Below are 99081 nucleotides of genomic sequence, written 5' to 3' on the forward strand. Positions count from 1 at the left end.
GGCGCCCCCCCCCGGCCCTTTTTCGTTTCGGTCGCGATCAGCCGCGCTTGAGCAATGCCCACACGGCCGGCACGAGGCTGGCGGCCAGAGCCACCTTGATCAGATCGCCGACGATGAAGGGCAGGACGCCGAACTGCCAAGACTTCTCCGGTCCGATGAGCATCGCCAGCCAGGCAAAGCCCATGGCCATCATGACGACCTCGGCGGTCAGCATGGCGCCGAACAGCTTGAACGGATTGCGGTCCCAGCCGCGATCGGCGGCCCAGCCGGCGATCGCCGCCATGACCACGAAGCCGGCAAGATAGCCGCCCGTCGAGCCCAGCATATAGGCGATGCCGATGCCCTTTTCCGGCGTGCCCTGGAAGACCGGCCAACCAAAAGCGCCCTCGGCGAGGTAGAGAAGGAGCGTCGCGACGGCCAGCCGCAGGCCGAACGCCGAGGCGATCAACAGCACGGCAAGCGTCTGCAGCGAAATGTCGACCGGGCCGAGCACCACCTTGGTCTTGGCCGAAAGCGTGAGCAGCAGCGTCCCGGCAAGCGCCAGGAAGAGCTGGGTCGCAAGCCGGGCGGCGCCTCGATCCGGCAGGGTGAGAGAAACAAGCGGGCGCATCGTGGTTGCAATTGCCATGGTCTTCCCCATTCTGGCTGATTTGCTGGCTTTGATTTTCCTATATTGGCTTCCGTATCGGGCGGCAATCACTTTGCCGCATTGCAACGGAGCCCGCCGGCATGGCCCTTGAATTCGAAACCAGTTTCGATCCCGCCTATGGCCGGGCGGTTGCGGTTGCGCCGGATGTGCTGCGCATCACCGCCAGAAACCCGAGCCCGTTCACCTTCCACGGCACCAACAGCTATCTCGTCGGCCGCGACACGCTGGCGGTGATCGATCCGGGGCCGGAAGACGACGCCCATCTCGAAACGCTGCTTGCGGCGATCGCCGGCCGGCCGGTCAGCCACATCTTCGTCAGCCACACCCATCGCGACCATTCGCCGCTCGCGGCGCGGTTGAAGGAACTGACCGGCGCGCCGACGCTTGCCGAAGGCCCGCACCGGCCGGCGCGGCCTTTGCGTATCGGCGAGGTCAACCCGCTCGACGCCAGCGCCGACCTTGGCTTCGTTCCCGATGTCGTGCTGGCCGACGATGCGCTGACCCAGGGCGACGGCTGGGCAATCCGCGCCGTGCTGACGCCCGGCCACACCGCCAACCACGCCGTGTTTGCCCTCGAGGGCACCGAAATCCTGTTTTCGGCCGACCATGTCATGGCGTGGTCGACCTCGATCGTCGCGCCGCCCGACGGCGCCATGGCGGACTATATGAGCTCCCTCGACAAGCTGCTTGCGCGCGACGATCGCGTGCTTTTGCCGGGCCATGGCGGAACTGTGATCGCGCCGCAAAGGTTCATGCGCGGCCTGAAGACGCATCGCAAGATGCGCGAAAGGGCGATCCTGGAGCGGATCCGCTCCGGAGACCGGACGATCAAGGAGATGGTCGCGGCGATCTATCGCGACACCGACCCGCGATTGCACGGCGCCGCCGGACTTTCGGTGCTTGCCCATCTCGAGGATCTGGTCGCGCGCGGCCTAGTCGCAACCGAAGGCGAGCCGGCCATCGACGGCATTTTCAGTCCCGCCGGCTGATCACTCGGCCGGCGCCGCGCCGACCTGCCCGGCGACTTCCTGGTCGAGCTCGGCAAGGAAATCCGTGATGCGGGCGGCATTGTCGCCGAGGTCGTAGCGGCCGTAGCGCGAGGCCGAGCGCATGTCGACGATGACCTGCTCGCCATCGTCGGTGACGCGGATGGCGACGTCGGCCGGCAATCCGAGCACGAAGCCCTTGGCCAGCGCGTTGATCGTTGCCTCGCTCTGGCCGTTGATGTCGGGATAAGGCGCCGTCAACTGCCAGTCGCGGCGGTCGAGCACGGTCTCGACAGCGTCGACGACGGTTTCGAAGGGCAGATTGTAGCTGCGCCCGCTGACCAGCGGATAGGAGTCCGCCTGCAGGCTCTGTTCGCCAGGCGTGGGCGGCGACAGCTCGTTCATGTCACCGGTACGATCGCTGGTGTCCAGCGCCGGCGGATCGTCGAGATCGGTCGAGATATCACGCAGCGGCGGATAGATCGTCGCCCAATAGGCGGCGACGCCGTAGGGCGCCAGCACCAGAAGCGCCAGCAACGCGCCGACGCTGAGATCGCGGCCGCCGCGATCGCCAAAACTCCAGACCCGCGACAGGCCGAGGCCTGCCAGCAACAAGGCGAGCGCCGCCAGCAGCGCCACGACCGCCAGCACCCACAGGAAAGGCGGCGTCTCGACGAGATCGAGCCGATAGCTGGCAACGACGGTGAGCAAAAGGACAAGAGAAAATGCCCCGATCCGCCGCGACCAGCCGGCCGCCCTAGACGTCTGCCGTTCAGGAATAGATGCCATTCTTTGCCGTGTCGTCCCAACCCGGGCCGAGAGTTAGCGGTTTTTGGCGCGGGCTTGAAGCCGAAAGATCGAAGATTTTTCGTCAATCCGTCGGCAGGCGGTAATCCTTGAACTGGTGGCGCAAACTGGTCTTCTGGATCTTGCCGGTGGCGGTGTGCGGAATTTCGCCGACGAAGGCGACGTCATCGGGCATCCACCACTTCGCCACCTTGCCGCTCATGAAGGTGAGAATGTCGCCCTTGCTCGGCTCCCTGCCGGGCTTGCTCACGACGACGAGCAAAGGCCGCTCGCCCCATTTGGAATGCGGGATGCCGATGGCCGCCGCCTCCGCCACGTCCGGATGGCCGACGGCGAGGTTCTCGAGATCGATGGTCGATATCCATTCGCCACCGGACTTGATGACGTCCTTGGCACGGTCGGTGATCTGCATGTAGCCGTTGGCGTCGATATGGGCGACATCGCCGGTGTCGAACCAGCCATCGGCGTCGAATTGCTCGGCGCCGGCGCCGCCATAATAGGCGCGTGCCACCGCGGGGCCACGCACCTTGAGATGGCCGAAGGTCTTGCCGTCCCAGGGCAGCGCGTTGTCTTCGTCGTCGGTCACTTTCATTTCGACGCCGAAGGGCGAAAAACCCTGTTTGCCCTGGACATCGAGCCGGGCCTCGCCGGTCAGCGCCTCATATTGCGGCTTCAGCGTGCAGAGGGTGCCCAGCGGCGACATCTCGGTCATGCCCCAGGCATGCACCACCTGCACATCGTAATTGTCCTGGAACTTGGCGGTGATCGCGCGCGGACAGGACGCCCCGCCGATCACGACCTTCTGCAGATAGGGCAGCGTCTTGCCGGTCTCCTCCAGATATTGCAGCAGCATCATCCAGACGGTGGGCACGGCGGCGCTGAACGTCACCTTTTCGGTGTCGAGCAGTTCATAGATCGAGGCGCCATCCATCCTGCAGCCCGGCATCACCAGCTTGGCGCCGATCATCGGCCCGCTTTGGCCGAGCCCCCAGGCGTTGGCGTGAAACATCGGCACGACAGGCAGAATCACATCCCGCGTGGATATGCCCATGGCATCGGGCATGGCCGCCATCATGGCGTGAAGGACATTGGAGCGGTGGCTGTAGAGAACGCCTTTCGGATCGCCCGTCGTGCCCGAGGTGTAGCACATGCCGGCCGCGGTGTTCTCGTCGAAGCTCTTCCAGGCGAAGGCGCCGTCGGCCTCGGCCAGCCATTCCTCATAAGCGACGGCATTCGCCAGCGACGTTTGCGGCATATGAGCCCTGTCGGTCAGCACGATCACCTTTTTCAGCGATCGGACCGCGCCGGCGATCTTTTCCAGGAGCGGCACGAAGGTAAGGTCGACGAAGATCGCCTTGTCCTCGGCATTGTTCATGATCCAGGCGATCTGCTCGGGAAAAAGCCTCGGGTTGAGCGTGTGATAGATCCCGCCGATGCCCATGATGCCGTACCAGGCCTCGATATGCCGGGCCGTGTTCCAGGCAAGGGTCGCGATGCGGTCGCCGAGCCTGAAGCCGTCGCGCTCCAGCCGCTGCGCCACCTTGAGTGCCCGGTGATGGATTTCGGCAAAGGTCGTGCGCACGATCGGGCCCTCAATCGAGCGTGACACGATCTCCCGGCTGCCGTGCTGGCGTTCGGCATGGTCGAGCAGCTTGTGGCAAAGCAGCGGCCATTCCTGCATCAATCCAAGCATCTATTCCTCCCCTTTGCGCATTCGCGTCGTTTGTTTCACGCATTGTGGAACGAACCGGCGGTTTGTCCAGCCGTCATAAGTCGAAGCCCGTGGATGGATCGAAGAACCTGAAAAAACCGCCATAATCCGGCCATCGTCGCCGTTAAGTTTCATTAACGGGCTGGGTGAGATTGGCGAATGGAGTGGTTCGCATGGACGCGCAGCTCGACGATAAAGCCCTCGAAAGCACGCTTGCCGAAAGTCTGGACGATCTGACGCCGGACACCAAAATCGTTTCCGAAGACGAATTTGCCGAAGTCGTCGGCGGCGCGCTGGAGGCCGTCGGCGGAACGTTGCTGTTCAAGATGCGCGTCGAAAACGGCGCCGAGGGCGAGCATGTCGCCGCGGCTTGCATCGGCAACGCCGACAATCGTCAGTTTCTGCTGCTGACGTTGCCGACCAGCGGCGGCGCGCTGAAGGTCGAAACCGCGGCAAGGAGCACCAATCCGGTCGCGGGCATTGCCGCCGCCTATGCCGGCCTCATGGATGCTTTCAAGACGGCCGCCTGACGGTTGGAGCAGTTCCAGGAAAAGCGCGCAGCGGTCGGGCTCGGCGCCTTCGCCGTAGCCCTCCGTCCGGAATTGCCTGGAACAAGAATGGAGCGGGTCGGCGATCCCGTCGAACGCCGAACCGCTCGGGACCCAGACTTCAATGAATGGTGATGACACCTCGCGCCGCGCGCGCTTGCACGATGCGCCTGCCCTACACATGTAAGTCTCCCCCGAGAGCGTTCACCGTTTCACGGAAACAGCGAAGCGCTCTCTCTTTGTTTTGACGCAATTCCGGACGGAAAACCGCTTCGCACTTTTTGCTGGAATTGCTCCAGGAGACCATTCATGGACAAGTTCGCCAATCCAGCCCCCGGCTTTCAGCGCAATCCCGACAAGGTAATCACCGTCGAACCCTATCGCGGCAGCGTCACCGTGCTCGCGGGCGACACCGTCATCGCCCGGTCCACCCGGGCCAAGGTGTTGTCGGAGCCGCCCTACCCGGCGGCCTTCTACATCCCGTTCGACGACATCGATTTCAGCAAGCTCTCCGGCACCGAGCACTCGACGCATTGTCCATACAAGGGCGATGCCAGCTACTGGAGCGTCCAGCCGGCCGGCGAAGCCGGCGAGAATGCAATGTGGGCTTATGAGGCGCCATTCGACGAGATGGCCGAAATCCGCAACCACGGCGCGTTCTACACGAGCAAGGTAACGGTCGAAGCCAAGCCGGACTGAGGCTCAACACAGCCTGGCGGCGCGTGAAATCCGGTCAGTCCGTCGTGCCGTCGTTGCCCTCGGCATCGTCGAGGCGCACGAAGGTCATGCCCTTCTGCTTCAAGGCGAGCAGGCCCTGAACCACGCCCTCGCCGGCCGCGTGGGTCGGCTGGTTGATGTGGGCGATGATGACGTCGCCGTCCTTGGCCGCGCCGATGCGGCGTGCCGTTTCCTTCGCGCCGAGCAGCGAGCCGCCGTCGCCATTGACCGAGAAACCGGCGATCTTGAAGCCCAGCTTGCGGATCATGGCGATCGCCGAGGGGCTGTATTCGGCGGTGGCGCCGCGGAACCATTTTGGCGCCGGCCCGCCCGCCCCGGCCAGGGCTGCGGCGCCGGATTCGACCTCGGCCTGCACAGCGCCCGGGCTGCCGGCGCTGCGGATGCCGTAGATCTTCCGTGGCGTATCGACCGCCGGAATGTGGCGGCCGCCATGGTTTTCCAATTCGAACAGATCAGGGTGCGCCCGCATGATCTCGATGGCTTCGGCATTGCGCTTCAGCCAGATGCCGGTAACGAAGATGGTCGCCGGTATCCTGTTGTCGACAAGCGCCGAGAGTATCCTTGTGTCGGTCTTTCCGCCGCACGCATCGAGCGTCAAGGCGACGCGCCCGCCGCGGCCTTCAAGACCCTGCGGCTTCACATGCAGCGTCGGCTCGAGCAGCGTGGCTGCATTGGCAAGCGACGGCGCGAACAGCGACAACGCCATCGCGCAAAGAGAGTTTCGAAGCAGACCCATCATCCATTCCAAGCCGGCGCGCTCGGTCAGTCGCCGCATCACGCCGAGAAAACTTGCCCCTACTTATCTCAACAGACTGGCATCTAGGCGAAAATGGGGACGTCCAACAGAGCAAAAGGAGCAATCGCGAAAAATTGCTTTCGCCTTACATCTCGGCTTCCAGGGCAGTGTGCGTCCGCGCCAGGAGTTCGAGCACAGCCTCGACGACCGGGGCAACCTCCAGCCGCCAGACGCAGCAGGCCTTGTTGGGATCGGGCCGTTCGCACAGGTCGCCGCCGACGCAGTCGCAAGGCATGGACGGACGCATCGGGATGTTCGGCGCACCGACCGGCCCCCAGCGGACCGGGCTCTGCAGGCCGAACAAGCCGACGACAGGAATACCGGCCGCAGCCGCCATATGCATGGGGCCGCTGTCATTGCCGAGAAACAGCCGCGCCTGCTTGAACAATGCCGGCAAGGTCTCGAGCGGAAGCGCCCCGACCAAGTTGACGATCCGGGTCTTCGCGTTCGCCAGAACCTTTTCGACCACCTCGTTCTCGTCCGGACTGCCGACCAGGGCGACGTCCAGACCGGTTTCGGCCGATATCCGGTCGATTGCGGCAGCAAAGCGCTCGGGCTGCCAGCGGCGCCCGGGGAAGCTTGCCCCGGCATGCACCGCGACGAAGGCGCCCGGCCGAAGGTGGAACTTGTCCAGCAGCGCCAAGGCTTTCGTCGTCTCGATCGGCATCGGCCGGATATCAGGGCTCGGCGCACGCAGCTCTATGCCAAGCGCCTCCAGCGGCGAAAGATAGCGATGGAGAAAGTGCCGTCCGCCATAGCCGAACGGCTTTGCCTTGACATTGGCGGGTTGGCGCTCGAGCCAACGTGGGGCCCTTTCGGACGGGTGATATCCGACGCGAACCCGTGCACCAAGCAGTCCGGAGATGAACCGCGACGTCTTCGTATCGGTGATGTCGACGACCATATCGAAATGGTAGCGGCGCAATTTAAAGAGCGTGAGAACGAGTTCCTGCGTGCGCCGCAGCGGCGTGCCGCGCATATAGGAACGGCGGAATGTCACGACTTCCGAGGCGATGTCGTTGGCCGTGAGGAAGCTGGCGAAGCGGCCGTCGCAGAGGAAGACGATACGGACGCCGGGATATTCGAGCTGCAGATTCCTCGCCAACGCGGAGGAAAGAACGAGATCGCCAATGTGCTTCGTTTGCAGGATCAGGATCGACCTGGGGGGGTCGGAGCGAAGCTGCGATATCCGTGTCCGGGCGCCGGACGGATCGGAGTCCACGAAGCTGGGTTGAGACGTAGACATGTGGATCCGTCATGCGCGTGTTTCACGTGGCTCTCATATACAAGACGGCAGGATTTTGGACCAGAGTGACTCGCGCACCGATTGGGCTTCCCGTTTCACGGAAAAGCAAAGGCGCCGAGCCTGACATTTCAAATCTTTCCCGGAATTGCTCCAAGAGGCGCGACGCGACCGACGGGCGGCTTTTCCGCAGATGTCAGACCGCGGCTTCCAGGACAATCTCGGTGCGCGCCAGGAGTTCCAGCGCGGCCTCGACGACCGGATCGACCTCCAGGCGCCAGACGCAGCATGCCTTGCTCGGATCGGTCCGGCGGCACAGGTCGCCGCCGACGCAATCGCAAGGCATCGATGGCCGCAACGAGATGCTGGGCACGCCGACCGGCGCCCAGCGAACCGGATTGGTCAGGCCGAACAGGCCGACCACCGGCGTGCCGGCCGCGGCCGCCATATGCATGGGTCCGCTTTCGTTGCCGAGGAACAGCCGCGCTTCCTTGAGCAGCGCCAGCAGCGTTTCCAGCCGCAACGTGCCAGCCAGGTTGACAACCGGCGTCTTCGCCGCGGCCATGATCCTGTCGGTTGCCTCGCTCTCGTCCGATCCGCCGACCAGAACCACGCGCAGGCCGGTTTCGCGGACGATCCTGTCGATCGCTTCGGCAAAGCGCTCCGGCTGCCACCGGCGCCCCGCGAAGCTTGCCCCGGCATGGACCGCGACAAAAGCGTTTGGCTGGATGTGGTGCCTGGCGAGCAGCGCCAGGGCGCGCGTCGTCTCAAAGGGCAGCGGTCGAATGGCAGGCACCCTGACGCGCAGGTCGACGCCGAGCGCCTCCAGTGGAGACAAGTAGCGATAGAGGTAGTGCTTTTTGCCAAATCCGAAGGGTTTCATCTTGACATTGGCGGGCTGCCGCTCGTGCCAGCGCAAAGGCCGCTCCGTCGGAAAGTAGCCGACCCTGACCGGGGCATTGACCAGTTCGGAAATGATCCGCGAGGTCTTGGAGTCGGTGATGTCGATGGTCATGTCGAAGCGGTGCTGCCGCAACGCGCGCACCGTGCGGAAGAGCTCGCGTCCGCGTTCGAGCGGCGAGCCCCGCATCTTGGCGCGGCTGAAGGGGACGACCTCGGTGGCAATGCCGTGCGCCGTCAGGAAGCCGGCGAAATGCGTCTCGCAGAGGAACACGATCCTGACACCCGGATATTGAAGCTGCAGGTTCTTCGCCAGCGCCGAGGCAAGCACGATGTCGCCGATGAACTTGGTCTGCAGGATCAGGATCGAGCGGTAAGTGGATGGGGAAATCTGCAACATGGGTTTCCGACACCAATAAATTCGGTGTTGGAAACTCCCTTGAAACGATGTCGAGATTCAGGGCCGTCACACGCACGTTCGCGTGACATTGCATACAAAATCGTAAGGTATCCGAACGTCCCTTAAAGCGCGTCGCGCCGAAACGAATTCAGGCAACGCGCTTTAAGTCTGTGTTTTGGTGTATGTCGTTGTCCCGGAATCGCCGCGCACTTCTGGGCGACACGCGTCAGGCGCGCTTTGCCGCGCTCTTCGCCGCAGCCACCGCAGCCTGCGCGGCCGCAAGCCTGGCGATCGGCACCCGGTAGGGCGAGCACGACACGTAGTCGAGGCCGACCTCCTCGCAGAAGCGGATCGAGGCCGGATCGCCGCCATGCTCGCCGCAGATGCCGAGCTTGATGCCGGGCCGCGTCGCCTTGCCTTTTTCGGCCGCGATCCGCACCAGTTCACCAACGCCGTCGACATCGAGCGACACGAACGGATCCTGCTCGATGATGCCCTTCTGCCGGTATGTTTCGAGGAAGGACGCGGCATCGTCGCGAGAGATACCAAAAGTCGTCTGCGTAAGATCATTGGTGCCGAAGGAGAAGAATTCGGCCGCTTCGGCAATGACATGGGCGCGGATCGCCGCGCGCGGCAATTCGATCATCGTGCCGGTCAGATAATCGATCTTGGTGCCGGTTTCCTGCATGACGCCTTGCGCCACCGCGTCGATGCGCGCCTTGACGTATTCCAGCTCCTTCGCCAGGCCGACCAGCGGCACCATGATTTCCGGCACCACCAGCGCGCCGGCCTTGCGGCCGGCCTCGACCGCCGCCTCGAAGATGGCGCGCGCCTGCATCTCGGCGATCTCCGGGTAGGAGACGGCGAGCCGGCAGCCGCGATGGCCGAGCATCGGGTTGAATTCATGCAGCGCCTCGGTGCGCTGGCGAAGCTTGTCGGCCGAGACGTTCATGGCTGTCGCCACCTCGGCAAGCTCGGCCTCGGTCTTGGGCAGGAATTCATGCAGCGGCGGATCGAGCAGGCGGATCGTCACCGGCAGGCCGGCCATGATCTCAAACAATTCGAGGAAATCCGAGCGCTGCATGGGCAGCAGCTTGTCGAGCGCCGCGCGCCTGTCCTTCTCGGTGTCGGCCAGGATCATCTCGCGCATGGCGACGATGCGGTCGCCATCGAAGAACATGTGCTCGGTGCGGCAAAGGCCGATGCCCTCGGCGCCGAAGGAGCGCGCCATGCGCGCGTCGAGCGGCGTTTCGGCGTTGGTGCGCACCTTCATGCGGCGCGCGGCGTCCGCCCATTCCATGATGGCGGCGAAATCGCCTGACAGCTCCGGCTGCAGCATGGCGACCGCTCCCTTGAGCACCTGGCCGTTGCCGCCATCGATGGTGATGATATCGCCCTTGCGGAAGGTCTGGCCCATCGAGAGCAGCGTGCCGGCCTTGTAGTCGACACGCAGCGAGCCTGCGCCGGACACGCAGGGCTTGCCCATGCCGCGCGCCACCACCGCGGCATGGCTGGTCATGCCGCCGCGCGTGGTGAGGATGCCTTCGGAGGCGTGCATGCCGTGGATGTCTTCAGGGCTGGTCTCGATACGCACCAGGATCGCCTTGCGGCCTTGCGCCTTGGCGTCCTCGGCATCGGCGGACGAAAAGACGATCTCGCCGGTGGCGGCGCCCGGCGAGGCAGGCAGGCCCATGCCTATGACGTCGCGCGCGGCCTTCGGGTCGATGGTCGGGTGCAGGAGCTGGTCGAGCGAGGCCGGATCGATGCGGGCGACCGCCTCCTCCTTGGTGATCAGCCCGTCCCTGGCCATCTCGACGGCGATCTTCAGCGCCGCCTTGGCGGTGCGCTTGCCGGAGCGGGTCTGCAGCATCCACAATTTGCCGCGCTCGATGGTGAATTCGAGGTCCTGCATGTCGCGGTAGTGCTTTTCCAGCCGGTCGGAGATGTCGACGAAGGCCTGGAAGGCGTCGGGCATAAGTTTCTGCAGCGACGGCTTGTCGGAGCCGGCGGCGATGCGCGCCGCCTCGGTGATGTTTTGCGGCGTGCGGATGCCGGCCACCACGTCCTCGCCCTGGGCGTTGACCAGGAATTCGCCGTAGAGCTGCCTGTCGCCGGTCGAGGGATTGCGGGTGAAAGCGACGCCGGTGGCGGAGGTATCACCCATATTGCCGAACACCATGGCCTGGACATTGACGGCCGTGCCCCAGCTTTCCGGGATGTCGTGCAGGCGCCGATAGGTGATGGCGCGGTTGTTCATCCAGCTCGAGAACACGGCGCCGATCGCGCCCCAGAGCTGCTCCTGGGGATCCTGCGGGAACGGCTTGCCGAGCTCTTCCTCGACCTTGGCCTTGTAGAGGCCGATCACGCCTTGCCATTCCTGCGCCGTCAGCCCGGTGTCGAGCTCGTGACCGAGGCTTGCCTTCTGGTCCTCGAGGATTTCCTCGAACACTTCGTGGTCGAGGCCCATGACGACGTCGGAATACATCTGGATGAAGCGGCGGTAGCTGTCATAGGCAAAACGCGCATCGCCGGAATCGGCGGCCAAAGCCTCGACCGTCTCGTCGTTGAGACCGAGATTGAGCACCGTGTCCATCATGCCGGGCATCGAGGCGCGGGCGCCGGAGCGCACGGAGACCAAGAGCAGCTTCGACGGATCGCCGAAGCGGCGGCCCGTGATCCGGCCGATATGGTCGAGCGCGGAGACCACATCCGTCTCAAGCGCGCCAGGATAGCTGCGGCCATTTGCGTAGTAGGCGTTGCAGACCTCGGTGGTGATGGTGAAACCGGGTGGCACCGGCAGCCCGAGGCTGCACATCTCGGCCAGATTGGCACCCTTGCCGCCGAGAAGGTTGCGGTCGCCGGCACGGCCTTCGGCGGCACCGTCGCCGAAGGTGTAAACCCACTTGGTCATGCTTGCCCTCCAGTTCGTGGAAGATAGAACATCCGGACGATTGTCCGGTTCCCCGCCTTTTCCGAACCCGAGCGATAGGATGCTGCAGTGCGAAAGGCAAGGCACCGGCAAAGCAGGCACCGCCGCTAAAATCGATTAAGCAAAAGCTGCGTCAAAAAGACTTGCCGACCAGGATGGCGCCATATAGAACATAACAGGAACATAGTGGAGTAGCGTGATGAAACTCAACGGAAAACTCGACTATCTGGAGCTGCCGGCGACGGGCGGCACGCTGGACAGCGTCAAGTCCTTCTACAGCGCCGCCTTTTCATGGTCGTTCACCGACTACGGCCCGACCTACGCCGCCTTTGCCGAAGGCCTCGACGGCGGCTTCCAGGCGGATGCCGGCGAAGCACCGGCCAAGCCGCTTCCGGTCATCTATTCCAAAAATCTCGAGGAAACGCTGGACGCGGTCGAGAGTGCCGGGGGCACCATCGTCAAGCCGATCTTTTCCTTCCCCGGCGGCAGGCGGTTTCATTTCACCGATCCGGCCGGCAACGAACTGGCCGTTTGGGGACATTAGGAAAGACGCGGATTTCGAGGCGTTTTTGCTGTTGACAGCCGAGGGGTTGCCGGGCTCATTCCAATGAGCGGCGGCAATCTTCCAACAGCAAAGCAGACTGATGAAATTCGGCTCAAGCGGCGTTCGGGGTTTGGCTTCCGAATTGGTTGGGAGGCCAAGCGGGCTTTACACTGAGGGTTTCGCCCGGCGCCTGCGGTCGACCGGATTTCAGCAAGGCAAGGTCTTCGTAGGGCGTGACCTGCGCGACAGCAGCCAAACGATTGCCGAAGACTGCATGGCGGCGCTGGCCGCGAGCGGCTTCCAGCCGCTCGATTGCGGCCCCATCCCCACACCCGCGCTTGCCTTCTATGCCCGCCTGCACGGCGCCCCGGCTCTGATGGTGACCGGCTCGCATATTCCCGCCGACCGCAACGGCATCAAGTTCTACGGGCCGAAGGGCGAGATCGACAAGGCGGACGAGGCCGCGATCACCTCTTATGTCGCGGAGCTGTCGGATAAATATCCCTGGCCGCCCGCCCATGCGGACTGGCAGGCCGGCCATGAACAGGCGCTCGCGGCCTTTCGGGATCGTGTCGACGGCATCCTGCCCTCGGGCACCCTTTCCGGAATGAAGCTCGGCGTCTACCAGCACAGCACCGTCGCGGGCGAATTGCTGGTCGAGGTCCTGCGATCCTTTGGCGCGGATGTGGTCCCCGTCGGCAAAACGGAGGTTTTCGTGCCCGTCGACACGGAGGCCGTCGGCAGGGAAACGATGGCGAAGGTGGAGGACTGGGTGCGCGAATTCAAATTCGACGCCATGCTCTCCGCCGACGCCGATGCCGATCGTCCTCTCGTGGTCGACGGCAAGGGCGAATTGTTTCGCGGCGACCTGATTGGACTGGCCACCGCGCTTTTCCTCAAGGCCGACATCGTGGTGACGCCCGTAACGTCCAATTCGGGCATTTCAGACGCTTTCGGCTTCAAGGTGGTGAGAACGAAGGTGGGATCCCCCTTCGTCATAGAGGGAATGGACGCCGCGCGGCAGGCAGGCGGCATCGTCGTCGGGTTCGAGGCCAATGGCGGGGTTCTTCTGGGCTCGGACTGCCTGGTAAACGGCAAGGTTTTGTCCGCGCTGCCGACGCGGGATTCATTTTTGCCTATCCTGGCCGTGCTGGGCACGGCGGCATCGACGGGCAAATCGCTGTCGGGCCTGCGCGAAAGCTGGAACCTTCCGGTCTGCGCCAGCGAGCGGCTCGAGAATTTCCCCGTAGAGGCATCGCGCGGCTTGATGCACAGGCTCGCCGACCGCGATGCGTTGCGGCAATTCCTCGCCCCCTTCGGCGCCGTCGCTGATGTCGACGAGACCGACGGCCTGAGAGCACGGATGACCAGCGGCGAGATCATCCATCTGCGGCCTTCCGGCAATGCTCCCGAATTTCGTTGCTATGCCGAGGCCGCCAGCCACGACAGGGCGAGCGAAATTGTCGCAATGGCGCTGGAACGGGCGCGGGACACCACACTGGCAGATGAGTGAGAGGCCGTGTAACGAAAGTGGCGCAGGCGGGCGCCGCAGGCCTGGAGCGCGGTCGGTTCGACAGCAACGGGGGCGCACGCCCCGCATCTCGCTCTATTCCAGAAAGCACCGATGACAAGGACAGCATTGATAACCGGCATTACGGGGCAGGATGGCGCCTATCTGGCGCAGTTCCTGCTTTCCAAGGGTTATAGCGTGCACGGACTGGCGCGACGGTCGAGCACAGCCGAGGTCAACACCACGCGCCTGAAATGGCTTGGGATCGAGAGCGACGTGCGGATCGTGGATGGCGACCTGACGGACCTGTCGGGCCTGGCCCGAACCATGCGCGACGTAAGGCCGGACGAGGTCTACAACCTTGCCGCACAGTCTTTCGTCAGATCCTCGTGGCAGCAGCCGATCCTGACCGGCAACGTCACCGGTATCGGCGTCACGAATGTGCTTGAGGCGCTGCGTCTCGAAATCCCCGCAGCGCGTTTCTACCAGGCTTCGTCGTCGGAGATGTACGGCCTTATCCAGGAGCCGGTGCAGTCGGAGACCACGCCTTTCCATCCCCGCTCTCCCTATGCGGTGGCGAAGGTCTACGGTCACTGGATCACCGTCAACTACCGCGAGAGCTTCGGCCTGCACGCTTCGAGCGGCATCCTGTTCAATCACGAATCGCCGCTTCGCGGCATCGAATTCGTGACACGCAAGGTCGCGGACACCGTCGCGCGCATCAAGAACGGCCTGGCAAGGGAGTTGCGGCTGGGCAATATCGACGCCAAGCGCGACTGGGGCCACTCCAGGGACTATGTGCGCGCGATGTGGCTGATGCTGCAGCAGGATCAGCCCGACGACTATGTGGTCGCCACCGGCAGGACGACGACGGTGCGCGACATGTGCAGGATCGCCTTCGAGCATGTCGGGCTGAAGATGGACGACCATCTCGTCATCGATCCTGACCTGTTCAGGCCGGCGGAAGTCGAAATCCTGCGCGGCAATCCGGCCAAGGCAAAGGCGAAGCTCGGATGGGAAGCGACGATTTCGCTGGAAGAGATGATCCGCGAAATGGTGGACGCCGATCTGGCGCGCCACTCGGCCGCCAGGCGTTGAAAGGAAACCCTTGGTTCTACAAGCCAATGACTTGACGCAACGTGATCCGCCGCGCTTACGCGTGTGGACGGCGCGTCATGGTTCGTGAGGCCGGCATGCGGATTTTGCTAACCGGCGCCAACGGTTTCGTCGGCCCCTATGTGCGCGACGCGCTGCGCGGGATTTGCGGCGATGACGTTACCATTGTCGCAACCTCCAAAGATGGCGGTCCGCATGCCGCTTTCGGCCAGGTCGAAGCGTTGGACGTGACAGACGCGGCCGCCGTCCATGACGCCGTTGCCCGTCACCGGCCCAGCCATGTCATTCACCTGGCGGCGGTCGCGGCCCTGGGCGCCGCCCAGGCCGATCCCCGGAACACGTGGCGCATTCACGTGGGCGGTGCGCTCAACGTTGCCAATGCCATCCTCGACAAGGCTCCGGACTGCTGGCTGATTCATGTCGGGTCGGGCCTGGTCTATGGCGAAAGCGCGAAAACCGGACGGCCGCTCGACGAAGGCACACTGCTTGCTCCGATCGACGACTACGCCGTGACCAAGGCCGCGGCCGACCTCGCGCTCGGCGCGCTTTCTCGCCAGGGGTTGAAGTGCATCCGGATGCGTCCCTTCAACCATACGGGCCCGGGCCAGACAGAGGCATTTGCCGTGCCGGCCTTCGCCATGCAGATTGCGCGGATCGAAGCAGGCCTGGCTCCGCCGGTGATCCGCGTCGGCAATCTCGATGCGAGACGCGATTTCCTGGATGCCCGCGACATCGCCAACGCTTATGCCCGCGCGGTTCTGAGGAGCCGCGATCTTGCGCCAAACACCATTTTCAACGTTGCATCCGGCGTGTCCTGGCGGATGGGAGACATTCTCGATCTGCTGCTGGCGCAAAGCAGCGCCAGGATCGTCACGGAGCAGGATCCCTTGCGGCTGCGACCGAGCGACCTGCCACGCATCGTCGGCGATGCGACCCGCGCCCGGACCCTGCTTGGCTGGGCGCCCGAGCACCCCTTCGAAGATACGCTCGCCGCGGTCCTGGAGGATTGCCGCGCGCGCGTGGCCCAGGCGTAGGCGAGGATGCATCGCCTGATTCCCGAAAGCCTGGGCTGAACCGCACAAGCGCGAAGCTGACGCGCGGCGTGCGGTGCTTGCGCTCCACCGCCGGCGATCGCGAAACGAAACGGCCAGGAATGGCGGCCCGCGTCGCTGTCGCTTTTAGTTGATCTCCCGGCATTGAGCTTTGCCCCGCCACGTCCTATAAGGCCGCGCGCAGCGGGCATGGCCCGCCTGCTGGGGCGTCGCCAAGTGGTAAGGCATCGGTTTTTGGTACCGACATTCCCAGGTTCGAATCCTGGCGCCCCAGCCATACATCGCGGGTCGTCCCGGACGCGTGGGTTACCCATCTCTTGGCAAGGGCAAGCAAGCGATCGTGGCGAGGCTCTGTCAGCCGACGGAGGCCGGTTTTGGAAGCCATCGCTTTTCGACGAGGCAGACCATTGTATAGGCAGGGTCAAAAACGTTTCCGACGTGATACCGGACGACCTGTCCCAACAGATGCGACGCAGCAGTGGCGGACAATCCATAGTCGCTGGTCAGCCAGTTGAGCATATCCGTGGTCGCGTGCTGCAGGGCCTGATCAAGCGGGCGTGCGTTGCCGACAGAGAAAATGTGGGTGTCGTTCTCGCCGCGAGGCCATACCAGCTGCCTGTTCTTCTCCACCGTCAAGCGAAGCTCAACCTCAAAGCAGGTTTCGATACCGGTCCCGACGATCTCCCCATCGCCCTGCGCCGCATGACAATCGCCTGCGAAGAAGAGCGCACCTTCCACAGCAACGGGAAACCAAACGGTCGCACCGGGCCGAAACCCGCGGTAATCCATGTTGCCGCCATTTTCCGCACTGGTTGCGGTGGAGAAAGCCTGGCCCATCGAGGGCGCCACGCCGAAGCAGCCAATCATCGGCTCGACCGGCAACACGAAATTCTCAAGCCCTGACGGCGGCTCCTGCAACATCACGCTTCGCGATTCCAGATCGATCCGCCAGGTGACTGTATCCCGTGCCGGAAGCCCACGAGCAGCCTCCGGATCGACGACGTTTGCGGCCAGTGACGAGATCGTCCAGCCGGAAGAGCGGATCGGGTCCATGCGCAGGATGTCCACGCGCAGCGCATCACCAGGTTCGGCTCCCGTCACGAAGACCGGGCCGTTCATAGGGTTTGGACCATGAGCCGGTCGCGCACCATTCTTGTCGAAGCCCCGGGCGTCGAGCGTCTCTGTGATCACGACATCGCCGGACGCGATTGTGAGCGCCGGCGGGACCGTGCCGAGGACGTTGTGCCAGGTGGTGTTGACGAGCTTGTGCGTTGCCATGAGTTGGAAGTAGCGAAGGCATTGCCCCGCGGCAAGTGTGGATTAGGCTCTCCGGCGGCCGATCGGCTTTGCTCCGCCTCGTCCCATAGGGCAGCGCGCCGCAGCCATGCCTTAGGCTCATCTTGTCGAAAAACCTTGTTCAGCGGCTCAAAGCGGCCCGACATTTTTCCGAAAATCGGGAAAGTCGATGCCCGAATCCACGACTTATCGTCTGAAGTATTCCCGCTACGATCAACCCGGATCAACCCATTGGGGATAGCCGGGATGCTGAACGAGAAGACGGTGCGCGATGCCGTGGAACAATATCGCGAGGAAGGTTACGCCATCGTCCGACAGTTCGTCGACGGCGACGAGATGGTTCGGCTGAGGGAGGAAACAGATGCCGTCTATGCCGAGGGGCTGAAGCATCACGCCACGTTCCGGCATGGCAATCTCAGTTTTCAGATCCTGCCTGAATCGGATTTCGGCAAGCGCTACGTGTTGCAAGCCTACTGGTTCTCCTGGATCAACAGCTATTTCGAGGAATTCCGGCGCAACTCGCGCTACCTGCAGCTGCTGGAGGGTCTGATCGGCCGCGACATCCGGCAGATCGCCCAACAATTGCACTGGAAGCCGCCGGGCGCCAACGTAACCGGCTATCGTTTCCACCAGGACCTGCGTTTCCGCAATCAGGCGGCCTTCGACAACGTCGCCGACGCGACGGTGACCACGGGCCTGGCGGTCGATCGGGCAACGCTCGAGAATGGCTGCCTTCAGGTCGTGCCGGGCAGCCATAAGCTGGGCTATCTCGGGCTTTCCGACGAAGGGACGGGCGAACTGATGAAAGGTCTGACGGCCGAGGAGGAATTGCGCAAGGTGGGCATCGACCCGGCGACCATCATTCCGCTCGAACTTGAACCCGGCGACCTGGCGATGTGGGGATTGCTCACCGTGCACGGCTCCTCGCCCAACAAGTCGCAGCATGATCGCGCCTTCGCCCTGTCCAGCTACGTGCGGGCCGATTCGACGCAGCGCGGCGAATGGGCGTTCAGGGATGGCGCTTCCGTTCCGCTCGGCGAGACGCCCACCCTGTGCAAATACGAAAAGCTCTTCGAGGAGCCGGGGCCGATATACGACACCACCGCTTGGTGGAAATGATCTTGCCGCTTCGGGCGAAGGGGGCAAACGGGGTCCGGCGTTCGCGCCGGACCCTTCTCGGCGTCCGGACGGACCCAGAGCGTTTCACCATTTTACGAAAGCGGCGAGGCGCGCTATCTCCTTGTTTTTACGCAATTCCGGGCGGAGAACCGCGTCACACTTTTCCTGGAATTGCTTCAGGCCACGAAGTCGTCCGCCAGCTCTCGGATCAGGAAATCGACGAAGGCACGCACCTTCGCGGCGATATAGGTGCGATGTGGATAAAGCGCGTAGATCGGGCTGGAGTCTGGCCGGAAGCTGTCGAGCTGAACCTCAAGCCTGCCGTCGTCGATCGCGGCGTCGACCAGGAGGCTGGGCAGGTTACCGATGCCGAAGCCGGCGATGGTCATTTGGTATGCGGCCTCGACGCTGTTGGTCGAGACACGGCCGCCGACGACCGCGTCGAACGGGCCATCCGGCCCGACGAAGGGCCATGTGCCGAGACGCTTTGCAAAATTGCTGAGCACACAGGAGTGTTTCGCCAGCTCACCCGGATGGGCCGGGCGGCCGTGCCTGTCCCAATATCCGGGCGTGGCGCAGACATAGTTGCGCACTTCGCCCAGCCTTCGCGCGATGAGCGCGGAGTCGGCCTGTTCGCCGAAGCGGATGGCGACGTCATAGCCTTCCTCCACGATGCCAATGACGTAGCGGGCCGTGAGATCGAACTCGATCGTGGTGAGCGGGTTCTCTTCGAGGAATTTCGGCACGAGCTTGGTGATGCGGGCGTGGCCAAGGACATTCGAGCACGACACCCGGATCAGGCCGCGCGTCTCCTTGTGCAGGCCGCGCGTGGAATCCTGCAATTCGGTGACGTCATCCAGCAGCGCGCGAGCGCGCGGAGCATAATCGCGGCCCGCCTCGGTCAGGCTGAGGCGCCGGGTCGTGCGGTTGATCAGCCGAACGCCGAGATCGTCCTCCAGTTCCTTGATCGTGCGGCTGACGGCGGTCGTCGACATGTTCAGGTCGCGCGCCGCCGACGACAGGCTTCCAAGCAGGCAGACACGATCGAAAACCCGCATCGCCGTCAGAAGATTCATTCCGCTTCCTTTCAGCCGGCGCGCCAAATGCCGGCCCGCCGAGAAAACAGCGGCGGGCGAGCGGGTGACAAGAGCATTCCAACGACTTTGGACGCAAAATCAACAATGGGAGAAACGACATGACATCCAAGCCTCTTCATCCTGCGATCGGCGCTCTCGCGCGCGACGCCAGGAACGGCAAGCTCGAACGCCGCGAATTCCTGGCGCTTGCCAGCGCCTTCGGCGCGAGCGCGGCGACCGCTTACGGGCTTCTCGGCCAGCCTGTTCCGGCCCGCGCCGAAGATGCGCAGCCGCCAAGAAAGGGCGGCACGCTGCGCGTCGCCATGCAGGTGATGGAGCTTGAGGACCCGCGCAGCTTCAAGGTCTCGCAAATGGGCAATATCGCACGGCAGTTTCTCGAGCCGCTGGTGCGCTGGAAGCCCGACTTCACCTTCCAGCCGATGCTGCTCGATAGCTGGGAGATCAATGCCGACGCCACGGAATATGTCTTGAAGGCGCGCCAAGGCGTGAAATGGTCGAACGGCGACGCCTTCACGGCCACCGACGTGGCCTTCAACATAGCGCGCTGGTGCGAAAAGGACGCTCCGGGCAATTCGATGGCCGGACGCATGACCGCCCTGATAGATCCGCAGACCAAGGTGGCGCGCGACGGCGCCATCGAGATCCGCGACGATCGAACCGTTGTGTTGAAGCTGTTGCAGCCCGACATCACCATCATCCCTGCGATGACCGACTATCCGGCGCTCATCGTTCATCACAGCTTCGATGTGAAGAAGGCGCCCCTGTCGGCCAATCCCATCTTCACCGGCCCGTTCGAACTCACCAAGCTCGATGTCGGCGTCGCCGCGTCGGTGCGCAAGCGCCCTGAAGGATCGTGGTGGGGCGGAGACGTCTTCCTCGACGGCATCGACTGGATCGACTTCGGCACGGATTCGGCCGCCACGGTCTCTGCCTTCGAAGCCGGAGAGATCGACCTCAACGGGCAGACGCAATCCTATGATGTCGATCTGCTCGACAAGCTCGGGTTGAAGAAATCCGAGATCGTCACCGCGGCGACCGTGGTTGCGCGCTGCAATGTCGGTGCGAAGCCCTATGACGACAAGCGGGTGCGCAATGCCATTCAGCTGGCCGTGGACAACGAGACGGTGCTGAAGCTCGGCGCGGACGGCATGGGCATCGTTGCCCAGAACGATCATGTCGGGCCCATGCACCCCGAACATGCCGAACTGGCGCCGATCAAGCGCGACGCCGCCAAGGCCAAGGCCCTGCTTGCCGAAGCCGGCCAGCTCGACTTCGAATTCGACCTGATCTCGGTGGAAGCCGACTACCGCAAGGAAAGCGCCGATGTCATCGCCCAGCAGATGCGCGATGCCGGATTCAAGGTGAAGCGCACCGTCATCCCGGAGGCGGCATTCTGGAACGACTGGACGAAATACCCGTTCGCAACCACCAACTGGAACGCGCGGCCGCTTGGCATCCAGACCTATGCGCTTGCCTATCGGAGCGGCTCGGCCTGGAACGAAACCGGCTTCGCCGATCCGGACTTCGACGCCAGGCTGCAGAAGGCCAACGCCATTGCCGACGCGGACCAGCGCCGCGTGGTGATGGAGGAGCTGCAGACCATCCTGAGGGACTCCGGCATCATCGTTCAGCCCTACTGGCGAAAGCTGTTCTGCCACATGAAGCCGGCTTTGATGGGCTATCAGATGCATCAGGCCTACGAGCAGGATTTCACCCAGGCCTGGCTGACGGCCTGATCTCGGAAACCCGACGGAAATCGGGGCGGCGCCCGGCTGCGCGCCGCCCCGTCCGCATCGGCTCATCGGGATGGTCCGTTCAGGTTTGTGACGGCCACCTGCGCGTTCGCGCAGCCCGGGCTGCGTAAAGGACATGTCGAGCAGACACGCCCGCAGCTCCCACGTTTTGCCTGGTCCCCAACATCGAACTCGGGGATTGCGGCGGACGCGTGCACGGCTTGGTGCGTAGACGTCCGGGGTTCGGTGTCAGCCATGTCGCAAGCTCCAGTTTCATAGCCGGCAGCTTACTTTTGCGAAAATCAAACGGAACTCGTTTAAACCGGCAATTACTTTCCCTAAAATCGGGAAAGCAAGGCCCGCCTCAGCTCGCCTCGCGCATCGCCTCGGCCGCCTGCAGGTCGACCGAAACCAATTGGCTGACGCCCTGTTCGGCCATGGTGACGCCGAACAGGCGGTCCATGCGCGCCATGGTGATCGGGTTGTGGGTGATGATGACGAAGCGGGTCTCGGTGGTCTTCGACATCTCGTCCATCAAATTGCAGAAGCGCTCGACATTGTGGTCGTCGAGCGGGGCGTCGACCTCGTCGAGCACGCAGATCGGCGCCGGGTTGGTGAGGAAGACGGCAAAGATCAGCGACATCGCCGTCAGCGCCTGCTCGCCACCGGAAAGCAGCGTCATGGTCTGCGGCTTCTTGCCCGGCGGGCGTGCGAGGATTTCAAGCCCCGCCTCCAGCGGGTCTTCCGACTCGATCAGTTGCAGTTCGGCCGTGCCGCCGCCGAACAGATGCGAGAACAGCCGCTGGAAATGGCCGTTGACCACCTCGAAGGCCGACAGCAGCCGCTCGCGGCCCTCGCGGTTGAGGCTCTGGATCGCCTGACGGAGTTTTCTGATCGCCTCGATGATGTCCTCGCGCTCGGAAACGATGGTTTCCAGTCGGTCGGACAATTCCTTCTGCTCTTCCTCGGCGCGCAAATTGACGGCGCCGAGCCGCTCGCGCTCGATCTTCAGCCGGTCGAGCTGGCGCTCGATCTCGACCATGTCGGGCATCGGATCGTCGGGTTCCAGGCCGGTATGCTTGATAACCAGATGCGGCGGCGTGTTCAGCGCTTCCTGGATGCGCGCCTCGACCTCGGCGCGCCGCTCGTCGGCCGCGGTCAGCCGTTCCTCGGCGCGGACGCGGGTTTCGCGCGATTCGGCGAGCGACTGGATGGCGGCGGTCGCCGCCTTGTCGAGCTCGGCCTGTTTGTTTTCCGCCTCCTGCAGGCGGTCGCTCGCCGCCTGACGCAGCGCCTCGGCCTCGGAAAGCTGGGTCAAGAGCGCGCGGCGCTTGGCGTCGATCTCGTCCGGCGCATCGGCCAGCCGCTCGCGCTCGGCTTCAGCCTCGGCCTTGCGCTCGCCGAGTGAGGCGATCTGCGTCGAGGCGTTCTCGGCGCGCTCCAGCCAGTTCTTGCGCTCGGCGCCGATGGCGTCGAGCCGGCGCACGCGCGCCTCGGCCTCGCGCCGCAGCCCTTCATGCACGGCGCGCGCATCGGCAAGCGTGGCGCGGTCGCGCGAGACGTTGGCGGAGGCCTGTTCGAGTTGCAGCTGCAGGTCGCCGAGATCGGGCGCGTCCTTCAGCATCTCCTCGGCTTCGAGGAAGGCGGCCTGCGTCTCCTCATGGCTTTCAACGATGCGCGCGCGGGCGTCGTCCAGGGCAGCGCGGCGGCTGACCAGCTCGCCGCCGGCCTTCTCGGCTTCGGCCAGCGCGTTGCGGGCGGCATCCAGAGCATGTTGGGCGTCGCGGCCGGCCTGGCGCGCATTGCGCTCGGCCTCGCTTGCCTGGCGCATCGCCTGCTCGGCATGCGCCAGCGCTTCCTCGGCCTCGCGCACGACGCGCGTCGCCTGCACAGCCTCGGCATCGAGCTCGGCAAGGCGGTTCTTCTGCGCCAGCCGCAGCGCGGCGGCGGTCGGGGCGTCGGCGCTCGCGCTCAGGCCGTCCCAGCGCCAGAGCGCGCCATCGCGGCTGACCAACCGCTGGCCGGGCGCCAACATAGCCTGGAGGCCGCGGCCGTCGGCAGCGTCGACGATGCCGATCTGCGCCAGGCGGCGCGCAAGCTGCGCCGGCGCGCGCACGACGCTGGCCAGGCTCTTCACGCCTTCAGGCAGCGCCGCGTCGCCCGGTTGTACCGCGCTCTCGCCCCAATGTACCGGCGCGCTGCGGTCGAGCGGAACGTCGAGGTCTTCGCCAAGAGCCGCGCCGAGCGCGGTTTCGTAGCCGCGCTCGACGCTGATCTGCTCAAGCACGGACGGGAAAAGATCGCCGCCGCTGGTGGCGTTGAGGATCTTCGCCAGCGTGCGCGCTTCGGTCTCGATGCGCGCCAGTTCCGCCCTTGCGTCCTGCAGCGGAGGCCTTGCGGCGCTTTCGGCGGCGCGGGCCTCGGCGACGGCCTGCTCGGCGGTCACAGTGCCGGCCTCGCTCTCTTCCAGCCGGGCAAGCGCATCCTCGACCAGAAGCCGCTTCTCAGCCGGATCCGGCAGGCCGGAAATGCGCGCGACGATGTCGGAAAGCTCGCGGTCGACTTCGGCGAGCTGACGGGCAAAGCGGTCGCGGCGCTCGGCGGTCTCGCGCAAGCTGCGCTCGATCTGGTGGCGCGAGGCAGCCGCCTCGGCGCGCTCGGCGGTCAGCGCGGCAAGTTTTGCCTCGCTCTGCGACAGCGTCGCGCCCGCCTGCTCGAAAGCGGCGCGCGTGGTCGCCTCGCGCTCGGCGGCGCCGGCATTTTCCGAATTGAGCTCGGCCTCCTCGGTGCGCAGGCGCTCCAGGATGTCGGCATTGTCGCGCACCATCCGCTCCTCGCGGGCGATGTCGGCGTCGAGCTGCTGCAGGCGGCGTTCGAGCTCGGTCTGGCGGGCGCGGATGCGCCCGGCCTCTTCCTCGATCTGCGTCTTGGCGATCGACAGACGCTGGAAGGCGGCGGCAGCGGCGGCTTCCGCGTCGCGCAGGTCCGGCAGCCGGTGCGCGGCGATGCCCTGCTCCCTGGCGGCGGCCATCTGGGCGGCGGCGCGGTCGCCGACCAGCGTGGTGGCGACGGCAAGTGCTGAACGCGCCTCGCCTTCCTGGGTTTTTGCCAGCGTCCAGCGCAAATGCAGCAGCGTCGCCTCGGCCTTGCGGATATCGGCCGAGAGGTTCTTGAAGCGCGAAGCCTGGCGCGCCTGGCGCTTCAGGCTTTCGATCTGGCCTTCCAGCTCGCCGACGACATCGTCCAGCCGCTCGAGGTTCTGTTCGGCCGCCTTCAGCCGAAGCTCCGCCTCATGGCGGCGCGTGTGCAGGCCGGAAATGCCGGCGGCTTCTTCCAGCAGCGCGCGGCGCGCCTGGGGTTTCGCCTGGATCAGCTCGCCGATGCGGCCCTGGCCCACCATGGAGGGCGAACGAGCGCCGGTCGACTGGTCGGCGAACAGCAACTGCACGTCCTTGGCGCGGGCTTCCTTGCCGTTGATACGGTAGAGCGAGCCGGCTTCGCGCTCGATGCGGCGCGACACCTGCAATTCATCGGCGTCGTTGAAGGCGGCGGGCGCGGTGCGGTCGGTGTTGTCGAGGAAAAGCGTGACTTCGGCGGTGTTGCGCGCCGGACGCGCGCCGGAACCCGAGAAGATCACGTCGTCCATCCCGGACGCGCGCATGTTCTTGTAGGAGCTTTCGCCCATCACCCAGCGCAAAGCTTCGACGAGGTTCGACTTGCCACAGCCGTTCGGCCCGACAATGCCGGTCAGCCCGCGTTCGATGACGAACTCGCCGGGCTCGACGAAGGATTTGAAACCGAGGAGGCGAAGGCGCGAAAATTTCATTCGCGCCGCCCAACACTACAGGCAAGCGCGCCGAAGCCCAGCCGCTTCGGCGCGGCCTGGATGTCAGAGCAGAGGGTCGATGATGGCCGACATTTCCTCAATCGACATCGCCCCTTTGTAGGTCTTTCCGTTGATGAAGAAGGTCGGCGTCGAGTCGACCTTGAACTCGTCCGCTCCGCGTTTCTGGACTGCTCTCACATCGTCCAGAAGCTTCTGGTCCGTCAAGCAGGACTCAAAGGACTCCTGTGTAAAACCGGCGAGCTTGGATATCTGCAGCAGCGCTTCCTTGGTGTTGTTGACGCCAACCCAGCTCGGCTGCTGCTTGAACAGCACGTCGACCATGGCGAAGTAGTTGTCCTTGGAGCAGCGCGCCAGCATGAAGCCGGCCTCGGCGCTCGGGTCGAAGGGGAATTCGCGCAGGATGTAGCGCGCCTTGCCGGTGTCGATATATTTGGTCTTCAACTCAGGGAAGGTGGTCATGGCGAAATGCGCGCAATGCGGGCAGGTCATCGACGCATATTCTACGATCGTGACCTTGGCATCATCCTTGCCGAGTTGCTTCTCCGGCAGTGCGCCGGGCTTGAGCAATTCCGCCATGTCGACCGGACCGCTCGACTCCGGGACCTGGACCGCCGCCGGCGTCGCGGCTGGCTTGGCAGGCGTCGACGGATCGGCGGGCTTCACGTCGGCGGCCTTCGCCTCCTCGCCGGAGTCGCTGCATGCGGCAAGCAGCGCCACCGCAGGAACAGCGGCCAGCGTGGTCAGAAGGTTTCTGCGGGACAAGCTATTGCCAAACGGGGCACGGTTCATGCGAATCACCTGATATCGGTTGGATTTTGCAATGCAGAGGCTAGAAAAGGCGAGAGTTGGCGCGAATTAAGGCATCGCGATCCCCAATCCAATCGCGAAACTTGATCATGAGCATCACGAATGCGCGAGATTGGTGACGCACTCATGACGCTTCTTACGACCCTTTGCGCTTCCTTTCACCCATAATTGTGGCGCCAAGCCGCTCCAGCGAAGCGCGCAATCCGTCGTCCTCGATCTTGCCGACCAGATGCGAGAGCTTCGATTTCTCGACCTCGTTCAAAGGCAGCGGCGCCGGCTTCGGTCGCGCCTTTTGCGAAAGTACCGGCTTTTGCAGGATCTTGATGCGGCCGACCGCGTTGAAGCCCAGGAAGGCGTTGACGCGGTTGATGACCTCGCCGGCCTCGTGCTGCAGATGCAGCGCCGCCATGCCTTCGCAGGCGATGATCAGTGTCGCCGGCTCGAACGGGTCGTCCTCGTGCAGGCGGCGCGGCCACTGGATCTTCTCCGGCCGTGAATGGCTGGCGAGGCGCGGTCCGGCGATTTCCTCCCAGGACTGCACCAGCCCGATCGAGATGCCGGCGCGCTTCTTCAGCACCGGATCGAGGATCGCGGTCGCGAGATCGCTCACCGGAACGGGATTGCCGAAGGCCCTTTTCCCTGCCATGTGCGTTCTCCAGTCTCCCAGCTCATCCGATCCCCCAACTCTTCCGATCAATGGCACCGCTCGATCAGACCCGCAAGGCATCACAGAAGGCCGCAGCCGACGATACGGACATCGCATCCCGGCTGCTCGCCTGGTACGACGCGCATCACCGCGACCTGCCCTGGCGCGTGACACCCGTCGCGTTCGCGCGCGGCGTGAGGGCCGATCCCTATCGCGTCTGGATGTCCGAGGTGATGCTGCAGCAGACCACGGTCGAGGCGGTGAAAGCCTATTTCCGCAATTTCGTCGAGAAATGGCCGACGATCGAGGCGCTGGCGGCGGCACCGACCGAGGACGTGATGAAGGCCTGGGCCGGGCTCGGCTATTATTCCCGGGCGCGCAACCTGAAGGCCTGCGCCGACCTCGTGGCGCTGAGCGGTGGCCGCTTTCCCGATACCGAGGCGGGCCTGCGCGAACTGCCGGGAATCGGCGCCTACACGGCGGCCGCGATCGCGGCGATCGCCTTCGACCGGCCGGCGGCGGTGGTCGACGGCAATGTCGAGCGGGTCGTGACCCGGCTTCATTCGATCGAAACGCCGCTCAGCGAAGCCAAGCCGCAAATTCGCGCGCTGGTCGAGAAACTGGTGCCGCGGGCGCGGCCCGGCGATTTCGCCCAGGCGATGATGGATCTCGGCGCGACGATCTGCACGCCGAAGCGGCCGCGCTGCATGCTTTGCCCCCTGCGCGCGGATTGCAGCGCCATCCTCACCGGCGATCCGGAACGTTTCCCGGTCCGCCTGCCGAAGGACGACAAGCCGCTGCGCAAGGGCGCCGCCTTCGTCGCCGAGCGCGATGACGGCGCCATCCTGCTGCGCAAGCGACCCGAAAAGGGCTTGCTCGGCGGCATGACCGAAGTGCCGACCACGGGCTGGACGGCACGGGTCGACGGCGCCACGACGGCCGACGCCGCGCCATTCCCGGCCAACTGGCGGCGTGCCGGGCAGATCGGCCATGTCTTCACCCATTTCGCGCTCGAACTCGAAGTCTTCCATGCCCAAATCAAGGGCGATGCGCCGGACGGGCATTTCTGGTCGCTGGCCCACGAGATTTCCGGGGAAGCGCTGCCCACTGTCATGAAAAAGGCGATCGAAGGGGCGATACCGGGCGCGACGAAAAAGCCGTCGCCGCACAGTGCAAAGAAGGCCTGCATGACCGAAATCCGCCATATCGTGTTCGACATCGGCAGGGTGCTGATCCATTACGACCCGGACCTCGCATTCAGCCGCCTGATCCCCGACGCCGAAGAGCGCAAATGGTTCTTCGACAATGTCTGCACCAGCGCCTGGAACATCGAGCAGGACCGCGGCCGGACCTGGGAAGAAGCGGAAGCTGAGCTGATCGCCGAGCATCCCGGCCACGCGGAAAACATCCGCAATTTCCGCCGCCATTGGCACGAGATGGTGCCGCATGCCTATGACGACAGTGTCGTCATCATGAAGAACCTCATAGCCAACGGCTATGACGTGACCATGCTGACCAACTTCGCCTCCGACACGTTTGCCGAGGCGCGCGAGCGCTTCGACTTCCTGAACAGCCCACGCGGCGTGACCGTTTCGGGCGACATCCGCCAGATCAAGCCGGATCGGGCCATCTACGACCATCACGTCGCGTCTTTCGGCCTGGAACCCGCCGCTACGCTGTTCATCGACGACAGCCAGAAGAATGTCGACGGCGCCAAGGCCGCCGGCTGGCAGGCGGTGCTGTTCACCGACGCCAGGACGCTTAAAGCGGACCTTGAACGGCTCGGGATTGCGGCTTGAACTGAATCGCTTGCGGCGATCCGTTGAAGTCTTGATTCAAGAGCGGGTGGCTGCTCAGGCCCCTGCCCGCTCCATGCCGAGCCGGGCGATGCGGCGCAATTCGTCGATCGGGGTCAACCCGCCGCTGCGTTCATAGTGCCAGAAGGTCCAGCCGTTGCAGGCATCCAGACCCTGCACCTCGGCGCCGATCTTGTGGATCGAGCCGGCGCTGTCGCCGATCGCCAGCGTGCCGTCGGCGCGCACCTTGGCAGCCCAACGCTTCTTGGCGTCATAGAGCGTGGCGCCGGGCGTCACCAGACCGTTGTCGATCAGGCTGATGAAGGCGACGCGCGGTTCGGCGCGCTTGCCGGAAAGCACGGTCAGATCGGCATTTTCCAGCGGACGAACCGCGGCGATACGCTCGTTGGCGGCATCGATGTAGGCCTGCTCGCGCTCGATGCCGACGAAATGGCGGCCGAGACGCTTGGCGACAGCACCCGTGGTGCCGGAGCCGAAGAAGGGGTCGAGCACGACATCGCCCGGCTTGGTCGAGGCCATCATGATGCGGGCCAGCAAGGCTTCCGGCTTCTGCGTCGGATGCACCTTGTTGCCGTTCTCGTCCTTCAGCCGCTCGCCGCCGGTGCAGATCGGGAACAGCCAGTCGGAGCGCATCTGCAGATCGTCGTTCGAGGCCTTCAGCGCTTCGTAGTTGAAGGTGTAGCCCTTGGCCTTCTGGTCGCGCGAGGCCCAGATCATCGTCTCATGCGCGTTCTGGAAGCGGCGGCCGCGGAAATTCGGCATCGGGTTGGTCTTGCGCCAGACGATGTCGTTGAGGATCCAGAAGCCGAGATCCTGCATGCGGGCGCCGACGCGGAAGATGTTGTGGTAGGAGCCGATGACCCAGATGGTGCCGCTAGGCTTCAGCACGCGGCGCGCCGCGAGCAGCCAGGCGCGGGTGAAGGCGTCATAGGCCTCGAAACTCTCGAACTGGTCCCAGTCGTCGTCGACCGCGTCGACCTTGGACTGGTCCGGCCGGTGCAGGTCGCCGTCGAGCTGCAGATTGTAGGGCGGGTCGGCGAAGATGACGTCGATCGACTTTTCCGGCAGCCGGTCGAGGGCGGCGACGCAATCGCCCTTCAGGATCGTGTCCAGCCATTCGGACTGCTGGGGAGCATGGGAAAGCTCGTCGATAAGACGCACGGCAGACATCAAAACACCCAAAGGAACGCGTTACGGTTTACTGGCTGTTATGGTTACCGATCAGCGTAAACATTCGGTGAAGGCTCGCCGCATCACCTTTGGCGGTTTGCGAAGGCTGGCCCATTGGTGTATGCCGCGCCCGCCTAGAGCTAAATTCAGATTTGAGGTCATGTCGACCTGAAATCTGAATTTAGCTCCAGATCAAAGAAGTAGAGCATGATGTCGTCCGAAAACCGCTCCACACTTTTCGGCATCACGCTCTAAGCCATTCAGGCCTCCCCCAAACGCTTTCGGATAGCCATGCCCCAGCCAGACCTTGTCATTTTCGATTGCGACGGCGTGCTCGTCGATTCCGAAATCATCGCCGCCCGCATCGAGGCGGAGCTTTTGACGTCGGCTGGGTTCGAGATTTCGGCTGAGGAGCTTAGTGAAACCTATGCCGGCCTGACCTTCAAAGACATCATGCTGCGGGTCGAGGAGAAATCGCAGATCCCGTTCCAGGCCTCGCTGATCGACCGCGCCGAGGAACTGGTCGACCGCAAGCTGCGCGCGGACGTGCGCATCATCGACGGTGCCCGCGAGGCGGTCGTCGCCGTCTCCGCGCCACGCGCCGTCTGCTCGAACTCCAGCACGGAGCGGGTCGAATTCATGCTGGAGAAGGTGCGGCTGCTGCCGTTCTTCGCCGGCCGCATCTTTTCGGGGCTGGATATCCCGAGCAAGAAGCCCAAACCGGCGCCGGACGTGTTCCTCTACGCCACCGAAAAGCTCGGCGCCAACCCGAAGAACACCTTCGTCATCGAGGATTCCGTGCATGGCATTGCCGGCGCCAGGGCGGCCGGCATGCGCGTCATCGGCTTCACCGGCGCAGGGCACAGCTATCCCGGCCATGCCGATGCGCTGACCGAGGCCGGCGCCGAAACGGTCATCCGGCGCTGGGCGGAGCTCAACAGCACGATCGCCGCGCTGTCGGAATGGTCGGAAGACGCTTAGACCAGAAGGTCGAGGACGACGCCTACGCGCGGGTCGTCAGCGTCGACAGTTGGTCGGTGTCGTAGCGATTTCGCAGATCGGCGAGCGCTTTCGAATCCGGCGCACCCTGCGCCGCCAGTTCGGCGAGTTCTTCGAAATAATGCTCGTGACCGGGCGGAGAGACGGTCATCAGCACGCGCGCCGGCTTCTTGCTGACATTGGTGATGTTGTGCGGCACTCCCGGCGGGATGAACAGGAAGGTTCCCGGCGTTGCCCGGATCGCCCGGTCGCCGACATGCCATTCACACTCGCCCTCGAGCAGATAGAAGGTCTCCTCCTGCACCCGGTGAACATGCCGCCCGGTGGCGAACTCTGGCGGGATCGTCCAGTCGAACATGCTCGTATGCCTGGTATTTTCGTCGGTGACGAGGAAAGCCATGGGGTGGCCACGCAGCATGACGCCTTTCTTCTCGTCGGGCATGCGGATGACGGCATCGGCGCTCATATGATCCTCCTCTGACAGGGCGCTTGTATCTGGCAAGCATTCACGCAACATCGACCGCTCACGCCGGAAAGTCGTGAATCCGTTGCCAAAAATTTGCTAAAAGACTCCAATGACCGTCAGGGGCGACCTCTACCAGTTCGGCCCGTTCCGCCTCGATCCTGAGGTGGGCATTCTCTTTTACGAGGCCGAGCCGACGATGCTCGGGCAGCGCGCCGTCGCGTTGCTGCGTCTGCTGATCCAGAACGGGGGCCAACCCGTGTCCAAGGACGCGCTGATCGACGCCGGCTGGGGCGGATCGGCGGTTGCCGATAACAATCTGACGGTTCAGATCGCAGCCTTGCGCCGGACACTGGCCGATGCGGCGAATGCCGCGAACTGGATCGAAACATTGCCGCGCCGCGGCTATCGCTATGTCGGACCGGCCGTCGCCGCCAATGCTCCCAATATCTCGGCCGCCACCCGCGCTGCGTCGGCGCCGAGCTTGCCTGAGAAGCCCTCCGTCGCGGTCCTGCCATTTTCGAATTTGAGCGGCGATCCACAGCAGGAGTATTTTGCCGATGGGATGGTGGACGACATCATCACAGGTCTGGCGCGCATCAAATGGCTGTTCGTCATCGCGCGAAATTCGACCTTCTCGTACAAGGGTCGCGCCGTCGACGTGAAGCAGGTCGGTCGCGAGCTTGGCGTTCGCTATGTGCTCGAAGGCAGTGTGCGCAAGGCCGGCGGAAGCGTGCGGGTCACCGCGCAGATGATCGACGCTTCGACCGGCGCGCATGTCTGGGCCGAGCGCTACGATCGCAGCTCCGACGACATTTTCGCGATTCAGGACGAGATCGCGCTGGCAGCAGTGGGCGCGATTGCGCCAAGCGTGCGGAAGGCCGAAATCGAACGTGTCAGGCGCAAGCGCCCCGATAGTCTCGATGCCTACGATCTCGTGCTGCAGGCCCAGCCTGATGTCGATTCAGGCATGCCGGAACAGGTCACCAGGGCGCTGGCGCTTCTCGACCGTGCGATCGCACTCGAACCAGCCTATGCGCTGGCGCATGGCAACGCCGCGATGTGCCACCATTGCCTGTTCCTTCGCGCCGGCCTGCAGGAGATCAACCGTGCGTCTTCGATCCGCCACGCGCGGTCGGCCATCGTCCATGGACAAGACGATGCGCTCGCCCTGACATGGGCGGGCTTTTCCATCGGAATGGATGCGCATGATCGCGCCGCCGCATTCGCGGCATTGGAAGCAGCGCTCGCCATCAGCCCATCATCGGCTCTGACCTACATCCTTGGCAGCGTCGTTCTCGGATGGAACGGCGAAGCGGAGCGCGCGATAGAGTGGAGCGAGCATGGCATGCGGCTGAGCCCGTTCGATTCGTGGGCCTGGGCCGCATTTGACGCGCAGGCGATGAGCCATTTGCTGCGCGGCCGTTACGACGAGGCTTGCCGTGCTGCCTACAAGTCCGTCCAAGCCAATCCGGCGCACAGCATCACCTATGTGCAATTGGCCGCGGCGCTGGCCAAGCTTGGCCGATTGGACGAAGCGAAGGCGGCAGCCGCTCGCGTGATCGAGCTCCAGCCTGCCTTTCGCTACAGCCGCCAGTTTGCAGGCGTGAATTGCGCGCCCGCGCTCGCCGAGGTCCTTGGCAGCGCGCTACGGGCAGCCGGATTGCCGGAGTAACCGGCCGCCAGGCCACGATCAGCCGTCGATGAGCGCAGATATTAATTCGTCGCCGGAGCGCGCTTCTTCCTCTTGCCTTTCGACTTGTCCGCCGAGGCGACCGGCGTGTTTTCGTCATAGCCGGCATAGGCCTGGTAATCGCGCGCGGTCGGCTCAGGCACCACGACATTGCTGTCCACGAAGACGAACTGGGTGGCGGCCGACGGGTCGGTGACCTGCACCTGGTACTGATGCAACTGCGAATAAAGCACCTCGTCGCCATGCTGGACCGCGATGCGGATCGGCATGGTCACGGTGCCGGGCGCGAACATCGGCCCCGGCACGACCTTGCCGGCGACGGCGATCTTCATCGACATCTGGCCGTTGGCGTGGGTGCAATCGCGCGTCACGTCGGTGACCGAGGCCTGGTAGACGATCTTCGACGGATCGTGAGCGGGATCGATCGGCTGGCCGTTGGGGCCGGTCTGGGCGGCCGCGGCGGCTGCCTCGGCCTCGGCCTGCGCCGCGGGATCAAGCTTCTTTTTCTTCGGCTTTGCCGCTGTGCCCTTGGCATAGGTGTTGAAATAGGCGGTGCCGTCGCGCAGCGTCACTTTCGGGCAATAGGCGCGCAACTGGCTGGCGAGTATCTTGGAATCCTGCGGCGGCGGCGGCGCGGTCGGATCGTTCTTCTTGCCGAAACCGAGATCCAGGATGCCATTGTCGCTCGATTGGCAGCCGGCGGCGGCAAGCATAAAGCCGGTGAGCGCCAGACCCGCGACAAAACGACGGTTGACCGAATAAAACGCCATGAAACTGCACTTCCCTCTCACAAAGCCGGTGACGTATAGCAACCGCGCGGCAAAAATGCGACTGAGCCGGCTCGGAAAATTAACCAAATGCCGTGGATGACGCGACCGGCAGCAATGGGCCTTTGACGATGCAATATGTGAGTACCCGCGGGGATGCCCCCGCGCTTGGATTTTCCGACGCGGTGCTGGCGGGCCTGGCGCGCGACGGCGGGCTTTACGTGCCGCGCGAATGGCCGCAGTTTTCGGCCGCCGATATCCGCGCCATGCGCGGGCTTGCCTATCCCGACCTTGCCATCCGCGTGCTCACGCCCTTCCTCGGCGGCGAGATCGCGGCGCCCGTCTTCGAGCGGCTGGTGCGCGAGGCCTATGCGACTTTCCGGCATGAAGCCGTCTGCCCGCTGGTGCAGACCGGAAAAAACACCTTCATCCTCGAGCTGTTCCACGGCCCGACACTGGCCTTCAAGGACGTGGCGATGCAGTTGCTGGCGCGGCTGATGGACCATGTGCTCGCCGAGCGCGGCAAGCGCGCCACCATCGTCGGCGCCACGTCGGGCGACACCGGTGGCGCCGCGATCGACGCCTTTGCCGGCCGCGACCGCACCGACATCTTCATCTTCTTCCCGCACGGCAAGGTCTCGCCGGTGCAGCAGCGCCAGATGACGACGTCGAGCGCCGCCAACGTCCATGCGCTGTCGGTCGAGGGCAATTTCGACGATTGCCAGGGCCTAGTGAAGGACATGTTCAACGACCACGCTTTCCGCGACCGGGTGTCGTTGTCGGGCGTCAATTCGATCAACTGGGCCCGCATCATGGCCCAGATCGTCTACTATTTCTCTTCCGCCGTGTCGCTCGGCGCGCCGGACCGGCCGGTCTCCTTCACCGTGCCGACCGGCAATTTCGGCGATATTTTCGCCGGCTACGCCGCCAAGCGCATGGGCCTGCCGATCGAACGGCTGATCATCGCCACCAACGACAACGACATCCTGGCGCGCACGCTTGCGAGCGGTGAATACCGCACCAAGGGTGTGTTCGCCACGACCTCGCCGTCGATGGACATCCAGGTGTCGTCGAATTTCGAGCGGCTGCTGTTCGAGGCCGCGGGCCGCGACGCCGAGACGGTCAGGCGCTACATGAACGGGCTGAAGCAGTCGGGCGCCTTCACCATCGAGGCAGGCGAGATCAGGCGCATCCGCGCCGAGTTCGACGCCGGCCGCGCCACCGTCGAAGAGGTCGCCGCCACCATCCGCGCGACGCTCGAGAAAAGCAACTACCTGCTCGATCCGCACACCGCCGCCGCCGTTCATGTCGCGGCCGCCCACGCCTCCGGTCCGGTGCCCCTGGTGGTGCTCGGCACCGCGCATCCGGCGAAATTCCCGGCAGCGGTCGAGGCAGCGAGCGGCATCACCCCTGCCCTGCCCGCATGGCTAGGCGGCTTGATGACAGCCGACGAAAAATACACGATACTTCCATCCGACTTGAAAATGGTGGAAGATTACGTGAGCCGCCACACGCGGGCGGCGCGTTAGGGAGTACTTGCCATATGGGTGTTGAGGTAAGCCGTCTGTCGAACGGCCTGACAGTCGCCACCGAAACCCTTCCAAGCATCGAATCGGTTGCCCTTGGTGCCTGGGTGAAGTCTGGCGCCCGCAACGAGCGCGACGAAGAGCATGGCATGGCCCATCTCCTCGAACACATGGCGTTCAAGGGCACCAAGCGCCGCAGCGCCTTCGAGATCGCCTCGGAAATCGAGAATGTCGGCGGCGAGATCAACGCCGCCACCAGCGTCGAGACGACCTCATACTACGCCAGGGTGCTTTCCGGCGACGTGCCGCTGGCGGTCGATATCCTGGCCGACATCCTGCAGGAATCCGAATTCGATCCCGAGGAGCTGGAGCGCGAGCAGCATGTGATCCTGCAGGAGATCGGCGCCGCGCACGACACGCCCGACGACATCGTCTTCGACCGCTTCACCGAAACCGCCTTCCGCCACCAGACCATCGGCCGCTCGATCCTGGGCACGCCCGAGACGGTCAAATCCTTCACCTCCAAACAGCTGCACGACTTCATCGAGCGGCAATATGCCGCCGAGCGGATGGTGATCGTGGCGGCCGGCGACATCAAGCACGACGCTTTCGTGCGTGAGGTGGAAAACCGGCTCGGCGGCTTCCGCGCCAAGGCCGAGGGCAACATCCCGCAATATGCGCAGTATGTCGGCGGCGATTTCCGCGAGGACCGCGACCTGATGGATGCGCAGATCGTGCTCGGCTTCGAGGGCCGCGCCTACCATGTGCGCGATTTCTATGCCTCGCAGGTGCTGTCGATGATCCTGGGCGGCGGCATGTCGTCGAGGCTGTTCCAGGAAGTGCGCGAGAAGCGTGGCCTCTGCTACTCGGTCTATGCCTTCCACTGGGGTTTTTCCGACACCGGCATTTTCGGCGTGCATGCCGCGACCGGGCAGAGCGATATCGCCAAGCTGGTGCCGGTGATCATCGACGAACTGCAGAAGGCCGGCGAAAGCATCCAGCAGGAAGAGCTCGACCGGGCGCGGGCGCAATACCGCGCGGGCCTCATCATGTCGGCCGAAAGTCCGGCCAGCCGCGCCTCGCAGATTGCCCGGCAGCTGCTTCTGTTCGGACGGCCGATCGCCAAGGAGGAATTGATGGAGCGGCTTTCGGCGCTGACCATCGAACGGCTGACCGACCTCTCCTCGCGGCTGTTCTCGACCAAGCCGACGCTTACCGCGGTTGGCCCCGTGGGCACGCTTGCGCCCTACGAGGCGATTCTCGAATCGCTTGCGGGTCCGCAGACGACGGCCCGCCGGCTCGCCGTCTGAATCTTAGAACACGCGCCGTGTTCGCGCTCCCTTTCTTTCGCCGCGACCTGCCGGCACTGAGAGGCGAAAAGGTCACGCTGCGCGTGCCCCTGACCAACGACTACCGCGAATGGGCGGCGGTGCGCGGCGAAAGCCGCGCCTTCCTCGAACCCTGGGAGCCGCGCTGGCAGCCGGACGAGCTCGACCGCACCGCCTGGCGGCTGCGCATCAGCCGCTACCGCGAGGATTACGCGCAAGGCACGGCCATCGCCTTCTTCATCTTCGAAAAATCGAGCGGCAAGCTTGCCGGCGGCATCACGCTCGGCAACATCCGCCATGGCGTCGCGCAGAGCGGTCATATCGGCTATTGGATCGGTGAACGCTTCGGCGGCCGAGGCCTGATGACCGAGGCGGTCAAGCTGGTGTCGCGCTTCGCCTTCGATACGCTCAGGTTGCACCGGATCGAAGCTGCCTGTATTCCCGAAAACGCCCGGTCGATCCGCGTGCTTGAAAAAGCCGGATTCCGGCGCGAAGGACTTCTGCGATCCTATCTCAGGATCAACGGCCTCTGGCAGGATCACTACCTCTACGCCCGGATCGCGGACGATCCGCCGGGCGATGGAACGAAGGGCTGATTGTGACGAATTTCCCGCGATTAGCGTCGCTGTTCGCCCTCATCATGACGGTCGTCGTCACGCTTTTTTCGGCCATGCCGGCTTTCGCCGTCGAGCCGATCAAGATCGCGCGCGACGACAAGGCGCTGGACCTCTCCGGCGCCGTGGAAATCTACCGGAACCAGGGCGAGAATTTCCAGGTCTCGACGGCGCCCGGCCCCGACGGCATCGTGCGGCGCATCGAGGTGGAAGCCAATGACGCGCGCTCGAGCGGCGACTGGGCCGTGTTCGCGCTCGCCAACACCACCGACCAGCAGCTCGACCGGCTGATCGTCGCCCCGCATTTCCGCCTGGTGAATTCCGGTATCTTCTGGCCTGATCTCGGCTCGACCCGCATCGCCGCGATCACGCCCAGCGAGGGCTTCGCCCTCGACCGCCAGACAAGCCCGGACGCCGACGTGTTCCGGGTGACGCTGAACCCCGGAACGGTGGTGACCTTCATCGCCGAGCTCGCCTCGCCGAAGCTGCCGCAGGTCTATCTCTGGGAGCCGGATTCCTACAAGGACTCGGTCAATTCCTACACGCTGTTCCGCGGCATCGTCATCGGCATTTCGGGCCTCCTGGCGCTGTTCCTGACCATCCTGTTCGTGGTCAAGGGAACCTCGATGTTCCCGGCGACCGCGGCGCTCGCCTGGGCGGTGCTCGCCTATATCTGCGTCGACTTCGGCTTCCTCAACAAGATCATCGAGATATCGCCCGGCAACGAGCAGATATGGCGGGCCGGCACGGAGGTGGCCCTGGCCGGAACCTTCGTGGTGTTCCTGTTCGCCTATCTCAATCTCAACCGTTGGCATGGCCATTTCAGCTATGGAGCGCTGGTCTGGATCCTCGGGCTGCTCTTGATCGCGGGCGTTGCCATCGTCGATCCGGCGGTCGCCGCCGGCATTGCCCGCATCTCGTTCGCCGCCACCGCGCTCACCGGCCTCGGCCTCATCATCTTCCTCGGCATTCGCGGCTATGACCGCGCGATCATGCTGGTGCCAAGCTGGGTGATGGTGCTGTTATGGCTGTGCGGGTCGTGGATGGCGATCACCGGCATGCTGGACAACGACATCGCGCAGCCGGCGCTGGGCGGCGGGCTGATCCTGATCATCCTCCTGATCGGCTTCACCGTCATGCAGCACGCCTTTGCCGGCGGCGCGCTGCACCAGGGGCTGTTCTCCGACCTCGAGCGGCAGGCGCTCGCCGTCGCCGGCTCGGGCGACATCGTCTGGGACTGGGACGTGCTGCGCGACCGCGTCGTCACCAAGCCCGACATCAGCCTGCAGCTCGGCCTTGCGCCCAACAGCCTTGGCGGGGCTGCCCGCAACTGGCTGCCCGTGCTGCATGCCGACGACCGCGATACGTTCCGCACCACGCTCGACGTGGTGCTCGAGCACCGCCGCGGCAAGGTGGCGCAGAACTTCCGCCTGCGCGGCGCCGACGGCCACTATCACTGGTTCTCGCTGCGCGCCCGCCCGGTGATCGGCTCCGACGGCGAAGTGATCCGCTGCGTCGGCACCATGATCGACGTCACCGAGCAGAAGAAATCCGAGGAAAGGCTGCTGCACGACGCCGTGCACGACAATCTGACCGGCCTGCCGAACCGCGAATTGTTCATGAACCGGCTGGAGGCGATCATTTCGATCGCCCGCACCGAGGACAAGGTGCGACCGACGGTCTTCATCATCGACATCGACCGCTTCAAGCAGGTCAATGACGGTCTCGGCATTTCCGCCGGCGACACCATTCTCCTCACGGTCGCGCGCCGGCTGCACCGGCTGTTGAAGCCGAAGGACTCGCTGTCGCGCTTTGCCGGCGACCAGTTCGCGCTGATGCTGCTTTCGGAACAGGACCCTGCCCGCATCGCGGCCATGGCCGACGCCATCAAGCACGCCATCAACAATCCGATCACCTTCGCCAAGCGCGAGATCGTGCTGACCGCCTCGATAGGTCTGATCACGTGGACGACGGCGCAGACCTCGGCCGAGGACATGGTCAAGGACGCCGAGCTTGCCATGCACCAGGCCAAGCGCTTCGGCGGCGACAGGATCGAGCCGTTCCGGCCGGCCTTCCGCACCGTCGGCACCGACCGGCTGCAGTTCGAATCCGATCTTCGCCGCGCCATCGAGCGGCGCGAGTTCACGCTTGCCTACCAGCCGATCGTGCGGCTGGAGGACGGCAGCGTCGCCGGCTTCGAGGCGCTGCTGCGCTGGGACCATCCGCGCCGCGGTATGATCCCGCCGGGGGACTTCATCCCGGTGGCCGAGAATTGCGGGCTGATCGTGCAGCTCGGCCTGTTCGCCATGCAGCAGGCGGCCGAAGACCTGGCTGCCTGGCAAAAGCAGATCGGCGACGCGCCGCTGTCGGTCTCGGTCAATTTGTCGAGCCGCCAGCTCATCCGCCGCGATCTTGTCAGCGACGTCCGCTCGGTCATCGCGCGCGCCAATCTCAAGCCGCGCTGCTTCCGGCTCGAGCTCACCGAATCGTTGGTGATGGACAATCCCGAGCAGACCGCGCATGTGCTGAGCAAGCTGAAACAGCTCGGCATTGGGCTGTCGCTCGACGATTTCGGCACCGGCTATTCCTCGCTCTCCTACCTGACGCGCTTCCCCTTCGACACGATCAAGATCGACAAGAGCTTCGTCGACGACGCCACCCCGAAGCGCGCCGTGCTGCTCAAATCCATGGTCAACATGGCGCATGAGCTTGGGCTTTCGGTCGTCGCGGAAGGCATTTCGGACGAAAGCGACGCGCTGGAGCTGCGCCAGATGGGCTGCGAATATGTCCAGAGCTTCATGTTCGGCGCGCCGATGCCCGGCGACCAGGTGCTGAAGACGTTGAGGGAGCAGTATCCACTGACCAAGGCTTAGAGGCGGTTTGGAAACTCTACTCCTGCGGCCATCTGGCGGCGCTTTCTGCGCTTCCGGTGCTCACGTACCTTAAGTACGCTCCGCTCCGGTTCTCGAAATCACCACCGTATGACTCGCAGGAGCGAATTTCGAAACGGCCTCTGCGTCGGCTCGTTAGGTCAAGCGTGCCCCGCGGCGGCGCTCAAATGGGCGAGGTCGATGCCGATCGAAGCCAGGATGCGGTCGTATTTGCGCTCGATGTCGGTGTCGAAGAGAAGCTCGGGCGTCGCCGGACAGGTGAGCCAGCCATTCTCGGCGATCTCCGTTTCGAGCTGGCCGGCGCCCCAGCCGGAATACCCGAGCGCCATCAGCGCATGGCGCGGGCCGCGGCCGGTGGAGATGGCGCGCAGGATGTCGACGGTCGCGGTCAGGCAGATGTCGTCGGAGACGTTGAGCGAGGATTCCACGCGATAATCGCCCGAGTGCAGCACGAAGCCGCGGCTGCGGTCGACCGGCCCGCCATTGCGCACGACGAAATCGCGCGTATGCGCCGGCAGGCGGATCGCTTCTTGCTCGTTCATGATGCCGAGCTGCACAAGCAGGTCCGGAAACAGCATCTGCTGCGTCTGGTTGATGATCAGCCCCATCGCGCCCTCGTCGCTGTGGGCGCAGATGTAGATGACGGAGCGCGCGAAACGGTCGTCCTTCATGCCAGGCATGGCAATCAGGAACTGGTCGTCGAGGAAGCCGCGTCCGGCGGCCGCCTTCTTGTGGCGCAGCAAGTCCATGGCTTGAGCGTAACGCGTTTCGGCAGCGCCGAAAAGATGGTGCCAGTCCCCGATGTAACGCAAATATGATACCGGGAGAGCGACGAAGTCATTGCGCGGCCAAGAACGGACGGTCAAATCACCGCCATGCGATACATGAAAATACTGGTTCTCGGCGTCGTTTTGGGGTGGGCTGCAAGCCTCCCGGCCGAGGCCTCCTCCTCGGTCTGGTACAACAGTGAGGGCGGCAAGGTTCGGCTGGTGACCACCGGTAAGCCCGACGATGCCGGCAAGGTCCACGGCGTGCTCGACATCGCGTTGAAGCCCGGTTGGAAGACCTATTGGCGCGATCCGGGCGATGCAGGCGTGCCGCCGCAGCTCGACATATCCGGCAGCACCAACATCGCCGACGCCCAATTGTCGTTCCCGCCGCCACGGCGGCATGACGACGGCTACGGCAAATGGGCCGGCTACGATCGTCCGGTGTCGCTGCCAGTGACCTTCACGCTGTCTTCGCCCGGCCAGCCGGCGACCATCGACGCCCATGTCTTCCTCGGCATCTGCGAGACGATTTGCATCCCGGTGCAGACCCAGCTCAGCGTCGATCCCAGCTCCGATCCGGACAACGCGACCGACGCCGCATTGGTGAAAACCGCGCTCGCGACGCTGCCCTCCCCGGCCCGGTCCGATTTCGGCATCAGCGTGCTGCCCGGCGACCACGAGACCCTTGTCGTCCAGGCGCAGTCGCCCGGCGATCCGGAATCCGTCGATTTCTTCATCGCCGGCGAGCGCGACTACATGTTCGGCGCGCCGGTTCGCAGCGAGAAGGACGGCAAGCTCGTCTTCACCGTGCCGATCCTCGACCGGCCCTCGGCAACGCCGACCGATGGCGGGCTCTACTACACGCTGACCAGCGCCGAGGGTTCGGTGGACGGGCTGCTGCCTTTCCCTTGATCCAGCGGTGCTTCTTAGCCGCAATTCCGGACGGAAAACCGCCGCGCACTTTTCCTGGACTTGCTGTGAGAGGTTGCTGGCAGCCGCGCAGTCCGATATCGAAGGCGTCAGTCCTTCCCATCTCCCCCAAACGAGGCTCCCCATGACCATTTCGGTTGGCGAAAAACTGCCCGACGTGACCTTCAAGACGATGACCGCCGATGGTGCGAAGGATATCAAGGGCAACGAGATCTTTGCTGGCAAGAAGGTGGTGCTGTTCGGCGTCCCCGGCGCCTTCACGCCGACCTGCAGCAACAACCATTTGCCGGGTTACTTGGAAAACCATGACGCCATTCTGGCGCGCGGCGTCGACACGATCGCCGTCGTCTCGGTCAACGACGTGCATGTCATGGGTGCTTGGGCGCGCTTCTCCGGCGGCGAAGGCAAGATCCTCTATCTCGCCGATGGCAGCGGCGATTTCGCCAAGGCCGTGGGGCTCGACAACGATCTTTCCGCAGCCGGCATGGGCCTGCGCTCCAAGCGGTTTTCGATGATCGTCGACGACGGCAAGGTCACCGCGCTCAATGTCGAGACAAAGCCTGGCGTCAACGAGAGCGGCGCCGCCAAGATCCTCGAGCAGCTCTGATGCTCGACGTCGTCTGGCGCGCGGTGGCGATCGGCATCGGCGCCACGGTGTTCATGGATATCTGGGCGATCGTCCTCAACAAGGCGATCGGCCAGCCCTTGCCCAATTGGGGCATGGTCGGCCGCTGGGTCCGGCATCTGCCCGAGAAGGTATTCCACGACGATATCGGCAAGGCCGCGCCCTATGCGCATGAAAGGGCGCTGGGCTGGGCCTTCCACTATCTGGTCGGCATCCTCTACGGCGTGATCCTGGTGGTGCTCGCCGGGGCGGGCTGGCTGGCGGCGCCGACCTTCCTGCCTGCCTTCATCCTCGGCATCGTCACCGTCGGAGCCGGCTGGTTCCTGCTGGCGCCGGGCATGGGCGCCGGCTGGGCGGCATCCAAGCTCCCCAATCCGACGAAGGCGCGCGCGCTCAACCTCATGGCGCACACGGTGTTCGCGCTCGGCATGTTCTCGACGGCGCTGCTGATCCGGTGACGATCAAATGTCGTGATGCGGCGCTGGTTCGTCGATCGGCCGCCAGCCGTGGAGGATGCGGCGCGCCTCAATGTCAAAGGCGAAGTAGTTGCCGCCGCCCGCCGGCTGATCCGCGATACGGCTGATTTCCCGTCCACTGAGATGGAGGAGCAACAGCGTGCCGACACCGCCATGGCCGACGAAGGCGATGTCGGATTCACCGGCCGCAAGCACCGCATCGACCTCGCCCATGATGCGTTGCTTGGCGTCTATCGCCCTTTCCCAGCCTCGGATGCTCTCATGCGGCTTGGCGAAGAACTGGTCGGCAACCGCCTCGAATTCCGGCGGCGGCAGGAAGCCCGTTGCCGACCGGTCGTTCTCGTGCATCCGCTCGCGCATCTCGACAACAAGACCGAGATGCTGCGCCAGGATTTCCGCGGTTGCGGTCGCCTTGCGTTCGGCGGACGAGACCACGCGCCTGATCGAGCCGATCCATGGCTGGCCGAGCATCGCGACAGCCCTCGCCCTGCCGATGTCGGACAATCCCCATTGAGGCACGGGAACGCCGGCATCGATGCGCACCTGCGGGTGTGTGATGTAATAGGCTATCGGCACGACATGCTTCTCCGGCCAGAGTGCAGGCGAGCCCGCCGAAATCAATAGCTCTGGGTGGAGCGCCGTGCCCTTGGGGTCACGGGCTGCCTTGCCGCCGCGGCCGGCTTCGGCGCCGCTGCCGGCTTCGGCGTTGCAGGGGCAGCCGAGCCCTTCTTGAACGGCGCCATGCCTTCGCGCGCGAGCCCGTCGGCGCGCTCGTTCTCGGGATGGCCGGCATGGCCCTTGACCCAGTTCCAGGTCACCTTGTGGCGCCGGTTGGCTTCGTCGAGCGCCTGCCAGAGCTCGCCATTCTTCACCGGCTTCTTGTCGGCGGTCTTCCAGCCGTTCTTCTTCCAGCCATGGATCCATTTGGAAATGCCATCCATGACGTATTTGCTGTCGGTGTGCAGCTCGACGGCGCAAGGCTCCTTCAGCGCATTCAGCGCCGATATGGCCGCCAGCAATTCCATGCGGTTGTTAGTCGTCTCGGCCTCGCCGCCGGACAATTCCTTGGTCTTGCCGTTGAAGCGAAGGATGGCGCCCCAGCCGCCGGGCCCAGGATTGCCCGAACAGGCGCCGTCGGTGAAGATTTCAACCTGCTTGGTCATGTCAGCCCGTATTCGGATGGCGATCGGATTGCTCGATGGAATCGCATGCGGCGGATATATTCGGTCGGATCGCGCTTCATCACCAGGCCGCCATCTGGAATGGTCAGCCAGTCATAGAGCCTGGTCAGCATAAAGCGCAGCGCCGAGCCGCGCGCCAGCATCGGCAGCGCGGCCTTCTCGTCGCTCGAAAGCGGCCGCACCGACTGGTAGCCGGCCAGCAGCGCCGCCCCCTTGGTCAGGTTGAAGGAAAAATCCTTCTCGAAGCACCAGGCGTTGAGGCAGGTGGCCACATCGTAGGCGTAGAGGTCGTCGCAGGCGAAATAGAAGTCGATTAGCCCCGACAGTTTTTCGCCGAGGAAGAAGACGTTGTCCGGGAACAGGTCGGCGTGGATGATGCCCTGCGGCAGGCCGGCCGGCCAGTTGCGCTCGAAATCGGCGAAGTCGGCGTCGACCTCGGCCGCCAGGCCCGGCTCGACCTCGTCGGCACGATCGCGCGAGGCGTCCCACAGCTTACGCCAGCCGTCGATCGCCAGCGCGTTCGGCCTTCTCATCAGGAAATCCTGGCCGGCGAGATGAAGGCTGGCGAGCGCCTTGCCGACTTCCGCGCAATGCGCAGCCGTCGGGCGCCTCAGCGACAGGCCTTCGAGGAAGGTGATGATGACGGCTGGACGGCCGGCGAGCGTGCCGATGACGGTGCCGTCATGCGCGGTGACCGGCAGCGGGCAGGAAATGCCCTTCCTGGCGAGATGGCCCATCAGGCCGAGAAAGAACGGCAGGTCGGCCTTGTCGACGCGCTTTTCATAGAGCGTCAGGATGTAGGAGCCGGTCGAGGCGTGGACCAGGAAATTGGAATTCTCGGTGCCTTCGGCGATGCCCTTGTAGGAGAGCAGCTCGCCAACCGGATAGGCTTTCAGGAACGCACTGAGTTCGTTCTCGTTGACATCGGTGTAGACGGCCATCCGGTTTCACGCCGCTCCATTGACGAAGGCCATGTCGGCCGCCGTCAGTTCGACATCGCGCAACACCCGCATTACCGGAAAGTCCTCCGTTTCCGTGGCCGTGATGGCCAGATCGATGGTGACGTCGAAGCGCTGCCGGAACGCGTCGATGATCTCGTCGACGATGATTTCCGGCGCCGAGGCGCCGGCCGACAGGCCGAGCGTCCTGATCCCGGCGATCTCATCCCACGGAATTTCGGCGGCGCGCTGCACGAGAAGCGACATCGTGGCGCCCGCACGCTCCGCCACTTCGACAAGGCGACGCGAGTTGGACGAATTGGGAGCGCCGACGATGAGGAAAAGATCGGCGCCCGCCGCCGTCTCCTTCACCGCTTCCTGGCGGTTGGTGGTGGCGTAGCAGATCGATTCGGCCGCGGCCGCGTGCAGTTCGGGAAAGCGCTCCTGGAGGGCCCGGATGATGCCGGCTGTGTCCTCGACCGACAAGGTCGTCTGGGTGACGAAGCCGAGTGCCGAAGCGTCGACCGGCACGAAGCGCGCCGCATCGGCCTCGGTCTCGATCAGCGTCACGGCGCCCTCCGGCAATTGGCCCATCGTGCCGATCACTTCCGGGTGCCCGGCGTGGCCGATCAAAAGCACATGGCGGCCGAGCCGCTGGTGGCGCATCGCCTGCTTGTGCACCTTGGACACGAGCGGGCACGTGGCATCGAGGTAGAAGAGATTGCGCGCCTCGGCGTCCGCCGGCACCGACTTCGGCACGCCATGCGCGGAAAACACAACGGGCGACTGGCGATGCTCGGGCGGGATCTCGGACAGTTCCTCGATGAAGACGGCGCCCAGGCTCTGCAGCCCTTCGACGACGTAGCGGTTGTGCACGATCTCGTGGCGGACATAGACCGGCGCGCCGTATTTCTTCAGCGCCAGCACGACGATCTGGATGGCGCGGTCGACGCCGGCGCAGAAGCCGCGCGGCTGGCAGAGCCTGATCGTCAGCGGGGGCTTTTTCTGGGTCATGAATGCGGCCGGTTTAGTCGGAAAGCTTCAGGCGAAATGAGGTGCGCACCCCTGCCCTGTCAAGAGCGGCGGCGCTCACTGCTCTTTCGCCGGGCGGCGGAGTCTCAGGATCAGCACGGCCGCGAGCGCCGCGGCCAGCCCGTACCAGGTGACGGCATACTGCAAATGGTTGTTCGGCAGGTCGATGATGGTGACGCCGCCGACCGGCAGGCCGCCCGGGTTCGGCGTCTTGTCGGCATCGATGAAGAACGGCACCAGCACAAACCCCGCCGGCAGACCGGCGCTCGCCGCCATGGCATCGCGGTCCTTCCAATAGAAGATGTTCTTGGCGACATCGTTGTCGGGAAGCATCATCGACGGCTTTGCGGGCAGCGGATTGCGGGCGAGCCCGGTCACCGTAACCTTGCCGGCAACCTCGCCCTGCTTGCGCTTGGCCGGATCCTTGAGGTCGTAGGGAACGAAGCCGCGGTTGACGAGCACGAAGCGGCCATTCTCGAGCTGCAGGGGGGTGTAGACGTTGAAGCCGCTGTCACCTTGCCAGGTGGAAAAGAAATGCCGTTCGCCCTGATGCAGGAAAGTGCCGGTCACCGTCACCGGCGTGTAATCGACATCATGGGAAGCGGCGAATTCCTTCTCGACGTCGGCCAGCGGCAACGGTGCGGAATGCGCGCGCTTGTCGACGGTTGCGAGCAGGCCTTCCTTCCAGTGCAGGCGCTGGACCTGCCAGGTGCCGAGCCCGATCAGGACCGCGAACAGGACAAGGCCGAGGCCAAGCACCAACGCCGTGCGGGGCCGTGAACGGCCGCCAACCAAACTGGTCGTCTCGCTCATTCGCTGGAATCCAGCCTGCCCTCGGAGGCCTTCTTCGAATACTGCAAGGTGATCAGCACGCCCTTGATCAGGCGCAGCGCCGTCAGACACAGCACCAGCGCCAGCGGTATCCACACCATAAAGTGCAGCCAGAGCGGCGGATTGAACGTCACCTCCATCCACAATGCGAGGCCGACGACGACGAAGCCGATGATCAGGATGACGAACACGGCCGGTCCGTCGCCCGCATCGGCGAAGGAATAGTCGAGCCCGCAATTGTAGCAGCGCTTGCCGACGGTGAGGAAACCCGAAAACAGCTTGCCTTCGCCGCAGCGCGGACAGCGGCCATGCAGGCCGGCCGAGATCGGATCGATGGGTGGCCAGATCGCCTTATCTTCACTCATCTAATGATCTTCGCTCATTCAATGATCTCGATCGGTGTGCCGTCGGCCACCATTGTCCAGATTTCATCCATATCGGAGTTCGTAACGGCAATACAACCGTCGGTCCAGTCGACCATTTGAAGCAGCCAGCCCAGCCGGCCGAAGCCATCCGGCTGGCCGTGGATCATGATCAAGCCGCCAGGATCGACGCCGCGGGCCTTTGCCTCCGCGGCATCGTCAATGTTGGGATAGGAGATGTGGATCGACTTGTAGGCGACACTGTTGGGATTGCGCCAGTCGAGCACATAGCGGCCTTCCGGCGTTCGCTCGTCGCCCTCGCGATGCTTGTGGCCGACAGGATGGCCGCCCAGCGCGATGCTGTAGCTGCGCAGGATTTTGTCGCCGCCGATCAATTGCAATTGCCGTTGCGATTTCTCGACCCGTACCAGATCGACCTTTTGCGCAGGTAACACATCCGGCTCCTGTACCGGAGACGTCGCGATCAGATACGCGCATACAGCCAAGGGAATTCGCGCCCACATGACCTACCGATGGCCGGCCATTGCGCCGAAAAGAAGAAGGCGGCCGCGTCGCCGCGACCGCCCTCGAAATTCCTGAAAAACTGCTGAACGCAATTCCGGGAAAATCGCTACGCGCTTTTCCCGGAATTGCTTTTTATCAGTGACCTTCGATCATCGCGCCGTTCGAGGCCCAGACATAGATCGCGCTGAACAGGAACAGCCAGACCACGTCGACGAAGTGCCAATACCAGGCAGCCGCCTCGAAACCGAAATGCTGCTTCGGCGTGAAGTCGCCGCGCATCGCGCGCACCAGGCAGACCAGCAGGAAGATGGTGCCGATGATGACATGAAAGCCATGGAAGCCGGTCGCCATGAAGAAGGTGGCGCCGTAGATCGAATCCTTGAACGCGAAGGGCGCATGCATGTACTCGTAGGCCTGCACCATGGTGAACAGCATGCCGAGGCCAACGGTCAGCACCAGGCCGTTGATCAGGCCCTTGCGGTCGCCATGCAGCAGCGCGTGGTGCGCCCAGGTCACCGTCGTGCCCGACAAAAGCAGGATGATGGTGTTGTAGAGCGGCAGGTGGAAGGGGTCGAGGACCTCCATGCCCTTCGGCGGCCAGACGCCGCCGGTGAAGGCGGCGCGGGCATATTGAGAGGCTTCGCCTGGGAACAGGCTGGCGTCGAAGAAGGCCCAGAACCAGGCGACGAAGAACATCACCTCGGAGGCGATGAACATGATCATGCCGTAGCGCAGGTGCAGCGACACGACGCGCGTGTGGTGACCCTCATGCGCTTCCTTGATGGTGTCGGACCACCAGGCGAACATCGTGTAGAGCACGATGATCATGCCGATGAAGAACAGCCACGGATTGGCGATGTTGTGGCCGAACACCGGGAAGTCGCCAGCCTTCAGATACTGCATCAGGCAGACGCCGCCGATGGCGGTGATCAGCGCGCCGATCGAGCCCAGGAAAGGCCACGGGCTGGGATTGACGAGATGGTAGTCGTGTTGTGGTTTTGCGTGCGCGTCTGCCATATCAACCCCCGAGGCTTGCTTCGGAATCTGGAACTTTGTTGCTGCTGCCAGCGGCCGGCGCCGACGAGGCGACCGGCTGTTTCTTTTCGACCGGGAACATCGTGTAGGACAGGGTGATGGTCTTCAAGTCCTTGAGTTCCGGCACGTTGACGATGTCTGGATCGACATAGAACACGACCGGCATGTCCAGCGTCTCGCCGGGCTTCAGTGTCGTGTCGGTGAAGCAGAAGCACTCCACCTTGTTGAAATAGGCGCCGGCCATCTCCGGCTGCACGTTGAACGAGGCGCGGCCGGTGATGGTGCGGTCGAACTTGTTGGTGGCGCTGTAATGCGCCTGCGCCGTCGCGCCGATCTTGATCGTCACCGAGCGGGCGACGGGCTCGAACTGCCACGGAATGCCGTTGGTGTTGGCATCGAAGCGGATGGTGATGTCGCGGTCGAGCACGCGGCCGGCATATTGCTTCTCGGCGCGCCGCGTGGTGCCGCCATAACCGGTCACTTGGCAGAACATCTTGTAGAGCGGCACCGCTGCATAGGCCATGCCGACCATGCCGGTGAAGAAGGCAAGGCAGACAGCCGCGACGATCGCGTTGCTGTTGACCTTGCGAGGCTTGCTCAAGTCGCCGCTCATCAGCCGCCTCCCAACAGACCCGACGATGTCAGGCTGGCGCCGTGGTGGCCGAAGCGCACGATGGTGACGGCATAGAAGATGACGACAAGTGCCGCCAGCGCGACACCTATGGCAATGGAGCGGTTGCGGCGCGCCTTCTGCTGGCGTTCCGTCAGCGTCACCAGTTCGAGCTTCTTGTCGGCCACGATCATACACCCCCCATCATCAGGGCGCGCCCGACCACGCAGTCGACGAGATAGACGGCGAAAATAGCGAAGAGATAGAGCAGCGAATAGGCAAACAGCGCTTTTGCCGGCTTCATCGCGCGGTCGTCGTCGCGCATGCCCAGCACCTTCCAGGCATACCACGCGAAGCCTAGACCTAGCAGAGCGGAAACCACGCCATAGCCGGCGGTGGTGTAGCCGAGCACCCAGGGCAGCACGCCGACAGGCGCCAAGATCAGCGCATAGGCGAAGATTTGGCGGCGCGTCGAGGCGTGGCCGGCGACATTAGGCATCATCGGGATGCCGGCGCGGGCATAGTCGTCGGACTTGAACAGCGCCAGCGCCCAGAAATGCGGCGGCGTCCACAGGAAGATGATCAGGAACAGGATCACGCTTTCGAGGCTGACCGATCCGGTCACTGCCGCCCAGCCGATCACCGGTGGGATGGCGCCGGCGGCGCCGCCGATGACGATGTTCTGCGGCGTCCAGCGCTTCAGCCACATGGTGTAGATGACAGCGTAGAAGAAGATGGTGAAGGCAAGCAGCGATGCCGACAGCCAGTTGACCAGCACGCCGAGCGTCATCACCGAAAGCGCCGAAAGCACCAGGCCGAAGCCCAGCGCCTCGCCCGGCGAGACGCGGCCGGCCGGCACAGGACGGCTGGCAGTCCTGGTCATCACCGCGTCAATGTCGGCGTCGTACCACATGTTGAGAGCGCCCGAGGCGCCTGCGCCGATGGCGATCGCCAGGATGGCGACCATCGCTATCAGCGGGTTGATGGCGACGGGCGCCGCGATCAGGCCTACAAAGGCTGTGAAGACGACCAGCGACATGACGCGCGGTTTCAACAGGGCGAAGAAATCGCCCGCGGTCGCTTCCGATATGCGAAAGCCCGCGTCCTCCATCAATCTGTCGTCAGCAAGGGCCATGCGTACTTAAGTCCGTTATTCCGTTGGCCAAGACCGCCGGCGGGCCGGCGGTCTCGTATTTCGGGCAGCGCCTACTTGATCTTCGGCAGCTGTTCCCACTGGTGGAACGGCGGCGGCGAAGGCAGCTGCCATTCAAGCGTCGTGGCGCCCTCGCCCCACGGATTGGCGCCTGCGACCCGCTTCTTTTGGAAGGCCTCGAAGACGCAGTAAAGGAAGATCAGGACGCCGACCGCCGAGATGTAGGAGCCGATGGACGAGACATAGTTCCAGCCGGCAAACGCGTCGGGATAGTCGATCGTGCGGCGCGGCATGCCGGCAAGGCCGAGGAAATGCTGCGGGAAGAAGATCAGGTTGACGCCGACGAAGGTGACCCAGAAGTGGGTGTTGGCGATGACTGGCGAATACATGTAGCCGGTCATCTTCGGGAACCAGTAGTACCAGCCGGCGAAGATCGCGAACACGGCGCCCAGCGACAGCACATAGTGGAAGTGCGCGATGACGAAATAGGTGTCGTGCAGCGAGCGGTCGAGGCCGGCATTTGCGAGCTGAACGCCGGTCACGCCACCGATTGTGAACAGGAAGATGAAGCCCAGCGCCCACAGCATCGGCGGCTTGAAGGAGATCGAGCCGCCCCACATGGTGGCGATCCAGGAAAATATCTTCACACCCGTCGGCACCGCGATGACCATGGTGGCGAACACGAAGTAACGCTGCGTGTCGAGCGACAGGCCGGTCGTGTACATGTGGTGCGCCCAGACGATGAAGCCGACGGCGCCGATCGCGACCATGGCATAGGCCATGCCGAGATAGCCGAAGACGGGCTTCTTCGAGAAGGTCGAGACGATATGGCTTATGATGCCGAAGCCAGGCAGGATCAGGATGTACACCTCGGGATGGCCGAAGAACCAGAACAGGTGCTGGAAGAGGATCGGGTCACCGCCATTGTCCGGCACGAAGAAGGAGGTGCCGAAATTGCGGTCGGTGAGCAGCATGGTGATGGCGCCCGCCAGCACCGGCAGTGACAACAAGAGCAGGAAGGCGGTGACCAGCACCGACCAGGCAAATAGCGGCATCTTGTGCAGCGTCATGCCCGGCGCGCGCATGTTGAAGATGGTGGTGATGAAGTTGATGGCGCCGAGGATCGACGAAGCGCCGGCGATGTGGATCGACAGGATCGCCAGATCCATCGCAGGGCCAGGCTGGCCCGATGTCGAAAGCGGCGGATAAAGCGTCCAGCCGCCACCGACGCCAAAGGCGCCGGGCGCGCTCGGCATGAACAGCGAGGCCAGCAGCAGGAAGAAGGCCGGCGGCAGAAGCCAGAAGGAGATGTTGTTCATGCGCGGGAAGGCCATGTCCGGCGCGCCGATCATGATCGGCACCATCCAGTTGGCGAAGCCGCCGATCAGCGCTGGCATGACCATGAAGAAGATCATGATCAGCGCGTGCGCGGTGCCGAAGGCATTGTACATGCTTTTGCCGCCGTCGATGGCGGCATCGCCGTTCATGCCATAGACCATCTGCGCCAGACCGGTGAAAATCTGGATGCCCGGCTCCTGCAACTCCATGCGGATGACGACCGAAAGCGCGCCGCCGATGATGCCGGCGCAGATCGCGAAGATCAGGTAGAGCGTGCCGATATCCTTGTGGTTGGTGGAGTACACCCACCGGACCCAGCCATGATAGGGCTTGTGGTCGTGATCGTCGTGAGCTGCAGCCTCTGCCATGTTCCGCTCCGTTCCCTAATTCTTGCTAACCCGCGACATCAGTTGCCGGCGGCCGCTACCTTATTGGTACCATCGATCTCGGCCATCAGCGCCTTGTTGGCGCCGGGCACGTCGGTCTCGGCCGTCGCCAGCCAGGTCTTGAACTGCGCCTCGGAGACGACGCGGATCGCGATCGGCATGAAGGCATGGTCCTTGCCGCAGAGCTGCGAGCACTGGCCATAATAGAGGCCTTCTTTCTCGGCCTTGAACCAAGTCTCGTTGGTGCGGCCGGGCACCGCGTCCATCTTGATGCCGAAGGACGGCATGGCGAAGGAATGGATGACGTCGGTGGCGGTGATCAGCACGCGCGTCATGGTGTTGACCGGCACGACCAGCTCGTTGTCGACCGCCAGCAGGCGCGGATAGAGGGCGCGATCTTCCTTGCCGGCCTTGGCGCGGTCGCCGTCCTGGAGGATAGCCGAGTTGAAGGAGAAGGTCTTGTCGACCTGGTATTCGTAGTCCCAGTTCCACTGGTTGCCGGTCGCCTTGACGGTGAGCTTTGCTTCTTCCGGCGGCGTGTACTGCGCGGTGAGGAGTTGGAAGGAGGGAATGGCGATGAGCAACAGCACGATCACCGGCCCGACCGTCCAGATCACTTCGATCAGCGTGTTGTGGCTGGTCTTGGACGGTACCGGATTGGCGCTTGCGCGGAACTTGACGATGCAGACCAGCAGCAGCAGCAGCACGAGGATGGTTATCGGGACGATGAACCACATCGTGTAGTTCCCGAACCGCTCGATCTGCCGCATCATGTCGGTCGCGGGAGCCTGGAAGGTCACCTCCCATTCCCGCGGCTGGTCGGCACGAGCCGCCGCACTGGAGAAGAGCACGGCCGAAGCTGCCGCACCTGCCAAGAATTCAGCGCTTGCCAGGAATTTCCTCATCGCCCTCTCGTCTCCCACTTCCCACGATCTGATCGCACCAATAACGGACGATGCCGGGATTGGGAATCCCGGTCTGTCCCTAGGGTGGTTCAAACCATACTCTATTTCCCTCCGCAAGAAAGGAGCGGAGGAAACCGTGCGGCATTTTTGCGCGCAAGCCGGAGGCCGTGTTCGGCCACCGCCATGCTATGGGCCGGGCGGTCGCAATTCGGGCGAATTTGCTTTGGAAAAGCATGGAATTGCCGGTATCGGGGCGGACCGGCGGCGGTCTCGTCCTTTACTTGGCCCCGGCGCGGCTTAAAGTGCCGTGATTCGCAATGGAGCCGTTATGACTTCCTGGCTTTCGAGAACCTTGGCGAAGGTCGTCCTTGCCGTCGCCGTGCTCGGTGTCGGCGTAGCCGTTGGCGCCGCTGCCTCGCCGAACAACGCCTCGCCGCCAAGCGGCACGGTGAAGTCGACGCATGGCGCGTGGTCGATCATCTGCGATACGCCTGCAGGTGCTACCTCCGAGCAATGCGTGATGATGCAGAACGTCGTCGCCGAGGACCGCCCTGAAATGGGGCTTTCGGTCGTGGTGCTGCGCACCGCCGACAACAAGGCCGAGATCCTGCGCGTGCTGGCGCCGCTCGGCGTGCTCTTGCCCAACGGCCTCGGCCTCAATGTCGACGGCAAGGATATCGGCCGCGCCTATTTCGTGCGCTGCTTCCAGGACGGCTGCTATGCCGAGGTCATCCTCGAAAAGCCGCTGCTCGACACGCTGAAGAGCGGCACTTCCGCTACCTTCATCGTCTTCCAGACGCCCGAGGAAGGCATCGGCATCCCTGTCGACCTCAAGGGCTTTGCGGAAGGCTTCGCCGCCCTACCTTGATCTTCTTGCCCATGCGCCGCTCTGCACGCTGAGGTCCGGTGGCGAATGCGCGTTGGCAGCCAGGAGGCTCGATGCGCGCGAACCTATCCGCTTTCATAACCGGTCTGGCGTTGGCCGGCACGGTTTCGGTCGCACGGGCCGAGGATGCCGAAATCCTCCAGAAGCCCGACCCGACGGCGATCCTCGATATCGCCAAGGGCTTCGGATCGGCCAGGATGGACAAGGACGACAATGGCGATCCGATGATTTCCGGGCGGATCGACGGCGTCAAATACGCAGTCTATTTCTATGGCTGCGAGGACCACGAGAACTGCAAGTCGCTGCAATTCTCGACAGGCTACACCGACCCGCTGACCGAGGAGCAGGCCAACGCCTGGAACAAGAAGTATCGCTGGGTGAAGGCCTATGCGGGCGACGGCTCGAATTTCAAGATGGATGTCAGCTTCGCCGGCGGCATCACCAGGGCCAATCTCGAGGAGCAGTTTTCCAACTGGAACGCGATGGCCGGCAACATCAAGGACTTCGTCAGCGGCAAGTGATGGCGGCGCAATCGCCGCTATGATCGCGTTGGCGATTGTCTGACGGCGACTTCGCGCCTACATCTCCCATATCAAGGAGATAGAGCATGATGTCGTCCGAAAACCGCTTCACACTTTTCGGCATCATGCTCTAGAACGATTTGTTTCCACGAATGGATTTGCCATGAACAGCCTGATCGGCCAATTCGACATTTCCGACGATCGCGTCAAGGAGATCGTCACCGAGACCATCAAGGGCGCCGACGACGGCGAGCTGTTCCTCGAATACAGCGAGAGCGAAGCGCTGATGTTCGACAATGGCCGGCTTAAGACGGCCAATTTCAACACCGACCAGGGATTCGGCCTGCGCGCCGTGGCCGGCGAGGCCAGCGGCTATGCGCATTCGAGCGACCTCTCCGAAGCCTCGCTCAAGCGCGCGGCCGATGCCGTCTCGGCGGTCAAGGGCGGCTATTCCGGCCAGCTCGCCGGCGCGCCCGCCCGCACCAACCGCCACCTCTATGGCGACGAAAACCCGATCCCCTCGCCTTCCTTCGAGGCCAAGGCCAAGCTGTTGCAGGAGATCGACGGCTGGCTGCGGGCGAAGGATCCGCGCGTGCGCCAGGTGACGGCCTCGCTCGCCGCCTCGTGGCAGCATGTCGAGATCGTGCGCGGCGACGGCCAGATCGTGCGCGACATCCGCCCGCTGGTCAGGATCAACGTGTCGGTCGTGGTCGGCAGCGGTGACCGGCAGGAGAGCGGCTCATACGGCATGGGCGGCCGCAAGAGTTTTGGCGAGTTCGTCGGCGAGGAAAGCTGGAAGCACGCCGCATCCGAGGCGCTGCGGCAGGCGCTGGTCAATCTGGAAGCGGTTCCAGCGCCGGCGGGCACGTTCGACATCGTGCTGTCCAGCGGCTGGCCGGGCGTGATGCTGCACGAGGCGGTCGGCCACGGGCTCGAAGGCGACTTCAACCGCAAGAAGACATCGGCCTTCGCCGGCCTGATGGGTAGCCAAGTGGCGGCGAAAGGCGTCACCGTGGTCGACGACGGCACCATCCCCGAGCGGCGCGGCTCGCTCACCGTCGACGACGAAGGGACGCCTTCGGCGCGCAACGTGCTGATCGAGGACGGTAAACTGGTCGGCTATATGCAGGACCGCCAGAACGCCCGGCTGATGGGCATGAAGGCCACCGGCAACGGCCGCCGCGAAGGCTATGCGCACCAGCCGATGCCGCGCATGACCAACACCTACATGACTTCCGGCGACAGGGAGCCGGACGAGATCATCGCCTCGGTCAAGAACGGCATCTACGCCGTTTCCTTCGGCGGCGGCCAGGTCGACATCACCTCGGGCAAGTTCGTGTTCGGCTGCACCGAGGCCTACATGATCGAGAACGGCAAGGTGACGCAGCCGATCAAGGGCGCGATGCTGATCGGCAACGGACCGGACGCCATGCACCGCGTCAGCATGATCGGCAACGACATGCAGCTCGACAACGGCATCGGCATGTGCGGCAAGGCCGGACAGGGCGTGCCAGTCGGCGTCGGCCAGCCGCATCTCAGGATGAACCAGATGACGGTGGGCGGCACCAGGGTTTGAGCGCCTGAACGCAGGGAAGGCCAGGATGTCGCTTTCTGAAAAACTCATGGTGATCGTCTTGACCAAGAGGCCACGCGGAGTGCTGTCAAAGCTCGCGCCGGCGTTTTCGCCGACGCAACCGAAGGATGTTTTTGGGTCCCTGCCATCCAAGGGCGCACCGAAGACACTGAAAGAGATGGATGCAGGCGTGCTCGCTGAAGCACGGCGCCATGCTCGCGTTTGAGCATGTCGGCATCTTCCGGTAGCATCCGCTAAAACGATAGGCTTCGGGCCGGTGCTATCATGTCAAAACCCAAGATCGTCGTCCTGACTGGCGCAGGCATTTCAGCGGAATCGGGTGTCGCGACGTTCCGAGATCCTGACGGTGTCTGGGCAAAGTTCGACCTCAAGGAGGTCGCGACCTCGCAGGGCTTCGCCCGCAATCCAGCCAAGGTGCAGGATTTCTACAATATGCGCAGGCGGCAGCTTGGCGACGTCGAGCCCAATGCCGCGCATGAAGCGCTGGCGAGGCTCGAGCAGGGCCCTTCCTGGCGAAGTGCTTCTTGTTACCCAGAACATCGACGATCTGCATGAGCGCGCCGGCTCGGGGAATCTGATCCATATGCATGGCGAGCTCGGCCGCGCGCTTTGCCGGGATTGCGGTGCAAGCAGCATCTGGGCCGACGACATCGCCGACCACTCCGCGTGCCCCGCCTGCGGCGCCAGCGGACGGCTGCGGCCGGACGTGGTGTGGTTCGGCGAGATGCCCTACCGCATGGAAGAGATCGCCGAAGCGCTCGCTGGCTGTGACATGTTCGCGGCGATCGGGACCAGCGGCAGCGTCTACCCGGCCGCCGGCTTCGTGGAAGAGGCACGCACCGCCGGCGCCCTGACAATCGAGCTCAACCTGAAATGCGCCGGCTGGGCCTCCCGTTTCGACGAGCAACTGGAAGGCCCTGCCACGCAAGTAGTGCCCGCCTTCGTCGGGCGCATCCTATCAGGCACAGGCTGACGGATGATCTTTCCGCCTGCCCCATCCTGCACCTTGAAGTGAACACAATCGTGTTAGGACATTATTAATTGTTTAATTGGCCGGGCCGGCGTTTGCGCATTAGCCTGTCGCCAGTCTCCTCGTTGCGGTGGTGTTGGCAGTGAAGCGATCTCCTGGTGTCCCGACCTCTTCCCTCCTCCTTGGCCTTGTTTCGTTGGTTGGCGTCTCGTCGCTGCCAGTCAGTCCAGCGGCCGCGCAGTCGACATGGTTCAAGCGAATATCCACGCAGCCCGCCGCAAGCTCCGCCACCGTCGGCGGCAGCACCAGCGTGCCATATGGCTGGGTCGATTTCTGTCATCGCCGGCCGAAAGAGTGCAAGGTTCCCGCCTTGCCCGCCACGAGCGTCAAGCTGACCGCGCAGAACATGAGCATCCTCAAGCGGATAAACCAGAAGGCGAACCGCTCCATCAAGCCGGTCAGCAATTACGATCACTGGGGCACGATGATGGATCACTGGGACTATCCGGTGGACGGCAAGGGCGATTGCAAGATCTACGCGCTCTACAAGCGCAAGCTTCTCCAGGAAGCCGGATTTCCCCGACAGGCGCTGCTGATGACGGTGGTGCGCGACCTGAACAATGAGGGCCATACGATCCTGACGGTGAAGACCGACAAGGGCGACTTGATCCTCGACAATATGGTCGACGAGATCCGGCCCTGGAACGCCACCGGCTATTATTTCCTGAAGCGCCAGTCGCAGCAGAACCCGAACACCTGGGTTTCGATCAACCAGCGCGGCGGCACGGCGAAACGGCTGTCTCCAAGCTCGTAGGCTGAACTCACCTCAAAATCCGCGCGGCTCGGCTTGAGGGCCGGCTGGCGCGCCACAGACCGGTGATCCCCGATTTGCGAGATCGATGGGCCGGGAAAAGCCCGGCCCATCAACGAGAGCTGACATCCTCGGCCGCGGCAGGCTATTGCTTGCAGGGCGGCTCGCCTGGGCGGCCGCAGCTCGGCCTCTTGTTGCCCTGCTGCTTGGGCTGCTGCACCAGGCGCCGTTCCTGCTGCTGGACTTGGAACTTCGGCGGCGCATGGAATTGCGGCTTTTCCTGCCTGGACAGCACCTGCACGTTCGGCTTGTTGACCTTTAAGTTGTGCTGGACATTGGCTTCGGTGCCGGCCTGTGCGCCACCGATACCGGTCGGCTTGTGGAACTTCTTGCCGCTGTCGCCACCAGCGCCCTGCCCGTTCGGGGCCAGGGCCGCGCCGGCGGCAAGGTCCTTGCGGGTAAACCGTTTCGGTTTGCCGCCATTCTGATCGGACAGGATCGCCGGGTTGTTCTTCCCGAGCTTGTCCTGGACGCTCGGTCCCTTCGCGACCGGCATGCCGTTGACGGTCGGCAGCCTGTGGAATTTACCCTTGCCGGTCTGCGCCCCGGTGCCCTGCCCGGTGACGATCTCACCCTGCTTGCCGAGCGTCTTCAGGCGGCTGTCCGCCACCGCCGGCTTGCCATTGACGAGCGGCAGCGTCTTGCCGTTGGCAAGCGGAACGGTCTTGCCGTTGACGAGTGGCAGTGTCTTGCCGTTGGCGCCCGGCAAGGTATGTTCGGTCGCGAGCGTCTTCGACAATGGCGCCACAAGGCCCGGCTGCTTGCCTTGCTGGAGCGCCGCCCGCTTCTGCAGCAGCGGCGGCAGCCCGACCTTGGTGGCCAAAGCGGCGGCCCCCAACCCGACCGCGCCGGCCGTCAGCTGCTGGCCGGTGGTCAGGCCGCCTTGCGCATTGCCGTTCTCGTTGATCGTCGTGTTGTTGATGACGGTCGTGTTGTGGATGTTGTTGAAGATGATGTTGTCCGGCGGCGGCACGATATCACGAGGCGGGTTGAACCAGCGCGGCATCGGCACGAAGACCGGGCTCGGCAGGACGAAGACGCCGATCGGCGGCGGCGGTGGGGCCAGCACCACGAAATCCGGCGGAGGCGGCGGCAGGAAGAGCACCGCGACCGGCGGCGGCGGATCGAAATCGAAATCGGGATCGTCGAAATAGAGCACCGGACGATCGACATAGACGATCTCCTCCGGCGGCGGCGGCGGCACGTCATAGACGATGACGGAGAAGCTCGGCGGCGGCTCGAATGCCGCATCGAAATGCTCGAGCCGGCGGCGCGCGTCCCAGGCGTGCGGGCCGTGCGGATAGCGCTCCAGATAAGACCAGTACGCCTCCGGCGTGTCGCGCATCCAGGTCTGGCGCCAGGTGATCGCCTCGCGCCGCGCTGCGATGATGGCGCGCACGCGCTTGGCCATCGGATCATGCGGATAGGCGACGAGGAAATCCTCGTAGCCGCCCATCGTGTCGCGATCGAGCGCCGCGACATAGGCGTCATGGGCGTCGAAGTCGCGGATCTCCCTTGTGCGATCGGCCTGGGACTCGGCTTGCGAAACCTTCGGCGCCGGTGCGTCCGGCGCGCGATCGAAGAAGACGAAGGGCGTGTCGATCTTCGAGACATCCCACGGCACCTGCGCGCCTTGCGTCACCTCGTTGACGCGCAGGCGCGTGCGGTCGAACAGATCCTCGAGCGACAGGCCACCGTCGCGCATCATCTCGGCGAGCGCCTGGGCGTAGGCGCCATAAGGCCCCTTGCCTTCCGGCGCCGCCGTGCCAGGCGCGGCGTTGAAGGCGATCAGCATGTTCGGATCGGGATCGACCAGCGCGAGGCCACCCGCCAACGGCTGGTCCGACTGGGGGAAGTCATTCGGCCGCGCCGCGTCGAGCACAATGATATTGACCTTGGTCGGCAGGGCGGCGAGCGGCCTGGTGAGGTCGGAAACGCGCACAGCCTGGATCGGCACGTCGGCCGGATTGGCGATCTTGGCGTCGACCGGCAGGAAATAGTTCTCGCCCTCGAACTGGGCGGCGTGGCCTGCCAGGTAGACGAAGACGATCGCGTCGGGACCGGCGGCAGAAACTTTTGCCAGGAAATCGCGATAGGCGCCGCGCAGCGATTCCTGATCGACGTCGCGGGCGCCGACCACGTCGAAGCCGGCCGCCTGCAAGGTCTGCGCGATGAGGCCGGCGTCATTTGCCGGTGTTGCCAGCGCGCCCGACGGATAGGCGGCATTGCCGATGACGAAGGCGAGGCGCTTTTGCTGCTGCGCGAACGCGCCGGTCGCCGAGGCGGCGACAACAAGGAAGAGGGCGAAGAAACCGAGGAATTTCCGGAGCATCCGCATTTCAGGCCACCATTGTAAGAGCAACCGACGCTGTCGAGGCCCTTCCCCTCCTCCAGCGGATCCAGACTAGACGGTGCAAAGAGGCGGCTTTGCGGCGCGATTCCGGCGGCTTGCGCGCAAGCGCCCGGAAGCGGTGGCTTCAACGAAATGTGATCATGCCAGGGTCAGTTATCGCCGCCGCTTCGGCTTTTCCAAGAGGGCCACGGCCTCGACATGCGACGACCACAGGAACTGGTCGATCGGCGTCACGCTCTTCAGCGCGTAGCCGCCGTCGAGGAGAATTCGCAAATCCCGCGCGAGCGTCACCGGGTTGCAGGAGACGGCGGCGACCAGCGGCACTTCGGAGCGCGCGATCTGCTTGGACTGGTCCTCGGCGCCGGCGCGCGGCGGATCGAAGACCAGTCCGTCGAAGGCGTTCAACTCCTTGAAGGTCAGCGGCCGGCGGAACAAATCGCGGCGTTCCGCGGTCACCCGCTTCAGGCCGGTGGCGAAGCGGTAGGCGCGGTCAAGCGCTGCAATTGCCGCGGCATCGCCTTCGACGGCATGAACCTCCGACTTCGCGCCAAGACGCAGTGCGAAGCTGCCGCAACCGGCGAACAGGTCCGCGACCTTCCTGGCGCGCGACAGATGCTGGCCGACAAGACCAGCCATCGCCTGCTCGGCGGCCTCAGTCGCCTGCAGGAAGGCGCCGGGCGGCACCGCGACCGCGACCGATCCGAACTGCACCACCGGCTTCTTCGGCTCGACGACGATCTCGCCATCGACCGAAAGCCGCGCCAGGCCTTCGGCCATGACGAAGTTAGAGGCAATACGGCGCTGGTGGTCGCCAAGCTTGCCGGCATCATGGACAGCTATGTCGAGGCCCGAAGCGGTGACGGTAACCGTCATGTGAAACGCTTTCGGCGTGGAGCAGACTAGGTCGGCCAGGGCCCGCAATTTATCGAGCGCCGCGACGATCGCCGGCAGCGAGATCGGGCATTCCTCGATCGGGATGATCTCAGAGGACAGCGCGCGCACGAAGCCGAGCAGCATGCCGGCCTCGGTGCGCCTGGCGCTGAAGGTGACGCGGCGGCGGCTGTGCGGCGCGCACGGCACCAGCGCGGCGATATCGCATGCGATGCCCTTGGCTTTCAGCGCCTGCATGACCTTCTCGCGCTTCCATTGCCGGTAGGCGTCGGCGTCGTAATGCTGCAGCGCGCAGCCGCCGCATTCGGTGAAATGGCGGCAGGCCGGATCGATCCTGAGCGGCGATGCTTCCAGGACCGACATCAGCGTGGCGCGGTCCTTCTGGCGCGCGGCGGTGACGGTTTCGCCCGGCAGCGTGAACGGGATGAAAACCTCCCCGCCCTCGGCATTGGCGATGCCGTCGCCCTGCGAACCGAGCCTTGCGATCGTCAAGCGTGTGCTCATCGCCCATCCTTCACGGCGGCGAGTAGGAACTCGCGATTGCCGTCGCCACCTTCGATCGGCGACGGGTGCAGCCCGAGGACCCGCCAGCCGTGAATACCGGCCAGCCAATCGCGCAGGGTCCCGGCAATGCGCACGGCATCGCCCGGATCCTTGAGCAGACCGCCCTTGCCGATCGCCTCGCGCCCGGCCTCGAATTGCGGCTTGACCAGGAGAATTGCCGCGGCGCCCTCGCCCGCCAGTTCCAGCCCAGGCGGCAGCGCCAGCTTCAGCGAGATGAAGGAGACGTCGCAGACAAGGAAGTCGGGAACGCGGCCGCCGAGATCGGCTGCCCTCAGATCGCGGGCGTTCAGCCCTTCGATCACTGTCACGCGCGGGTCGCCGGCAATGTCGGGATGCATCTGGCCGTGGCCGACATCGATCGCCGTGACGTGCGCCGCGCCGCGCTCGAGCAGCACCTGGGTGAAGCCGCCGGTCGAGGCGCCGATATCGAGCGCCTCGCAGTCCGAAGGGTCCAGGCCGAAATGGTCGAGGCCGGCGATCAGCTTCAGCGCGGCGCGCGACACATAGGCCTGCGCCGGATCGTCGATGGCGACCAGGCAGTCCGGCGCGACAAGCTGGCCGGGCTTGCGGGCGACGGCACCGTCGACCGTCACCGTGCCGCGCTCGATCGCGTCGCGGGCGCGCGAGCGGCTGGCGAACAGACCGCGCCCGACGAGCAATTCGTCGAGCCGCTGGCGCTGGCTGGCTGGCAAAGGGGAGTTCATCGGCCTTCATTGGCGAAAGCCGGGCGCGAACGCAATGGGTTTGAATATCGGGCGACAGGCTGCAGAATGCCCGAGGCAACAGGTGGAGGTGGCAATGCTGAAGGGGACCTGTCATTGCGGCGCGGCCCATTGGACGCTGGAAGGCGATCCCGGCGGAATCACCGCCTGCAATTGCACGCTTTGCCGCCGCTACGGCGCGCTCTGGGCTTATGACTATGTCGACGAGCGCCTCCGCGTCGCCGGGCCGCTGAAGTCCTACACGCGCGCCGAGGTGGCCGAACCCGCGCTGGAGATCCTATTCTGTCCAACCTGCGCCTGCGTGGTCGCCTGGCGCGGCCTGCGTTCAGGCAAGAGCGGCCGCACGCGCATCGCCGTCAATGTCAGGCTGGCACCGCCGCAGGACGTCGCCGACCTGCCGATCGACCATTTCGACGGTCTCGATAGTTTCGACGACCTGCCGCGCGACGGCCGCTGCGTGCGCGATATGTGGTTCTGAGCAATTCCAGGAAAAGTGTGAAACGGTTTTCCGTCCGGAATTGCGTCAAAGGAAAGGATAGAGCGGTTTGGCGTTTCCGTGAAACGGCGGACCGCTCTAGAACACGGTGCGGGAAACCCGGCGCTCGACAGCCGGTGCCAGGCCATCATTGCCGGAGGCTTCCTTGCGCGGCGTCTCGACGGGCGCCGGCGCGGGGGGCGCCGTCACGTCCGGCACCACGACGAGTTGAGGAACCTGCTTGTAGGAGAAGGCGCCGCGGATGTTGCCCATCTTGCCGGCGACGATATCCAGCACCGCCTTTTCAAGGTTGCGGTCGTAGCGCGTCTCGGCTGCCGCCGGCGCGGCCATGGCAACCAGCAAGGCCATGCCGCAAAGGAACGACTTCATTGTTCAAACCCCCAGCCTAGGACCAAGGTCTTAGCAGGGCGTCGTTGAAAATCGGCCAAGAGACAGGGTAAGCGAACCGCCAAACGTAAGCGTTAACAAATACTTACAATCTTAGACTGACGCAATTCCGGACGCAAAACCGCTGCACACTTTTGCTGGAATTGCTTCTGGAAGCCGGCAAACCGATTCAGCGTCTTGAAGTTTTGATTCAGGCGCGCTGCGCCTGAACGCCACGGCCGAGAGCGGCGAAGACCGTGTGCACGATGCCGGCCGAGTCCAGGCCGGCATCGGCATACATCTTCTCCGGCTTGGCGTGATCGGTGAAGATGTCCGGCAGCACCAGTGGGCGGACCTTGAGGCCGCTTTCCAACAGGCCTTCATGGGCGAGGAAATGCAGCACCTGGCTGGCGAAGCCGCCGATAGCGCCCTCCTCCACGGTGACCAGCACTTCGTGCGAACGGGCGAGACGCCGGATGAGATCCTCGTCCAGCGGCTTGGCGAAGCGGGCGTCGGCGACGGTGGTGGAAAGGCCCGCGGCGCCAAGTTCCTCGGCGGCCAACAGGCAATCCTGCAGCCGCGTGCCGAAGGAAAGCAGCGCGACCTTCGTCCCTTCCTTGAGGATGCGGCCCTTGCCGATTTCGAGCACCGAGCCACGCTCCGGCATGTCGACGCCGACGCCGTTGCCGCGCGGATAGCGGAAGGCGATCGGGCCGTCATCATAGGACGCGGCGGTGCGCACCATGTGGCGAAGCTCCGCCTCATCGGCCGCGGCCATGACGACGAAGCCCGGCAGCGTGGTGAGGAAGGTCGTGTCGAAAGCGCCGCAATGGGTAGCGCCGTCGGCGCCGACGAAACCGGCGCGGTCGATCGGGAAGCGCACCGGCAGTTTCTGGATCGCTACGTCGTGCACGACCTGGTCGTAAGCGCGTTGCAGGAACGTCGAGTAGATGGCGGCGAAGGGCTTGTAGCCTTCGGTGGCCAGCCCCGCTGCGAAGGTCACCGCATGCTGCTCGGCAATGCCGACATCGAAGGTCCGCTGCGGAAACACCTCGCCGAACAGATCGAGGCCGGTGCCGCTCGGCATGGCGGCGGTGATGGCGACGATGCGGTCGTCCTCGCGCGCTTCCTGGATCAGACTCTCGGCGAAGACCTTGGTGTAGGCGGGCGCATTGGCCGGCGCCTTGGCCTGCGCGCCGGTGATGACGTCGAATTTGTTGACGCCGTGATATTTGTCGGCCGCGGCCTCCGCTGGCGCATAGCCCTTGCCCTTCTGGGTCACGACATGGATCAGCACCGGGCCTTTGCCGTTGTCGCGCACGTTCCTCAACACCGGGATCAGATGTTCGAGATTGTGCCCGTCGATCGGGCCGATGTGATAGAAACCGAGTTCCTCGAACAGCGTGCCGCCGGTGACGTAGCCGCGCGCATGCTCGACGGCGCGGGCGATGGCGCGGTCGGCGCGCTTGCCGAGATAGGATGTCAGCTTCTTGCCGAAATCGCGCAGGCCCAGATAGGCCTTGCCGGAGGCGAGCCTGGCCAGATAGGCGCTCATCGCGCCGGTCGGCGGCGCGATCGACATGTCGTTGTCGTTGAGGATGACGATCAGCCGGGCATCGAGCGCGCCGGCATTGTTCAGCGCCTCGAAGGCCATGCCGGCCGACATCGATCCGTCGCCGATCACGGAAATCACATTGTTGCGGCCGCCCGACAGGTCGCGCCCCATGGCCATGCCGAGGCCGGCCGAGATCGAGGTCGAGGAGTGTGCCGCGCCAAACGGGTCGTATTCGCTCTCGGCGCGCCGGGTAAAACCGGAGAGGCCGCCTTCCTGGCGCAGCGTGCGGATGCGATCGCGGCGACCGGTCAGGATCTTGTGCGGATAGGCCTGGTGGCCGACGTCCCAGATCAGCCGGTCGTCCGGAGTGTTGAAGACATAGTGCAGGGCAACCGTGAGCTCGACGACGCCGAGGCCGGCGCCGAGGTGGCCGCCCGTCTGCGACACGGCGTCGATGAGCTCGGCACGCAGCTCGGCCGCGAGCTGCGGCAGCGCGCTCTCATCAAGCGTCCGCAGATCCGCCGGAATGCGGACCTTATCGAGCAGCGGCGTGTCTGGCTTCACTCGGGCGCGTCCTACCTCAATTGATCGAACACGGCGCTACCAGCAAATTGCGCCATAATCATGCGCCGGAATAGGCCGCCGGTGGGCGAATGTAAATGTGTGTCCGTGACGCGAGGTTGAGCGATCCCTAGCCCTCCGGCAGCGGGATAAACTCCTCCTCATCGCCAGGAACGATATCGAAGCGGCCTGTCTTCCATTCCTGCTTGGCCTGCTCGATGCGTTCCTTCGAGGACGAGACGAAATTCCACCAGATATAGCGCTTGGAACCCAGCGAAGCGCCGCCGAACAGCATGAAATGCGCGCCGCGCTCGGAGGAAACGACGATCTCCTCGCCTGGCTTGAACACCAGCAGCCGCTCGGCCGGAAAGACATCGCCGGCGATCGAGACTTCGCCTTCCAGCGTGTAGATGGCGCGCTCCTCGGCATCGGCCGGAATTTTCACGCTGGCGCCGGCGACCAGGCGCAGATCGGCATAAAGCGTGTCCGAAGCGGTCGCCACGGGCGAGCGCAGGCCTGAGAATTCGCCGATGACGACGCGGCCGCCGACGCCCTCGGCATCGATCTCGGGCAGACGGGCCATCGAGGTGTTGGCGAAAACCGGAGCAATCTCCTCCTTGCCGTCCGGCAGCGCCAGCCAGGTCTGGAGGCCGGAGACCGACATCGGCGCGCCGCGCAGTTCTTCCGGCGTGCGCTCGGAATGGACGATGCCGCGCCCGGCGGTCATCAGGTTCACGTCGCCGGGCGCGATCACCATTTCGGTGCCGAGCGAGTCGCGATGCCTGATCTTGCCGTCGAACAGGTAAGTGACGGTGGACAGGCCGATATGCGGATGCGGGCGCACGTCGAGCGCATGGCCGGCGCGCAGGATGGCCGGGCCCATGCGGTCGAAGAAGATGAACGGGCCGACCAGACGGCGTTTTGCCGTCGGCAAGGCGCGACGCACCTCGAAACCGCCGATATCCTTGGCGTTCGGAATGACCATCAGTTCGATCTGATCGCAGGCGAAGGCATCGCCGGGTTCAGGATCGTTTCCCGGAAAGAAGCTCATGTCGGTTCCTCAGGCGAAGCGAAGCGCCGACCTGGCCTTCGCCTTGGCCGCCTCTTCCTCGCGATTGCGGGGTTCCTGGCTGGTCTCGAGCGAGTCGATCAACTCGCGCGCGATCGCTGCGATCGCCTCGACAGCATGGTGGAAAGCATGCTCGTTGCGCCTCGAAGGTTTCGTCGAGCCGCTCAGCTTGCGCACGAATTGAAGCGCTGCGTCATGCACTTCGTCATTGGTCGCCGGCGGCTCGAAATTAGCCAGGGTCTTGATGTTGCGGCACATGGCTTGAACTCCTTACCTGCTTGCTCTGCCCGGTCTGAGATCATGCACCGAGGTGTGTTGAGATTCAGGTCAGGCCGAGCCGAAAATGGTGGCTTCCGAGAACCGGAGCGGAGCGTACTTGAAGTACGTGAGCACCGGAAGCGCAGGAGGCCGCCATTTGCAGGCCGGCCTCACCTGAATATCAATACACCTCAGTCGGCGTCGAGCGGCTCCGTTCCTACCGGCTTGCCGTCGCGCGACAGCCTGATCTTCTCGACCTTGTCCTCGGCGGCCTTCAGCAGCCGGTCGCAATGCGCCTTCAACGCCTCGCCGCGCTCATAGATCCTGATCGACTGGTCGAGCGGGACGTCGCCGCGCTCCAGATCATCGACGATCTTCTCCAGCGCGTCGAGCGCCTGTTCGAAGCTCATCGCCTTGACGTCCTCATTGCCTTCCACTGCCATACCCTATCCCTTCATCAGCCGCCCGACATGGGCGGCGACTGAAAATGCCAGTCCCTGCAGATCGTAGCCGCCTTCCAGCAGGCTGACGAGCCTGTTGGAGCTGTGGCGGCTGGCGCGTTCCATCAACTGGCCGGTCGCCCAGTCGAAATCGTCCTCGGTCAGGTTGATCTCGGCGAGCGGGTCGCGATGGTGCGCGTCGAAGCCGGCGGAAATGATGATCAGGTCCGGCGCGAATGCGTCGATGGACGGCAGCACGCGCGACAGGAAGGCGTCGCGGAACAGATCGCTGCCGGTCTGCGGCGCGAGCGGCGCGTTGACGATGTTGCCGGCACCGGTCTCGCTCTTCGCCCCGGTACCCGGGTAAAGCGGCATCTGGTGCGTCGAGCAGTAAAGCACTGACGGATCGTCCCAGAAAATGTCCTGCGTGCCGTTGCCGTGATGGACGTCCCAGTCGACGATGGCGACGCGCTCGGCCTGGTGCTTCTTCTGCGCGTAGCGAGCGGCGATCGCCGCCGTGTTGAACAGGCAAAAGCCCATCGCCGTGGTCTTTTCGGCATGGTGACCAGGCGGACGGGCGGCGACAAAGACGTTGGCGGCACGGCCCTCGAAGACGTCGTCCACCGCAGCGTTGGCGCCGCCGATCGCCGTCACCACCGCCTGCCAGCTTTTCGGGCTGGCGCTGGTGTCGGCGTCGATCGAGACGATGCCGTTTTCGGGGATCGCCGCGCGCACGCGCTCGACGAAATCCTCGGGATGCGCATAGAGGATGGTTTTCTCATCGCCTTCGGGCGCCTTGACGCGGTCGAGCGCGGAAAAAGCCTCGTCGTCGAGCACGCGCTCTATGGCGCGCAGACGGTCGGGCCGCTCCGGGTGGCCGGGCGGCGTCAGGTGTTCCAGAAAGATCGGGTGCGTGTAGAGACGGGTGGCCATGGCGCCTAATCTAGGCACCGGCGGCGCGGATGACCATGTTTGAAAGCCGAATGGCTGGGGAAAATTGCGTCAGCCCGTGTCGCTGGCGCCATTGGCGCGGCCCAGACTTCGCGATAAGGTCATCTCGCTGCCTGGTGCCCGCGACGCGGGAGAATCGGGAACACGGTTGAACTCCGTGGCGTGCCCAACGCTGTAAGGGGGACCGCGCCGGCAAAGCCACTGTCGCTGACGGGAAGGCGCCGGAGCGGGACGATCCCGAGCCAGAAGACCGGCCCGGCAGACATGGTCACCCGCTTGGTCAGGCGGGAGACTGCTTGTCGCATGGGGAAAAGCGATGAAGGCAGCAGCGATCGCCGCGAGCGGCGATGATTTTGACCAATTGGCGCGCGACGCGGTCTACCGGGCCATGTTCACCAGGCGTGACGTGCGCAGCCATTTTGTATCCGACGATCTCGATGACAGTGTGCTGGCGCGGCTCATCACCGCCGCCCATCACGCGCCGTCGGTCGGCTACATGCAGCCGTGGAATTTCATCGTCATCCGCGACGCCGCACGGCGGCAGCAGGTGCGCGACCTGTTCCTCGCCGCGCGCGAGCAGGAACTGCCGGCGATGGAGGCGGAACGGCAGGCGCTCTACCGCAAGCTGAAGCTCGAAGGCATCTGCGAAAGCGCGCTCAATCTGTGCATCACCTGCGACCGGCAGCGCTCGAAGGATTCGCCGCTGGGGCGCTGGCACAACCCCGAGATGGACCTCTACAGCACCGTCTGCGCGGTGCAGAATTTCTGGCTGGCGGCGCGGGCCGAAGGCGTCGGCGTCGGCTGGGTGAGCATTATCGAAACCGAGGCGCTGAAGCGGCTTCTGTCGATCCCCGAGCATGTCACGCCGATTGCCTATCTCTGCGTCGGCCGCGTCTCGGCCTTCGCGCCGAAGCCGGACCTGGAAGCGCATGGCTGGGGCAAGCGCCTGCCCCTGCCCGAGCTGGTGATGAGCGAGACCTTTCGCGGCGCCGGCGAGGCACCGCTCAAATCGGCGATTGCGAGGCTTGGCAGCACATCGAAGCCATGATCAAGCAGCTCGGGGCGTATCCCAGCGCGAGCCGCCGCCGAAGGAGCCCAGCGCCTTGTCGCGCAACTCCCTGAACTTCGACGAGGTCTCGGCGAGCCGCCGGTCCCATTCGGGATTAGGCGTCTGGCCTTCGATCGCTTCGAAATAGACCTGCATCAGCGAAGCGATGGCGAAGGGCTCGATGAAGGCGGCCTTGAAGGCCCAGGCAAAGACGATGGCGAGCACAAAGGCCCAGCCGGCAAGCTCGCCCGGCATGACCCAAAGGATGGCGGCCGCGGGCGCCAGCATCAACAGGAAGATGACGAAGGACACGCCCCACATGATCACCGCCAGCCAGACAGCGTTCTTGACCATATGCTTGCCGTTCTGGGCGTAGAGCACGACGCCTTGCCGCGCCGTCTCGAAGGGCGAGTTCGAATTGATGCGGATGTTGTAGCCGAGGATGATCTCGTCGACATAGGTCAGCGACAGGCGGATCACCGTGTTGATGAAGCTGACCAGGCCGCTCAGGCCCGGAATAGGCAGGAATGCGGCGATGCCGCCGATCAGGCCGGTGATGGCGCGGATGGCGCCCTTGACCAGCTGGTCGACGACGAAAAGGATGTTGGCCTCGGCGAAACGCTGGGTGACCACCTCCTTCGCATAGGCGATCTGGCCCTGGCCGTCGGGCACGTCGTGGCCGTCGATCAGATGCACCATGACGGCGATATGGCCCGCTTTCAGCACATAAAGGATGTATTCGCGGATCCAGTAGACGGCGATCGAGACGACGCCGAAGCCGACCACGCCGCCCCACAGCGCAAAGGACGTCGGGCCGTCCGGATCGGTCGAGATATGGCCGACGCCGTAGCCGACGCTGGCGCCCGTGCCGGTCGCCATGATGTAGGCGACGGTGATGCCGAAATAGACGATCATGCGAAAGACGATGAACGGCCATGTCCGCATCATGATGGACACTGACCGGCCAATGCTGAAGTCCCACATGGCCCCGACTCTCCACACCCCGCGCATGACCCCGAAAATCGGAATCGATTTTCGGAAAGGGATCATGCGCCAAATCAAGTTTTACAGCGTCCTTTGCGCGTTCAAAGAACGCGCGGCGCTGTATGAGTTGGCGGTGGAGGATGCGCTTGCCCCGGCGATTGTCAATCACGGGAGGGTAGCGTCGGTCCGAAACCGGTGCACAACCCGGTGGCTTGGTTACCCAAGCGTCCGGTCAGGCCTTCTTGCGCAAGCCTTCGAGCAATTGCTTGAACGCCGCGATCGCCTTCTTCGAGGTCGCTTCGGGATCCTTGGAATTGGCGATGCGCTGCGCGGCCTGGCTGCTGGCGCCATTGATAAGCCGCGAGGTCGTCTCCGGGTCGAGGTCGGGAACGACCACGCCCTCTTCCTGCAGCGCGGTCAGGTGATCGGTCATTGAGGCCGTGCAGGCATTGGCGTTCGGCCATTGCGCCGGGTCGCCGAGCACGGCCGGCCCGTCGCGGAACATGATGCGCTGGATTTCCGGCTCCAGCGCCATCTCGATATAGGTGGTGCATTCGTCGACGAAATGCTGCCAGCGGGTCGGCGCCTTCGAGGCCACCTCGTTCACGCGCACAGCCATCTCGCCGTCGATCTCGGCGATCACCGCCTGCAGCAGCCCCTTCTTGTCGCCGAAATGATGGTAGAGCGCGCCGCGCGTGAGGCCGGCCGACGCGGTGAAATCGTCCATCGAGGCCTCGGCATAGCCGATCGTGCCAAAGGCATGGCGAGCGGCCGCGATCAGCTTGGCGCGTGTCTCGGCGATCATCTCCTGGCGCGGTCTATGCATGGCCTGGCCCTATTCACATACGTCTCGTATGCCAATTGACATACGCAGCGTATGAACTATCTCACATTCATACGCAGCGTATGTAGTTTTAGTATGCAGCCTTGTCGAGGAGCAGGATCATGCGAAACCCCTATGCGGACATTTTTCGGGCTCCCGGCACGAAGGGCTTTGCCGCGGCCGCCTTCATGGCGCGGCTGCCGATCGCCATGGCGCCGATCGGCATCGTGGCGATGCTGTCGCAGACGCATGGCGAATACTGGCTGGCCGGGGCGGTCTCCGCGACCTACGCGCTGGTCAACGCCTTCCTGTCGCCGCAGGTATCGCGGCTGGTGGACCGGCGCGGCCAGACGGCGATCGCCGCGCCGATGACGCTCGTCTCGGTCATTTCCTTCGCGACACTGATCGTTGCGGCCAACCAGCACTGGCCAGTCTGGAGCTTGTTCCTGTCTGCGTTCCTCGCCGCCGCCATGCCCAGCATCCCGGCACTGGTCAGGGCGCGCTGGACCGAAATCTTTCGCGACCGACCGGAGCTCAACACCGCCTTCGCCTTCGAATCGGCCGCCGACGAGCTGGTCTATGTCGCCGGCGCCTCGCTGTCGGTGGGCCTGAGCGCGGCGCTGTTTCCCGAAGCCGGCATGGTGGTCAGTACCCTGCTCTTGGCGTTTGGCTCGGCGGCATTCCTGCTGCAGCGCTCGTCCGAGCCGCCCATACGCACGGCGGAGCATGGGGCGACCGGCTCGGCGATCCGCCTGCGGCCGGTCCAGATCATCACCTTCGCGCTGATCTTCGTCGGCGCGACCTTCGCCACCACGGAAGTCACCACCGTCGCCCTCACCAAGGCGCTCGGCCAGCCCGAGGCGGCGAGCCTTGTCATCGGCGTCTATGCGCTTGGATCCTTCGTGCTCGGCATCATCGTCGGCGCGCTCAGCCTGAAGGCGCCGCTGCAGCGACAGCTGGCGACCGCGATCACGGTGATCGCGCTCACCACGCTGCCGCTGCTCTTCGTCGACACGGTGCCGACCCTGGCGCTCGCGGTGTTCGTCAGCGGCGTCGCGATCTCGCCGACCTTCATCACCGCCTTCGGCCTGATCGAACGCCACGTGCCGGCCGCGATGCTTACCGAAGGCGTCACCTGGGTGACCACCGGCATCGGCATCGGCATGGCGCTTGGCTCCTTCGCCGCCGGCTGGATGGTCGATACTTTCGGTCCGCAGAACGGGTTCTGGGTGTCGGTGGCTGCTGGAGGGATCGCCTTGGCAACCGTGCTCGCCGGCCAATGCCGGCTGGCGACGGACGATTGCGATACGGACAGGGGCGAGGCGGTAATGCCAGCCGAGTGACGGTTATTCAGCTACCATCAGCGCAGACGTTGGCAGTTGGCCGGAGTCTCAACGACTTCGTCATCCACGGGCGAAGCAAGGAGCGAAGCGACGCGCGCAGACCCTTTGACGCCTACAGGATCTCGGTCTTGGCGATGTGGATGCCGAAGCCCTCGAGGCCGACATAGTGGCGTTCGCGCGAGGCGATCAGGTTGATCGAGGAGATGCCGAGGTCCTTGAGGATCTGGGCGCCTAACCCGATCTCGCGCCATTCATTCTCGCGGCGGCGGGCTTCCTCATGGTCCTCGCGCTCGCCGCTTACCGGCCGCTTGCGCTCTTGATGGGCGACGCCGACCGAGCCCTCGCGCAGATAGACGATGACGCCGCGCTTGCGCTCGCCCATCGCCTTCATGATGCCGTCGAGCCGGTGGCTGGTGCCGAAGACATCGGTGACGACATCTTCCGAATGCAGGCGCACCGGCACGTCCTCGCCGTCGCGGATGTCGCCGAAGACGACCGCGACATGGTGCATGGAATCCCAGGGCAGCGTGTAGGTGAAGACCTGCGCCTTGCCGCCGAGCGTATCGATGTCGGAACAGGCGACGCGTTCGACCAGCGTTTCCTTGCGCTGGCGATAGGCGATGAGATCGGCGACCGAGACCTGCTTCAGGCCATGTTGCTCGGCGAAGGCCTGCACTTCCGGGCCGCGCTTGACCGTGCCGTCGTCGTTGACCAGCTCGGAGATGACGCCGACCGGCGGCAGGCCGGCGAGCTTGCAGAGATCGACCGCGGCTTCCGTATGGCCGGAGCGCATCAAGACGCCGCCTTCGCGCGCGATCAGCGGAAAAATGTGGCCGGGGCGCACGAAATCCGACGGGCCGACATTGCCGTTGGCGAGGTTGCGCACGGTGAGCGTGCGGTCGTCGGCGGAAATGCCTGTCGTCGTGCCATGCTTGAAGTCGACGCTGATGGTGAAGGCGGTGGTGTGGGCGGAATCATTGTCCGCCACCATCGGCGCGAGGTTCAGCCGCCTGGCGTCTTCGCGCAGCATCGGCGTGCAGACGATGCCGGATGTGTTGCGCACGATGAAGGCCATCTTCTCCGGCGTGCAGTGGACGGCGGCAACGATCAGGTCGCCCTCATTCTCGCGCCCGTCATCGTCCATGACGACGACGATCTCGCCGCGCTCGAAGGCGCGGATCGCTTCGACGATCTTCTTCTGGTCGTAAGGCATTGGCGCTCGCTTCGCTCGCGGAATAGGGGAGTAAGGGAGTAGGGCAGTAAGGGAATAGGGAAAAGGAAAAAATTGCCTGACCGGCTGTAGGGCGTAGCCTACTCCCCTACTCCCCTACTCCCCTACCTGTCTGTCCTCTGTGCCGCAGATAATGATCGGCGATCGCGCAGGCAACCATGGCCTCGCCGATCGGCACGGCGCGAATGCCGACGCACGGGTCGTGGCGGCCCTTGGTCATCACCTCGACATCGTGGCCGTCCTTGTCGATCGACTGGCGCGGGGTCAGGATCGAGGAGGTCGGCTTGACGGCGAAGCGGGCGACGATCGCCTGCCCGGTCGAGATGCCGCCCAGGATGCCGCCGGCGTTGTTGGACAAAAACACCGGCTTGCCGTCATTGCCCATGCGCATCTCGTCGGCGTTCTGTTCGCCCGTAATACGGGCCGCCTCGAAACCGTTGCCGATCTCGACGCCCTTGACGGCGTTGATCGACATCAGGCCGGAAGCGATGTCCTGATCAAGCTTGGCATAGATCGGCGCACCGAGACCGGGCGGCACGCCGTCGGCGACGATCTCGATCACCGCGCCGACCGAGGAGCCGGCCTTGCGGATGCCGTCGAGATAGGCGGTGAAGACCGGGACCGAGGCCGGATCGGGCGTGAAGAACGGGTTTTCGGCATCGCCGATGAAATTCCAGTTCCAGTTGGCGCGGTCGATCGACTTCTCGCCCATCGAGACCAGCGCGCCGCGTACGGTCATGCCTGGAACAACCTTACGCGCCAGCGCGCCGGCCGCGACCCGCGCCGCCGTCTCGCGCGCCGAGGATCGGCCGCCGCCGCGATGATCGCGCAACCCGTATTTGACGTCGTAGGTGTAGTCGGCATGGCCTGGACGGTACTGGCGGGCGATCTCGCCATAGTCCTTCGAGCGCTGGTCGACATTCTCGATCAGCATCGAGATAGGCGTGCCGGTGGTGATCATCGTCTCGCCGTCCTCGTCGAGGATGAAGCCGGACAGGATCTTCACCTCGTCCGGCTCGCGGCGCTGGGTAACGAAGCGCGACTGTCCGGGGCGGCGGCGGTCGAGCTCGGCCTGGATGTCCTCGCGCTTGAAGCGGATGCCGGGCGGACAGCCGTCGACAACGCAGCCGAGCGCTGCGCCATGGCTTTCACCCCATGTGGTGACGCGGAAGAGATGGCCGAATGTGTTGTGAGACATGGAAACGCCCTGCCCGGCGGCGGAGCCGGCAACCTGAAGTGGTGCAGCGGCGCTTGCACGCCCGATCGAACGCGCGGCGCTGCCGGTTTGCCTTCTATTGGCGTTTTCCACAGTGGTCAAACGGATGCATCAAACTGTGATGTGGCGGATTTAGTTTTGACACATTCGGTTGGTTTCTGCTCTCTTCCCATCCGCCGTTGAGGACCCGCCGCTGACCAGCCGGCGCAATGACCAAAGAGGACGACGATGCGTACCCTGATTGGCGCCGCCTGCGCCATGCTGCTGATTTCCACCGCCGCCGCGTTCGCCGGCCAGACCGAAGGCCTGATCAAGAAGGTCGACAAGGACACGCTGACGCTGACGCTTGACGACGGCAAGGCCTACAAGCTCAACGCCGAGACCGATATCGACTCGCTGAAGCCCGGCATGGACATTGTCATCGCCTATGACGTGACCAATGGCGAGAATGTCGTGACGGATATGCAATTGCCGGACAGCGACCAGAACTAAATTCAGGTGAGGCCGGCCTGCAAATGGCGGCTTCCTGCGCTTCCGTACGAAAAGTACGCTCCGCTCCGGTTCTCGGAACCCGCCATTTTCGACTCGGCCTGACCTGAATTCGATAGGTCGCCTATTTCACAGCCACTCCAGGCCGCGGCCCTCCAGCCGCAGCAGGCGATCCTGCGGGATCTCGAGGCCGGCGGCTTCCTGCTTGGAAATGCCGGTGACGAAGCGGAAGAAGCAGCGCATTACGCCGCCATGGGTGACGCAGACCGTCGGCCGGCGAAGCGCGTCGAACCACGGCCTTATCCGTTCGAGCAGCATCTGATAGCTTTCGGCGCCCTCGCCGGGTGGCTGGAAATCCCATTTGGCGCCGCGACGGCCATCGGTTGAACCGGGGGCACGCTCCTCCAGTTCGGCGAAGGTGAAACCCTGCCAGTCGCCAAAACTGATCTCCACCAGGCGCGCCTCGGTGCGGTAGGCTGAAGGATCGAGCCCCATAGCTTCGCGCATCAATTCCATCGTCTCGCGCGTGCGCCGCATCGGGCTGGCGACGAAGTCGAAATCCGCAGGATTTCTGACCAGCTCCGCCAACCGTCGGCCGTTTTGCCTCGCCTGCTCGCGGCCAAAGTCGTTGATGTCGGTGTCGGCCTGGCCCTGCAGACGGTGCTCGGCATTCCACTCGGTCTGGCCGTGGCGCGCGATGTAGACGAGCGGGTACATCAGGTCTTCCGTAGGTCGGGCCAGGGCCTGGACGGATGATAAGCGGAGGCGATCAGTCCTTGACGGTCGAGATATCCGGCGCATCGACCGCCTTCATGCCGACGACATGGTAGCCGGAATCGACGTGATGCACCTCGCCGGTCACGCCGCGCGACAGGTCCGACAGGAAATAGACGCCGGAATCGCCGACCTCTTCCTGGGTGACCGTCTGCTTCAGCGGCGAATTGTATTCGTTCCACTTCAGGATGTAGCGGAAATCGCCGATGCCGGAGGCGGCCAGCGTCTTGATCGGACCGGCGGAGATCGCGTTGACGCGGATCTTCTTGGCGCCGAGGTCGACGGCGAGATAGCGCACGCTGGCTTCGAGCGCGGCCTTGGCGACGCCCATGACGTTGTAATGCGGCATCACCTTCTCGGCGCCGTAATAGGTCAGCGTCAGAAGCGAACCGCCGTCCGTCATCAGCGGCTCGGCGCGCTTGGCAATGGTGGTGAAGGAATAGACCGAGATGTCCATGGTGCGCAGGAAATTGTCACGCGTCGTCTCGACATAGCGACCGGTCAGCTCGTCCTTGTCGGAGAAGGCGATGGCATGGACGAGGAAGTCGAGCTTGCCCCAGTGCTTGGCGATATCGGCAAAGACGGCGTCGAGGCTTTCCGGGTCGGTCACGTCGCAATGGCCGGCGACATGCGCGTTGAGCTCGGCCGCGAGCGGCTCGACGCGCTTCTTGAAGGCCTCGCCCTGATAGGTCAGAGCGATCTCGGCGCCGTGATCGGCGCAAGCCTTGGCGATGCCGAAAGCGATCGACCGATTGTTGGCGACGCCGAGGATGAGGCCCCGCTTACCGGCCATCAGGCCCTGTCCAGCTGCCATGTGCAAGCTCTCCGCAAGAATATCTGCTTTGTGGAGAGCCCTATCGCACAGGCACAAAGCCCCTTCAAGCGCCCAAAAGACACTGTAACAGGAACAAAATTCCCTCGATCAGCCTTTTCGGCCGCGCATCAGGGCCTCAAGCTCGGCATCGCCGCCTTCCGGCAGCATCAGCCGCACATGGGCATAGAGATCGCCGTGACCGCCGGCTTTTTCCGGCAGGCCCCTACCCTTGAGGCGCAGCACCTTGTCCGAGCTCGACCATGCGGGCACGTTGACCGCGAGCTTGCCGGTCGGCGTCTCGACCGCCACCTTGGCGCCGAGCACCGCGTCGGCCAGATCGACGGGCAGATCGACATGCAGGTCCCGCCCCTCGATGCGGTAGCGCGGATGGCGGCGGATGTGGATCTTGACCAGCGCGTCGCCCGGCTGGCCGGGACCCTGCTCGCCCTGGCCCTTCAGGCGGATCGTCTGGCCATCCTCGACATAGGCCGGCAGCTTGACCGCCACCTTGCGGCCGTCGGGGAACATCGCCGTCACCTTATCGGCAGTGGCTGCCTCCTCGACGCTGATGTCCATGGTGACGTTGAGGTCGGCCGCCTGGACCGGCTGGCGGCGATCGCCGCCCTTGCCCCCGCCGCGCGCGCCGGAAAAAGCGTCGCCGAAAATCTGGCTGAAGATGTCGCTGTTGCCGTCGAAAGGATCGCCACCCGGGCGCCCGGAGCGGAATTCGAAATGCGCGCCGCCCGGCCCTTGCTGGCGGCGGAACCCGCCAAACGGGTCGCCGCCGGCAGCACCCTCGAAACCCTGGAATTTCGGCTTGCCCTCGGCGTCGATCTCGCCACGGTCGAAGGCGCCGCGCTGCTTCTCGTCGCCGACGACTTCATATGCCTGGTTGACGGCGGCAAAACGGTCCTTCGCCTTGGGATCATTCGGATTCTGGTCCGGATGATGCTTCTTGGCGAGCTTGCGGTAAGCCGATTTTATGTCCTTGGCCGATGCGTTCTTGGCAACGCCCAGCACCTCATAGGGGTCGCGCATGCTTCCTGCCTGCAAGAGAGAATGGATTTGTGGTCGCCCCCTATATGCGCTCGCATAGGAAGAAATTCCAGTGGCGCAAGGGCAATTAGCGGGTGAAACTCAGAGCGCCCAAATCAAAGTGCCTTGAATTCCTGCATGCGCCAGCCGCCGGCGCCGGCAAGGCACAGCTCGCCCTTGTAGAGGGCAACACCGTCGAAACTCTCACGCGTGGCGCTGAAACGGCGACAGGTCAGGCCGCCATCCTTCAATTCGACCAGCTCGGTGATCGCGCCGCGCGAGCCGGTGCCGGCATTGGCCCATGGCACCGCCTGGCCGCCAAGCTCGTTGATGTCGGCGGACGAAACCGCATTGCCGATGGTGGTCTGGTCGGAATCCTTGTCGGCGGCAGCCGGTGCGGCGGGCGAGGACGGCGCGCTGGAGGTGATGATCGAGCGGTCGACATCTGCCTTCTCCAGGCTGAAGCCGCCGGCGCCGCAGGCGGCAAGGGGAAGCGCCAACGTCAACAGCGCGGCCTTGGCACTGGCCGAAGCGATAACGCTCCATTGCCCGCTGTCAAAAGCTTGCGCGATACGCGACAATCGGCGAACTCCTCCCGCAATGTTAAAAATTTGGAAAACTATGAACGAAACCGAGTTAACAAGCAGTGACTTCACCGAAGCGGCGGAACCCTTCAGGCTCTTTGCCGCATGGCTGGAGGACGCCACCAAAAGCGAGATCAACGACGCCAACGGCGTCGCTCTGGCGACCGTCGACGCCGACGGCATGCCGGATGTGCGGATGGTGCTGCTCAAGGGGTTCGACGAAAAGGGGTTTGTCTTCTACACGAATTTCGAGAGCGCCAAGGGCCGCGAGATTCTTGGCAGCATGAAGGCGGCGATGTGCTTCCACTGGAAATCGCTGCGCCGCCAAGTGCGCATACGCGGGCCGGTGGAGATCGTCAGCGACGCCGAGGCCGACGCCTATTACGCGACGCGGCCGCGCGGCAGCCGCATCGGTGCCTGGGCCTCCAAACAGTCGCGGCCGCTGGAGAGCCGCTTCGCGTTGGAGAAAGCGGTGGCCGAATACACGGCGCGCTACGCCATCGGCGAGATCCCGCGGCCAAAACACTGGTCGGGCTTCCGCATCCTGCCGCGGACGATCGAGTTCTGGCACGACCGGCCATTTCGCCTGCATGACCGCGTCGTCTTTTCACGCAACGCCGCCGGCGGTTGGGACAAGGAACGGATTTACCCCTAGAGCGTTTCACCGTTTCACGGAAACGGCGAACCGCTCTATCTCCTTGTTTTGACGCAATTCCGGACGGAAAACCGCTCACACTTTTCCTGGAATTGCGCTAATCCTTCTCAAGCTGGAAAAGCAGGAAACGCGGCCGCTCGCTGGCAACGCTGACGGCCGGGCGTATGGACTTGGTCGCTTCCTTCGGGACCAGGAACGTCTCGCGCAGGTTGAGCGTGTCGCCACTCCTGGCGCCGGAGAAGATCGCCGAGATGCAGTTGCCGACATTGTCGGGGGTCTTCAGCGAGACGATCGAGGTCGGCGACCAGCGCCGGCCGTCCTTGTCGATCAGCATGACCTTGCACCCGAGCCAGAGCTTCTGCAGATCCGGATTGCCGATCTTGACCTGGAAGTCGGCCAGCACGGGCACGGAGTCCGTCGGCAGGTTCGACATGCCGAAAGCGCCGCGCAAATCCGTCAGCTTCCAGTCGCTGCCGGCGAAATGCTCGCGGCAAAGGCGCTGGCGATGGGATGCGTGACGCCGTCGGCCGCCGCCTGCAGGGCGGAAAAGATGTTGCGGCTCATGATCCAGGCGATGGCGTCGTCCTTCCAGCGCGAGATCACGTAGAGACCGATGAAGATCCAGTTGGTCTCGCAGATGACCACGACCTGCCAGAAGGAGCGCGAGCCGCCGCGCTTCTGCATGGCGGTGGCGAAGCGCCTGATCAGCCAGGAGATGACGACCGACACGATCAGCCAGCGCGAATCCAGCACATCGAGCACGTTGCCGGCGCCCTCGCCGAACGGCGCCATGTCGAGCGTGACGCGTGAATATTGCCGCACCGTATCGCCGAGAAAACCCCAGGCGGCGTACTAGGCGAAGAAGGGCAGCAGCGCGACGGTGACCATGCGCGCCAGCCGCGCGCTGCCGCGCGGCCCGGTTTCGCCTTCGCCCTGGGCCGCCTGCTGCGCGGCGCGCACGGCGGGCAGAGCGGGCAGCAGCGTTTGGAACATGGCGACGGTGACGATGAGCTGCGTCAGCGCGACCAGCGTCAGCAGGCCGAGACCGGCCATGTGGTTGAGAAGGGCCGCGCGCGCCGCGACCTGCATGAACAGGTCGCCGAACACGATGCCCAGAAGCACCATGGCGACCAGTTGCGGCCAGAAGCGCCACCAGAGTGTCAGGGTCAGCGCCAGCGGTCTTACGGCAACGGCAAGCATTTTCGAGGGGCTCAGCCGATCAGCGGATGCCCTCCGATCGCCTCGGCGGATTCAGCGGCAGCGTGCTGGATCATGTTCTCTCCATTTCACGAGCCCCCGCCACGCGTCCCCAAGACATAACGCGTTATGATTGCCTTGACACCCCTGCACCAACTTTTCCGCGAGGCTGGCGCCATGCGGGGCGTCAGGGCGCTGCCGCCTGCGGCACGTTGAAGGGAGTTATGACCTGGATGTTGGCCATGCCAGAAACCGGCGATTTCGGCAGCAAGCCATGCGCGCGCATCACATGCAGGCAGGCGTTTCGCATGTCCTGGCCGAGATCGTGATGCAGGACGGCGCTGATGCGCCCGGCGCGCAGCAGCGCGAGATTGTCGGCGTCAAGGTCGTGGCCGACGAAGGCGCGGCAAGCTCGGCCGAGCGAAGCGAAGGCCTCGACGATCGCCCGGTTGCCGCCGCCGATCGAGTAGACGCCGGCGATGTCGGGATCAGCCCGCAAGGCCGCCAGCGCGAGCATGCCCGTATTGCGATCGAGGCCATGACCCTCGCTGACCTCGACGATGCCCAGCGCCGGATAGCGCTCGCGTAGCGCTTGCCGGAAGCCTATCTCGCGCTCCTCCTCGCCGCGAAACCGGTTGCTGCTGATGGTGACGAGGATACGCGCCGGCCCGCCGCCCAGCCATTCGCCGAGAAGATAGGCCGCGGTCTCGCCGGCCGCCCGGTTGTCCATGCCGACATAGGCCTGCCGGCCAGTGTCGGGAAGATCCGTCACCAGCGTGACGACGGGTATCCCGGTGGCGACGAGCCGGGCCGTCGCGTCTCTGACCTCCGCGACATCGGGCGCCTTGAGGAACACGCCGTTGCTGCCGCGCCGCCGCAGGGCCTCGATGATCGCGACCGTGTCGTCGACACCGCGCGTCTCGGCGAAATGGTAACGGGCGCGAAAGATCACCGGCTGCAGCGACGGCATCGCCTGTTCCAGTCCCTGCCGCACCGCTTCGCTGAAGCGCGACGGCGTTTCCATGACGACGTCGAGGACAAGCTTGCGGCCGGAAAGGCCGATCTGGTCGCGCTGCTTCTCAAGCTCGCCGATGGCCTGCCTGACCCGCCGGATGGTGTGCTCGCGCACGCCCGGCCTCTCGTTGAGCACGCGGTCGACCGTCGCAAGGCTGAGCCCGGCTTGGAGGGCGATATCCTTGACGAGAAACGGACGAGACATGTTCTGAGGTGTTTTTGAGGTGTTCTGGAGGCAATGAGAACCGCAGATTGCGGTATACAGCAGTTAGAACCGGAACCGCAACAGGAGGATACGCCATGAAGGCCGACAACCCAGCCAGGATCAGGTCCGAACGGGTCTGGCTGACCAAGGACCAGGGCGATATCGAAGGCTTCCGGGCCATCGTCGAGCAGACGACCAACCCCGCCGATTACCCCTTCGCCGCCGGCGTCGAAAAGAACGTACTCGTCTATGACGGCGACGCGGTCCGCAAGGCGGCGGCCGATCCCGGGACGCGCAAGGCGCTGCTGGCGGAGTGGATCGAGGCGATGACCAGCGGGCCTGGCGTCGTGACCTTCAAGAAGGCGTTCGCCGATACGGCGCCGGTCGATATCGCAACAGGTCTCTTCAACGAGATGATCGCCGAGCAGCACGCCACCGGCGCCGGCGGCGGCGACCATTTCGCCAGGCCTGGCGCCAATGACCGCATCTGGAACGCGCTCGAAAAATTCTGCCTGCGCGACCCGCAAGCCTTCGCCGCTTATTACGGCAACGACATCATCGGGCTGATCTCGGAAGCCTGGCTCGGCCCGGCCTATCAGATGACCTCGCAGATCAACTGCGTCAATCCCGGCGGCGCCGCGCAATCGGCGCATCGCGACTATCATCTGGGCTTCCAGACCCCCGAGATGATCGAGCGCTACCCGGTGCATGTGCACAGCATCTCGCCGGTGCTGACGTTGCAGGGGGCCGTCGCCCATTGCGACATGCCGCTGGAGAGCGGGCCAACGCTGTACCTTCCCTACTCGCAGGCTTATCTGCCGGGATATCTCGCGACAGGCCTGCCGGAGTTCAAGGCGTATTTCGCCGAGCATCACGTGCAGCTCGCCCTGGAAAAGGGCGACGCCGCCTTCTTCAACCCGGCGCTGTTCCATGCCGCCGGCAACAACCGCTCCACCGACATCCGCCGCATGGCCAATCTGCTGCAGGTGTCGTCGGGTTATGGCCGCGCGATGGAAAGCGTCGACCGCACCAGGATGAGCCGCACGCTCTATCCGGCGATCCAGAAGATGCTGGCATCGGGCGCGATCTCGAAGGCGGCTGCCGCGAACGTGATCGCCTCGACGGCGGAAGGCTATTCCTTCCCGACCAATCTCGATCGCGATCCGCCGATCGGCGGGCTGGCGCCGGAGACGCAGCAGGCGCTGTTCCACCGCGCGCTCGAGGCCGGCTGGACTCCGGAAGCTTTTGGTAAGGCGCTGGACGAACAGGCGGCCAAGAAGCTTACGTGACATCGGCATAGGCACGCCGAGGCCGGCGCCTTCGTGGGATAGGTTTTACGCCTATCCCTTCTTGCGCGTCATGAAAGCGGTGAGCGCGGCGCGCGCCTCATCGGACGTCAGGCGCTCGCGGAAATGCTCGCTTTCAACCTTGATGCGGGCGATGAGCGCCTCGCGTGGCTCGCGCATCAGGTCGCGCGCGATCTTCAGCGCCTGCGGCGGCTTGGCCGCGATGTTGTTGGCGGCGGCAAGCACCGCGCCTTCCAGCGCATCCTCGGCAACCACCTCGTAGATCATGCCGGCGGCCTTGGCGCGCTCGGCCGAAAAGCCCTCGCCGAGGCCGAGCAGCGCGAAGGCGCCCTGCCGTCCCAGAAGCTGCGGCGCGATCAGGCTGGAGCCAGCCTCCGGCACCAGGCCGAGATCGACGAAGGGCGTGCGGAAGAGCGTGCGCGGCGTGGCGAAGGTCAGGTCGCAATGCAGGTTGAGCGTCGTGCCGATGCCCACCGCGATGCCGTCGACGCCCGACACCATCGGCTTTTCCGATCTGGCCAGCGCCATCAGGAAATCCCAGACCTCGTTGCCGCCCTCGCCGCCGGCGGCGATGACCAGGAAATCGGCGAGGTCGTTGCCGGCGGAAAAGGCGCCCGGAACGCCGAGGAAGACGTGGACGCGGATCGCCGAATCGGCGTCGCCCTCGGCCAGCGCGGCCGACATTTTGGCGTACATGGCGCGCGTCAGCGCGTTCTTCTTGTCAGGGCGGTTGATGCGGATGATCTGCACGGCACCCTGGCGCTCGACGAGGATATGGTCAGTCACGGTGTGTCCTTTGAACGTCAGGATGCTTAAGCGGAAATCAGAGCCTTGCCGGCAGCGGCGAGACTCTCTGCACCGTCGATGACACGTTCCTTCAGCGCGCGCGTCTCGCCAAGCAGGTTTTCGGCAAAGAAGCGGCAGAGCGCGACGCGGTCGCGGTCGGCCAGCCCGCCCTGCGCCAGATAGGCGCCGCCGGCGGCGAGCGAGATCAGGCGCAGATAGGGTGTGGCGCCGGCCATCGCGGCGTCGCTCTTGCCGTCGGCAGCGAGCTTCTGCAGGAAACGCGTGGCGTCATCGAGATCGGCCAGCGCACGGTCGAGATTGTCGGCGGTTCGGCCGAAGCCGTCGATGTTCGATGTGCGCACCGCATCGGCCACCGCTTTCAATTCGCCAATGTAGCCGTGCACATGCTCGCCACCGCCAAGCGGCAGCTTTCGCGCCACGAGGTCGATCGCCTGGATGCCGTTGGTGCCCTCGTAGATCGGCGCGATGCGGGCGTCGCGATAAAGGGCCGCGGCACCCGTCTCCTCGATGAAACCCATGCCGCCATGCACCTGGACGCCCAGCGATGCGACCTCGACGCCGACATCGGTGGAGAAGGCTTTCGCCAGCGGCGTCAGCAGGTTGGCGCGGTCGCGCCAGTTGGCGGCCGCCTCGCCCTCGCCGACGCGGGCGCGGTCGATGGCATGGGCGCAGGAATAGCTGATCGCTCGGGCGATCTGGGTCAGCGCGCGCATGGTGAGCAGATTGCGCTGGACATCCGGGTGATGGACGATCGGCGCCATGCCGGAGCCCGAATAGTCCGAGGCCTTGCCCTGGCGGCGCTCATTGGCATAGGCGATCGCCTTCTGCGTGGCGGTCTCGGCGACGGCCACGCCCTGCATGCCGACGGCAAGGCGGGCGTTGTTCATCATCGTGAACATGCAGGCCAGCCCCTTGTTCTCCTCACCGATCAGCCAGCCGATGGCGCCCGGCGTCGCGCCCTGAAAACCGTCGCCATAGATCATGGTGCAGGTCGGCGAGGCATGGATGCCGAGCTTGTGCTCGAGGCCCGAACAGAAGACGTCGTTGCGGCCGCCGAGCGAGCCGTCGTCATTGACGAAGAACTTCGGCACCAAAAACAGCGAGATGCCGCGCGTGCCGGCTGGCGCGTCAGGCAACCGTGCCAGCACCAGATGCACGATGTTGTCGGTGAAGTCGTGCTCGCCATAGGTGATGAAGATCTTCTGGCCGAAGATGCGGTAGGTGCCGTCGCCGACGGGCTCGGCGCGGCTGCGCAGGGCCGCGAGGTCCGAGCCCGCCTGCGGCTCGGTCAGGTTCATCGTGCCCATCCACTCGCCCGAGACGAGCTTGGCCAGGTATTTTTGCTTCAGCGCTTCGGAAGCGTGCTTATCGAGGGCTTCCACCGCGCCCATGGTCAGCGTCGGGCCGATGCCGAAGGCCATGGCGGCGGAGTTCCACATTTCCAGTGCTGCGACGCCAAGCATCGTCGGCAGGCCCTGGCCGCCGAACTCCTCCGGACCGGACAGCGCGTTCCAGCCGCCGTCGATCCAGCGCCGGTAGAGCTCCTTCCAGCCGGGCGGCGTGGTGACGGAAGCATCCTTCAGCACAACACCTTGCTCGTCGCCGATCTTGTAGAGAGGCGCGACCTCCTCGCTGGCGAAGCGGCCCGCTTCGGCCAGGATCGCGTCCACGAGGTCCTCGCCGAGATCGCCGAAGGTGCCGGCGTCCAGCGCCGGCCTCAGCCCGGCCACCTGCTTCAGCGTGAAGGCGATGTCCTCGACCGGTGCGCGATACATGTCTGCTCCCTCCTCCGTTCCAGCCAACCGTAATGCATGGCCGAAGCGAAACCATGCGTCGATTTCGCACCTTCTTTTTACGTAAACGTCAAACTTTGTCACGCGGATTTTGCGAGCGCGGATGTCGTCATCCACGACGCTTGCCCCAACCGAAGCAAATCGCCGACCTCGGAGATTAGCCGAAGCGTCCGAACTTCGTCATCCACGGGCGGAGCGGAAGCGCAGCGGACGCGTAGACCCGAGGATCCATTCCGTGACCTTGGCCGTGGAGTGCGGCGGAGCGAAATTCTGGGCCGTTGCAACGCTTTGAAGTCACGGAATGGATCCTCGGGTTCTACGCGCGTCGCTTCGCTCCTTGCTCCGCCCGTGGATGACGAACCCGCGAAGGCTTTGACCGATTTTCAGGGCCCGCAAATGCGCTTCAAAATTCTACAGCGAGGTATTACATCCCGCTATGATCTGCTCGGGCAGATCATAGAAAGACCGGAACACCCATGCTTGCCAGACCCGACGCCTATCGCTGCATCGAATGCGGGCTGCCCTACCGGGCGCCGGGCTTCCACTATTATCACGGCATGCTCGAGGAAGGCCCCGCCTACTGGACCGATCGCGGGCTATTGTGCTCGCCGCAATGCTCTCTCACGCATCACAAGAAGCGCAGGGCGGAAGGCACGCTGCCGCAGGAGCCGGCGCCCGATCCGTTCGAGATGCCGTCGCTGTTCAGGCGCTGATCGATCCCCTCAGCGTATGCTGCGTCCCACCGCCTGCAGCGCCAGGAAGGCTTCGTGACGCTTGTCGTGCCACACCCGCATGTCGCCCGTCGCAGACCTGAAAACGTCACCAAGCCGGGACATGGCGGGCATGGCGTTCGAAAGGTCCGCATACCGGCCGGATGCCACCGCTCCCAGCATCGCTGCACCCAGCAACACCGGCTCCGGCGATTGCGAGGCGGCCACCGGCAAGCCGGCGGCGTCGGCAAGCAGCTGGCGCACCAGCGGCGACTGCCCGGCGCCGCCGCTGATGACGACGGTGTCGACGGCAACACCGGACGACGCCATCGCCGCCACGATCTGGCGCACGCCATAGCCGAGGCCGCACAGCCCGGCCACGTAGAGACCGATGAGACTTTCGACGGAACGGTCGGTGCCGAGCCCGGCGATCTGGCCGCGCGCATCGGGATCCGCCAATGGCGAACGATTGCCGAGGAACTCGGGCACGATGTGGATGCTTCCCGCGAGCGTGGCGGCCGCCGACAGGTCGGGCGAAGCCGCTGTAGCGGCTGCGGCCAGCCAATCGACCAGCGATCTGCCTTCATCCGTGGCGCGTGCCGAAGCCTCGGCGGCGGCTGGATGGAAATGCACCAGGAGATCGATGGCGGCGCCGGCCGCCGACTGGCCGCCCTCGCTCAGCCAGAACCCGGGCACCATGGCGGAATAGTAAGGCCCCCACACGCCCGGAACGAAGGCCGGGCCTTGGCTGCTTGCCATGGTGCAGGCCGAGGTGCCGAGCACATAGGCCATGCGCGAGGCGATGGTGCCGGTGTCGCCGGCAGCGCCCACCGTACCGACACCGCCAGCATGGGCATCGATCAGCCCGGCGGCCACGATTGTTCCGGCAACTAGGCCCAATTCAGCAGCGGCCGCTTCCGTGAGGCCCGCACCCACCGCGGTGCCGGGGTCGACCACTTCGGTGCCGATGCGGGCAAAACCTTCGTCGGCGAGCTCGCCGAGCCCCACCGCATGGAAATAGCTGTCGTCCCAGCGCCGCTCATGGCCGAGATAGGTCCATTTGCAGGCGAGCGTGCAGACCGAACGGGCAAGGCTGCCGGTGGCGCGCCAGCTCAGGTAATCGGCGAGGTCGAAGAAATGCTTCGCCCCGGCGAAGGTCGCGGGCAGGTTCTCCTTCAGCCACAAGAGTTTCGGCGTCTCCATCTCCGGCGAGATGACGCCGCCGACATAGTCGAGGACCGGATGCCGCAGCGCATTGATGCGCCTGGTCTGGTCGAGGGCGCGATGGTCCATCCAGACGATGATGTTCCTGTCGCTGTCTCCCGAGCGGCCGACCGGCAAGGGCTGGCCATAATCGCCGACCACCACCAGGGAACAGGTCGCGTCGAAGCCGATGCCGCCGATCTCCCGGGGATCGACGCCCGCCTTTGCGACCGCTTCGCGCACGCTTGCGCAGACCGCCTGCCAGATGTCGCGGCTGGACTGCTCGGCGATCTCGCCGGGCTCGACGAAGAGGGCGATGTCCCGCTTGGCGGAAGCGAGCAGCTCGCCGCGCTCGTCGAAGACGCCGGCGCGCGCGCTGCCGGTGCCGACATCGATGCCGAGGAAATGGGAAGGCATGGGAGACCTCAAGGTAGGGGAGTAGGGGAGTAGGGGAGTAGGGGAGTAGGAAGATTGTCAGGCGTGAGGGGTCGGTCGCAAGGGCAGAGCTTTTTACCTACTCCCCTACTCCCTTACCTCCCTCACAAATCGTTGCTCTGCGGCAGGATCACCAAATCCCGAATGGTGATGTTTCTCGGCCGCGTCAGCATGAACAGGACCGCGTCCGCGACCTCGGTCGGCTGCATCAGCCCGCCGGCCGCCAGCTCGTCCTCGAGCTTCTGCTTCGGCCAGTCGCTGATCAGCGCCGTCACCACCGGCCCTGGTGCTACGGCGCCGACGCGCAGGCCGTGCTTGGCCACCTGCCGGCGCAGCGTGTGGACGAAGGCCTGGATGGCGTGCTTGGAGGCCGTGTAGACCGGCTCCCAGACGACGGGCACCAGGCCGGCGATCGAACTGGTGACGACGATGTCCCCGGTCTTGCGCCCGACCATGTGCGGCAGCACCGCGTGCACCGAGCGGAACACCGAGTTGATGTTGAGGTTCAGCATGCGGTCCCAGGCGTCGGGATCGCCGTTGAGGATCTCGCCGCCGACATAGGAACCGGCATTGGCGTGGAAGATGTCGAGCTGGCCGGTCTTTTCGAGTATGCCGGGCAGCATGGTCGCCACGCTGGCAGGGCTGGTGAGGTCGACCACTAGCGGGATCGCGCCGGAGCCAAGCTCTGCGACGACCTCCTTGAGCCTGTCCTCGGCGCGGTCGACCAGCACGACGCGGGCGCCGGCGGCAAGCATCGCCCTGGAGCATTCGAGGCCGATGCCCGATGCCGCGCCGGTGACCGCGGCGACTTTTCCCGAAAGATCGTGAGCCATGTGTACCCTTCTCGTTTGAACTGTTCAGGCGCGGCCGTGCGAAGCACGGGAACGGCGCGCCAAGGAGTCGACGATCACGGCGATGGCGAGAACGGCACCGGTGATCATGTAACGAAGCGACGAGGACAGATCGAGCAGCGTCAGCCCGCTGGCGATCGACTGGATGACGATGATGCCGAGCAGCGCCGAATAGGCGCTGCCGCGACCGCCGAACAGGCTCGTGCCGCCGATGACCGCTGCCGCGATGGCGTTCAGGTTCACGTCGCCGGTGCCGGCCTGCTGGCTGGCGGAAGCGAGCCTGGCGGCCGCAAGCACGCCGCCGAGCGCGGCGAAGAGCGAGCATAGCGCGAAGGCGCTGAGGTAGATGGCGCGCACCTTGATGCCGGCGCGCCGCGCCGCCTCGCGGTTGCCGCCGACGGCGGTCATCGATCGCCCCCATTTGGTCCGGGTCAGCGCATAGTTCATCGCCACGACGAGCCCGACGAACAGGCCGAACATCCACGGGATGCCGCGCGCCTGGTTGAGGTAGGCGACGATCAGCTCGAGGCCGATGGTTATGGCGGCGACGCGCAGGATGAGCCCGGCCACGGACGGCGTCGACAGATTGGCGGCGCGACGGCGCGCGACGGTGCGAAGCCCCGTGATCAGCATCGCCAGGCCTGGGATAACCGCCAGCGTGTGCGAGACCCATTTCGGCATCACCATCAGCTGGCCGAAATCCACTAGGGCCGAGCCGTATGGCAGGTTGATCGAGCCGGTGGAGCCGAGGATATAGAGCTGCATGCCCAGCACCGCGAGCAGGCCGGCAAGCGTCGAAACGAAGCTCGGCATGCCGAGCCGGTTGAACAGCAGCGCATAGAGCGAGCCGATCAGGACGCCGAAGGCGAGCGCGGCAATGATGGCGAGCGCGACCGGCCAGCCCTGGTTGACCCATAGCGTGCCGACCATCGCCGAAGCGAAGCCGCTTATCGAGCCGACGGAAAGGTCGATCTCGCCGACCATCAGAACGCAGACGATGCCGAGCGCGATGACGCCGACCGTCGAGCAGTCGAACAGGAGGTTGACCAGATTGCTGCTGGAAACGAACACCGGGTTGAGGCTGGTGAAGACGGTCCAGATGACGACGAGGCCGACGATGACCGGCAGCGAGCCGAGATCGCCGCTGCGCACGCGATCGAGGAAGGCGCTGACCGCGCCGCCGACGCCCGCCCCATGCTTCACCCGCGCATCGGCGCGGTCGAGCGCCAGCGGGGCGGAGGCACCTTGCTTGACGTCCGTCATGGGCGCTGCTCCCCTGCCTGCGCGCTGCCGCTGTGATCGCGCTCCATGCGCAGGCGCTCGGCGCGGCGCGACACCGAATTGTTGGACGCACCGGTGATGGCGCTGACTAGGTCCTGGTTCGAGGCGTCGGGTTCGAAGACGCCGTTGTTGCGCCCCAGCCTGAGCACCACGATGCGGTCGGCGACGGCGCGAACATCCTCCATGTTGTGGCTGATCATCACGACGCCGAGACCGCGCGCCCGGACGCGGTCGATCAGGTTGAGCACTTCGGCCGTCTGGGCGACGCCGAGGGCCGCGGTCGGCTCATCGAGGAGGATGAGTTTCGGCTCAAGCAGCAGCGAGCGCGCGATCGCAACCGTCTGGCGCTGGCCGCCGGACAGCGAGGCGACCGCCTCGCGCACGCTCGGGATGCGTGCCGACAATTCGTTGAGCAGCGTCCAGGCCCGCATCTCCATCGCCACCTCGTCCAGCCGCAGCGGGCTGAGCTCGTTGCCGAGGAAAATGTTGGCGACGACGTCGAGGTTTTCGCAGAGCGCCAGATCCTGGAACACCGTGGCGATGCCGAGCGTCAGCGCCGCGCGCGGGTCGGGCATCGTGACCGGCCGGCCACGGAAATTGATCGTTCCCGAGCTCGGCTGGTGCACGCCGGCCAGGATCTTGACCAGCGTCGACTTGCCGGCGCCGTTGTCGCCGACCAAGGCGACGACCTCGCCGGCATGGACGTCGAAATCGATATCGGTCAGCGCCGAAACGGCGCCGAAATTCTTCGATATGCCGCGCAGGCTGAGCACCAGCTCGCCAACGGAAGCCGACCTTTCGGGACTCTCACTCATGCGCCGCCTTTCTTGACAATCGTTCCTTGGACATCCGGCCGCCGCCGGGGGGCCGGATGCCATGCGATCAGTTGGTGATGCCGAGCTTCTTGCAGCCCTCGGCATAACGGTCGACGCAGAGCTCGGCGGCCGTGTTGATCTTCTTGTCGATGATCTCGGCCTTGAGGTTCTCCTGCGTCACCACAGCCGGGGTGAAGAGCTGCGAGGGCGTGTCATAGAGCGTCATCTCGGCTTTCGGCGTCTCGCCGGACAACAGCTTGACGGCGACGTTGGCAGCGGCAGCCGCGACAATCTCGCTCGGCTTGGAGATTGTGTTGTACTGGTCGCCGGCGATGATCAGCTGCAACGCCGCGATCGTCGCGTCGTTGCCGGTCACCGGCGGAACCGGATCGACGCCGGCCGCCTTGAAGGCCGCGATCGCGCCACCGCCGGTGCCGTCATTGGCGGCGACGACGCCGAGGATCTTGGCGCCGAAGCGCGTGACCTGGCCGCTCGCCCATTGCTGGGCCTTCGGCGGCGCCCATTCCGGCGTGTCGAACTCGGCCAGGATCGGGTAGCCGCTGTTGTCGAGACCCTCGTGGATGCCCTTCTTGATCAGGCCGGCTGCGGCATCGGTCGGCGAGCCGTTGATCTGCAGCAGGCCGCCACTGGCCGGATCGACCTTGAGAGCCTTGAGATGCTCGACCAGCGAGTCGGCGATGGCCTTGCCGATACCTTCATTGTTGAAGGACACATAGAAATCGGCGGGCGCCGTCGGGATGGGCCGGTCATAGGCGATGACCTTGACGCCCTGGCTCTGCGCGAGCTTGACCAGCGAGGCGGCGGCGGTCGAATCGACCGGGTCGAGCACGATCGCCTTGGCGCCCTGCGAGATCACCGAATTGAACTGCTGCTGCTGGCGCGCCGCGTCGGCATCGGCGTTCTGGTAGATGACCTTGCAGCCCGGGCAGAGCTTCTTCATCTCGGCGACGAAGCCGGGATAGTCATGCTGTTCGTAGCGGGTCGATGCCTGGTCGGGCATCAGGAAGGCGACCGTGGCGTCGGTGACGGTGCCGGCGAATGCCGCCGTGCTGCCGAGCAGCGAGGCCGCGAAAACGGCCGCGATCGTCGATTTCAAGGCAAACGGCGATTTCCATGCATATCTGGTCATTCGAATGTCTCCGTTTCGAGAAATGGTTTCACGATGACCTGCGCGGGACGACGCGTCAGGCCTTGACTGCATGTCGAACTGTTGGAAGGAGTGTGATCGGCAGCGGCTGAGGATCGATCCGATCCCGGTGGGCCGCGCGAACATCCTCCTGGACGTGCTGGATTTCAGGACAAACGATCCCCAGCACAAGGTGCCCTGCACCCCGCGTCTTTCCTTCCCTGAATTCTCTTCGTTGCGACGCAATTCCGGACAGAACTCTTCCCGGCCGGAATTTCCTTTGGCTCCTCCCGCTTCCTCCCCTGTTAGGCGGCAATCTCCGCGTTGACGTTCTGCGCCAGCAAGGCCCTGAAGCGCGAAGGCGACATGCCTTTCTGCGCCAGGAACTGGCGGTTGAAATTCGAGATGTTGTTGTAGCCGGCGGCGTAGCAGATTTCAGTGATCGACATCTGCGCCTCGCTCATCAGCAACTGGCAGGCAAGGTTGACGCGCAGCCGGTTGACATACTGCACCAGCGCCATTCCGGTATGCCGGCGGAAGCTGCGCGAGAAAGCGCTCGGGCTGCGCCCGGCGATCTCGGCGAGCGTGCCTTCGCTGAAGGGCTCGGTCAGGTGGCAGTTGATATAGGCAAGCGCCTGGTTGATGCCGGCCGACATGAAGCCGGAGGGGTCGGGCAGATAGCCGGCGCTGGCCAGCGTGCGGACATCGCCAGCGCGGTTCAATATATCGAGCACGGCCATGAACAGCGACAGGCGGCGCACGCCCTGCGCCTCGGTCAGCTCCGCCAGCAGGGGTGCCGCGAGCTCGGCCGTCGCCGGCGAGAACAGCGCGCCGCGACGGCTGGCTTCGAGGATGCCGGCGCAGGCGGCAAGTTCAGGCAAGGCGGCGGACGCATCGGCGATGAATTCTTCCGAGAACTGCACGACGCGACCGCGCAACGGCACGGTCTCGCCCGGCGGCACGTCGCTGACCCAATTGTGCGGCAAATTGGGCCCGGTGAGCACCAGATTGCCCGGCTCGAACTCGCCGATGAAGTCGCCGACGAAATAGCGACCGGTGGTAGCGACGACCAGATGCAGCTCGTATTCGGGATGGAAGTGCCAGCGGACGGTGCGGAAAGGATAGCCGTGGGCCCAGGCCTTGAACGACTCTCCTTGTCTGATCTGGACGACTTCCAGGTCCGGATTCATCTTCCTCTTCCTCCCCGCGCGGGTCCGGTCTTGTGACCGGTTGCTGCGCTTCGTTCGGCAGACCGTGTATTCCCACTGGCCGCCTTGATTGAAAGCTTAGGCGGCAATTGAAGCGCCTGCCACCACGGCTTGTCCACCCGACCGATACTTTTTTGACGTTTTGGAGCAGGCCGAAGCAAGCCGATGTTCTGAAAGCACTTCCTTAACCATAGCGGTTCAGGATCGTCCCCTGGTCAGTGGGGACACCCTGATTGAAAAAGCCGGCGCGCCCTCTTCGCCGCCTGGCTCTGATCGCTGCGGCGATGGTGCTGGGCACGGCGGCAAAGGCCTCGGATTTCTCCGAGCCGTGGAAGAATGCCGACCGCCCGCTGGTGATCGACGCCTACGAATACAATTCGATCGACTGGCAGCAACTCGTCACCGACAAGCGCATCGCGGGCTTCATCAACAAGGCGTCCGACGGGCTGCCGCCGCCCTATTTCTGCTTCGGTGCCGAGGCCGACGTCAAACTCTGCAAGATGCAATGGAAACGCTATGCGGTGACGCGCGAATTGTTCCAGACGCGCAAGGTGGTGGCCAAGGCGCTTGGCCTGAAATGGGGCGCCTATCACCTCGCGCGGCCCGGCAACCCAGTCGAGCAGGCCAATAATTTCATCGATTTCGCGGAACCGGCGCCGGACGAGCTGATGGCCCTCGACATCGAAGGCATCGACGCCACGCAATGGATGTCGCTGGAGGACGCCGAGGAATTCGTGCGCCAGGTGCATCGCCGCCTCGGCCGCTTTCCGGTGCTTTATGTCAACGGCAAGACCGCCCAGTACATCGCCGAAAATCGTTACCAGTATCGCCTGCTGTCGCGACTGCCACTGTGGTATGCGCGCTACAAGCCGGACATCGACGTGCATTTCCCGATGGGCAACTGGCAGGGTTATGCGCTGTGGCAATTCTCGGCGCAGGCCAATTGCGGCCGTTTCCGCTGCCCCTACCGGGTACCGGGCACGCCCAACGACATCGATGTCAGCGTCGCGCCGATGAGCGCCGACCAGCTGCGCCAGGAATGGGCCTTCGGCGGCCTGCTCGACGTGCCGGCCGACTACCTCGCCTCGATCCCGGTGCCGCTCTCGCGCGAAAAAGCCCTCGCCGGCAAGGTCACCATCACCTATGCCGACGTGGCGACGCCGCCGACCTTCGAGGAGATGGTGGCGGTGCTCGGCGCGCGTTGGGAAAAATTCCGCGACGGTTTCCGCATGCCGGTGGTGAAGACGGTGCCGCAGCGGCCGGGCTTCGGCATCGTGCAGTATGTCGCTTGGAAACGCTCCGGGCAGCGCACGCCCGAGCAGATCGACGCGGCTTTCGCCGCTGCGGCCGATCCGGTCAGCACAGCCTCGACCACGCTCGACGCCAAGCGCTGACGTCTTCCAAGAACCCACAGGACATCAGCGGTGGCTGCCGAGGCTCGCATACATGCCGGTGGTGCGGAACTGCGTCGGGTTGATGCCGTAGCAGCGGCGAAAGACCTTGGAGAAGTAGTTCGCGTCCTCGAAGCCGCACAGCACCGCGACCTCCTTCACCGGCAGGAAATCCGCCTTGGTCAGGAGCTTGGCTGCGCGCTGCAGCCGCTGCTGCAGGACGAACTCCGCCGGAGGCAGCCCTTCGCTCTCGGCGAAGCAGCGCGAGAAATGAGCGCGGCTGAGGCCGCTGATCTCGACCAGCTCGGCCACCGGCAGCGGCTTGTCGAGATTGGCGTTGATGTGGTCGATGACCGGCTGCATGGCACTCTGTTTTTCGGCGAAGGCATGCGAGCCGAACACGTCGTCGTAAAGCGCCATCGCCGCCTCATAGGCGATCGCCGAGGCAGCGCCGGACGAAGCCGCGCCCTTGATGAGCCGCAGGCTGCAATCGGCAAGGTGATCGATGGTCGCCGGCTGCAGCCGGAACACCGGGCCCGAGACGCTGAGGATCGATTTGTGGATGCGCAGCGCCTCCTCGCCATTCATCGAGATCCAGAAATATTCCCAGCGGTCGCCCTTGGCCAACCAGTAGCGATGATTGTGCGGCACCAAAACAAGCAGCGTGTCGTTCGCCTGCAGACGATAGCTGCGGTTCTCGTAGCGCAATTGACCGCTGCCGCTGATCGTGTGCTGGAGCACGGTGAACGGCGTCTGGCCGCGCTTTCGCCCGTCCCAGTCGTAGGTTTCGTCCTCGCGCAGCTCGTAGCCCGTGCTGGTTGGCATGGCATGCAGGCGCTGGCGACCGCGCGGCAGCGAGATCGTGCGCATCAGCTTTCCGTTGGCGATCAGGTCCCGCAGCACAAAATTACCCTCGAAAGCATAATCCTTCTCTGGCCGCGCCGGCGAATAAGCGCATAATCAGGCCCTCAAGAACGGGAATGACCTGCGGCCGAGGAGCGGGCGGGAGGAGAAAAGCCGGATTTCCGGCTTCGAGGGGTGCGTGCGCCAAGGCACGCGGCCGTATCCTCCCTTGCTGCTCCTTGCCTAGCATTCGATTGGATCGAGGTGAAGGTGATGAGCTTCAAAATCGCTATTGTCGGCGCCGGCAGCGTCGGATTCACCAAGAAGCTGTTCACCGACATCCTGTGCGTGCCTGAATTCAGGGACATCGAATTCGCGCTGACCGATGTCAGCGAGCACAATCTCGGGATGATCAAGGCGATCCTCGACCGGATTGTCGAGGCGAACAAGCTGCCGACCAAGGTGACGGCGACGACGAACCGCCGCGAGGCGCTGGCGGGCGCGCGCTACATCATCAGCTGCGTGCGCGTCGGCGGGCTCGAAGCCTATGCCGACGATATCCGCATTCCACTGAAATATGGCATCGACCAATGCGTCGGAGACACGATCTGCGCCGGCGGCATCCTCTACGGCCAGCGCAACATTCCGGTGATCCTCGACTTCTGCCGAGATATCCGCGAGGTCGCCGAGACTGGCGCCAGGTTCCTCAACTACGCCAACCCGATGGCGATGAACACCTGGGCCGCGATCGAATACGGCAAGGTCGACACGGTCGGGCTCTGCCACGGCGTGCAGCACGGCGCCGAACAGATCGCCGAAGTGCTCGGCGCCAAGTCGCCCAAGGAGCTCGACTATGTCTGCTCCGGCATCAACCACCAGACCTGGTTCATCGAGCTCAGATTGAACGGCCGGCCGATCGGCAAGGACGAGCTGGTCGCTGCCTTCGAGGCGCACCCGGTCTATTCGAAGCAGGAAAAGCTGCGCATCGACGTGCTGAAGCGCTTCGGCGTCTATTCCACCGAAAGCAACGGGCATCTCTCCGAATACCTGCCCTGGTACCGCAAGCGCCCCGACGAGATCACGCGCTGGATCGACATGTCCGACTGGATCCATGGCGAGACCGGCGGCTATCTGCGCTACTCGACCGAGACCCGAAACTGGTTCGAGACCGAATATCCGCAATTCCTCGAAGCGGCGTCGAAGCCGATCGACCCGGCCAGGCGCTCCAACGAGCATGCCAGCCACATCCTGGAAGCGCTGGAAACCAACCGCGTCTATCGCGGCCACTTCAACGTCAAGAACGATGGCGTGATCACCAACCTGCCGCAGGACGCCATCATCGAATCGCCCGGCTTCGTCGATCGCTTCGGCATCAACATGGCGGCCGGTATCACGCTGCCGGAGGCTTGCGCGGCCACCTGCATGGCTTCGATCAACGTGCAACGCATGTCTGTGCATGCGGCGATCGCCGGCGATATCGACCTGTTGAAGCTCGCCGTGCTGCATGACCCGCTGGTCGGCGCCGTGTCGACGCCGGAGGAGGTCTGGCAGATGGTGGACGAGATGGTCGTCGCCCAGGCCGCCTGGCTGCCGCAATATGCCGATGCCGTCCCGGCGGCGAAGGCGCGGCTTTCGAAATCCAAGGTCAAGACCCGCGAATGGGCGGGTGCCGCGCGCCGCAGCGTGCGCTCGATCGAGGAATTGCGCGCCGAAAAGGCGGCGCTCAAACAGGCCGGCTGACCGCTCGGAACACGGACCTGCAGGAGGGCAAGTCCGTCGGAAACCAGCCACCCGAAAATAAGAGGCGGGCAACAGAGACGTCCAAACATCTGGGAGGAGACTATGAGGAGTTTTCGTAGAATTGGCATTGTCGCCGGGTTGATGCTCGGCGTCTCGGTCCATGCACTCAACGCCTTCGCGTCCGAGCCGACCGTGCCACCGGAGCCGGCGACGTTCCCGGCCGAAGGCAAGATCCATTATGTGGCGCGCGACTCCATCCTGGAGTTCAAGGCGCTGCCCGACTATCACGAGCCGGACTGGGTGACGGAGAAATACGTCAAGACCGGCAAGCTGCCGCCGGTCAAGGACAGGCTGCCCAAGGAGCCGCTGGTCTTCAAGACCGGCAACATGCCGGATGGCATCGGCGTCTATGGCGACACGATGCGCCACGTCATCGGCGGCCGGCCGGAAGGCTGGAACTACGGCGCCGGCCAGACGCAGGGCTGGGGCGGTATCGACATCGGCCTTTCCGAATGCCTGACGCGCACCGCGCCGCTGTTCCAGGTCGAGGCCAAGGACACCGAGCCGCTGCCCAACCTCGCCAGGAACTGGGACTGGTCGAGCGACGGCCACAAGCTGACCATGCATCTGATCGAAGGCGCCAAATGGTCCGACGGCGCGCCCTTCAATGCCGACGACGTCATGTTCTACTGGGACGACGAGGTCGTCGATCCGAACGTCTCACCGCTGAACGGCGCCACGCCGGAAACCTTCGGCGTCGGCACGACGCTGAAGAAGATCGACGACTACACCGTCGAGTGGACGTTCAAGGAGGCGTTTCCGCGGCAGTATCTCTATGCCATGGCCTATGGCACTTTCTGCCCCGGCCCCTCGCACATCCTCAAGCCGCAGCATCCGAAATATTCGAAGAACACCTACGACCAGTTCAAGAACGCCTTCCCGCCGGAATATATGAACATGCCGGTGATGGGCGCCTGGGTGCCGGTCGAATATAGGCCGGACGACATCATCGTCATGCGCCGCAACCCGTACTATTGGAAGGTCGACGAGAAGGGCAACCAGCTGCCTTACCTCAACGAGCTGCAATACAAGCTCTCGACCTGGGCCGACCGCGACGTGCAGGCGGTGGCGGGCTCGGGCGACTTCTCCAACCTCGAGCAGCCCGAGAACTTCGTCGCGTCGCTGAAGCGCGCGGCCGACCCGAACGCGCCGGCCCGGCTTGCCTTCGGCCCTCGCCTCATCGGCTACAACCTACGCCTGAACTTTTCCGCCAATGGCTGGGGCAACCCGGACGAGCGCAGCCAGGCGGTCCGCGAGTTGAACCGCAACGAGGACTTCCGCAAGGCCGTCACCATGGCGCTCGACCGCAAGGCGCTGGGCGACTCGCTGGTCAAGGGTCCGTTCACCGCCATCTATCCGGGCGGCTTCTCGTCGGGCACGAGCTTCTATGACCGCAAGTCGACCGTCTACTATCCGTTCGACCTCGAAGGCGCCAAGGCCCTGCTTGCCAAGGCCGGTCTCAAGGACACCGACGGTGACGGCTTCGTGAACTTCCCGGCCGGCACCGCCGGCGGCAAGAATGTCGAGATCGTGATGCTGGTCAACAACGACTACACCACCGACAAGAGCCTTGCAGAAGGCGTGGTGGCGCAGATGGAGAAGCTGGGCCTCAGGGTCGTGCTCAACGGGCTCAACGGCACGCAGCGCGATGCCTCGCAATATTCAGGCCGCTTCGACTGGCTGATCCGGCGCAACGACCAGGAGCTCACCTCCGTGGTGCAGAACACCGAGCAATTGGCGCCGGTCGGTCCGAAGACCAGTTGGAACCATCGCGCGCCGGAAAGCGGCGAGGTCGACCTGATGCCGTTCGAGAAGGACCTCGTCGACATCGTCAACAAGTTCGTCGCAACGCAGGACAACGACCAGCGTGCCGAACTGATGCGGAAGTTCCAGAAGATCTCGACGGAGCATGTCTACAATGTCGGGCTGACGGAATATCCGGGCGCGCTCATCGTCAACAAGCGCTTCTCCAACATCCCGCAGGGCACGCCGATCTTCATGTTCAACTGGGCCGAGGATTCGATCATCCGCGAACGCGTGTTCGTCAAGGCGGACAAGCAGGCCAAGTATGAACTCTTTCCCCAGGAACTGCCCGGCAAGCCTGGCGATAAGAGGCCGATGGATTAAGCTTTACCTCCCTGACGAAGAGATGTGCGGCCGCGCCGCAACGC

At 64.5% G+C, this 99081-nt stretch carries 93 protein-coding genes, 1 tRNA gene, 2 pseudogenes and 1 riboswitch; of the genes and pseudogenes, 37 read left to right on the forward strand and 59 right to left on the reverse strand.

The features are described from left to right. Positions 1–37 precede the first annotated feature (37 nt). The gene (locus LB572_RS25775; protein WP_140803386.1) at positions 38–628 is read right to left on the reverse strand and encodes a biotin transporter BioY; all 591 of its coding nucleotides are present in this window, start codon (positions 626–628) and stop codon (positions 38–40) included. A gap of 101 nt (positions 629–729) precedes the next feature. On the opposite strand from LB572_RS25775, the gene LB572_RS25780 reads away from it, so the two are divergent. Next, positions 730–1638: an MBL fold metallo-hydrolase gene (locus tag LB572_RS25780; protein WP_224669724.1), complete on the forward strand. Its 909-nt coding sequence runs from the start codon at positions 730–732 to the stop codon at positions 1636–1638. Here LB572_RS25780 and LB572_RS25785 read toward each other — a convergent pair whose 3' ends face one another. After that, positions 1639–2424 (reverse strand): DUF1499 domain-containing protein, encoded by a 786-nt coding sequence (locus LB572_RS25785; protein ID WP_224669725.1) that lies wholly within the window; start codon positions 2422–2424, stop codon positions 1639–1641. 82 nt (positions 2425–2506) lie between these two features. Beyond that, a complete protein-coding gene (locus LB572_RS25790) occupies positions 2507–4135 on the reverse strand; it encodes a fatty-acid--CoA ligase (protein WP_224669726.1) in 1629 nt (542 codons plus the stop codon). A gap of 191 nt (positions 4136–4326) precedes the next feature. Here LB572_RS25790 and LB572_RS25795 point away from each other — a divergent pair, with 191 nt between their 5' ends. Both LB572_RS25795 and LB572_RS25800 read left to right on the forward strand, forming a co-directional pair. After that, positions 4327–4683: a hypothetical protein gene (locus tag LB572_RS25795; protein WP_140803382.1), complete on the forward strand. Its 357-nt coding sequence runs from the start codon at positions 4327–4329 to the stop codon at positions 4681–4683. A gap of 327 nt (positions 4684–5010) precedes the next feature. Beyond that, on the forward strand, positions 5011–5400 hold the full coding sequence (locus tag LB572_RS25800) for a DUF427 domain-containing protein (protein WP_224669727.1): 390 nt from the start codon (positions 5011–5013) through the stop codon (positions 5398–5400). Between the two features lie 34 nt (positions 5401–5434). On the opposite strand, the gene LB572_RS25805 is transcribed toward LB572_RS25800, so the two are convergent. The 4 genes from LB572_RS25805 to ppdK all read right to left on the reverse strand — a co-directional run bounded on the left by LB572_RS25805 (position 5435) and on the right by ppdK (position 11689). Next, positions 5435–6175, reverse strand: a complete 741-nt coding sequence (locus tag LB572_RS25805; protein WP_140803380.1) for a polysaccharide deacetylase family protein — start codon at positions 6173–6175, stop codon at positions 5435–5437. 145 nt (positions 6176–6320) lie between these two features. Next, entirely contained in the window at positions 6321–7214 is an 894-nt protein-coding gene (locus LB572_RS25810) for a glycosyltransferase family 9 protein (protein ID WP_224669728.1), read from the reverse strand. 460 nt (positions 7215–7674) lie between these two features. Next, positions 7675–8778 (reverse strand): glycosyltransferase family 9 protein, encoded by a 1104-nt coding sequence (locus tag LB572_RS25815; RefSeq protein WP_140803378.1) that lies wholly within the window; start codon positions 8776–8778, stop codon positions 7675–7677. 226 nt (positions 8779–9004) lie between these two features. After that, a complete protein-coding gene (ppdK, locus tag LB572_RS25820) occupies positions 9005–11689 on the reverse strand; it encodes a pyruvate, phosphate dikinase (RefSeq protein WP_224669729.1) in 2685 nt (894 codons plus the stop codon). 217 nt (positions 11690–11906) lie between these two features. On the opposite strand from ppdK, the gene LB572_RS25825 reads away from it, so the two are divergent. The 5 genes from LB572_RS25825 to LB572_RS25845 all read left to right on the forward strand — a co-directional run bounded on the left by LB572_RS25825 (position 11907) and on the right by LB572_RS25845 (position 16206). Continuing rightward, entirely contained in the window at positions 11907–12251 is a 345-nt protein-coding gene (locus LB572_RS25825) for a VOC family protein (protein ID WP_224669730.1), read from the forward strand. Between the two features lie 100 nt (positions 12252–12351). Further along, positions 12352–13764, forward strand: a complete 1413-nt coding sequence (locus LB572_RS25830) for a phosphomannomutase (protein ID WP_224669731.1) — start codon at positions 12352–12354, stop codon at positions 13762–13764. 111 nt (positions 13765–13875) lie between these two features. After that, positions 13876–14859 (forward strand): GDP-mannose 4,6-dehydratase, encoded by a 984-nt coding sequence (gene gmd / locus LB572_RS25835; protein ID WP_224669732.1) that lies wholly within the window; start codon positions 13876–13878, stop codon positions 14857–14859. A 77-nt stretch (positions 14860–14936) separates the two neighbouring features. Then, positions 14937–15911 (forward strand): NAD-dependent epimerase/dehydratase family protein, encoded by a 975-nt coding sequence (locus LB572_RS25840; protein WP_224669733.1) that lies wholly within the window; start codon positions 14937–14939, stop codon positions 15909–15911. 220 nt (positions 15912–16131) lie between these two features. Beyond that, positions 16132–16206: transfer RNA gene (locus tag LB572_RS25845), tRNA-Gln, on the forward strand. A gap of 77 nt (positions 16207–16283) precedes the next feature. Here the strand turns inward: LB572_RS25845 and LB572_RS25850 are convergent. After that, positions 16284–17207 carry an acetamidase/formamidase family protein gene (locus LB572_RS25850; protein ID WP_224669734.1) on the reverse strand — a complete coding sequence of 308 codons (924 nt, stop codon included), beginning with the start codon at positions 17205–17207 and terminating at the stop codon, positions 16284–16286. Between the two features lie 264 nt (positions 17208–17471). Here LB572_RS25850 and LB572_RS25855 point away from each other — a divergent pair, with 264 nt between their 5' ends. Further along, positions 17472–18344 carry a phytanoyl-CoA dioxygenase family protein gene (locus LB572_RS25855; protein WP_181179631.1) on the forward strand — a complete coding sequence of 291 codons (873 nt, stop codon included), beginning with the start codon at positions 17472–17474 and terminating at the stop codon, positions 18342–18344. 176 nt (positions 18345–18520) lie between these two features. On the opposite strand, the gene LB572_RS25860 is transcribed toward LB572_RS25855, so the two are convergent. Continuing rightward, the gene (locus LB572_RS25860) at positions 18521–19420 is read right to left on the reverse strand and encodes a LysR family transcriptional regulator (RefSeq protein WP_224669735.1); all 900 of its coding nucleotides are present in this window, start codon (positions 19418–19420) and stop codon (positions 18521–18523) included. 119 nt (positions 19421–19539) lie between these two features. Between LB572_RS25860 and LB572_RS25865 the strand changes: the two genes are divergently transcribed. Further along, the gene (locus tag LB572_RS25865) at positions 19540–21177 is read left to right on the forward strand and encodes an ABC transporter substrate-binding protein (RefSeq protein WP_140806756.1); all 1638 of its coding nucleotides are present in this window, start codon (positions 19540–19542) and stop codon (positions 21175–21177) included. Between the two features lie 361 nt (positions 21178–21538). Here the strand turns inward: LB572_RS25865 and smc are convergent, their stop codons facing one another. The 3 genes from smc to LB572_RS25880 form a co-directional block, all read right to left on the reverse strand. After that, entirely contained in the window at positions 21539–25000 is a 3462-nt protein-coding gene (gene smc / locus LB572_RS25870; RefSeq protein WP_224669736.1) for a chromosome segregation protein SMC, read from the reverse strand. A 63-nt stretch (positions 25001–25063) separates the two neighbouring features. Further along, complete coding sequence (locus LB572_RS25875) at positions 25064–25810, reverse strand: DsbA family protein (protein WP_140806754.1); 747 nt, start codon at positions 25808–25810, stop codon at positions 25064–25066. Positions 25811–25964: 154 nt separating this feature from the next. Then, positions 25965–26474 carry a DUF721 domain-containing protein gene (locus LB572_RS25880; protein ID WP_224669737.1) on the reverse strand — a complete coding sequence of 170 codons (510 nt, stop codon included), beginning with the start codon at positions 26472–26474 and terminating at the stop codon, positions 25965–25967. A 50-nt stretch (positions 26475–26524) separates the two neighbouring features. Between LB572_RS25880 and mutY the strand changes: the two are divergent. Further along, positions 26525–27643, forward strand: a pseudogene (gene mutY, locus LB572_RS25885) (A/G-specific adenine glycosylase); the annotation flags it as partial. A gap of 18 nt (positions 27644–27661) precedes the next feature. After that, complete coding sequence (locus LB572_RS25890) at positions 27662–28273, forward strand: HAD family hydrolase (protein WP_224669781.1); 612 nt, start codon at positions 27662–27664, stop codon at positions 28271–28273. A gap of 54 nt (positions 28274–28327) precedes the next feature. On the opposite strand, the gene LB572_RS25895 is transcribed toward LB572_RS25890, so the two are convergent. Continuing rightward, entirely contained in the window at positions 28328–29461 is a 1134-nt protein-coding gene (locus LB572_RS25895) for a site-specific DNA-methyltransferase (RefSeq protein WP_224669738.1), read from the reverse strand. Positions 29462–29752: 291 nt separating this feature from the next. Here LB572_RS25895 and LB572_RS25900 point away from each other — a divergent pair, with 291 nt between their 5' ends. Further along, on the forward strand, positions 29753–30442 hold the full coding sequence (locus LB572_RS25900; RefSeq protein WP_224669739.1) for an HAD family hydrolase: 690 nt from the start codon (positions 29753–29755) through the stop codon (positions 30440–30442). A 22-nt stretch (positions 30443–30464) separates the two neighbouring features. Here the strand turns inward: LB572_RS25900 and LB572_RS25905 are convergent, their stop codons facing one another. Next, positions 30465–30926, reverse strand: coding sequence for a cupin domain-containing protein (locus tag LB572_RS25905; RefSeq protein ID WP_224669740.1), 462 nt, complete (start codon positions 30924–30926; stop codon positions 30465–30467). 109 nt (positions 30927–31035) lie between these two features. On the opposite strand from LB572_RS25905, the gene LB572_RS25910 reads away from it, so the two are divergent. Beyond that, entirely contained in the window at positions 31036–32598 is a 1563-nt protein-coding gene (locus tag LB572_RS25910; protein ID WP_224669741.1) for a winged helix-turn-helix domain-containing protein, read from the forward strand. 41 nt (positions 32599–32639) lie between these two features. Here the strand turns inward: LB572_RS25910 and LB572_RS25915 are convergent, their stop codons facing one another. Further along, entirely contained in the window at positions 32640–33386 is a 747-nt protein-coding gene (locus LB572_RS25915) for a hypothetical protein (protein WP_224669742.1), read from the reverse strand. Between the two features lie 128 nt (positions 33387–33514). Between LB572_RS25915 and thrC the strand changes: the two genes are divergently transcribed. The 4 genes from thrC to LB572_RS25935 are packed head-to-tail and all read left to right on the forward strand — an operon-like array spanning position 33515 to position 39724. Next, positions 33515–34912, forward strand: a complete 1398-nt coding sequence (gene thrC / locus LB572_RS25920; RefSeq protein WP_224669743.1) for a threonine synthase — start codon at positions 33515–33517, stop codon at positions 34910–34912. A gap of 14 nt (positions 34913–34926) precedes the next feature. Further along, complete coding sequence (locus LB572_RS25925) at positions 34927–36219, forward strand: M16 family metallopeptidase (RefSeq protein WP_224669744.1); 1293 nt, start codon at positions 34927–34929, stop codon at positions 36217–36219. A 17-nt stretch (positions 36220–36236) separates the two neighbouring features. Then, positions 36237–36833 (forward strand): GNAT family N-acetyltransferase, encoded by a 597-nt coding sequence (locus LB572_RS25930; protein ID WP_224669745.1) that lies wholly within the window; start codon positions 36237–36239, stop codon positions 36831–36833. Between the two features lie 2 nt (positions 36834–36835). After that, positions 36836–39724, forward strand: a complete 2889-nt coding sequence (locus LB572_RS25935) for an EAL domain-containing protein (protein ID WP_224669746.1) — start codon at positions 36836–36838, stop codon at positions 39722–39724. 158 nt (positions 39725–39882) lie between these two features. On the opposite strand, the gene LB572_RS25940 is transcribed toward LB572_RS25935, so the two are convergent. Further along, positions 39883–40491, reverse strand: a complete 609-nt coding sequence (locus tag LB572_RS25940) for a YqgE/AlgH family protein (protein ID WP_112095931.1) — start codon at positions 40489–40491, stop codon at positions 39883–39885. A gap of 126 nt (positions 40492–40617) precedes the next feature. On the opposite strand from LB572_RS25940, the gene LB572_RS25945 reads away from it, so the two are divergent. The 3 genes from LB572_RS25945 to LB572_RS25955 all read left to right on the forward strand — a co-directional run bounded on the left by LB572_RS25945 (position 40618) and on the right by LB572_RS25955 (position 42525). Beyond that, entirely contained in the window at positions 40618–41424 is an 807-nt protein-coding gene (locus LB572_RS25945) for a protein-disulfide reductase DsbD domain-containing protein (protein WP_224669747.1), read from the forward strand. Positions 41425–41566: 142 nt separating this feature from the next. Continuing rightward, entirely contained in the window at positions 41567–42049 is a 483-nt protein-coding gene (locus tag LB572_RS25950; RefSeq protein WP_140806740.1) for a peroxiredoxin, read from the forward strand. Next, positions 42049–42525 (forward strand): DUF2938 domain-containing protein, encoded by a 477-nt coding sequence (locus LB572_RS25955; RefSeq protein WP_224669748.1) that lies wholly within the window; start codon positions 42049–42051, stop codon positions 42523–42525. The genes LB572_RS25950 and LB572_RS25955 overlap by 1 nt, the downstream gene beginning before the upstream one ends. Positions 42526–42528: 3 nt before the next feature. On the opposite strand, the gene LB572_RS25960 is transcribed toward LB572_RS25955, so the two are convergent. The 13 genes from LB572_RS25960 to coxB all read right to left on the reverse strand — a co-directional run bounded on the left by LB572_RS25960 (position 42529) and on the right by coxB (position 52839). After that, positions 42529–43119, reverse strand: coding sequence for a histidine phosphatase family protein (locus tag LB572_RS25960; protein WP_224669749.1), 591 nt, complete (start codon positions 43117–43119; stop codon positions 42529–42531). A 41-nt stretch (positions 43120–43160) separates the two neighbouring features. Continuing rightward, the gene (rnhA, locus tag LB572_RS25965) at positions 43161–43706 is read right to left on the reverse strand and encodes a ribonuclease HI (protein WP_224669750.1); all 546 of its coding nucleotides are present in this window, start codon (positions 43704–43706) and stop codon (positions 43161–43163) included. Continuing rightward, positions 43703–44665, reverse strand: coding sequence for a homoserine kinase (locus tag LB572_RS25970; protein ID WP_140806736.1), 963 nt, complete (start codon positions 44663–44665; stop codon positions 43703–43705). The genes rnhA and LB572_RS25970 overlap by 4 nt, the downstream gene beginning before the upstream one ends. Positions 44666–44671: 6 nt before the next feature. Then, positions 44672–45676 (reverse strand): 4-hydroxy-3-methylbut-2-enyl diphosphate reductase, encoded by a 1005-nt coding sequence (gene ispH, locus LB572_RS25975; protein ID WP_140806735.1) that lies wholly within the window; start codon positions 45674–45676, stop codon positions 44672–44674. A 75-nt stretch (positions 45677–45751) separates the two neighbouring features. Continuing rightward, complete coding sequence (locus LB572_RS25980; RefSeq protein WP_224669751.1) at positions 45752–46507, reverse strand: SURF1 family protein; 756 nt, start codon at positions 46505–46507, stop codon at positions 45752–45754. Next, positions 46504–46890, reverse strand: a complete 387-nt coding sequence (locus LB572_RS25985; RefSeq protein WP_140806734.1) for a DUF983 domain-containing protein — start codon at positions 46888–46890, stop codon at positions 46504–46506. The genes LB572_RS25980 and LB572_RS25985 overlap by 4 nt, the downstream gene beginning before the upstream one ends. Before the next feature lie 14 nt (positions 46891–46904). Next, positions 46905–47411 (reverse strand): L,D-transpeptidase family protein, encoded by a 507-nt coding sequence (locus LB572_RS25990; protein WP_140806733.1) that lies wholly within the window; start codon positions 47409–47411, stop codon positions 46905–46907. A gap of 136 nt (positions 47412–47547) precedes the next feature. Continuing rightward, positions 47548–48429: a cytochrome c oxidase subunit 3 gene (locus LB572_RS25995; protein WP_140806732.1), complete on the reverse strand. Its 882-nt coding sequence runs from the start codon at positions 48427–48429 to the stop codon at positions 47548–47550. A gap of 1 nt (position 48430) precedes the next feature. After that, the gene (locus LB572_RS26000) at positions 48431–49060 is read right to left on the reverse strand and encodes a cytochrome c oxidase assembly protein (protein WP_140806731.1); all 630 of its coding nucleotides are present in this window, start codon (positions 49058–49060) and stop codon (positions 48431–48433) included. Then, complete coding sequence (locus LB572_RS26005; RefSeq protein ID WP_140806730.1) at positions 49060–49251, reverse strand: hypothetical protein; 192 nt, start codon at positions 49249–49251, stop codon at positions 49060–49062. The genes LB572_RS26000 and LB572_RS26005 overlap by 1 nt, the downstream gene beginning before the upstream one ends. Continuing rightward, positions 49248–50192 carry a heme o synthase gene (locus LB572_RS26010; protein ID WP_140806729.1) on the reverse strand — a complete coding sequence of 315 codons (945 nt, stop codon included), beginning with the start codon at positions 50190–50192 and terminating at the stop codon, positions 49248–49250. Before LB572_RS26010 ends, LB572_RS26005 begins: the two co-directional genes overlap by 4 nt. Positions 50193–50263: 71 nt before the next feature. Further along, positions 50264–51916, reverse strand: a complete 1653-nt coding sequence (gene ctaD, locus LB572_RS26015; RefSeq protein ID WP_140806728.1) for a cytochrome c oxidase subunit I — start codon at positions 51914–51916, stop codon at positions 50264–50266. A 38-nt stretch (positions 51917–51954) separates the two neighbouring features. Further along, the gene (coxB, locus tag LB572_RS26020) at positions 51955–52839 is read right to left on the reverse strand and encodes a cytochrome c oxidase subunit II (RefSeq protein WP_224669752.1); all 885 of its coding nucleotides are present in this window, start codon (positions 52837–52839) and stop codon (positions 51955–51957) included. A gap of 328 nt (positions 52840–53167) precedes the next feature. On the opposite strand from coxB, the gene LB572_RS26025 reads away from it, so the two are divergent. From LB572_RS26025 to LB572_RS26050, 6 genes and pseudogenes are all read left to right on the forward strand, one after another. Continuing rightward, positions 53168–53707, forward strand: coding sequence for an invasion associated locus B family protein (locus LB572_RS26025; protein WP_140806726.1), 540 nt, complete (start codon positions 53168–53170; stop codon positions 53705–53707). A 71-nt stretch (positions 53708–53778) separates the two neighbouring features. Continuing rightward, positions 53779–54246: a YbjN domain-containing protein gene (locus LB572_RS26030; RefSeq protein ID WP_224669753.1), complete on the forward strand. Its 468-nt coding sequence runs from the start codon at positions 53779–53781 to the stop codon at positions 54244–54246. 163 nt (positions 54247–54409) lie between these two features. Continuing rightward, positions 54410–55822: a metalloprotease TldD gene (tldD, locus tag LB572_RS26035; RefSeq protein WP_140806724.1), complete on the forward strand. Its 1413-nt coding sequence runs from the start codon at positions 54410–54412 to the stop codon at positions 55820–55822. A 25-nt stretch (positions 55823–55847) separates the two neighbouring features. Next, positions 55848–56045 (forward strand): hypothetical protein, encoded by a 198-nt coding sequence (locus tag LB572_RS26040; RefSeq protein WP_224669754.1) that lies wholly within the window; start codon positions 55848–55850, stop codon positions 56043–56045. A 59-nt stretch (positions 56046–56104) separates the two neighbouring features. Continuing rightward, positions 56105–56813: pseudogene (locus LB572_RS34765) on the forward strand (NAD-dependent deacylase). A 139-nt stretch (positions 56814–56952) separates the two neighbouring features. Beyond that, a complete protein-coding gene (locus tag LB572_RS26050; protein ID WP_224669755.1) occupies positions 56953–57624 on the forward strand; it encodes a transglutaminase-like cysteine peptidase in 672 nt (223 codons plus the stop codon). A 142-nt stretch (positions 57625–57766) separates the two neighbouring features. Here the strand turns inward: LB572_RS26050 and LB572_RS26055 are convergent, their stop codons facing one another. From LB572_RS26055 to LB572_RS26065, 3 genes are all read right to left on the reverse strand, one after another. Beyond that, positions 57767–60019 carry a caspase family protein gene (locus LB572_RS26055; RefSeq protein ID WP_224669756.1) on the reverse strand — a complete coding sequence of 751 codons (2253 nt, stop codon included), beginning with the start codon at positions 60017–60019 and terminating at the stop codon, positions 57767–57769. 168 nt (positions 60020–60187) lie between these two features. Then, positions 60188–61429 carry a class I SAM-dependent RNA methyltransferase gene (locus LB572_RS26060; protein ID WP_224669757.1) on the reverse strand — a complete coding sequence of 414 codons (1242 nt, stop codon included), beginning with the start codon at positions 61427–61429 and terminating at the stop codon, positions 60188–60190. After that, the gene (locus LB572_RS26065; protein WP_224669758.1) at positions 61426–62193 is read right to left on the reverse strand and encodes a TlyA family RNA methyltransferase; all 768 of its coding nucleotides are present in this window, start codon (positions 62191–62193) and stop codon (positions 61426–61428) included. The genes LB572_RS26060 and LB572_RS26065 overlap by 4 nt, the downstream gene beginning before the upstream one ends. 94 nt (positions 62194–62287) lie before the next feature. Here LB572_RS26065 and LB572_RS26070 point away from each other — a divergent pair, with 94 nt between their 5' ends. Further along, a complete protein-coding gene (locus tag LB572_RS26070; protein WP_140809610.1) occupies positions 62288–62689 on the forward strand; it encodes a GFA family protein in 402 nt (133 codons plus the stop codon). Positions 62690–62785: 96 nt separating this feature from the next. On the opposite strand, the gene LB572_RS26075 is transcribed toward LB572_RS26070, so the two are convergent. The 6 genes from LB572_RS26075 to LB572_RS26100 form a co-directional block, all read right to left on the reverse strand. Continuing rightward, the gene (locus LB572_RS26075) at positions 62786–63076 is read right to left on the reverse strand and encodes a hypothetical protein (protein WP_224669759.1); all 291 of its coding nucleotides are present in this window, start codon (positions 63074–63076) and stop codon (positions 62786–62788) included. A gap of 208 nt (positions 63077–63284) precedes the next feature. Then, positions 63285–65192 (reverse strand): 1-deoxy-D-xylulose-5-phosphate synthase, encoded by a 1908-nt coding sequence (dxs, locus tag LB572_RS26080; RefSeq protein WP_140809606.1) that lies wholly within the window; start codon positions 65190–65192, stop codon positions 63285–63287. A gap of 127 nt (positions 65193–65319) precedes the next feature. After that, positions 65320–66240 carry a pirin family protein gene (locus tag LB572_RS26085; protein WP_140809604.1) on the reverse strand — a complete coding sequence of 307 codons (921 nt, stop codon included), beginning with the start codon at positions 66238–66240 and terminating at the stop codon, positions 65320–65322. 9 nt (positions 66241–66249) lie between these two features. Beyond that, a complete protein-coding gene (locus LB572_RS26090; RefSeq protein WP_140809602.1) occupies positions 66250–66516 on the reverse strand; it encodes a DUF2277 domain-containing protein in 267 nt (88 codons plus the stop codon). Positions 66517–66707: 191 nt separating this feature from the next. Then, positions 66708–66959, reverse strand: a complete 252-nt coding sequence (locus LB572_RS26095) for an exodeoxyribonuclease VII small subunit (protein WP_140809600.1) — start codon at positions 66957–66959, stop codon at positions 66708–66710. A gap of 3 nt (positions 66960–66962) precedes the next feature. After that, positions 66963–67889 (reverse strand): histone deacetylase family protein, encoded by a 927-nt coding sequence (locus tag LB572_RS26100; protein ID WP_224669760.1) that lies wholly within the window; start codon positions 67887–67889, stop codon positions 66963–66965. A gap of 115 nt (positions 67890–68004) precedes the next feature. After that, positions 68005–68181: riboswitch (cobalamin riboswitch) on the forward strand. Between the two features lie 42 nt (positions 68182–68223). On the opposite strand from LB572_RS26100, the gene bluB reads away from it, so the two are divergent. Beyond that, positions 68224–68955: a 5,6-dimethylbenzimidazole synthase gene (gene bluB / locus LB572_RS26105; RefSeq protein ID WP_140809596.1), complete on the forward strand. Its 732-nt coding sequence runs from the start codon at positions 68224–68226 to the stop codon at positions 68953–68955. Here the strand turns inward: bluB and LB572_RS26110 are convergent, their stop codons facing one another. Next, on the reverse strand, positions 68956–69939 hold the full coding sequence (locus tag LB572_RS26110) for a hypothetical protein (RefSeq protein WP_140809594.1): 984 nt from the start codon (positions 69937–69939) through the stop codon (positions 68956–68958). A gap of 232 nt (positions 69940–70171) precedes the next feature. Beyond that, positions 70172–70765, reverse strand: a complete 594-nt coding sequence (locus tag LB572_RS26115; protein WP_224669761.1) for a TetR/AcrR family transcriptional regulator — start codon at positions 70763–70765, stop codon at positions 70172–70174. A gap of 119 nt (positions 70766–70884) precedes the next feature. On the opposite strand from LB572_RS26115, the gene LB572_RS26120 reads away from it, so the two are divergent. Further along, positions 70885–72105 (forward strand): MFS transporter, encoded by a 1221-nt coding sequence (locus LB572_RS26120; protein ID WP_224669762.1) that lies wholly within the window; start codon positions 70885–70887, stop codon positions 72103–72105. Positions 72106–72217: 112 nt separating this feature from the next. Here LB572_RS26120 and ribB read toward each other — a convergent pair whose 3' ends face one another. Both ribB and aroC read right to left on the reverse strand, forming a co-directional pair. Continuing rightward, positions 72218–73318, reverse strand: coding sequence for a 3,4-dihydroxy-2-butanone-4-phosphate synthase (ribB, locus tag LB572_RS26125; RefSeq protein WP_224669763.1), 1101 nt, complete (start codon positions 73316–73318; stop codon positions 72218–72220). Between the two features lie 106 nt (positions 73319–73424). Next, the gene (gene aroC, locus LB572_RS26130) at positions 73425–74534 is read right to left on the reverse strand and encodes a chorismate synthase (protein WP_140809182.1); all 1110 of its coding nucleotides are present in this window, start codon (positions 74532–74534) and stop codon (positions 73425–73427) included. A 246-nt stretch (positions 74535–74780) separates the two neighbouring features. Between aroC and LB572_RS26135 the strand changes: the two genes are divergently transcribed. Further along, on the forward strand, positions 74781–75044 hold the full coding sequence (locus tag LB572_RS26135; RefSeq protein ID WP_041002438.1) for a DUF1344 domain-containing protein: 264 nt from the start codon (positions 74781–74783) through the stop codon (positions 75042–75044). A gap of 126 nt (positions 75045–75170) precedes the next feature. Here LB572_RS26135 and LB572_RS26140 read toward each other — a convergent pair whose 3' ends face one another. From LB572_RS26140 to LB572_RS26155, 4 genes are all read right to left on the reverse strand, one after another. Next, entirely contained in the window at positions 75171–75758 is a 588-nt protein-coding gene (locus LB572_RS26140) for a histidine phosphatase family protein (protein WP_224669764.1), read from the reverse strand. Between the two features lie 52 nt (positions 75759–75810). Continuing rightward, positions 75811–76629, reverse strand: coding sequence for an enoyl-ACP reductase FabI (fabI, locus tag LB572_RS26145; protein ID WP_224669765.1), 819 nt, complete (start codon positions 76627–76629; stop codon positions 75811–75813). Positions 76630–76737: 108 nt separating this feature from the next. Then, on the reverse strand, positions 76738–77667 hold the full coding sequence (locus tag LB572_RS26150; RefSeq protein ID WP_140809189.1) for a DnaJ C-terminal domain-containing protein: 930 nt from the start codon (positions 77665–77667) through the stop codon (positions 76738–76740). 113 nt (positions 77668–77780) lie between these two features. Beyond that, a complete protein-coding gene (locus tag LB572_RS26155) occupies positions 77781–78245 on the reverse strand; it encodes an RT0821/Lpp0805 family surface protein (RefSeq protein WP_140809191.1) in 465 nt (154 codons plus the stop codon). Between the two features lie 40 nt (positions 78246–78285). On the opposite strand from LB572_RS26155, the gene pdxH reads away from it, so the two are divergent. Next, positions 78286–78903, forward strand: a complete 618-nt coding sequence (gene pdxH / locus LB572_RS26160; RefSeq protein WP_224669766.1) for a pyridoxamine 5'-phosphate oxidase — start codon at positions 78286–78288, stop codon at positions 78901–78903. Positions 78904–79000: 97 nt separating this feature from the next. Here the strand turns inward: pdxH and LB572_RS26165 are convergent, their stop codons facing one another. From LB572_RS26165 to LB572_RS26180, 4 genes are all read right to left on the reverse strand, one after another. After that, positions 79001–79354 (reverse strand): hypothetical protein, encoded by a 354-nt coding sequence (locus LB572_RS26165; RefSeq protein ID WP_181179870.1) that lies wholly within the window; start codon positions 79352–79354, stop codon positions 79001–79003. Between the two features lie 5 nt (positions 79355–79359). Then, positions 79360–79725: a hypothetical protein gene (locus LB572_RS26170; protein ID WP_224669767.1), complete on the reverse strand. Its 366-nt coding sequence runs from the start codon at positions 79723–79725 to the stop codon at positions 79360–79362. A gap of 30 nt (positions 79726–79755) precedes the next feature. Continuing rightward, positions 79756–80103: a hypothetical protein gene (locus LB572_RS26175; RefSeq protein WP_224669768.1), complete on the reverse strand. Its 348-nt coding sequence runs from the start codon at positions 80101–80103 to the stop codon at positions 79756–79758. 184 nt (positions 80104–80287) lie between these two features. Continuing rightward, complete coding sequence (locus LB572_RS26180; RefSeq protein WP_140809196.1) at positions 80288–81319, reverse strand: LacI family DNA-binding transcriptional regulator; 1032 nt, start codon at positions 81317–81319, stop codon at positions 80288–80290. Between the two features lie 95 nt (positions 81320–81414). On the opposite strand from LB572_RS26180, the gene LB572_RS26185 reads away from it, so the two are divergent. Then, a complete protein-coding gene (locus LB572_RS26185; protein ID WP_224669769.1) occupies positions 81415–82608 on the forward strand; it encodes a phytanoyl-CoA dioxygenase family protein in 1194 nt (397 codons plus the stop codon). A gap of 51 nt (positions 82609–82659) precedes the next feature. Here the strand turns inward: LB572_RS26185 and LB572_RS26190 are convergent, their stop codons facing one another. Both LB572_RS26190 and LB572_RS26195 read right to left on the reverse strand, forming a co-directional pair. Continuing rightward, entirely contained in the window at positions 82660–83412 is a 753-nt protein-coding gene (locus LB572_RS26190; RefSeq protein WP_224669770.1) for a crotonase/enoyl-CoA hydratase family protein, read from the reverse strand. A gap of 26 nt (positions 83413–83438) precedes the next feature. Next, entirely contained in the window at positions 83439–85208 is a 1770-nt protein-coding gene (locus LB572_RS26195) for an acyl-CoA dehydrogenase family protein (protein WP_224669771.1), read from the reverse strand. A 494-nt stretch (positions 85209–85702) separates the two neighbouring features. Here LB572_RS26195 and LB572_RS26200 point away from each other — a divergent pair, with 494 nt between their 5' ends. After that, on the forward strand, positions 85703–85939 hold the full coding sequence (locus LB572_RS26200) for a hypothetical protein (RefSeq protein ID WP_140809204.1): 237 nt from the start codon (positions 85703–85705) through the stop codon (positions 85937–85939). Between the two features lie 9 nt (positions 85940–85948). Here the strand turns inward: LB572_RS26200 and LB572_RS26205 are convergent, their stop codons facing one another. The 6 genes from LB572_RS26205 to LB572_RS26230 all read right to left on the reverse strand — a co-directional run bounded on the left by LB572_RS26205 (position 85949) and on the right by LB572_RS26230 (position 92858). Then, positions 85949–87568: an FGGY-family carbohydrate kinase gene (locus tag LB572_RS26205; RefSeq protein ID WP_412033590.1), complete on the reverse strand. Its 1620-nt coding sequence runs from the start codon at positions 87566–87568 to the stop codon at positions 85949–85951. Positions 87569–87678: 110 nt separating this feature from the next. Continuing rightward, on the reverse strand, positions 87679–88407 hold the full coding sequence (locus tag LB572_RS26210) for an SDR family oxidoreductase (protein ID WP_224669773.1): 729 nt from the start codon (positions 88405–88407) through the stop codon (positions 87679–87681). Positions 88408–88431: 24 nt separating this feature from the next. After that, complete coding sequence (locus tag LB572_RS26215) at positions 88432–89688, reverse strand: sugar ABC transporter permease (protein ID WP_224669774.1); 1257 nt, start codon at positions 89686–89688, stop codon at positions 88432–88434. Next, positions 89685–90521 carry an ATP-binding cassette domain-containing protein gene (locus tag LB572_RS26220; RefSeq protein ID WP_224669775.1) on the reverse strand — a complete coding sequence of 279 codons (837 nt, stop codon included), beginning with the start codon at positions 90519–90521 and terminating at the stop codon, positions 89685–89687. The genes LB572_RS26215 and LB572_RS26220 overlap by 4 nt, the downstream gene beginning before the upstream one ends. Positions 90522–90588: 67 nt before the next feature. Then, positions 90589–91671 (reverse strand): sugar ABC transporter substrate-binding protein, encoded by a 1083-nt coding sequence (locus LB572_RS26225; protein WP_224669776.1) that lies wholly within the window; start codon positions 91669–91671, stop codon positions 90589–90591. Between the two features lie 302 nt (positions 91672–91973). Beyond that, positions 91974–92858 (reverse strand): AraC family transcriptional regulator, encoded by an 885-nt coding sequence (locus tag LB572_RS26230; RefSeq protein ID WP_224669777.1) that lies wholly within the window; start codon positions 92856–92858, stop codon positions 91974–91976. 251 nt (positions 92859–93109) lie between these two features. On the opposite strand from LB572_RS26230, the gene LB572_RS26235 reads away from it, so the two are divergent. Beyond that, positions 93110–94270: a glycoside hydrolase family 25 protein gene (locus LB572_RS26235; protein WP_412033591.1), complete on the forward strand. Its 1161-nt coding sequence runs from the start codon at positions 93110–93112 to the stop codon at positions 94268–94270. A 24-nt stretch (positions 94271–94294) separates the two neighbouring features. On the opposite strand, the gene LB572_RS26240 is transcribed toward LB572_RS26235, so the two are convergent. Further along, entirely contained in the window at positions 94295–95137 is an 843-nt protein-coding gene (locus LB572_RS26240) for an AraC family transcriptional regulator (RefSeq protein WP_140805947.1), read from the reverse strand. A 246-nt stretch (positions 95138–95383) separates the two neighbouring features. Between LB572_RS26240 and LB572_RS26245 the strand changes: the two genes are divergently transcribed. Together LB572_RS26245 and LB572_RS26250 are read left to right on the forward strand one after the other, a co-directional pair. After that, on the forward strand, positions 95384–96850 hold the full coding sequence (locus tag LB572_RS26245; RefSeq protein ID WP_224669779.1) for an alpha-glucosidase/alpha-galactosidase: 1467 nt from the start codon (positions 95384–95386) through the stop codon (positions 96848–96850). 102 nt (positions 96851–96952) lie between these two features. Next, positions 96953–99037, forward strand: a complete 2085-nt coding sequence (locus tag LB572_RS26250; protein WP_224669780.1) for an ABC transporter substrate-binding protein — start codon at positions 96953–96955, stop codon at positions 99035–99037. The last annotated feature ends 44 nt before the right edge of the window (positions 99038–99081 follow it).

This window comes from Mesorhizobium sp. BH1-1-5 (assembly GCF_020165615.1).
Taxonomy (GTDB): Bacteria; Pseudomonadota; Alphaproteobacteria; order Rhizobiales; family Rhizobiaceae; genus Mesorhizobium.

What these genes read in the sequence shown, in the direction of transcription:
- LB572_RS26195 (WP_224669771.1), bottom strand. Translation starts at nt 85,208, where the DNA reads ATGTATCGCGCACCGGTCGAGGACATCGCCTTCACGCTGAAGCAGGTG.
- LB572_RS26095 (WP_140809600.1), bottom strand. Translation starts at nt 66,959, where the DNA reads ATGGCAGTGGAAGGCAATGAGGACGTCAAGGCGATGAGCTTCGAACAG.
- LB572_RS25875 (WP_140806754.1), bottom strand. Translation starts at nt 25,810, where the DNA reads ATGAACCGTGCCCCGTTTGGCAATAGCTTGTCCCGCAGAAACCTTCTG.
- LB572_RS26185 (WP_224669769.1), top strand. Translation starts at nt 81,415, where the DNA reads ATGAAGGCCGACAACCCAGCCAGGATCAGGTCCGAACGGGTCTGGCTG.
- coxB (WP_224669752.1), bottom strand. Translation starts at nt 52,839, where the DNA reads ATGAGGAAATTCCTGGCAAGCGCTGAATTCTTGGCAGGTGCGGCAGCT.
- LB572_RS25810 (WP_224669728.1), bottom strand. Translation starts at nt 7,214, where the DNA reads ATGCGCGGCACGCCGCTGCGGCGCACGCAGGAACTCGTTCTCACGCTC.
- LB572_RS25985 (WP_140806734.1), bottom strand. Translation starts at nt 46,890, where the DNA reads ATGAGTGAAGATAAGGCGATCTGGCCACCCATCGATCCGATCTCGGCC.
- LB572_RS25955 (WP_224669748.1), top strand. Translation starts at nt 42,049, where the DNA reads ATGCTCGACGTCGTCTGGCGCGCGGTGGCGATCGGCATCGGCGCCACG.
- LB572_RS25800 (WP_224669727.1), top strand. Translation starts at nt 5,011, where the DNA reads ATGGACAAGTTCGCCAATCCAGCCCCCGGCTTTCAGCGCAATCCCGAC.
- LB572_RS25910 (WP_224669741.1), top strand. Translation starts at nt 31,036, where the DNA reads ATGACCGTCAGGGGCGACCTCTACCAGTTCGGCCCGTTCCGCCTCGAT.
- LB572_RS26040 (WP_224669754.1), top strand. Translation starts at nt 55,848, where the DNA reads ATGTCGCTTTCTGAAAAACTCATGGTGATCGTCTTGACCAAGAGGCCA.
- LB572_RS26175 (WP_224669768.1), bottom strand. Translation starts at nt 80,103, where the DNA reads ATGCTTGCCGTTGCCGTAAGACCGCTGGCGCTGACCCTGACACTCTGG.
- LB572_RS26220 (WP_224669775.1), bottom strand. Translation starts at nt 90,521, where the DNA reads ATGAGTGAGAGTCCCGAAAGGTCGGCTTCCGTTGGCGAGCTGGTGCTC.
- LB572_RS26010 (WP_140806729.1), bottom strand. Translation starts at nt 50,192, where the DNA reads ATGGCCCTTGCTGACGACAGATTGATGGAGGACGCGGGCTTTCGCATA.
- LB572_RS25855 (WP_181179631.1), top strand. Translation starts at nt 17,472, where the DNA reads ATGCTGAACGAGAAGACGGTGCGCGATGCCGTGGAACAATATCGCGAG.
- fabI (WP_224669765.1), bottom strand. Translation starts at nt 76,629, where the DNA reads ATGGCAGCTGGACAGGGCCTGATGGCCGGTAAGCGGGGCCTCATCCTC.
- LB572_RS25805 (WP_140803380.1), bottom strand. Translation starts at nt 6,175, where the DNA reads ATGGGTCTGCTTCGAAACTCTCTTTGCGCGATGGCGTTGTCGCTGTTC.
- LB572_RS26230 (WP_224669777.1), bottom strand. Translation starts at nt 92,858, where the DNA reads ATGAATCCGGACCTGGAAGTCGTCCAGATCAGACAAGGAGAGTCGTTC.
- LB572_RS25940 (WP_112095931.1), bottom strand. Translation starts at nt 40,491, where the DNA reads ATGGACTTGCTGCGCCACAAGAAGGCGGCCGCCGGACGCGGCTTCCTC.
- LB572_RS25925 (WP_224669744.1), top strand. Translation starts at nt 34,927, where the DNA reads ATGGGTGTTGAGGTAAGCCGTCTGTCGAACGGCCTGACAGTCGCCACC.
- LB572_RS26250 (WP_224669780.1), top strand. Translation starts at nt 96,953, where the DNA reads ATGAGGAGTTTTCGTAGAATTGGCATTGTCGCCGGGTTGATGCTCGGC.
- LB572_RS25915 (WP_224669742.1), bottom strand. Translation starts at nt 33,386, where the DNA reads ATGGCGTTTTATTCGGTCAACCGTCGTTTTGTCGCGGGTCTGGCGCTC.
- aroC (WP_140809182.1), bottom strand. Translation starts at nt 74,534, where the DNA reads ATGTCTCACAACACATTCGGCCATCTCTTCCGCGTCACCACATGGGGT.
- bluB (WP_140809596.1), top strand. Translation starts at nt 68,224, where the DNA reads ATGAAGGCAGCAGCGATCGCCGCGAGCGGCGATGATTTTGACCAATTG.
- LB572_RS25890 (WP_224669781.1), top strand. Translation starts at nt 27,662, where the DNA reads ATGACCGAAATCCGCCATATCGTGTTCGACATCGGCAGGGTGCTGATC.
- ctaD (WP_140806728.1), bottom strand. Translation starts at nt 51,916, where the DNA reads ATGGCAGAGGCTGCAGCTCACGACGATCACGACCACAAGCCCTATCAT.
- LB572_RS25950 (WP_140806740.1), top strand. Translation starts at nt 41,567, where the DNA reads ATGACCATTTCGGTTGGCGAAAAACTGCCCGACGTGACCTTCAAGACG.
- LB572_RS26140 (WP_224669764.1), bottom strand. Translation starts at nt 75,758, where the DNA reads ATGTACCCGCTCGTCTACATCGCGCGCCACGGCCAGACCGAGTGGAAT.
- LB572_RS25815 (WP_140803378.1), bottom strand. Translation starts at nt 8,778, where the DNA reads ATGTTGCAGATTTCCCCATCCACTTACCGCTCGATCCTGATCCTGCAG.
- LB572_RS25825 (WP_224669730.1), top strand. Translation starts at nt 11,907, where the DNA reads ATGAAACTCAACGGAAAACTCGACTATCTGGAGCTGCCGGCGACGGGC.
- rnhA (WP_224669750.1), bottom strand. Translation starts at nt 43,706, where the DNA reads ATGACCAAGCAGGTTGAAATCTTCACCGACGGCGCCTGTTCGGGCAAT.
- pdxH (WP_224669766.1), top strand. Translation starts at nt 78,286, where the DNA reads ATGAACGAAACCGAGTTAACAAGCAGTGACTTCACCGAAGCGGCGGAA.
- LB572_RS25785 (WP_224669725.1), bottom strand. Translation starts at nt 2,424, where the DNA reads ATGGCATCTATTCCTGAACGGCAGACGTCTAGGGCGGCCGGCTGGTCG.
- LB572_RS26075 (WP_224669759.1), bottom strand. Translation starts at nt 63,076, where the DNA reads ATGAAGTCGTTCCTTTGCGGCATGGCCTTGCTGGTTGCCATGGCCGCG.
- LB572_RS26245 (WP_224669779.1), top strand. Translation starts at nt 95,384, where the DNA reads ATGAGCTTCAAAATCGCTATTGTCGGCGCCGGCAGCGTCGGATTCACC.
- LB572_RS25865 (WP_140806756.1), top strand. Translation starts at nt 19,540, where the DNA reads ATGACATCCAAGCCTCTTCATCCTGCGATCGGCGCTCTCGCGCGCGAC.
- LB572_RS25945 (WP_224669747.1), top strand. Translation starts at nt 40,618, where the DNA reads ATGCGATACATGAAAATACTGGTTCTCGGCGTCGTTTTGGGGTGGGCT.
- smc (WP_224669736.1), bottom strand. Translation starts at nt 25,000, where the DNA reads ATGAAATTTTCGCGCCTTCGCCTCCTCGGTTTCAAATCCTTCGTCGAG.
- LB572_RS26150 (WP_140809189.1), bottom strand. Translation starts at nt 77,667, where the DNA reads ATGCGCGACCCCTATGAGGTGCTGGGCGTTGCCAAGAACGCATCGGCC.
- LB572_RS26100 (WP_224669760.1), bottom strand. Translation starts at nt 67,889, where the DNA reads ATGGCCACCCGTCTCTACACGCACCCGATCTTTCTGGAACACCTGACG.
- LB572_RS25990 (WP_140806733.1), bottom strand. Translation starts at nt 47,411, where the DNA reads ATGTGGGCGCGAATTCCCTTGGCTGTATGCGCGTATCTGATCGCGACG.
- LB572_RS26110 (WP_140809594.1), bottom strand. Translation starts at nt 69,939, where the DNA reads ATGTGGGACTTCAGCATTGGCCGGTCAGTGTCCATCATGATGCGGACA.
- LB572_RS25780 (WP_224669724.1), top strand. Translation starts at nt 730, where the DNA reads ATGGCCCTTGAATTCGAAACCAGTTTCGATCCCGCCTATGGCCGGGCG.
- LB572_RS26115 (WP_224669761.1), bottom strand. Translation starts at nt 70,765, where the DNA reads ATGCATAGACCGCGCCAGGAGATGATCGCCGAGACACGCGCCAAGCTG.
- LB572_RS25830 (WP_224669731.1), top strand. Translation starts at nt 12,352, where the DNA reads ATGAAATTCGGCTCAAGCGGCGTTCGGGGTTTGGCTTCCGAATTGGTT.
- LB572_RS26210 (WP_224669773.1), bottom strand. Translation starts at nt 88,407, where the DNA reads ATGGCTCACGATCTTTCGGGAAAAGTCGCCGCGGTCACCGGCGCGGCA.
- LB572_RS25860 (WP_224669735.1), bottom strand. Translation starts at nt 19,420, where the DNA reads ATGAATCTTCTGACGGCGATGCGGGTTTTCGATCGTGTCTGCCTGCTT.
- thrC (WP_224669743.1), top strand. Translation starts at nt 33,515, where the DNA reads ATGCAATATGTGAGTACCCGCGGGGATGCCCCCGCGCTTGGATTTTCC.
- LB572_RS26240 (WP_140805947.1), bottom strand. Translation starts at nt 95,137, where the DNA reads ATGCGCACGATCTCGCTGCCGCGCGGTCGCCAGCGCCTGCATGCCATG.
- LB572_RS26215 (WP_224669774.1), bottom strand. Translation starts at nt 89,688, where the DNA reads ATGACGGACGTCAAGCAAGGTGCCTCCGCCCCGCTGGCGCTCGACCGC.
- LB572_RS26225 (WP_224669776.1), bottom strand. Translation starts at nt 91,671, where the DNA reads ATGACCAGATATGCATGGAAATCGCCGTTTGCCTTGAAATCGACGATC.
- LB572_RS26065 (WP_224669758.1), bottom strand. Translation starts at nt 62,193, where the DNA reads ATGAACTCCCCTTTGCCAGCCAGCCAGCGCCAGCGGCTCGACGAATTG.
- LB572_RS26200 (WP_140809204.1), top strand. Translation starts at nt 85,703, where the DNA reads ATGCTTGCCAGACCCGACGCCTATCGCTGCATCGAATGCGGGCTGCCC.
- LB572_RS26070 (WP_140809610.1), top strand. Translation starts at nt 62,288, where the DNA reads ATGCTGAAGGGGACCTGTCATTGCGGCGCGGCCCATTGGACGCTGGAA.
- LB572_RS26025 (WP_140806726.1), top strand. Translation starts at nt 53,168, where the DNA reads ATGACTTCCTGGCTTTCGAGAACCTTGGCGAAGGTCGTCCTTGCCGTC.
- LB572_RS26180 (WP_140809196.1), bottom strand. Translation starts at nt 81,319, where the DNA reads ATGTCTCGTCCGTTTCTCGTCAAGGATATCGCCCTCCAAGCCGGGCTC.
- ispH (WP_140806735.1), bottom strand. Translation starts at nt 45,676, where the DNA reads ATGACCCAGAAAAAGCCCCCGCTGACGATCAGGCTCTGCCAGCCGCGC.
- LB572_RS25995 (WP_140806732.1), bottom strand. Translation starts at nt 48,429, where the DNA reads ATGGCAGACGCGCACGCAAAACCACAACACGACTACCATCTCGTCAAT.
- LB572_RS25895 (WP_224669738.1), bottom strand. Translation starts at nt 29,461, where the DNA reads ATGTCTGCCGTGCGTCTTATCGACGAGCTTTCCCATGCTCCCCAGCAG.
- LB572_RS25880 (WP_224669737.1), bottom strand. Translation starts at nt 26,474, where the DNA reads ATGGCAGGGAAAAGGGCCTTCGGCAATCCCGTTCCGGTGAGCGATCTC.
- gmd (WP_224669732.1), top strand. Translation starts at nt 13,876, where the DNA reads ATGACAAGGACAGCATTGATAACCGGCATTACGGGGCAGGATGGCGCC.
- LB572_RS26005 (WP_140806730.1), bottom strand. Translation starts at nt 49,251, where the DNA reads ATGATCGTGGCCGACAAGAAGCTCGAACTGGTGACGCTGACGGAACGC.
- LB572_RS25905 (WP_224669740.1), bottom strand. Translation starts at nt 30,926, where the DNA reads ATGAGCGCCGATGCCGTCATCCGCATGCCCGACGAGAAGAAAGGCGTC.
- LB572_RS25900 (WP_224669739.1), top strand. Translation starts at nt 29,753, where the DNA reads ATGCCCCAGCCAGACCTTGTCATTTTCGATTGCGACGGCGTGCTCGTC.
- LB572_RS26090 (WP_140809602.1), bottom strand. Translation starts at nt 66,516, where the DNA reads ATGTGCCGCAACATCAAGACCCTGGCTAATTTCGAGCCGCCGGCGACC.
- LB572_RS26000 (WP_140806731.1), bottom strand. Translation starts at nt 49,060, where the DNA reads ATGAGCGGCGACTTGAGCAAGCCTCGCAAGGTCAACAGCAACGCGATC.
- ribB (WP_224669763.1), bottom strand. Translation starts at nt 73,318, where the DNA reads ATGCCTTACGACCAGAAGAAGATCGTCGAAGCGATCCGCGCCTTCGAG.
- LB572_RS25775 (WP_140803386.1), bottom strand. Translation starts at nt 628, where the DNA reads ATGGCAATTGCAACCACGATGCGCCCGCTTGTTTCTCTCACCCTGCCG.
- ppdK (WP_224669729.1), bottom strand. Translation starts at nt 11,689, where the DNA reads ATGACCAAGTGGGTTTACACCTTCGGCGACGGTGCCGCCGAAGGCCGT.
- LB572_RS25850 (WP_224669734.1), bottom strand. Translation starts at nt 17,207, where the DNA reads ATGGCAACGCACAAGCTCGTCAACACCACCTGGCACAACGTCCTCGGC.
- LB572_RS26055 (WP_224669756.1), bottom strand. Translation starts at nt 60,019, where the DNA reads ATGCGGATGCTCCGGAAATTCCTCGGTTTCTTCGCCCTCTTCCTTGTT.
- LB572_RS26135 (WP_041002438.1), top strand. Translation starts at nt 74,781, where the DNA reads ATGCGTACCCTGATTGGCGCCGCCTGCGCCATGCTGCTGATTTCCACC.
- LB572_RS26085 (WP_140809604.1), bottom strand. Translation starts at nt 66,240, where the DNA reads ATGAGCTTCTTTCCGGGAAACGATCCTGAACCCGGCGATGCCTTCGCC.
- LB572_RS25980 (WP_224669751.1), bottom strand. Translation starts at nt 46,507, where the DNA reads ATGAGCGAGACGACCAGTTTGGTTGGCGGCCGTTCACGGCCCCGCACG.
- LB572_RS25795 (WP_140803382.1), top strand. Translation starts at nt 4,327, where the DNA reads ATGGACGCGCAGCTCGACGATAAAGCCCTCGAAAGCACGCTTGCCGAA.
- LB572_RS26060 (WP_224669757.1), bottom strand. Translation starts at nt 61,429, where the DNA reads ATGAGCACACGCTTGACGATCGCAAGGCTCGGTTCGCAGGGCGACGGC.
- LB572_RS26120 (WP_224669762.1), top strand. Translation starts at nt 70,885, where the DNA reads ATGCGAAACCCCTATGCGGACATTTTTCGGGCTCCCGGCACGAAGGGC.
- tldD (WP_140806724.1), top strand. Translation starts at nt 54,410, where the DNA reads ATGAACAGCCTGATCGGCCAATTCGACATTTCCGACGATCGCGTCAAG.
- LB572_RS26030 (WP_224669753.1), top strand. Translation starts at nt 53,779, where the DNA reads ATGCGCGCGAACCTATCCGCTTTCATAACCGGTCTGGCGTTGGCCGGC.
- LB572_RS25970 (WP_140806736.1), bottom strand. Translation starts at nt 44,665, where the DNA reads ATGGCCGTCTACACCGATGTCAACGAGAACGAACTCAGTGCGTTCCTG.
- LB572_RS25790 (WP_224669726.1), bottom strand. Translation starts at nt 4,135, where the DNA reads ATGCTTGGATTGATGCAGGAATGGCCGCTGCTTTGCCACAAGCTGCTC.
- LB572_RS25840 (WP_224669733.1), top strand. Translation starts at nt 14,937, where the DNA reads ATGGTTCGTGAGGCCGGCATGCGGATTTTGCTAACCGGCGCCAACGGT.